101 protein-coding genes, 4 tRNA genes, 2 other RNA genes and 1 pseudogene (2 of these 108 running past the window's edge) are annotated in these 115,343 nt (G+C 48.1%); 48 read left to right on the forward strand and 60 right to left on the reverse strand.

From position 1 onward, the window contains the following. The 13 genes from LRP49_RS09160 to LRP49_RS09220 form a co-directional block, all read right to left on the reverse strand. A protein-coding gene (locus LRP49_RS09160; protein ID WP_274141781.1) for an SIR2 family protein crosses the window boundary here: on the reverse strand, positions 1-3,157 show its 5' portion. Its footprint begins 629 nt before the window's first position; the window shows 3,157 of its 3,786 coding nt (coding positions 1-3,157); it begins with the start codon at positions 3,155-3,157; its stop codon lies off the left edge, out of view. A 73-nt stretch (positions 3,158-3,230) separates the two neighbouring features. Next, an RNA gene (gene ffs / locus LRP49_RS09165) (signal recognition particle sRNA small type) lies at positions 3,231-3,327 on the reverse strand. Between the two features lie 383 nt (positions 3,328-3,710). Continuing rightward, positions 3,711-4,313: a type I-F CRISPR-associated endoribonuclease Cas6/Csy4 gene (gene cas6f / locus LRP49_RS09170; protein WP_274141782.1), complete on the reverse strand. Its 603-nt coding sequence runs from the start codon at positions 4,311-4,313 to the stop codon at positions 3,711-3,713. Next, on the reverse strand, positions 4,310-5,347 hold the full coding sequence (gene csy3, locus LRP49_RS09175) for a type I-F CRISPR-associated protein Csy3 (protein WP_274141783.1): 1,038 nt from the start codon (positions 5,345-5,347) through the stop codon (positions 4,310-4,312). Before csy3 ends, cas6f begins: the two co-directional genes overlap by 4 nt. A gap of 9 nt (positions 5,348-5,356) precedes the next feature. Then, the gene (locus LRP49_RS09180) at positions 5,357-7,420 is read right to left on the reverse strand and encodes a type I-F CRISPR-associated protein Csy2 (protein ID WP_274141784.1); all 2,064 of its coding nucleotides are present in this window, start codon (positions 7,418-7,420) and stop codon (positions 5,357-5,359) included. A 2-nt stretch (positions 7,421-7,422) separates the two neighbouring features. Continuing rightward, a complete protein-coding gene (locus LRP49_RS09185) occupies positions 7,423-8,655 on the reverse strand; it encodes a TniQ family protein (protein ID WP_274141786.1) in 1,233 nt (410 codons plus the stop codon). 318 nt (positions 8,656-8,973) lie between these two features. Beyond that, positions 8,974-10,857, reverse strand: coding sequence for a patatin-like phospholipase family protein (locus tag LRP49_RS09190; protein WP_274141788.1), 1,884 nt, complete (start codon positions 10,855-10,857; stop codon positions 8,974-8,976). Positions 10,858-10,997: 140 nt separating this feature from the next. Then, positions 10,998-11,309 carry a helix-turn-helix domain-containing protein gene (locus LRP49_RS09195; protein ID WP_274141790.1) on the reverse strand — a complete coding sequence of 104 codons (312 nt, stop codon included), beginning with the start codon at positions 11,307-11,309 and terminating at the stop codon, positions 10,998-11,000. A gap of 92 nt (positions 11,310-11,401) precedes the next feature. Further along, positions 11,402-12,412: a TniB family NTP-binding protein gene (locus LRP49_RS09200; RefSeq protein ID WP_274141942.1), complete on the reverse strand. Its 1,011-nt coding sequence runs from the start codon at positions 12,410-12,412 to the stop codon at positions 11,402-11,404. A gap of 8 nt (positions 12,413-12,420) precedes the next feature. After that, complete coding sequence (locus LRP49_RS09205) at positions 12,421-14,301, reverse strand: Mu transposase C-terminal domain-containing protein (protein WP_274141792.1); 1,881 nt, start codon at positions 14,299-14,301, stop codon at positions 12,421-12,423. Then, positions 14,298-14,924 (reverse strand): Tn7 transposase TnsA N-terminal domain-containing protein, encoded by a 627-nt coding sequence (locus LRP49_RS09210; protein ID WP_274141794.1) that lies wholly within the window; start codon positions 14,922-14,924, stop codon positions 14,298-14,300. Before LRP49_RS09210 ends, LRP49_RS09205 begins: the two co-directional genes overlap by 4 nt. 130 nt (positions 14,925-15,054) lie before the next feature. Continuing rightward, an RNA gene (gene ffs / locus LRP49_RS09215) (signal recognition particle sRNA small type) lies at positions 15,055-15,151 on the reverse strand. Positions 15,152-15,286: 135 nt separating this feature from the next. Then, entirely contained in the window at positions 15,287-16,015 is a 729-nt protein-coding gene (locus LRP49_RS09220) for a VP0952 family biofilm-associated protein (protein WP_274141796.1), read from the reverse strand. Between the two features lie 156 nt (positions 16,016-16,171). Here LRP49_RS09220 and LRP49_RS09225 point away from each other — a divergent pair, with 156 nt between their 5' ends. Then, on the forward strand, positions 16,172-16,483 hold the full coding sequence (locus tag LRP49_RS09225) for an MGMT family protein (RefSeq protein ID WP_274141797.1): 312 nt from the start codon (positions 16,172-16,174) through the stop codon (positions 16,481-16,483). On the opposite strand, the gene LRP49_RS09230 is transcribed toward LRP49_RS09225, so the two are convergent. Further along, on the reverse strand, positions 16,480-16,899 hold the full coding sequence (locus LRP49_RS09230) for a YbaY family lipoprotein (protein ID WP_274141799.1): 420 nt from the start codon (positions 16,897-16,899) through the stop codon (positions 16,480-16,482). The two genes, LRP49_RS09225 and LRP49_RS09230, sit on opposite strands and share 4 nt — an antisense overlap. A gap of 226 nt (positions 16,900-17,125) precedes the next feature. On the opposite strand from LRP49_RS09230, the gene tesB reads away from it, so the two are divergent. Next, the gene (tesB, locus tag LRP49_RS09235) at positions 17,126-17,992 is read left to right on the forward strand and encodes an acyl-CoA thioesterase II (RefSeq protein ID WP_274141800.1); all 867 of its coding nucleotides are present in this window, start codon (positions 17,126-17,128) and stop codon (positions 17,990-17,992) included. 46 nt (positions 17,993-18,038) lie between these two features. On the opposite strand, the gene LRP49_RS09240 is transcribed toward tesB, so the two are convergent. After that, the gene (locus LRP49_RS09240; protein ID WP_274141801.1) at positions 18,039-18,962 is read right to left on the reverse strand and encodes a porin; all 924 of its coding nucleotides are present in this window, start codon (positions 18,960-18,962) and stop codon (positions 18,039-18,041) included. A 289-nt stretch (positions 18,963-19,251) separates the two neighbouring features. On the opposite strand from LRP49_RS09240, the gene LRP49_RS09245 reads away from it, so the two are divergent. Next, complete coding sequence (locus LRP49_RS09245; RefSeq protein ID WP_274141803.1) at positions 19,252-19,635, forward strand: VOC family protein; 384 nt, start codon at positions 19,252-19,254, stop codon at positions 19,633-19,635. A gap of 38 nt (positions 19,636-19,673) precedes the next feature. On the opposite strand, the gene LRP49_RS09250 is transcribed toward LRP49_RS09245, so the two are convergent. The 4 genes from LRP49_RS09250 to LRP49_RS09265 all read right to left on the reverse strand — a co-directional run bounded on the left by LRP49_RS09250 (position 19,674) and on the right by LRP49_RS09265 (position 24,406). After that, positions 19,674-20,306 carry a helix-turn-helix domain-containing protein gene (locus LRP49_RS09250; protein WP_274141805.1) on the reverse strand — a complete coding sequence of 211 codons (633 nt, stop codon included), beginning with the start codon at positions 20,304-20,306 and terminating at the stop codon, positions 19,674-19,676. Positions 20,307-20,346: 40 nt separating this feature from the next. Further along, positions 20,347-22,122 carry an ABC transporter transmembrane domain-containing protein gene (locus tag LRP49_RS09255; RefSeq protein ID WP_274141806.1) on the reverse strand — a complete coding sequence of 592 codons (1,776 nt, stop codon included), beginning with the start codon at positions 22,120-22,122 and terminating at the stop codon, positions 20,347-20,349. Further along, positions 22,122-23,864 (reverse strand): ABC transporter transmembrane domain-containing protein, encoded by a 1,743-nt coding sequence (locus LRP49_RS09260; RefSeq protein WP_274141808.1) that lies wholly within the window; start codon positions 23,862-23,864, stop codon positions 22,122-22,124. The genes LRP49_RS09255 and LRP49_RS09260 overlap by 1 nt, the downstream gene beginning before the upstream one ends. A gap of 77 nt (positions 23,865-23,941) precedes the next feature. Next, entirely contained in the window at positions 23,942-24,406 is a 465-nt protein-coding gene (locus tag LRP49_RS09265) for an Lrp/AsnC family transcriptional regulator (protein WP_274141810.1), read from the reverse strand. Between the two features lie 189 nt (positions 24,407-24,595). Between LRP49_RS09265 and LRP49_RS09270 the strand changes: the two genes are divergently transcribed. Beyond that, the gene (locus LRP49_RS09270; RefSeq protein WP_274141811.1) at positions 24,596-25,669 is read left to right on the forward strand and encodes a PLP-dependent cysteine synthase family protein; all 1,074 of its coding nucleotides are present in this window, start codon (positions 24,596-24,598) and stop codon (positions 25,667-25,669) included. Positions 25,670-25,721: 52 nt separating this feature from the next. Here LRP49_RS09270 and LRP49_RS09275 read toward each other — a convergent pair whose 3' ends face one another. Beyond that, positions 25,722-26,390: a pirin family protein gene (locus LRP49_RS09275; protein ID WP_274141813.1), complete on the reverse strand. Its 669-nt coding sequence runs from the start codon at positions 26,388-26,390 to the stop codon at positions 25,722-25,724. 365 nt (positions 26,391-26,755) lie between these two features. On the opposite strand from LRP49_RS09275, the gene LRP49_RS09280 reads away from it, so the two are divergent. From LRP49_RS09280 to queC, 3 genes are all read left to right on the forward strand, one after another. Beyond that, positions 26,756-27,841, forward strand: coding sequence for an anaerobic sulfatase maturase (locus LRP49_RS09280; RefSeq protein WP_274141815.1), 1,086 nt, complete (start codon positions 26,756-26,758; stop codon positions 27,839-27,841). 55 nt (positions 27,842-27,896) lie between these two features. Then, entirely contained in the window at positions 27,897-29,396 is a 1,500-nt protein-coding gene (locus LRP49_RS09285; RefSeq protein ID WP_274141816.1) for a sulfatase family protein, read from the forward strand. Positions 29,397-29,517: 121 nt separating this feature from the next. Beyond that, positions 29,518-30,204 (forward strand): 7-cyano-7-deazaguanine synthase QueC, encoded by a 687-nt coding sequence (gene queC, locus LRP49_RS09290; protein WP_274141817.1) that lies wholly within the window; start codon positions 29,518-29,520, stop codon positions 30,202-30,204. Positions 30,205-30,264: 60 nt separating this feature from the next. On the opposite strand, the gene LRP49_RS09295 is transcribed toward queC, so the two are convergent. Continuing rightward, the gene (locus tag LRP49_RS09295; protein ID WP_274141818.1) at positions 30,265-30,624 is read right to left on the reverse strand and encodes a DUF805 domain-containing protein; all 360 of its coding nucleotides are present in this window, start codon (positions 30,622-30,624) and stop codon (positions 30,265-30,267) included. A gap of 439 nt (positions 30,625-31,063) precedes the next feature. Between LRP49_RS09295 and LRP49_RS09300 the strand changes: the two genes are divergently transcribed. Next, the gene (locus LRP49_RS09300; RefSeq protein WP_274141819.1) at positions 31,064-31,576 is read left to right on the forward strand and encodes a peptide-methionine (S)-S-oxide reductase; all 513 of its coding nucleotides are present in this window, start codon (positions 31,064-31,066) and stop codon (positions 31,574-31,576) included. 35 nt (positions 31,577-31,611) lie between these two features. Here LRP49_RS09300 and LRP49_RS09305 read toward each other — a convergent pair whose 3' ends face one another. From LRP49_RS09305 to LRP49_RS09315, 3 genes are all read right to left on the reverse strand, one after another. Next, positions 31,612-31,929: a DUF1244 domain-containing protein gene (locus LRP49_RS09305; protein ID WP_274141821.1), complete on the reverse strand. Its 318-nt coding sequence runs from the start codon at positions 31,927-31,929 to the stop codon at positions 31,612-31,614. Between the two features lie 125 nt (positions 31,930-32,054). Beyond that, positions 32,055-35,180, reverse strand: coding sequence for a multidrug efflux RND transporter permease subunit (locus LRP49_RS09310; protein ID WP_274141823.1), 3,126 nt, complete (start codon positions 35,178-35,180; stop codon positions 32,055-32,057). Next, positions 35,181-36,251, reverse strand: coding sequence for an efflux RND transporter periplasmic adaptor subunit (locus LRP49_RS09315; protein WP_274141825.1), 1,071 nt, complete (start codon positions 36,249-36,251; stop codon positions 35,181-35,183). Between the two features lie 283 nt (positions 36,252-36,534). Between LRP49_RS09315 and LRP49_RS09320 the strand changes: the two genes are divergently transcribed. From LRP49_RS09320 to LRP49_RS09335, 4 genes are all read left to right on the forward strand, one after another. Beyond that, a tRNA-Tyr gene (locus LRP49_RS09320) sits at positions 36,535-36,619 on the forward strand. A 67-nt stretch (positions 36,620-36,686) separates the two neighbouring features. After that, positions 36,687-36,771: transfer RNA gene (locus LRP49_RS09325), tRNA-Tyr, on the forward strand. Positions 36,772-36,836: 65 nt separating this feature from the next. Beyond that, positions 36,837-36,921: transfer RNA gene (locus LRP49_RS09330), tRNA-Tyr, on the forward strand. Positions 36,922-36,986: 65 nt separating this feature from the next. Continuing rightward, a tRNA-Tyr gene (locus tag LRP49_RS09335) sits at positions 36,987-37,071 on the forward strand. Between the two features lie 48 nt (positions 37,072-37,119). On the opposite strand, the gene LRP49_RS09340 is transcribed toward LRP49_RS09335, so the two are convergent. After that, a complete protein-coding gene (locus tag LRP49_RS09340; protein WP_274141827.1) occupies positions 37,120-38,082 on the reverse strand; it encodes a glutathione S-transferase family protein in 963 nt (320 codons plus the stop codon). 138 nt (positions 38,083-38,220) lie between these two features. Continuing rightward, positions 38,221-38,652 (reverse strand): hypothetical protein, encoded by a 432-nt coding sequence (locus LRP49_RS09345; RefSeq protein WP_274141828.1) that lies wholly within the window; start codon positions 38,650-38,652, stop codon positions 38,221-38,223. 211 nt (positions 38,653-38,863) lie between these two features. Here LRP49_RS09345 and xthA point away from each other — a divergent pair, with 211 nt between their 5' ends. Then, entirely contained in the window at positions 38,864-39,670 is an 807-nt protein-coding gene (xthA, locus tag LRP49_RS09350; protein WP_274141829.1) for an exodeoxyribonuclease III, read from the forward strand. A 65-nt stretch (positions 39,671-39,735) separates the two neighbouring features. Here xthA and LRP49_RS09355 read toward each other — a convergent pair whose 3' ends face one another. From LRP49_RS09355 to LRP49_RS09370, 4 genes are all read right to left on the reverse strand, one after another. After that, positions 39,736-40,461: an ABC transporter permease gene (locus tag LRP49_RS09355; protein WP_274141830.1), complete on the reverse strand. Its 726-nt coding sequence runs from the start codon at positions 40,459-40,461 to the stop codon at positions 39,736-39,738. Between the two features lie 11 nt (positions 40,462-40,472). Next, complete coding sequence (locus LRP49_RS09360) at positions 40,473-41,174, reverse strand: ABC transporter permease (RefSeq protein WP_274141831.1); 702 nt, start codon at positions 41,172-41,174, stop codon at positions 40,473-40,475. 325 nt (positions 41,175-41,499) lie between these two features. After that, positions 41,500-42,264 (reverse strand): transporter substrate-binding domain-containing protein, encoded by a 765-nt coding sequence (locus LRP49_RS09365; RefSeq protein ID WP_274141832.1) that lies wholly within the window; start codon positions 42,262-42,264, stop codon positions 41,500-41,502. 97 nt (positions 42,265-42,361) lie between these two features. Further along, positions 42,362-43,132: an ABC transporter ATP-binding protein gene (locus LRP49_RS09370; protein WP_274141833.1), complete on the reverse strand. Its 771-nt coding sequence runs from the start codon at positions 43,130-43,132 to the stop codon at positions 42,362-42,364. Between the two features lie 352 nt (positions 43,133-43,484). On the opposite strand from LRP49_RS09370, the gene LRP49_RS09375 reads away from it, so the two are divergent. Further along, positions 43,485-45,143, forward strand: coding sequence for an ABC transporter substrate-binding protein (locus LRP49_RS09375; protein WP_274141835.1), 1,659 nt, complete (start codon positions 43,485-43,487; stop codon positions 45,141-45,143). Positions 45,144-45,153: 10 nt separating this feature from the next. Here LRP49_RS09375 and LRP49_RS09380 read toward each other — a convergent pair whose 3' ends face one another. Next, positions 45,154-46,314: a tetratricopeptide repeat protein gene (locus tag LRP49_RS09380; protein WP_274141837.1), complete on the reverse strand. Its 1,161-nt coding sequence runs from the start codon at positions 46,312-46,314 to the stop codon at positions 45,154-45,156. Positions 46,315-46,486: 172 nt separating this feature from the next. On the opposite strand from LRP49_RS09380, the gene ycaO reads away from it, so the two are divergent. The 5 genes from ycaO (at position 46,487) to pflA (ending at position 55,002) form a co-directional block, all read left to right on the forward strand. Next, on the forward strand, positions 46,487-48,241 hold the full coding sequence (gene ycaO, locus LRP49_RS09385; RefSeq protein WP_274141839.1) for a 30S ribosomal protein S12 methylthiotransferase accessory factor YcaO: 1,755 nt from the start codon (positions 46,487-46,489) through the stop codon (positions 48,239-48,241). Between the two features lie 425 nt (positions 48,242-48,666). Continuing rightward, a complete protein-coding gene (locus tag LRP49_RS09390) occupies positions 48,667-50,211 on the forward strand; it encodes a DUF3360 family protein (protein ID WP_274141840.1) in 1,545 nt (514 codons plus the stop codon). A gap of 198 nt (positions 50,212-50,409) precedes the next feature. Continuing rightward, entirely contained in the window at positions 50,410-52,686 is a 2,277-nt protein-coding gene (gene pflB, locus LRP49_RS09395) for a formate C-acetyltransferase (RefSeq protein ID WP_274141842.1), read from the forward strand. A 193-nt stretch (positions 52,687-52,879) separates the two neighbouring features. Continuing rightward, complete coding sequence (locus LRP49_RS09400) at positions 52,880-54,082, forward strand: EAL domain-containing response regulator (RefSeq protein WP_274141843.1); 1,203 nt, start codon at positions 52,880-52,882, stop codon at positions 54,080-54,082. Positions 54,083-54,261: 179 nt separating this feature from the next. Further along, positions 54,262-55,002 carry a pyruvate formate lyase 1-activating protein gene (gene pflA, locus LRP49_RS09405; protein WP_274141844.1) on the forward strand — a complete coding sequence of 247 codons (741 nt, stop codon included), beginning with the start codon at positions 54,262-54,264 and terminating at the stop codon, positions 55,000-55,002. A gap of 83 nt (positions 55,003-55,085) precedes the next feature. Here the strand turns inward: pflA and LRP49_RS09410 are convergent, their stop codons facing one another. Beyond that, entirely contained in the window at positions 55,086-55,733 is a 648-nt protein-coding gene (locus tag LRP49_RS09410) for an energy-coupling factor ABC transporter permease (protein WP_274141845.1), read from the reverse strand. 206 nt (positions 55,734-55,939) lie between these two features. Between LRP49_RS09410 and LRP49_RS09415 the strand changes: the two genes are divergently transcribed. The 12 genes from LRP49_RS09415 (at position 55,940) to LRP49_RS09470 (ending at position 69,096) form a co-directional block, all read left to right on the forward strand. Continuing rightward, complete coding sequence (locus LRP49_RS09415) at positions 55,940-56,446, forward strand: YfbU family protein (protein ID WP_274141847.1); 507 nt, start codon at positions 55,940-55,942, stop codon at positions 56,444-56,446. Between the two features lie 355 nt (positions 56,447-56,801). Then, entirely contained in the window at positions 56,802-56,993 is a 192-nt protein-coding gene (locus tag LRP49_RS09420) for a hypothetical protein (RefSeq protein WP_274141848.1), read from the forward strand. Positions 56,994-57,102: 109 nt separating this feature from the next. Continuing rightward, positions 57,103-59,022, forward strand: coding sequence for a biosynthetic arginine decarboxylase (gene speA / locus LRP49_RS09425; RefSeq protein ID WP_274141849.1), 1,920 nt, complete (start codon positions 57,103-57,105; stop codon positions 59,020-59,022). A gap of 50 nt (positions 59,023-59,072) precedes the next feature. Then, positions 59,073-59,996 (forward strand): agmatinase, encoded by a 924-nt coding sequence (speB, locus tag LRP49_RS09430; protein ID WP_274141850.1) that lies wholly within the window; start codon positions 59,073-59,075, stop codon positions 59,994-59,996. A gap of 126 nt (positions 59,997-60,122) precedes the next feature. After that, complete coding sequence (gene rlmA, locus LRP49_RS09435) at positions 60,123-60,935, forward strand: 23S rRNA (guanine(745)-N(1))-methyltransferase (protein WP_274141851.1); 813 nt, start codon at positions 60,123-60,125, stop codon at positions 60,933-60,935. Positions 60,936-60,995: 60 nt separating this feature from the next. Beyond that, positions 60,996-61,946 carry a ChaN family lipoprotein gene (locus tag LRP49_RS09440; protein ID WP_274141853.1) on the forward strand — a complete coding sequence of 317 codons (951 nt, stop codon included), beginning with the start codon at positions 60,996-60,998 and terminating at the stop codon, positions 61,944-61,946. Positions 61,947-62,112: 166 nt separating this feature from the next. Beyond that, the gene (locus LRP49_RS09445) at positions 62,113-63,069 is read left to right on the forward strand and encodes an AAA family ATPase (RefSeq protein ID WP_274141854.1); all 957 of its coding nucleotides are present in this window, start codon (positions 62,113-62,115) and stop codon (positions 63,067-63,069) included. Next, positions 63,066-64,019 (forward strand): DUF58 domain-containing protein, encoded by a 954-nt coding sequence (locus LRP49_RS09450; RefSeq protein WP_274141856.1) that lies wholly within the window; start codon positions 63,066-63,068, stop codon positions 64,017-64,019. Before LRP49_RS09445 ends, LRP49_RS09450 begins: the two co-directional genes overlap by 4 nt. A 5-nt stretch (positions 64,020-64,024) precedes the next feature. Continuing rightward, the gene (locus LRP49_RS09455; protein ID WP_274141857.1) at positions 64,025-64,522 is read left to right on the forward strand and encodes a DUF4381 domain-containing protein; all 498 of its coding nucleotides are present in this window, start codon (positions 64,025-64,027) and stop codon (positions 64,520-64,522) included. Next, positions 64,515-65,480, forward strand: a complete 966-nt coding sequence (locus tag LRP49_RS09460) for a vWA domain-containing protein (protein ID WP_274141858.1) — start codon at positions 64,515-64,517, stop codon at positions 65,478-65,480. The genes LRP49_RS09455 and LRP49_RS09460 overlap by 8 nt, the downstream gene beginning before the upstream one ends. Further along, entirely contained in the window at positions 65,473-67,428 is a 1,956-nt protein-coding gene (locus LRP49_RS09465; protein WP_274141859.1) for a vWA domain-containing protein, read from the forward strand. The genes LRP49_RS09460 and LRP49_RS09465 overlap by 8 nt, the downstream gene beginning before the upstream one ends. 3 nt (positions 67,429-67,431) lie before the next feature. Beyond that, entirely contained in the window at positions 67,432-69,096 is a 1,665-nt protein-coding gene (locus LRP49_RS09470; RefSeq protein ID WP_274141860.1) for a BatD family protein, read from the forward strand. 84 nt (positions 69,097-69,180) lie between these two features. On the opposite strand, the gene yfbV is transcribed toward LRP49_RS09470, so the two are convergent. Beyond that, the gene (yfbV, locus tag LRP49_RS09475; RefSeq protein WP_274141862.1) at positions 69,181-69,630 is read right to left on the reverse strand and encodes a terminus macrodomain insulation protein YfbV; all 450 of its coding nucleotides are present in this window, start codon (positions 69,628-69,630) and stop codon (positions 69,181-69,183) included. 413 nt (positions 69,631-70,043) lie between these two features. On the opposite strand from yfbV, the gene LRP49_RS09480 reads away from it, so the two are divergent. Continuing rightward, the gene (locus LRP49_RS09480; RefSeq protein ID WP_274141864.1) at positions 70,044-71,240 is read left to right on the forward strand and encodes an acetate kinase; all 1,197 of its coding nucleotides are present in this window, start codon (positions 70,044-70,046) and stop codon (positions 71,238-71,240) included. Between the two features lie 151 nt (positions 71,241-71,391). Next, positions 71,392-73,536, forward strand: a complete 2,145-nt coding sequence (pta, locus tag LRP49_RS09485; protein WP_274141943.1) for a phosphate acetyltransferase — start codon at positions 71,392-71,394, stop codon at positions 73,534-73,536. Positions 73,537-73,622: 86 nt separating this feature from the next. On the opposite strand, the gene LRP49_RS09490 is transcribed toward pta, so the two are convergent. From LRP49_RS09490 to LRP49_RS09540, 11 genes are all read right to left on the reverse strand, one after another. Continuing rightward, positions 73,623-74,594 (reverse strand): dihydroxyacetone kinase subunit DhaK, encoded by a 972-nt coding sequence (locus LRP49_RS09490; protein WP_274141865.1) that lies wholly within the window; start codon positions 74,592-74,594, stop codon positions 73,623-73,625. A 31-nt stretch (positions 74,595-74,625) separates the two neighbouring features. Then, positions 74,626-75,114, reverse strand: coding sequence for a hypothetical protein (locus tag LRP49_RS09495; RefSeq protein WP_274141866.1), 489 nt, complete (start codon positions 75,112-75,114; stop codon positions 74,626-74,628). Between the two features lie 50 nt (positions 75,115-75,164). After that, positions 75,165-75,443: an HPr family phosphocarrier protein gene (locus LRP49_RS09500; RefSeq protein WP_274141868.1), complete on the reverse strand. Its 279-nt coding sequence runs from the start codon at positions 75,441-75,443 to the stop codon at positions 75,165-75,167. Further along, positions 75,443-75,841, reverse strand: a complete 399-nt coding sequence (gene dhaM / locus LRP49_RS09505) for a dihydroxyacetone kinase phosphoryl donor subunit DhaM (protein ID WP_274141869.1) — start codon at positions 75,839-75,841, stop codon at positions 75,443-75,445. Before dhaM ends, LRP49_RS09500 begins: the two co-directional genes overlap by 1 nt. Further along, positions 75,834-76,481, reverse strand: a complete 648-nt coding sequence (gene dhaL, locus LRP49_RS09510; protein ID WP_274141871.1) for a dihydroxyacetone kinase subunit DhaL — start codon at positions 76,479-76,481, stop codon at positions 75,834-75,836. The genes dhaM and dhaL overlap by 8 nt, the downstream gene beginning before the upstream one ends. Beyond that, positions 76,441-77,466 (reverse strand): ABC transporter ATP-binding protein, encoded by a 1,026-nt coding sequence (locus LRP49_RS09515; protein WP_274141872.1) that lies wholly within the window; start codon positions 77,464-77,466, stop codon positions 76,441-76,443. The genes dhaL and LRP49_RS09515 overlap by 41 nt, the downstream gene beginning before the upstream one ends. Continuing rightward, positions 77,453-78,556 carry an ABC transporter ATP-binding protein gene (locus LRP49_RS09520; RefSeq protein WP_274141873.1) on the reverse strand — a complete coding sequence of 368 codons (1,104 nt, stop codon included), beginning with the start codon at positions 78,554-78,556 and terminating at the stop codon, positions 77,453-77,455. The genes LRP49_RS09515 and LRP49_RS09520 overlap by 14 nt, the downstream gene beginning before the upstream one ends. A 10-nt stretch (positions 78,557-78,566) precedes the next feature. Beyond that, positions 78,567-78,755 (reverse strand): hypothetical protein, encoded by a 189-nt coding sequence (locus LRP49_RS09525; protein WP_274141874.1) that lies wholly within the window; start codon positions 78,753-78,755, stop codon positions 78,567-78,569. Beyond that, the gene (locus tag LRP49_RS09530) at positions 78,755-79,702 is read right to left on the reverse strand and encodes a carbohydrate ABC transporter permease (protein ID WP_274141875.1); all 948 of its coding nucleotides are present in this window, start codon (positions 79,700-79,702) and stop codon (positions 78,755-78,757) included. The genes LRP49_RS09525 and LRP49_RS09530 overlap by 1 nt, the downstream gene beginning before the upstream one ends. Beyond that, a complete protein-coding gene (locus tag LRP49_RS09535; protein WP_274141876.1) occupies positions 79,699-80,640 on the reverse strand; it encodes a carbohydrate ABC transporter permease in 942 nt (313 codons plus the stop codon). Before LRP49_RS09535 ends, LRP49_RS09530 begins: the two co-directional genes overlap by 4 nt. A 79-nt stretch (positions 80,641-80,719) precedes the next feature. Further along, complete coding sequence (locus tag LRP49_RS09540) at positions 80,720-82,051, reverse strand: ABC transporter substrate-binding protein (protein WP_274141877.1); 1,332 nt, start codon at positions 82,049-82,051, stop codon at positions 80,720-80,722. A 396-nt stretch (positions 82,052-82,447) separates the two neighbouring features. Here LRP49_RS09540 and LRP49_RS09545 point away from each other — a divergent pair, with 396 nt between their 5' ends. Continuing rightward, positions 82,448-84,103, forward strand: a complete 1,656-nt coding sequence (locus tag LRP49_RS09545) for a dihydroxyacetone kinase subunit DhaK (protein WP_274141878.1) — start codon at positions 82,448-82,450, stop codon at positions 84,101-84,103. Between the two features lie 100 nt (positions 84,104-84,203). Here the strand turns inward: LRP49_RS09545 and LRP49_RS09550 are convergent, their stop codons facing one another. Continuing rightward, a complete protein-coding gene (locus LRP49_RS09550) occupies positions 84,204-87,014 on the reverse strand; it encodes a hybrid sensor histidine kinase/response regulator (protein WP_274141879.1) in 2,811 nt (936 codons plus the stop codon). 178 nt (positions 87,015-87,192) lie between these two features. On the opposite strand from LRP49_RS09550, the gene LRP49_RS09555 reads away from it, so the two are divergent. Beyond that, on the forward strand, positions 87,193-88,293 hold the full coding sequence (locus tag LRP49_RS09555; RefSeq protein ID WP_274141880.1) for a response regulator: 1,101 nt from the start codon (positions 87,193-87,195) through the stop codon (positions 88,291-88,293). A 3-nt stretch (positions 88,294-88,296) separates the two neighbouring features. Here the strand turns inward: LRP49_RS09555 and LRP49_RS09560 are convergent, their stop codons facing one another. The 7 genes and pseudogenes from LRP49_RS09560 to LRP49_RS25325 form a co-directional block, all read right to left on the reverse strand. Then, positions 88,297-88,929, reverse strand: a complete 633-nt coding sequence (locus LRP49_RS09560; RefSeq protein ID WP_274141883.1) for a LysE family translocator — start codon at positions 88,927-88,929, stop codon at positions 88,297-88,299. Between the two features lie 263 nt (positions 88,930-89,192). Further along, positions 89,193-89,801: a LysE family translocator gene (locus LRP49_RS09565; protein ID WP_274141944.1), complete on the reverse strand. Its 609-nt coding sequence runs from the start codon at positions 89,799-89,801 to the stop codon at positions 89,193-89,195. A gap of 141 nt (positions 89,802-89,942) precedes the next feature. Next, a complete protein-coding gene (locus LRP49_RS09570) occupies positions 89,943-91,322 on the reverse strand; it encodes a TRAP transporter large permease (RefSeq protein WP_274141885.1) in 1,380 nt (459 codons plus the stop codon). Beyond that, positions 91,319-91,885, reverse strand: a complete 567-nt coding sequence (locus LRP49_RS09575; RefSeq protein ID WP_274141887.1) for a TRAP transporter small permease subunit — start codon at positions 91,883-91,885, stop codon at positions 91,319-91,321. Before LRP49_RS09575 ends, LRP49_RS09570 begins: the two co-directional genes overlap by 4 nt. Before the next feature lie 77 nt (positions 91,886-91,962). Next, complete coding sequence (locus tag LRP49_RS09580; protein ID WP_274141889.1) at positions 91,963-93,072, reverse strand: TRAP transporter substrate-binding protein; 1,110 nt, start codon at positions 93,070-93,072, stop codon at positions 91,963-91,965. A 332-nt stretch (positions 93,073-93,404) separates the two neighbouring features. After that, positions 93,405-93,833 carry a PepSY domain-containing protein gene (locus LRP49_RS09585; RefSeq protein WP_274141891.1) on the reverse strand — a complete coding sequence of 143 codons (429 nt, stop codon included), beginning with the start codon at positions 93,831-93,833 and terminating at the stop codon, positions 93,405-93,407. 65 nt (positions 93,834-93,898) lie between these two features. Continuing rightward, positions 93,899-94,243, reverse strand: a pseudogene (locus LRP49_RS25325) (hypothetical protein). A gap of 383 nt (positions 94,244-94,626) precedes the next feature. On the opposite strand from LRP49_RS25325, the gene metN reads away from it, so the two are divergent. The 5 genes from metN to LRP49_RS09615 all read left to right on the forward strand — a co-directional run bounded on the left by metN (position 94,627) and on the right by LRP49_RS09615 (position 98,366). After that, positions 94,627-95,661: a methionine ABC transporter ATP-binding protein MetN gene (gene metN, locus LRP49_RS09595; RefSeq protein WP_274141893.1), complete on the forward strand. Its 1,035-nt coding sequence runs from the start codon at positions 94,627-94,629 to the stop codon at positions 95,659-95,661. Next, positions 95,651-96,343 carry a methionine ABC transporter permease gene (locus LRP49_RS09600; RefSeq protein WP_078751228.1) on the forward strand — a complete coding sequence of 231 codons (693 nt, stop codon included), beginning with the start codon at positions 95,651-95,653 and terminating at the stop codon, positions 96,341-96,343. Before metN ends, LRP49_RS09600 begins: the two co-directional genes overlap by 11 nt. Before the next feature lie 47 nt (positions 96,344-96,390). Further along, the gene (locus LRP49_RS09605) at positions 96,391-97,206 is read left to right on the forward strand and encodes a MetQ/NlpA family lipoprotein (protein ID WP_274141894.1); all 816 of its coding nucleotides are present in this window, start codon (positions 96,391-96,393) and stop codon (positions 97,204-97,206) included. Positions 97,207-97,319: 113 nt separating this feature from the next. Continuing rightward, on the forward strand, positions 97,320-98,084 hold the full coding sequence (locus tag LRP49_RS09610) for a sulfite exporter TauE/SafE family protein (protein ID WP_274141896.1): 765 nt from the start codon (positions 97,320-97,322) through the stop codon (positions 98,082-98,084). 12 nt (positions 98,085-98,096) lie between these two features. After that, positions 98,097-98,366, forward strand: a complete 270-nt coding sequence (locus tag LRP49_RS09615; protein ID WP_274141897.1) for an Rdx family protein — start codon at positions 98,097-98,099, stop codon at positions 98,364-98,366. Here the strand turns inward: LRP49_RS09615 and LRP49_RS09620 are convergent. Genes LRP49_RS09620 through LRP49_RS09635 form a run of 4 tightly spaced genes read right to left on the reverse strand, consistent with a single transcriptional unit; the run spans position 98,363 to position 100,609 of the window. Then, positions 98,363-98,758, reverse strand: coding sequence for a CBS domain-containing protein (locus tag LRP49_RS09620; protein ID WP_274141898.1), 396 nt, complete (start codon positions 98,756-98,758; stop codon positions 98,363-98,365). The two genes, LRP49_RS09615 and LRP49_RS09620, sit on opposite strands and share 4 nt — an antisense overlap. Beyond that, positions 98,755-99,105 carry a P-II family nitrogen regulator gene (locus LRP49_RS09625; RefSeq protein WP_274141900.1) on the reverse strand — a complete coding sequence of 117 codons (351 nt, stop codon included), beginning with the start codon at positions 99,103-99,105 and terminating at the stop codon, positions 98,755-98,757. Before LRP49_RS09625 ends, LRP49_RS09620 begins: the two co-directional genes overlap by 4 nt. Positions 99,106-99,116: 11 nt before the next feature. Beyond that, positions 99,117-99,908, reverse strand: a complete 792-nt coding sequence (locus LRP49_RS09630; RefSeq protein ID WP_274141901.1) for a DUF1538 domain-containing protein — start codon at positions 99,906-99,908, stop codon at positions 99,117-99,119. Continuing rightward, the gene (locus LRP49_RS09635) at positions 99,905-100,609 is read right to left on the reverse strand and encodes a DUF1538 family protein (RefSeq protein ID WP_420791536.1); all 705 of its coding nucleotides are present in this window, start codon (positions 100,607-100,609) and stop codon (positions 99,905-99,907) included. Before LRP49_RS09635 ends, LRP49_RS09630 begins: the two co-directional genes overlap by 4 nt. Before the next feature lie 263 nt (positions 100,610-100,872). On the opposite strand from LRP49_RS09635, the gene LRP49_RS09640 reads away from it, so the two are divergent. Then, positions 100,873-101,769, forward strand: coding sequence for a TIGR01777 family oxidoreductase (locus tag LRP49_RS09640; protein ID WP_274141904.1), 897 nt, complete (start codon positions 100,873-100,875; stop codon positions 101,767-101,769). Between the two features lie 74 nt (positions 101,770-101,843). On the opposite strand, the gene LRP49_RS09645 is transcribed toward LRP49_RS09640, so the two are convergent. Further along, a complete protein-coding gene (locus tag LRP49_RS09645) occupies positions 101,844-104,264 on the reverse strand; it encodes an ABC transporter permease (RefSeq protein ID WP_274141905.1) in 2,421 nt (806 codons plus the stop codon). After that, positions 104,261-104,938 (reverse strand): ABC transporter ATP-binding protein, encoded by a 678-nt coding sequence (locus LRP49_RS09650; RefSeq protein ID WP_274141906.1) that lies wholly within the window; start codon positions 104,936-104,938, stop codon positions 104,261-104,263. The genes LRP49_RS09645 and LRP49_RS09650 overlap by 4 nt, the downstream gene beginning before the upstream one ends. Between LRP49_RS09650 and tesA the strand changes: the two genes are divergently transcribed. The 4 genes from tesA (at position 104,937) to LRP49_RS09670 (ending at position 110,006) form a co-directional block, all read left to right on the forward strand. Beyond that, positions 104,937-105,539, forward strand: coding sequence for a multifunctional acyl-CoA thioesterase I/protease I/lysophospholipase L1 (gene tesA, locus LRP49_RS09655; protein ID WP_274141907.1), 603 nt, complete (start codon positions 104,937-104,939; stop codon positions 105,537-105,539). The two genes, LRP49_RS09650 and tesA, sit on opposite strands and share 2 nt — an antisense overlap. Before the next feature lie 13 nt (positions 105,540-105,552). Next, positions 105,553-106,380, forward strand: a complete 828-nt coding sequence (locus LRP49_RS09660; protein ID WP_274141909.1) for an SDR family oxidoreductase — start codon at positions 105,553-105,555, stop codon at positions 106,378-106,380. A 443-nt stretch (positions 106,381-106,823) separates the two neighbouring features. Next, the gene (locus tag LRP49_RS09665; RefSeq protein WP_274141910.1) at positions 106,824-107,678 is read left to right on the forward strand and encodes a thioredoxin family protein; all 855 of its coding nucleotides are present in this window, start codon (positions 106,824-106,826) and stop codon (positions 107,676-107,678) included. Positions 107,679-108,044: 366 nt separating this feature from the next. Further along, a complete protein-coding gene (locus LRP49_RS09670) occupies positions 108,045-110,006 on the forward strand; it encodes a CHASE3 domain-containing protein (RefSeq protein WP_337992945.1) in 1,962 nt (653 codons plus the stop codon). A gap of 56 nt (positions 110,007-110,062) precedes the next feature. On the opposite strand, the gene LRP49_RS09675 is transcribed toward LRP49_RS09670, so the two are convergent. Beyond that, a complete protein-coding gene (locus LRP49_RS09675; protein WP_274141912.1) occupies positions 110,063-111,244 on the reverse strand; it encodes an alpha/beta hydrolase family protein in 1,182 nt (393 codons plus the stop codon). A gap of 138 nt (positions 111,245-111,382) precedes the next feature. Next, positions 111,383-111,778 carry a Cu(I)-responsive transcriptional regulator gene (gene cueR, locus LRP49_RS09680; protein ID WP_274141914.1) on the reverse strand — a complete coding sequence of 132 codons (396 nt, stop codon included), beginning with the start codon at positions 111,776-111,778 and terminating at the stop codon, positions 111,383-111,385. Between the two features lie 119 nt (positions 111,779-111,897). Between cueR and LRP49_RS09685 the strand changes: the two genes are divergently transcribed. The 3 genes in view from LRP49_RS09685 to LRP49_RS09695 are tightly spaced (at most 10 nt apart) and all read left to right on the forward strand, a layout consistent with a single transcriptional unit that may run on beyond the window. Beyond that, entirely contained in the window at positions 111,898-114,639 is a 2,742-nt protein-coding gene (locus LRP49_RS09685) for a cation transporter (RefSeq protein WP_420791534.1), read from the forward strand. Next, on the forward strand, positions 114,596-115,030 hold the full coding sequence (locus LRP49_RS09690) for a hypothetical protein (RefSeq protein ID WP_274141915.1): 435 nt from the start codon (positions 114,596-114,598) through the stop codon (positions 115,028-115,030). Before LRP49_RS09685 ends, LRP49_RS09690 begins: the two co-directional genes overlap by 44 nt. Positions 115,031-115,040: 10 nt before the next feature. Continuing rightward, positions 115,041-115,343: the 5' portion of a DUF411 domain-containing protein gene (locus tag LRP49_RS09695; RefSeq protein WP_274141916.1), read on the forward strand. The gene runs 132 nt beyond the window's last position; the window shows 303 of its 435 coding nt (coding positions 1-303); it begins with the start codon at positions 115,041-115,043; its stop codon lies beyond the right edge, outside the window.

The following is a 115,343-nucleotide window of genomic DNA, read 5'->3' on the forward strand; positions in this document are numbered from 1 at the left end:
CTCTAGTATTGCGAAGTAAACCATCCCAAAATGCATCTTTTGTGTCTTGTTCCACGTTAGCCGAGAACAGAATGTTAAGCAGGTTATCTTTTGTCCAGCTTGGGAAGTTGTGGTAGAAAAAGCCCAACGTTTCAGTAAATCGAACCAACGCAAATCTTTTGGCATTCCCATTCAATCTAAGTAGCCGCTCAGCAAAGCTCTGCCAAGAAAGTCCATCCTCACTCGGCTCAATACTTGAAACCAGCGCATCTGCAAGATGATACGGTGTAGAATTTATGCCCTTGCTAAACCAGTCTAGACGCGTGTTGCTGCTCACTATCCCGCTTCTAGCTAATGACTCATTTTCTTCAAGGCAGGTAATTAAACAGTCAAGAAATTCGACGAATAGATCTCGATTTTTTTCATGCAACTTTTTGCTGTTTCTCTGCAACCAGCTGGTCGCCGCATACGCCACCTGATAATCAAAAGCCGGAGTTTTTGATAAAAGCATCAACCTAGAGGCAACCGATACTAATAAACGACCATTTTCGTGGCTCGCCTTTTCATCATGAAGAAACTTTATCCAAGCCCAAGCGTTGCCTTCTTCATGTTTCAAAGATACAGCCAAAGCTAAAAATGCTCTGATAGGTTTTTCTAAAACCAAACCAGAAAATGGTGCATTCTCAACTAGCCAATTTTCAGTACTTCCGGTGTTTTCTTTTGCAGTTCTGCATATGTCTTTCAGTGGAACATCATTCAATACTGAGTAGTCTTTCGTTGTGCGGACGAAACCCGACTTTGTACTGCCGGATGATGGTTCTTCTCGATACTCCCATTCGGGTATCGTGACATGCAATGCTTTTATTTTGCTTTCAGCTGTCGAACTGAAAACATATCCGCATTTTTTAAGCATATACACAGCTTGTAACGTGACAGAAGACTTACGTTGAGTATCCTGTATTGAAGAACTGTCATACCAGCTTGGCCCTTCTAGTAGTTGACGTTCAAACTCACTTCTTGAATCCTCCTTCCAAGCTGAATATGTGCAGGCTACAGCTTGCAATAGGTCAAACGAGCGACCATTTGAATAAAAGTCGTCGACATCACAGCTATTAACATAGCTTTCAATGAAATCTGTACCTAGCCCTTCAATTTTGACGTAAGCCCAGAAGCGCAGCCGCCTATATAAAGTGCTATCTGTACCCCAAGAGTTAACAATTCGTTTGGTAGCATCAGCATCTTTTCTGGATAGGTCATCAATTAGTGAAAGATAATATTTCACCCAAGGAAGAGCATCTTCAGATTCATAGTGATTTAGGCAATACTCTTCTTGTTCTTCACAAAGCAAGGCTTCAATATACTTGTGATTGTAAATGGATTTCTCCATATCTAGCGCACATGCCAACTCTATCGCGACTTGCATGCTTCGGATTGTTGTTTCTAACCACTCATCCGGAATACGAATTTCTTCATCTGGTATTGGATAGACAATCTGTCTATCCACACATGTAGCAAGGTCTTTTGTGTCCGCACCGAAGTACTCAAGCGGAAGTCCTCTAACGGGACTAACCCTCAAACTCGGCTTGAAAAGCTCCCCAAACTCAATAGCTTTTTCATAGCTCCACCCTGCCTGATTTACCTTGGCCTTAAACTCATACCATCTAGAGTAAGCGTTATCTTCTTGGAATTTTTTCGAATCAAGAAGTTGCTGCCACAAGCAACACAACTCAGGCGTGACGCTGTCAGAACTGGACGAAAGACTCGACTCAATCAGTCTAATTAAGTAGGGGTGAAATGCAGTTTGTGAAGAAGCCCAATATAACGTTGGTCCTTTGTCCAAGTTTCGGCTAACCCACAGGGCCAGATGCCTCATTCGAGGAATAAGCTCTGGAGGCATAGATGCATAGTAACCCCTAAAGATACTTCTACCTTCTAAGCCAAGTAGATGCATATCCACTTGGTTAAGATTGAACGCACTCCATGCATCGGAGGGGATCCTGCTTTGCAAACTGTTTCGATCGTCAGCTGGTAGAGGATCATCGTCTAAACAATACAACTCAAATGGGTCAATATTCCCTTCCATATCCCAATAAGCTGAAGTTGGTTTAGAGTATCGAATAATGGGATCCAAAACACAAAGCCACTCGGGGTTGGCCTGAGCCTCTGAGCTGGTAAGCAATTCAGATCCACTTACTGAAGATATTAAATGTGCCACCTGTCCACGTTGATAGGGTTTTAGGTCTTTGGGGCTTTCCATCATCGACAAGAAAACTTTCTTCTGCCATTCATCGACATTTCTAGCTCTTTCTGCCCACAATTCCAAAGTGTCCCACAGGGCAGAGTGACGATTCTGGCAGGAGTAAACAATCGGTTTAACTCCCCTTTCTGACCATTTAGCAGTAGCTGCACCAACATCATCAGATTGAAAAGCGTATACAGAAGCCCTTTCTCCAAATCCTCTACTCATAGCCTCTAAGAGATAATGGACTGGGGGATCGTCGGCTTGATAGCCTAGAAACACTACAACATAACGTTGCAATACTTCTTTGATGAAATTCGTCGCCCAAGCTTCAGCAAGGTAGGCTCTACCAAAGCTACCACTAGAAAGAATAAATCCATCACCGGATGCTTTTTCGTAGTGTGAATCAACAGCTCCATGCAAGTGTATGACGCCATCCAAAGAAGCAGGACGTGCCGGGTCAGGCAGCCGAGGAGGAACAATAATATCCAAGTCAGGTTTTGCCTGAGTAAACAACGTATCAAAGTTTGTGGTGACTAAGTGAACTCTGTTATCAGGGGTGGTAGCTAAATCTATGATGGTTTGATGTGCGGAAAGATCAACGTTGTCAGCAGGTTTCAGAGCTTTTGCTACTGCTGACTCTATATCTCTCGTGTCAAACTCACGCTCAAGTAGACCAAACACTCGATCAGCAGTAATTAGCCCTGCACACTCTGGAGAACGCTTTCCGAGCTCGTACATTTCTCTCATAGCAATCGAGGCTTCATTGCTGTCAGGTACCCTCAAATCTGAAAGAATTGCTTTTGTGAGCCCAACAAAATCTGCGAGTCCGGCTTTGGCCAAAGACACGCCTGCGCCACAGAAAAACACTACTCGCCCTTCATCACGCGCTATTAAAAGCTCATCTGGAATTAACGGGCCATCCTCTACAAATCTCACACCGCCACCTAACCTAAACATCTGACAGATAATGATATTAACAGAGGACATCAAAAAACGTTAGAGGTGGAAACCCCACAAGCCAACCCTCGGCACCCGTTATCTGCATGCTGGCTGCTGCCCTCCGGCTCTGACCAATTACATACAGTCACGCTGCGAGGAAACCTATGGGGTTTCCATTGTTCAATCAAGCCAAAAATTTCTGGCATGTCGGTTTTTCATCTCTGCCTTTCGGCAGGTTTAGGTTCCAAGAGTGGGTTGCTAACTTCCAGACCTTATCTCAACTGCCTACTCGGCAGTACACAGAGCGCCTGTAAGACGCTCTGCGCTCTTATGTTTCTCAGCTACCTGTGCGGCAGGACACGAATACCTTCTCAGCCTTTTCTATAAACGCAATTTCTCAGCTACCTGTGCGGCAGGACACCGTTATCTAACGGCTATATTTGCCATTGAATCAGTCGATTAGCTCATTCGCGCCAATTAACCTCTTTTTGATGGGCACCCCATAAGTCCATGATTTTATTAGCCATAAATATACCAAGAATAAAAAGGGTTAAATCACAATACGAATATCGGGCACTGTTCCTCTATACGTTTGATTGGTTGCCAGTCCATAGCCATTAAACCCCGCATCAGAAACTTCAGCGACCTTTTCCTTTTGGACATGCAACACAAATCGTTGCTGGGTACTCTGGCTATCCATCAGTATTCGATGAAACATCCCAATCGGCTGATTACTTCCCATCCTTTCAGGGTCAAACTCTTCACCACGCTCAGCAGCTCGCCGCTTGGCTCTCTCAAGCCGTCTTCTTTTCTCGCCCGTAAATAGCTTGGCAATGCCCTGATTTCGGTAAAATCGAACCTCTGCTGTATCTGCAGGCACTGGCTGTACATCAGTGACAGTAAACAACTCTTGAGCAAGCATCATTGTGAAATACTGAGATTGATGAAGCTGACTCAACCGCAGCTGGTTGGAAGAGCAAAACATGATTTGATTGCCGAGACTTTGCTCTGTCCATCTCGGAAACCCTACACCGATACCGCCAATGTGGTGAAAAACTAAGAAGTCATGCAGGGTTGAAATGCATCGCCCCGCCAAAATCTCTTGGCTAGCCTGCTCTGGCAAATAGGTGATCACAAAGTAATAACGCTTCACGCCGACCTCGACTTCTGGAACAAACCGCCTTTAACCAAAATGGCCATTAGGTAGTGGATATCCGAGGGGATCTCATCGCTAGATTTCAAGCCTTCTAACAGTGCTGCTTTTTCATCAACACTCTTCAGTAAACTGTATGCGTCAATCCCACTTGAAGGGATACGGTGAGCAATAAGGTATTCTTTATCGCCTCCGTACTCATGTACCCGCAAACGCTTATCTGCTTCATCTGCCCACCAATCATCAATTAGCTGAATTGCAGCTCCTATTTTCTCAGCATTCAGGCTTGGCCAAATCTGACCATCTCCACTTCTTACCTTTGCGTATTCACGGCCAAGGTTGGAACCGTCTTTAGAGTCGCTGAACAATTGGCTCGGAAAGATTTCTTGCATGAATGAGGCTGAAACGTTCGCTTTAATATCGGCAAACCAAAATGGCTGTTCACCAGACAGGGCCGACGCCAGTTCTCCGGTCAAACCGTTCAATACCTTTTGGGAGTCATCCTGCCAGGGCTCATGCCAATCAAGATGAAGAACATTATCGATTCGGTATTCGTTACCCGCAGAGGTGGCTACAGTTATCGAGAGACCCATGCTTCGCTGATTACGCCAGAGCCATTGACCTAGGAGCAGGTTTTTACAATACCTCCGCGCTAACACTTCATACCCGCCCGCTCTTTGATAAGCAGCAGCTAGACCACGAAGTACTTCAACCACACTTTGACTGTTACAAACGAAAGGGCTCAAAGAGTTTGCTTCAACGCGCAAAGAGAAACGGCAAACGATTTTGTCTACCGTCGGGGGGACGTAACACGATTCTCTGCGAACGGGATTCCCGAAGGCTAAATCTTGAGGTTGCAGATTTTTGGGTGAACCGCTGGGTTGATACGCTTCAGAATAACTGCATTTCTGACCGACAATCGCATCCTGGTCAATGGGCAAAGGCTTCATCGTACCGTCTGCTTCTTCGTAGAAAAACACGCCCTTACTTGGTCTAAGAGAACCTTGATAAGAAAGTTGAGTGCAAAGCTCCATCACTACCCCCTATGCTCTTCGCATTAGAATAGAACTGGTAGCCGTATCCATTTTCCAAAAACAGTTCGCGTTGAAGTATTTCTCACCTTTAAGCCGAATATCTATCGAAGATTTACAATCGCAAAGACCAAGCAGCGGTTCCGCATATGCGTGGGGTGAAGCAACGCTGTTTGGTCGTTCTGTGGGTTCTTCTAGCAGCTGATATCCCACCATAACTGGTTTCAAATCGGAGTTAAGTTCAACGAGTTCGCAAAGGTTTTCGAAAGACTTTGGCGTAGTTGTAGCAGGTATTATCCATCTACCTGTCGCGAGTTGCTGTGAAACATGCTCATGCAGGGATTGAGTTGTTCGCAGTGAACACCAGTTTTTTGACTCGTAAAGCGATGGCGGATGAATAACACCGCCAGCAAAGCGCGATGGAATAGCCGCTTTTATCAAATCAACCAGTTCATCACGGGTTTGAAGAAATGACTCTACCGAATGAATGCGAATAGCCAAGTCCATGAACAAATCGCAATGTGTGGACTCAACGATCCCTGGTCGCTTCAAATGATCACTTCGCTTTCTCTCTAATGTTGGGCTTGGCAGTTTCAATCCAGATACGGTCGAAGATTCCCGAACATGCCATGCCACACTGTCGAACGCGAATTCACAGCCCAACAGGGCTTTCAGCTTCCTCTCAAAAGCATGAACAAAACCCCATAGAGCCGTTAAGGATGGAATACCGACTAAATAGGGGTTCGCTAAAGAAAGCGCATCAAACACTCGAAGGTTCTCTAAGTGGATAACCTCTAACTTGGTATCTCTTGGTCGACACTGATCATTGCCAAGCGTATCCAGTATCCACCGAAGTTGATTCCGTACCGGCTCTAACAGTTTGGGGTGGTAAGCATATTCAGTTTTCCGATAGCCAGCGTCTTGCAATGTTGCATGAAAACGCTGATTAACCAGTTTTAGAAGCTTTGAATTATCTGCCAAGGGTTCAGTGAGAAGCGCACGCTCAGTCTCTCGAATAGCAGGAAGAGTATCCTCACCTTCTCGAAGGCTATCTCTCCATTCCATTATCGGCGCCAACCACCCCGCAATACCTCTTCTTAGCTGACGAAGTAATGAGACGCGACGTCTACGGCGTCTGCGAAGCATAGGCTCTTCGTCAAGAAGTATAAGGTTGCTCAAAACGCCAATGAATCGTTCATTCAGCAATATCCATGAGTTAAAAGCTGATTTATCTGACTCAACTCGGCGTATTCGACTTTGATTCAAGCTTACGTGGTTTCGCCAGACAATGTTCAACGGATAGTTCAAAACAGATACGCCCCCTCCCCTAGACGCGGCAAAATCCCCAACGCTGGCAGAGTGGCTGTGGTCTATCTGTCGAAAATGCCCCAATCTTTGTGTTCGGAGTTGCTGGATTTTGGCCAGAACAGCACAGGAAACAACAGGTGTTATTGCCAAATAGTCGTTCAACCAAGGAAAACGGACTTGCTTGGAGTAATCGCTTACAGCCGAAGGGAAATGATCAGTATTCATGGCTTGTTCTAGCTTTAGCCGCCATTCATCAAACTTAGTTTTAGTCAGGCTAAGCTCACGAAAAGCTCTTTGCCAAGCATCACTGTTTTTAATAACGCATTCAGCCAAACACGTCGACCTGCCCTCCCAGATAAATCCTGAGCAAAACAGCTTGGCCTTGTTCACCTGAGAGGAGTTATGAGACCACCCTAATCTGCGCTCGCAGTTTGCTGAACCCAACGCTCCCGTAATCAAGGGTAAGTCACCACACAGAATCCTTTGGGCCTGAACCCGTGTATCTGGGTATTTCAGATTGTGAGTGTGCAGCCACCGTACTTCTTCAAGGCAAGAATCTATGTGGGCTTCATCTTTCAAAATTTCTTTTGCTGATTTTCGAGAGGTTAACGATTCAACTTCATCTCTTTTCAACGTCAGGTTAAGCAAAATAATTAGCGTTTGAGTCTCTTCACCAGTTACATCAACCAATTCAGAATAAGCAGCAAACGCCTTGCGAAGCGCAATGTCGGGTTCTTCATCTTCCAGTACATCTCTTAGCGTTTTCATCATCACCACGCAGGAAGATAAACATCGCTAGAAACGTCGGTCTGCATTCGAGCTACTCCCAACTCAATGACATTGCGAAGTCGAAATGCAGGCTTGTGAGGTGGGATTGTTGTTTGCTTATGAGGTCGGTAAGTCAGTTTTAAAAAACCTTCTTGATAGAGTCTCTCAACCTGCTCATAGCTGGTTGAAAGCAACGACGCCGTTTCCGAAAGCGTTAAAAGGACATCGCCAACATTCGCTGTTTTGGATTTAGGATGACTAAGAACCAGATGAGATAGATACGTCAGTAGCTCACGCAATACGAAATTCTGCGACAAATCTTTTGAAGGCAACCTTGACGAGTGCAGCAATACATCACCAAAGACCTTTCTAAACGGAGTGTGGTTGTATTCGATGTAGCGCGACGCTTCCCAAGTCGCCAGCCTTCTATCCATCGCTTTATGAAAAGACTCAGGCCATTTCTTGAAGAATCCGATAGCACCGCTCAGGCCTTCCACCTTGATTGCATCACCCTCAAGGTTTCCAACGAACTCCAAGTGATACCACAGAAGCGCACCAAATCTCGTCGATTGATTGCACTGCCCGAGTGCTACTGTATCAAAATCAACCGTATCGCCAACGGCTAAGCAACTTAGCAGAACTCCTACAGGGTCAGCCTTTTGAGTCGGCGCATTCTTTAGGGCAAAACCGCACTCGCATTCTGTAATGCTTTCGCTCGTTAGGTAGTCGATCACAGACCCACAACTAGGGCATGTATCGATCAAGCTCAAATGATGCTTGTGGCAAGCTGTATAAGGGGAGAAATGCCAAACCTGGGGGATATGCTCCGATTCTTTTAAACACTCTGGACATATCGGTACACCAGCCTTTCGAACAAAGCACAAAGGAATGTGTGTGCCTTGCCTAAACACGGAGGCGTGAGCGAAGCAAAAGCGAGTCGAGGAACCCAACAAGGCAAGCTGCAACAGGGGTAGTTCTGTATCAGCAAGCCGATCGATTAACCGGAGAGCGCGAACGCGAAACCCACTGCTTTGTGCAGCGTGGTATACATTCACCGTCTTGAACTGGAGTGGGAACGCCCCAAATGCCTCTTCGTCGTGCTCATACAGCCAGTCTTTAACAGCCACACTAAGCAATTGATAAGACTCAAAGTAGTTAGCTTGGCTTATTCGAAGAAGGTAGCTTTCAAGGGATTCGTTAGAAAACGACTCCACTGCCTCTAAGAAACCTTTCATTGCCCCACCATAAACTAAGAGTAACTTAGTTTATGGTGGGGTATATTTTTGAAAAAATTTGGACTATTTTTGAGACAAAAAAGCCACCTTCAAAAATGGTGGCTTTCTAGGAAAACAAAAAGTCATTTTACGGGTGAGTCAAGATTTACCCAGCCTGCTTTTGTTTTTCATTTTTTGGAATATGCACTAACTCCGGATTGTCCCTGACCTCGCTCTCAACCCATTGTAGGAGGTCTTCATACTCAAACCGGATCTTCTTGATCTTGCCGTTCGCAGTTCTCTTGCGAGACGAAACTCTAATTTGAACATCTGACATAATCAACGTGTCTCCTCGGCTGCTACATCCGCTGATAGTTTGCTTATAGCTTTAGATGCAATGTAAGAAAACATTCCCAAAGCATGCTGATTGAATTCTGTCTCATACAATTCGTTAGGAACAGCGGTCAAACCATCGTACAAAAAATAATCACTAAAATCAATTGCCAGCACTGCCTTTGCCTTTACACCGCTGAAATAAACCTTCTTAAAATCAATGTTATGGACTCTTTCAGGAGCGTGTTTATCAGGTTCGTCAAGAGGAACGATCTCATGAGCAATTAAGTCTGCAATACTAAAGATAGGTATTGCGACTATTATTTTCAAGTCGGTCTTAACCAATGCTTGTCGGTTGGGATTCATCCTAACCGAGCTTTTGATTTTTCTACTGAGAGACCTTTTTTTCGTGTGTATCAACCTGTTGTGTTCAGGCAAGTAGATTAAGGGAATACCTTCACTTAAACTAACCCCTGCAACACCTTCCATGAAGTCAAATTCCAAATGTCGGTCTAGATCTTGACTCATGTTGTGGTGATAAATGATTTTGCTAATATCTAAGGTATGGTCGACTGTTGCAATTAAACAAGCTCTCGGACTATCTATTTTACCCAGCGTTGCATTTTCAAGAGTTTTTGTAACTCTTTTGTCCATTAAAAAATGTCGATAAAGCCTAACAAAAAAGCCACTAATGTCAGAAAGCCACTTTTCAGCATTTCCGTCTGGAAAAATAGAATAGTTGTCAATCAAACCATAAAGAGTCTGGCGAAATGAAGTATCATATAATTCACTCACCTGCTTCGGGTTCAAACCAAATGAAAATGTGCCAACTTTACCCGTATTGATTCTTATTATATTCAAGCCTTTAACGCTTATGTTCTCTATAGCACTAGCTCCCCAAAGAGCAGTAATCGCCATGTTTTTCATATACGTTATTGGATTATCAACGTCTTTCCTTATTTTTATCTCAGGTGAGAGCTTTATTCCTAGCGTATGTTTTAACTCATCAAAAAGAAGGTGTTTTCTATAGCTCCACGCGGGGAAATTGCTCAGCATACCACCGTCAACAAATTGATACACCTCTTTATCTATGGTTATTTTTTTGCATTTAAAAAACAAAGGAATACAAATACTAGCAATAACACCATCAATTAACGGGAGATCCTTTGTTTTTGGATTGTCATGCGAAAATATTGTAATTTCTTTAGTTCCTATATCTGAAGATATAAGCTTCAAATCACAGCCAGACATCTGATATAACTTTTCAAAAGTTATAGACTTAGCATCTAACTTTCCACCGCTACCAACAACCACAGGAGAACTTGAAATTATATCACTCAACCATTTTTCGACACCAGAAGTTGGAATTAGACCGAACCCCCAAAACAATATCGTCGCAGGTAAAATAAGCGGAAATACAATCAAAGCTGCACTAGATATAACTACAGAACCTAATACGGCTCGAAAAAAAACTTTAACCTTTGGATGCCTCTTTATCTTTTTGCTCAAATTAAAAAAAGACAAAGAAAGAACAAAAGTTAGAAAAAAAGTGAGAACAGAATACGCAAAATAGCCAATGGGAATAAATAGCAAAAAACTGCCATAACCGATCAGTATAGTTAAAATTATTTTGGCAATAACCCAAATTTTTGAAAGAAAGTCGGGAAATATTACATCTTTCAAGTCTTGAGGTAGTTTACCTTTTCCTTTTACAGGATCGTATAGCTCATCAGCTGAGTAGCCCAAAGCCACAAGGCAGGCAATAATTGCGCCCGCTGATGTACCAGCAACCTTATCAATTTTTAAACCATAACTTTCAATTGCTTTCAAGGCTCCTATGTGAGCTATACCTTTAGCTCCTCCACCTTCAAATACCACATTACAACGCATTTCTACTCTTTATACTTAGCTTTTTCAAATTGAAATTCGATGAAATCTAACACACAACCGAAATTAAATGGAACAAATATTACGGAGATATAGACTACTACAGCCTTCGATTATTTTATCTACGACCAATGCGGCATAAATCAACAACTCTCTTGGTTATTTATCAACCTAGCCAACAATTCACTTTTTTCTTCGCGGTTTAACTTTGACGCTATCAATATGACTTCACTCAGAAGTTCATCATCACAATACAAATACGCAACAGGCACGCCTAGCTCATCAGCAAGTCTCTTGGCTGTTTGGTAGTCTGGCGCGTGCTTGCCTTTTTCGTACTGATTGAGGCGCGCACTGGCTGTATTGGGATCCATACCGAGATTTATGCCTAACTGTTGTTGAGTCAAACCTGCTGCTTTACGCGCAGCACGCAGTCTAGTTGGGAAAGGTGATTCCATAAATCTTCAGCTACTTAAGATAAGTAACTAAGATTTTCTTAGTATCACGCAAACAAATGTACTAAGGAATACTTAGCTTTTAAAGTCTCTAGCTAACCCTTTTTCTTTAAAAGCTCTTTTAGTGGAATGTTTTCGCTGAACACGCGGTTAGTTAGTGCCTCATCATTACCCATGGCTCTAGGGTTGTAGCCTGAGTAGTGTTCTATTTCAGATAACTTCATCTCATTAAGAGAGAGGTCAAAAGGGTTTCGTCGTTGAGGATTCAGCTTGGTGAACGAATGGTAGAGCCTTTGCACATCAAACTCTCGTTCATCTTCCAACACAGCATCTTTCACAGCATCATTAATCAAATGCCTCAGAGCTCTCAGCTCGCCTCTGCTTGCTGCAAAGAGGCTAATTGACGTCTTCTTGTCTTCAAGTTTTGGCGGCCTATCAAAAGGCATTTTTTTAGCCAAGCCTTTTAGGAATTGAACAAAGTGAACGGGGTCTTCCGAGAGTTTGAAGTATGGGATAGAGCGGCGCGTGACCAATCTTGACGACCATTGGGGTTCTTCTGCAATCATCTCAGCCCAAGGCATACCGACAAGAACAATAGGAACGCCAGCTTCTTCTGATATGTACTTCAGACGATTGGCAATCGCCTGTCTTTTCTCAGCTGACTTGTACTCAATAAGCTCCTGAAACTCATTGATGATAATGAGCTCAACCTGCTTTTTTCGAAGTAGTTCGACAAGCGAGTATGTGAGGCTGGAATCAGTCGTGATTCTCGATCTGCCTCGGGTCGTCGTACCGAATTGGCCAAGATCCTTTAAGAGCTGCAGAACCGTTTCTTCAAGGCTTAGCTTGCTGGGGATCCTGCTTACAAGAATGGGAGAGGAATCAAATCTGTCTTTTGGTTCAGACTGCTCTCGGCTTTGATAGTACCGAATGAGATGCGACTTACCACAGCCTGTGTCCCCCGTCAGTAACATGCATTGTTGGTCGCCACCGAGCAATCGGTTCTGCCTGAGTCTGTCAAAATCACCCATAATTTCAGTCAACAGCGGGTATTCGACAAAGCAGTTCAAAAACGCTTTGAGCTTGATACTTTGCTCTTCCGTCATTGCTTTCACTAGTAGCCATCCAAGTTGCTGATCATATCTTCCCAATCGTCGAGTAGGTCTTTATCTCCTTCATCCTTGGCACCTTTCTTTGCGGCCTGTGAAGGTAAAGCAACGGTTGAATTTCCCCCCTGTTCTACACCAGAAAATTCTGCCAACTTCCTCTGCCCTCTTTTCCGTTTCTTCTTATTCGCTAATAATCCAAACTCTTCCTGATCTTGCAGCACACGTTGGTGGATGGCCTGCCGAGCCTTCGCCAAGCTCAACACATCGATACTCCCTTCAATAAACTTATGATGTGCATTTGAAAGCACTTGGTGGTGGTGCCAAGAAAGGTTCTTTGTATATCCAATAGGGTCTTCGCAAGGGACTTCTAAGTAGCCTTCTAACTCTTCTAGATAAACGAATATTCTGGAGATGTCATCGGGGTCAATTTTCACCAACTTCTTACGGCGACTTTCAGTTTGGGGATAGCGTTTTCGATACTCTGACAGCTCAGGGGAGTCATACCTCAAATGCTTAATTTTGAAACCAAGCCTGGTCAATGTCGGTTGCCACTTCACCCCCATTACCACGGTGAGTTTGTCGATATCTTCCTTTGACATGGCCAGCGGCGGATAATCTTCATATCCTTGCTGCCACAGCTTTGCAGGTATGCGAGACTTTCTGGAATCAGCGTCTTGATGGTACACATCCACTATCCAGCGATGGAATAGTTCTATGAAGGTAGAGAAACGGATCACTGCATCCTTTTCTGGGCTGTACTCCTCTTTTTCCAACACGTTAGAGAAGGTTTTACCTGGGAAGGGATCCAAAAACCTCTTATTGATAGTTCCGAATAGTCGCTCGATGAATGGTTTGAGCCATGGCTTTCTCACGGGATTAAACTGAATGTTAATTCCTGACTCCAAGCATGCTTGTTCTAAGCTCTCGCTCCAAAACTCTGCCCCATTATCTACGACTAGCGTCTCGATTTTTCCGCTACACGGCCAGTCATGTTGGAAGTCGCTGACAATACTATGAAGGTAATCCTTGGGCTTAGTGGCGTGAATAATCGCTTTACTCACTGAGTCATAGCTTGGTGCTCTGTAGCCAAGATGAAAGCCGACAATACAAGAACTGAACACATCAACGAGTAACGTTAAGTAAGGGCGACCGAGAGGGACAAGAAGTTCATCATCAATCAAAATGAGATCGAGTGGCGTGTGGTCAATTTCGACCTTTTCTAGAATACGTGTTGGCGGCTTGTGTGTACTGAAATGTCCATACCACTGATCTGCCATGAATTTGCCATGCCTTGCGACAGCAACTTGATAGGGAGGAAGTTGCTTAATGCGTTTTTTGAAGCCCGAATAGGACAGTGGCTTTATAACACCCTCAACAACCCTTTCATTGCTAAGTAATATTTGATCTTTGTAATAAACATGAGCGGTTTTAATCGAACATCTTTTTGTGGTTAAGAATAGCTCCAACGCATCATGAAAAAATGCACCATCATCTGCGTTTTTTAGTTCATAGTTGCCTTTACGGTGATGTTTCGGAACCAGTGATGTGATTTTCCCTCCCGATATCTCGAAGCTCTTCCACCAATTGCGAACTGTCCAGCTTGAAGGCGGGCTTGATTCTTTTGCATCTTCAAAGTGTTGCTTAATGAGCGGGTCAAGGTTTTTAGGTGTCCAGCCACCATTGAGTTTTTTATTGATAAAGGCAAGTAGTCGAAAGCGTTTGATGGCTTCTTCTTTCAGGTGTGCAGGATAGCTATCAAGATCTCTTTCTATCAGCTTTTGTGGTTCTTTGGATGGGGAACTATTTGGTCTATTTTCCGAACTCGATGACGGCGAAAATTCATTGTTGAACAGTGGAAAGCTATCGTCGTCATCGCTAGAGTTCATGCTCCAACCCACACCACACTGTGCATGCCAAATTTCTCTTTATTCAATTCTGCCTGCAATTGCCCACGTGAAATTAACGCCAGGGCGTTGGCTTTTAACTCTCCGCTAGAGACATGAATCCGTTGTGATAAGTCATTGATGGAAACTAACCCACTTGCTCTCACCACTTTGAGCAACTGCATCTGGATAGCATTTACCCCAACGATACCTGTATAGCGGTGCAATAACTTCAGATTGTATAGGACTGGATTAACTCTGATTTGGTTATCGGTCACCAATGACAGAGGACACCCCAAAGATTTTGCCACTTCCATTTTGCCGACAAACTTCCGACGAAAATCATCCCCGTCAATTTTGCTGGCAGGCTTTATCTCCAGAAATGCCTCACGTCCGTCTTCATAGCTAACCCGAAAATCTGGCGTATAAGGCAGCTTTTTACCTTCAAATTGATAGTAAAAGCCTTCTGGCTGAGCCTCGAAATACACAATTTCTTTGCAATATTCGAGGTGAAAGCAAGTATCGAACTCTAATGATGATTCAACGGTAAGAACGGTATTGTTCTTTAAGCTGGAGAATTTAAAGAGGTTTTTTACGCGAGAGTGCTTTAGATTGCGACGATACATGGGCGTTTACCGCATGTTGTTTTGTTACAAATAAATGTAGTTGTGCAATCTTATGGTGTCAATTTGCAAGCTTGTGGTGCTAATTTGCAAACTTATGGTGTCAGAAACAAAAACGCTAGATGGGTGGAAGCCTCCCCAGCCACATCCCGGCACACACGTCCCAAGCGCGGGCTGCTTCCTTCCGGATCTGACCCAGTTCACAAGTTAGTGTTGCGGGAGGACCAAGGAGGCCTCCATAGATTTGATACACCTAAAGTTTCTTGAGAAAGAAACCGTTGGTTCGAGCGCATTATGTGGGATGGCCGCGACCAATGCAAGGGGTTATCGGGGTTTCGCTTATCAAGTGGTGAGATTTTACCCGCCTACTCTTCTTCATTTTCTGTATTGATCAAATAATCTCCAAGCCAAGCAATGGTGAGAGACAGTAGCCACGCTACAAATACCGGGTTAGGTACGCTGAATTCAGGGATCACCACGATGGTCGCAAACGCAATGGCAGGAAGAATCACACTCAGTTTATCGCCGCGTGAGTCACCACCAATGCGCTGCAGTTCTTGCAGGGTTAACGCCAATACGCTGCCACAGAAGGCCAGCAACGCAGCTTGCGACCAGCCACCAGCAAAAAGGACAACAATCAGAACCGCTGGCCACCAGCTCACTTGAACGGGCTTCCAGAAATAAACAGATACCCACACCAAAATCACACACAGTATCTGCATTAAGGTGTAGCTCATCGCCCCACCGAGCTTTTGGTCGCTTTGCAGTGCTAACAAGCCGCACTCCATCGCTATGATCACGGAGATCACAAGCACAGACACTTGCCAGTTACGCTTAACGCCGGTGATCAGTACCAGTGCGGGCAAAATCATCCAAAGGCTGAGCGATATAGAGATGGGCTGATCCGGTGTTACCGCACCAAAGCCAACCAGACTCAACGCGAGAATCCATACAGCAATACCACCGCGCGCAAAGAAAAGCGCAGGAATAGCGAAGGCAATTAACGGGATGTTGCCATCAGCAATCGCTAGTGAAAGTGCCGCTCCCACTACCATCACTGCTGACGTTATCATGAGCATTGTCGAATACCACATAGCCACACCTCCTTGCGCTTCTATGTCGACCTTTTTGTTCTACAAGCGTGTGGTTTTCTTTAAGGCTTATGCCCTTTCTTTATCTTTGTTCGTACACACTTGGTATGATTGTTCTTACGTAAATTTAGCTCAATCAATGTAATGACTACTTTCAATATGCCTAATTTTGATCTGCAAATCTATGCCGTGCTGGCGCAGATTCCTCAAGGAAAAGTAACAACTTACGGCGACGTCGCAAAAATGGCGGGCTACCCTCGGCATGCGCGTCATGTGGGAAAATTATTAGGCGCATTACCCAAAGATAGTCGCCTGCCTTGGTTTAGAGTGGTGAACGCGAAAGGGATGATTTCTCTGACGGGAGCGAGATTCACGGTACAACGTGAAAAACTGTTGGATGACGGTATCGAGGTAAAAGAAAACGGCACCATTTCTTTGCGCCGTTTCCGTTGGGATGGAGAGCCTGCTTAGCGTTGTACGCTAACGACTTGTATTCTGACATTTGCCGTATGATCAGGGTCAGTGATCACGTTATACGCCGTATCACTGATAAACATGAGCTCCCCATCTACTTCAATTTTTGCGCTCACACTGTAGGTGTGATTTGGCTTAATTTCTGAAGGAGAGTAGCTGAGGTTAAACGGTAAAGGCACCTGTTGGCCTTCCGTAATGTATGATTGGCTACTGATCACATCCATCGGTGCATCAGCCAAGGATACGTCTGCCAGTGTTACCGTTAGCTTTGCGTTGTCTGGCAATGCGATGCGCTGAAGGTAATAAACATCCCCGATAATATTTGCCATGTCCCTATCTTCCATGAAGCTACTGCATGCAGTGAATGCGAGCAGCGACAGTGCCGCAAAAAAACCAAAAAACACCTTCTTCATGGTACTGAGCTCCAACGTCTAAGCTGTATAGAGAAAACTAACAATAGTGTAACAGGATTGAATAAAAACCCGCATCCAATTTATGGGTTTAAGATCACAGGTTTTCACACTGACACACTCTAGCTCTGGTATATTAACCTCTAGATTCCAAATAATTTATGGATAAATTGAGAGGAATATGTCATTTCTTTGTCAATTTATGCAAAGTGCGTGTATCAGAGGGTTTATGAGCACAAAACTTGAAGAGTTGCTAACACTACTCAAGCTAGAACAAATTGAAGAAGGCATTTACCGCGGCCAGAGTGAAAACTTGGGCTTACCTCAAGTATACGGCGGTCAAGTCATTGGTCAGGCGCTTTCTGCAGCCAAAGGAACGGTCAGTGGCGACCGTTTCGTGCATTCCTTTCACAGTTATTTTCTAAGACCCGGCGATCCAGAAAAACCGATCGTTTACGACGTTGAAAACCTGCGTGATGGCAACAGTTTCAGCACGCGACGTGTTAAAGCCATTCAGTACGGTCAACCTATTTTCTACCTCACGGCCTCTTACCACAAAAACGAGCCTGGCTTTGAGCACCAGTCAGCCATGCCGCAAGTGGCAGGCCCTGATGGATTGATGTCAGAAAAGCAATTGGTCGACAGTATTGCACAGCATCTTCCTAAAAAGCTCATTGAAACCTTCGGTGGTGAACGTCCGATTGAAGTGCGTCCAGTCAATATCATTAACCCACTTCAACCTCAAAAAGCAGAAGCGAAGCAATACCTTTGGATCCGCGCTAACGGCAAAATGAGTGACGATCTTCGCGTGCATCAATACTTGCTGGCTTACGCGTCAGACTGGGGCTTTTTAACCACCGCATTGCAACCGCACGGCGTGACAGTGATGACGCCAAAACTGAAAGTCGCCACCATTGACCATGCGATGTGGTTCCACCGCGAATTCCGTATGGACGAGTGGCTGCTGTTTGCTATCGATAGCCCTTCCGCTCACGGTTCTCGTGGTCTCGTTCGCGGTGAAATATTCAATCAACGCGGTGAGCTTGTTGCTTCGGCCGTTCAAGAAGGTTTGATGCGTCAGAGCAAAAAATCCTAGTAAAAAAGGCCAGCGACATCGCTGGCCTTTTTTCTGCTAGGCCGACTTAGAAGTCGTAACGAACACCCGCTTGCAGCTGATCATCTTTGCCTTTTAAGCCTTCGAATTTGTAACCCACGTACGTACGGAAGTGACCATTAAACTTGTAAACCGCTTCTGCAGCGAAGTTGTTCGCTTCTTCAGTGTTCGTGTTGTCGAACTCACCGAAGTTGTATACCGCCACCAATTTCAGTTCTTTGGTCGCCTTGTATTGCGCTGCTAGTTCGTAACCCGTGTAGTCTTGCTTGCTCTTTGAACCCGTGGTGAACAGCGCACCCAGCGTAATGCCGCCTTGCGCGAATTGTGCAACAACGTTGATTTGGTCGTCAGTTTCGGTGCCTGCATCTTGTGCAACGTAACCCGCGCCCAGACTTACAGAACCCATACCGTACATGGCTGAGATGCCGTAGCTGTCTGCATCTTTTTCGTCTGCTGCAATGTAGTTAGCCTGAATAGACAGGGCATCAAACTCGCCCGCGTAAAGGAAATTGTTGTCGCGCTTGTCTTTGTTGCCTGACACTAAATCCGCAGCGTCGCCACCAAAGGTCGCCATGACATCAGTCACATTCGTCAATTGAACTTGCGCAGAGTCTTGCTTACCGTAAGAAAACTCACCGACTGTTGTACCAACACCTGCGAAGATGTAGCGGTTTTTCAGGCTGTCATCACCTGAAAACTCCGCTTCATACTTACCAAAGCCGTAAAGGTCATCTGAAAGTGCCGTCTTTCCTTTCAAATTAACGCGTGCACGAGATTTGTCTTCAAACGTGCTGTTGCTGTCACTTTCATTACCATCAGACACATTAAAACGCGCTTCAGCACGGCCCCCCACTTTCAAAACAGTGCCTTCACTGTCGTAAACCGTTGCTGCATTTGCTGGAAGTGAAGTCAGAGCGACAAGTATTGCGGACGTTAACACTGCGATTTTCATTTTTTACTACCTTATTGTATTTGAGGGGCTTTCCTGCCCAATAAAGAAAAAGCGGGGCTAAAGGTAGAAGAGAAAAATGACGATTGGGTTTCTATCCCGTGACGTTTTGGTTCAACGAAAATGACGAAACGATGACGAAGGATCGGGTTCTCATTTCACTGAAAATGTGAGGTTTTTTACGCATTATTGCGTTCGAGAGATATCACTTAAAATGTGCTGTCGGAAATATTCAATACAGCCCAAGAGCCTTGGATTAAGCTACAGAAAAACCGCTTACAAGGATGCTGACATGATTTTTCGATACACCATTTTATACGTCGAAGACGTGGCAAGAACCCTGTCGTTTTATGAAGAAGCGTTTGGTTTAACGCGGGGCTTTTTACATGAAAGTGGCGACTATGGTGAGCTTATCACCGGCGAAACCAAGTTGGCTTTTTCATCCATGACGCTGATGAAAGAACTGGGTAAAAACCCAAAACCTCTGGATGCCTCCTCGTCAAGTTTTGAAATCGCCTTTGAAACCGATGACGTAAAAGCCAAATTGGCAAAGGCCATAGACGCGGGTGCAGTCTTGGTTCAAGACGTCGAACACATGCCGTGGGGGCAAACCACCGCTTATGTTCGCGATATCAATGGCACGCTGGTTGAAATTTGTACCCCAGTTACCCCGTAGCCGTTGACCAGTAACAGAAGCGAAAAGACACCCATGACTCAAAAGCCAGGAGCAGTGAGTTGACTTAAAAGATCATGGCGACCTTTTAGCACTGTGGGAGTGACGCCAAACCAACGTTTAATTTCTCGAGTGAGATGAGCCTGATCGGCATACCCTTCATCAAAGGCAATATCGCAAAGTGGCTTTCCTTCACCAATGGAAAGTGCGCTTTGTCGTGCCCGTGCCAATTGCAGCCAAAACACAGGTGAGGTCCCTGTTTCACGAGATAAACAACGCTGAAGTGTCCGTTCACTCACTCCCAAAGTCGAGGCCAGTGACGAGGTTTTCCCTTGGTGAATACGGGTTTGAGCGAGAATTTCCGCCACATTGGGGCAAAGGTGAGTAAATACGGCAATTTTATCTGCAATATCATTAGGTGACTCACGAATGGCCGAAAGAAGGCCCGCCTCGTTTATGGATGTTCCCGGCGCAAACCGAAACCCCATCATGACAACGCCCGGCCTCATTTCAACCTGAATGGTATTCGCATATAGCGGCGAGACATGCACAGCCCTTCCCTCGCCTTCTTCCGTGACAATGACATCCCGACAGCCATCCGGCACCACACTCAGTGTGGCAAGCTCTGTGACTGATGAGTGCCAAATATCAATGACGGTATCGGGATTCACCATACTGTCCTCTGCCGTTATCCAGCCTGATGGCTATTTGCCGCTATACACTTTGCTCCGCTTCGGCACACGCATGCTCAATTTCTTTGAGGTGCGCACGGGTTTGTTGAAGCTGATACATCTGCCAGTATCGTCCCTTTTTCGCCAGCAAGCCCTGATGGTCGCCTTGCTCTTCAACATCACCATGATGAAGCACCATGATGTGGTCTGCGTCCGCGATAGTCGACAAACGGTGCGCAATTACCACAATGGTCATGGACTGACGCAGCACTGCCAAGGCTTTTTGGACACGCTCTTCCGTCCCTGAATCAATGTTGGCGGTTGCCTCATCCAAAATCAGAATTTTTGGCTTTTCGACCAAGACGCGTGCCAACGCAAGAAGTTGCTTTTGTCCCGCTGACAAGGTGATTTCTCCCACGCCGATTGGCGTGTCTAACTGTTGGGGTAGTTGCTGTACATACTCCAACAAATCAACCTGCTCTAGGGCTTTCCAGACTTGTTCATCGGTCACTTGTCGTCCTAAGGTCACGTTCTCACGAAAGGAATCGGACAAGACATGAGGGTCTTGTTGCACCATGGCGATCCCTGAACGTAACGCGCGTTGGGAAAACGTCGACAATGGTCGCCCGCCCAGCGCGATTTCCCCTTGTTGAACGGGGTAGAACCCCATTAGCAATGAAGCCAGCGTACTTTTTCCGCTACCTGTATGCCCAACCAACGCAAGGAACTCACCTTCTTTGACAGAGACGTTGATGTTATTCAGCACCTGTGTTTTTCCATCATAGCTAAAGTGAAGATCGGTAATCGCGATGTCGCCCGAATCTAATAATCGGTCATCATCACCATACTCTTGCGCTTTCGCATCCATGAGCTCGAACAGACGCTCCCCCGCCATTATCGCTTGTTGAAGCAATGACAAACGCTGCATCAATTCAATCAATGGCTCTGTCACGCGTCCGAGATAGCTGATAAACGCATAGAGCACACCCACGCCAATCACGTCGCTGCCCGTCCAACCGAAAATGGCTGCTAATGAAATGAGTGCGATACCGGACAATAAGTCGATAAGCGGACGCAGGAAAATGCCGTTAATCTTGACGATCTTCACTTCGGTCGTGTAGTGCTGATCCGTCAAAGAGGCGAAACGTTCAGAGAATCGCTGCTCTTGCCCCATCAACTGAATCAGACTCATGCCTTGGATAGATTCGCTCATGACCGAGTTGATGTCTGTCAGCAAATCCCGTGAATCACGATACGCTGGGGATGAGCGTCGCTGGTAGTAGTACATCACGAGAACAACGGTTGGGATCAGAATGGCAACCACAATGGTCAGTTGTGGGCTCAACAAATACATGGCCGTCAACATCGCCACGATCAGGGCACTGGCTTGTAAGAAGCTCGCCACTACCTGCACATACAGCTCTTTGAGTGATTCCGTATCATTGGTGACGCGTGAGACCAATTTCCCCGCAGGCACATAATCAAACGCCGACAACGGCTGACTGATGATACTGGCATACACCTTTTTACGAATAGTCTGCACGATATCAATCGCGATACGGCTAAAGCGTATCCCATAGGCATAGTGCAGCATGCCAGACAAAACGGTGACGGCAATATAACCAACGGCAAGTGCCCAGAGCATGGTGGCGGGGTAATGATCTTTGGCAACGTAATCATCGAGAAAAATACGGATCAACCAAGGTCCACTGACGTCAGCCACCACAGCACACAAAAGAAACACCGCCGCGATGGCAAACGAAGCTTTATCCGCCAACAAATACCGCAGCAGGCGTTTTAGGGTTTCACGTTTACTCATTACGCCTCCTCCAATGCTTGTTCAAGTTGTTGGTAACGTTGCATTTCCGCATACCAGCCGTTCGCGTTGATGAGCTCTTTGTGGCGACCCCTTTCTTCGATATGGCCTTTTTGCAAAACGATAATTTCGTCAGCGGATTCAAGCGCAGAGAGTCGGTGCGCTATCACGACCGTGGTTTGGTGCTGCGCTCTGTCATGTAAATTCTTCAAGATGTGGTGTTCAGTGCGCCCATCTACGGCGGAGAGCGCATCATCCAGCACTAGAATTTCCGCATCCAAAAGCAATGCCCGCGCAATCGAGATACGCTGCTTTTGTCCACCGGATAAGGTAATGCCTTTCTCACCCACCAAGGTGTCATAACCTTCTCTAAATTGGATAATGTCTTCATCAATACAGGCGAGCTCCGCCGCAGCACGGATCTCCTCTCGCGTTGCATCTGGCTTACCTAGTGCAATGTTGTCTGCAATGCTTCTCGAAAACAGAAATGGCGTTTGAGTCACTACAGCCATTTTGCCGCGCCAATCTCCGAGTTTGAACGCGCGAAGGTCGATATCGCCGTACTGCAAACGCCCCTGAACAGGGTCTTCAAACCTCAACATCAACGAAAGAAGGGTGGTTTTCCCGCTCCCCACAGGGCCGGCAATACCAAGCATTTTACCCGGCGGTAAACTGACTGAAATGTCTCGTAACGCAGGTTGTTCGTGACCGCGCCAAGTGAATTGATCAACGTTGATAGAGAGCGTTTCTTTGGTGTCTGGCAGACTTGCGTCACCGTCCACCAAGTCCGGTGCGGTGTCCAAGATTTCTTTGATACGCTTCCACGCCGCAGAACCACGTTCAATGATGTTAAACAACCAGGCCACCGCCAGCATTGGCCAAATCATCAACCCCTGATACAACGTAAAAGCGGTTAATTCTCCTAAGGTCATCATGCCGTTGGCCACCATGTAACCACCACCACTGATAGAGCAGAAAAACGAGGCTCCGATAGTGATATAGATAACCGGATCAAACATGGCATCCACTTTTGCAACTTCCATGTTCTTTTCGCCCGTATCATCTGCCACAGCATTAAAGCGGTCGATTTGCTGCGATTCCAAACCAAACGCGCGGATCATACGAATGCCATTCAGAGACGATTGAGTTTCGTCTGACAACGAGGAAAACGCCGCTTGAGAAGCCGTAAAGCGATGGTGCAGTTGTTCGCCAAATCGATTGACGAGAATCGCCATCACGGGCATTGGGGCCAGTGCTAACAAGGTTAGCTCCCAACTCATGAGGGTGGTCATCACGATAAGAACCGCAAGGCCGGTGATCAGCGAGTCCGCTAATGTGAGAACGCCCTCGCCTGCTGTCATCACAACGGCTTTGACGTCATTGGTAGAGCGCGCCATCAAATCACCCGTTCGGTAACGATCGAAAAACGGGGGCGCGTGCGTGGTGAAATGGCGGTAGAGCTTATCGCGAAGAACTGTGCCCAACTCGGCGGCGGCACCAAAGAGCCAGATACGCCAGATAATGCGAAGAAGGTAGACGAAGCCCCACAGCAAAACGAGTGCGCCTAAGATCATAAGCATCTGGTTACGATGAATATCACCCGCGATGACGCCATCCACCAGCCAACCAATCGCTTTAGGTGGGATCAGCTCAAAGCCGGCGACAAAGAAAAAGATAATGATCGCACCAAGATAGCGTTTCCACGCCATCTTAAAAAACCAACCTAGCTCTAGAAATATGCGCATCCATCCTCCCGTGCGCGATAACCTTATACATCAGGTCTATTTTCCGCCTGATTTAAATTGCTGTTACGTCCAATATGTTACAAAGGCAGTGCTGTCGTGTACTTTAATGGTTCCATCGCAAAGGTAGACGTCACGTTAGTGAGCCCTTCAATGCTATTCACCAGCTTTTTATAGAAACGGTCATAGGCCGACATGTCGGCGACTTGCACCTTCATCATGTAATCGTACTCGCCGGCCATGCGGTAGCACTCCATCACTTCTGGAAACGGGGTGACAGCATCGACAAATTTTCGATACCACGCCTCTGAATGGTCGGACGTTTTGATGTGTACAAACGCAGTAAATGAGAGGCCCAATGCTTCAGGGTCAAGCAACGCGACCCGCTTTCGCAATACACCACTCTCTTCCAAACGCTTTAAACGCTTCCAGCACGGCGTGGTGGTAAGGTTCACGTGTTCGGCAAGTTCAGACAACGACAATGAGGCATCTCGTTGTAACCAGTCAAGCAATTGTCGATCTACTTTATCTAGTGAAATTGTCATTGGGACAGACCATTAAAAGGACAAATATTCTACTTAGACATAGTAAAGGGAAATTTTTTTCTTTTCTAAGTGATTTTGTATATGAATTTTCCACAAAGACGCATTTTTACCCAACAAATAGCAAAAAAATACTCTTAACAAGCACTTATAGTAATCCTATCCCTACGCCTATTGAGAGAAGCAACAATAATGAAAAACAAATGCTGTTCTGCTGCTACCTGTAACTGGACGTGCGAAGCAATCCGTAAAATTGAAGCGGATGTACAACGCTCTGCCGATACCCATTTGATCAAATTGGATCTGCCGTATTTCGAAGAATGCGATATCGACATCTACCTAAAAGATGAAAGCACGCACCCAACGGGCAGCCTGAAACACCGCCTTGCACGCTCACTTTTCCTCTACGGTTTGTGTAACGGCTGGATTAACAAAGACACCACCATCATTGAATCTTCATCAGGCAGCACCGCCATTTCTGAAGCCTACTTTGCTCGTCTGCTGGGATTGAGATTCATCGCGGTTGTGCCAAAAACCACCGCTAAGAAAAAGATTGAACAAATCCAGTTCTACGGCGGTGAAGCGCACTTTGTTGAACGCTCAGACGAGATTTATGCGGAATCACGCCGCTTGGCAGAAGAACTGAACGGTCACTACATGGATCAGTTCACTTACGCCGAACGCGCAACCGACTGGCGCAGCAACAACAACATCGCGAACAGCATTTTTAGCCAAATGACGTACGAGCGTTACCCAGTGCCAAGCTGGATTGTGATGAGCCCAGGCACAGGCGGTACCTCTGCGACCATTGGCCGTTTCATTCGCTACCGTTGCCACCACACCAAATTGATGGCGGTAGACCCAGAAAATTCGGTGTTCCATGAGTTCTACAAAACCGGTGATGCAACACTGACGTTGGATCGCGGAGGAAAAATTGAAGGCATTGGCCGCCCTCGCGTAGAGCCAAGCTTTATTCCCGGTGTTATCGACCGCATGGAAACCATTGCTGACGTTGACAGTGTCGCAACCGTTCACTGGTTGGAAGGCATTCTTGGCCGCAAAGCAGGTCCATCAACGGGTACGAACCTGTTTGGTGTATTAAAACTTGCGGAAGAGATGAAGGCTAACGGCGAAAAAGGTTCACTGGTTACTTTGCTTTGTGACAGCGGCGATCGCTACCTAGACACGCACTTCGACGACAACTGGGTAGCCGAAAACATTGGCGACATCTACCCAACGTTGGATTACTTGAAGAAATTCAATTAATCACCCTGAAAAAGAAAAGGCGTTTTATACGCCTTTTCTTTTTGCGCCCACATTAGGCCTCAATAAGCGTCAGGTGCACATCGTCCGAGTCCACCACGAGAAAGCCACCGTTTCCTGACACCAACGTACCGTCTTTCACTAAATTATCATCAATCAGAGCACGACCATTTACCGCATAAAGCATATAGTTTTCCGGTAGCGATACTGTTTGCCCTTTCGTTAGTAAACCGACATAGATACGGGTAGACGATGAAAAAGTATCTGCCTTGCCACTGGGGTCATCCCCATAGATCTGTGTGAGTTCACCCAAGGCGATTTCATAGCTTTTGTAATCGGCACGCTCTCCGGCCGTTTCAGGCAAAGCCCATACTTGCAGTAACCTGCAGCGAAATTCAGCAGGATTGATTTCATTGTGACTAAACCCTTCCCCACCTGCGCGCTGAACCTGTACTTCATTCGCTTTCAGTGAACGACCATGCTTCATCGACCCTTCATGTTGCAGGTCGCCTTCAAGCATCACGGTGATCACATCGACTTCGCGGTGGCTATGCATTTTACTCTCACCGAAAGGCAGATAACGCGCATCTGCCAGATAGACAAACTGCCCCAGCCCGTCCCATGTGTTGCCATTGCCACCTAGCTTTTTGTCTACCACTAAACGGGTTTCTTCGATACCTGCAAACCCGCCTCTCGGCAGGCTGTCTCTTTCCAGTATTTTCACGCTTACGTCCTTGTATTTATGGGTATGATTAGTTTGCATGCGTAGAAAAAAATATCACCTGTAGGATCAGACAGGTGACACGTTTCGCGGTATATGCACAACGAACCCTCACGATTTCTTATCAGCCTCATAACATTTAAAAATCATAGCGTTAGCCAGAATTTCAGTCAGCCGAAAGAATAATGACTGGGAGACTGGTTTTTCTGCACTCGCCTTATTGACCTTTCACACAATTCCGAAAGAAAACCATTTCTGCGCAAACGTTTACACGCTATAAGTTCACGCAATTTTTTCAGGGTTACTGCCTGACGATTCGCAACAGAAAAACGCGCGTTCGCAACAATAAAAAGAATAAGGAACACCCCATGAATGCTAATAACTTCACCGTTATGGCAAAGCCTGTCAGTGATAAATGCAACCTAAAGTGCGAGTACTGCTTTTACCTTGGCACGGCGGAATCCCTTTCCAGTAAACCGACAGAATGCATGTCGGACGAGACGCTCGAACGCTTTGTTCAGCAATACATTGAGGATGCTAATGCGCCTCAGGTGAGTTTTGTCTGGCAAGGTGGCGAACCTACTTTGGCCGGACTCGATTTCTTCCGTAAAGCCGTTGCCTTACAGCAAAAGTACGCCAACGGGAAAGTGATTACTAACTCACTGCAAACCAATGGCATCGCTATCAATAAACAATGGGTCGCGTTTCTAAAAGAGAACCAATTCTTAGTCGGTATTTCGCTTGATGGTACTCAAGCGGCACACGATAAATACCGCATTACCCTTTCTGGCGGCGATACCTACCAGAAAGTGAAACAAACCGTTCAGATGTTTAATGAGGCAGGCGTGGAATACAACGTGCTCTGCACCGTTAACAGTGCCAACTGGAACAAAGGTAAGCAGGTGTACAACAACATCAAACAGATGGGTGCCCGCTTCATTCAGTTCATCCCTGTTGTCGCCTATCACAAAGGAAAGCCGCTTGGTTTTACTGTGCCAGAAAAAGGCTTCGGCACTTTCCTCACTGACGTGTTTAAAGAGTGGGTCGAAGGCGATATCGGCTTTATGTTCGTGATGAACTTTGAAAGTGCCATGTCATCACACGCCAACGGCTACCCGCTTATCTGTTTCCACAATAAAGAATGTGGTTCACCGTTTGTCATTGAATCCAATGGTGCCGTTTATTCCTGCGATCACTATGTGGAAGACAAATACCAGCTCGGCAATATTGCCGACACCACCTTCTCTGACGCAGCGGCGAGCCAAAAGCATCAGGCATTTCTGTCTCTTCGCAGCACCAAGTACTGCCAAAAGTGTGAGTTCCTGTCTGTGTGCAATGGCGGCTGTCCGAAACACACGAAACCAGACGGTTCCAACCACCTTTGTCAGTCCTACAAGACCTTTTTCAAGAACACCCAAAGCACCATGAAGTACATCGTAAATAACCTCCTTTAAATAACGTGACGCTCTTTTTTATTTAAAGGACGATTTAAACCAAAGAGTAAAAATAATGAGAAAAACCAAACTAGCGAGTGCAATTGCACTGGCTGCACTGGCGACAACTGCGTGTGCCAGTAACCCTGCAACAACAGCAAACACAGCTGAAAAGCCAAACGTTGTGATTTTCTATGTTGACGATTTGGGCTACGGCGACCTTGCGTCGTACGGCCACCAAATCGTGAAAACGCCAAACATCGACAAACTGGCGCAAGAAGGTATCAAGTTCACCCAGTACTATGCACCTGCTCCACTTTGTTCGCCTTCTCGTGCAGGTCTGCTGACGGGTCGTACGCCTTACCGTACCGGTATTCGCTCTTGGATCCCAGACAGCCAAAACGTACACATTGGCTGGGGTGAGCGTACGCTGGCGCACATGCTGAAAGACGAAGGCTACAACACCGCATTGATGGGTAAAGTGCACCTAAATGGTGGCGCGCACATGACCGAACACCCACAAGCGGCAGATCTGGGCTTTGACTACTCGTTCGCGATGTACGCGGGCTGGCAGAAAAATGCGAAGGTAGAAAAACCACGTGCAGACGGCAGCCTGCGCCACGGTAAGATTTACCCAGACAACTTCATTCGTAACGGCAAGCCTGTTGGCGAAACCCATGACTATGCAGGTGGCGTAGTTGCCGATGAATCCATCGAGTGGCTGAGCAGCATCAACAAAGAAGACCCGTTCTTCCTGTACGTGCCGTTCCCAGAAGTACACACCCCAATTGCATCGCCAAAAGAATATTTGGACATGTACAGTGACTACATCACTGAATTCGCTAAAGAAAACCCAGACCTGTACCACTGGGATTGGAAAGGCCAACCTTACCGTGGTCAGGGCGAATACTACGCCAACATCACCTACATGGATGCGCAGGTAGGCCGTATCGTCGCCAAGCTGAAAGAGATGGGTGAATACGACAACACCATCTTCCTGTTCTCGTCAGACAATGGCCCAGTAACCCGCGAAGCGCGTAAGCCTTGGGAACTGAACATGGCAGGTGAAACTGGCGGTCTGCGTGGCCGTAAAGACAACCTGTTTGAAGGCGGTATCCGCGTTCCTATGATCATGGCGGGCCCTGGCATCAACGCAGCGTCACAATCTCATGAGCCTGTTTACGGTTTGGATGTGGTACCGACGTTGTCCACGATGATCGGCTTTGATCTGCCGACTGACCGTGTGATCGACGGCGTATCCATCACGGATACCTTTGAAGGCAAAGAAGTTGCGCGTACCAAGCCAATGGTTTGGACCATCGACATGCCGTATCAAGACGATCCAATCAACGAATACGCAGTGCGTATCGACGATTACAAGCTGATCGTTGACCGTGATGGTAAAGGCAAGTACCTGTTCAACATCGAGCAGGATCCGTATGAAGTGTTCAACTTGATTGGTAAAGCTGAGTACAAAGGTAAGCTGGAAGCCATGACCAAAGCTTACGCGGAATACCGCAAGGATATTGAAAACGACAACATCCTGCTAAACCATTACGCGAAGCCTAAAGCGTAAGTTTGTGTTGCCTCCAACAGAACGTTGGAGGCACTTTCCTCTCTTCCCCTCATAGAGCTGCACGCACAGTTGCGGTACACTTCGCCTCAAGCAAATGAACTCTCCGGTTAAGGATTTAGCCATGAAAAAAGCGGTAGTCGTCTTCAGTGGTGGCCAAGATTCAACAACATGCCTGATTCAGGCTCTGTCTGAGTTTGACGAAGTACACTGTATTACGTTCGACTATAACCAACGCCATAAGCAAGAGATCGACGTGGCCTGTGACGTCGCGAAAGCACTGGGTGCCACCTCGCACAAAGTGATGGATGTTGGTCTGTTGAATGAGCTTGCGATCAGCTCGCTGACCCGTGACAGCATTCCTGTTTCTCACGAGTTACAGGAAAATGGCCTGCCTAACTCTTTCGTGCCAGGCCGTAACATTTTGTTCCTGACGCTGGCGGGTATTTATGCCTATCAGTTAGGCGCAGAAACCGTGATCACGGGCGTGTGTGAAACGGACTTTTCTGGCTACCCAGATTGCCGCAACGACTTTGTCCAAGCGATGAACAATGCGCTGGTGTTGGGTATGGATCGTCAACTGGAAATTCGCACACCACTGATGTGGCTGAACAAAGCAGAAACGTGGGCATTGGCGGATAAATACGGCAAACTGGACTTCGTTCGCGACCAAACCCTGACCTGCTATAACGGCATGATTGGCAGCGGTTGTGGTGATTGCCCCGCGTGCGACTTGCGCCAAAAAGGCTTAGATAGCTACCTGAATGACAAAGACAGCGTCATGGCTGATCTGAATAGCAAAAGTCAGTAATTCTTTTTAAAAGAAAGCGGCAAAAACCTCATGGGTTTTTGCCGTTTTTTATTGCGCTGATTACGCCAATTTCGGATTCATACCAAAGTGGTTGGTGCCGTCAGCACCTTTCAAGAAACCACACTCAATTAGCAGCCAAAGCGCACCAATGACGGGAACAAAGCCAATCAGCACCCACCAACCACTCTTACTGCGGTCATGAAAGCGTTTAACATAAAGTGCCGTCGCTTCCCAAATACTTAACACTAAGGTCACTGCCAGAATGCCAAAACCCGCCACCGTTGGCATGTTTGTCGTCATATCAAAGGTCATTGAAAAAGCGACAAAAAGAATGATGTTTTGAATCAGCATCACCAGCGAACCAAGCCAAAATTGTTTACGACCGATGCGTCCTTTAAACGAAAATAGTACGTTTTTCACTGTTATCCCTGTTTCTAAAGATGGTTGTATTTGCTCCCTTGGACTTGCAATGGTGATTTCTGTTGAAGCGAAGGAGAGCGATTCAAAATGTATCGCCAACGGGCAAACACTGGCGTGTCCCAGAGGCGGCGAAAATATACCAGCACAGTGTGAAAAATGTCTTGAAAAACAGATAGTTTAAGAATGGGAATTTTAACAAATTGAACAATTTGCGATAGAGATGAAAGATTGGGAAAAACCTGATGAAGCAGTATCACAATTAGTTATTATGATCATTGTCAGTACGTGAGTTCAGTGCATGCCGTGCTGTTTTAGGTATCAATTTTTCGTACTCAAAACACGCTACACCTTGCCCAACTGGTGGCAATTTCTCATTTTTTGAAAGAAGACGGCCAATACGCAGGTTTACTTTAAAAACGAGATAAGGAGGCACGTTTATATGTATATCGCAGTCAGCGGGACCTGTTATTGGTGTATGGAAGCCGTCTTTCGCGCATTGAAAGGAGTGAGTCGCGTTGAGCAAGGGTTTGTGAAATCACGTGGGAACAAAGACAGTGAAGCCGTGTTTTGCTTCGTGGACGTATGTTCTATTTCGCTGAAGGACGTTGTCAGCGTTCATCTTGCCACGCATGCATGTACCGCAAACCACAGCAGCAGGAAAAAATACCCGAGTGCGATTTACCCTGTATCCGCCAACGACACCAAGCTTGTTACTGCAGCCTTGGAAGACAGTGCTAAAGCGTTTGATTTACCCGTGGTAACCGAAGTTCGCCCCTTTGTTGCCTTCTACCCCACTAAACGCGCGCAACAGAATTATTTCTGGCGGCAAACAGAGAAACCTTTTTGCCAAGGGACCATTTTGCCAAAATTGCAGGCACTCGCATTGAGCCACCCTCACCTGCTAACCGCAAGTGCCATGACGTTCTTACAGGGCACGCTGACAAGCAGATAAAAGAAAAGCACCCTAGGGTGCTTTTTACTTCACGCTTACTTGTTTTTTCGCGCTTCCTGACGCGCGTTGTACGCCGCCATTTGCTCATCCGTTGCAGGCGTCTGGTGATTCGCTTTCCACTCACTGTAAGGCATGCCATAGACACGCTCACGTGCAGCATCATCGCTCACGTCCACACCTAATTTATCGGCTTCTGCTTTGTACCACTTGCCCAGACAGTTGCGGCAAAAGTCAGCAAGTATCATCAGATCGATGTTCTGCACGTCTTTGTTGTTGTCGAGGTGAGACAGAAAACGACGAAACGTCGCGGCATCCAGTTGATCTTGTTGTTCTTGCGTCAATTTCTCTGACATGACTTTATTCCTGTGTTGTTTTTGGTTTACCCGATAACCATACCAGTGGTTGCGAAATCCATAAAGAAAATGCCAGCCCCTTTTAAGGTGCTGGCATTCAAATTTATGCGTAATGAAATGCGTTATTACACATCAAAGTCGCCATGACTGTGACGGTGCGGTTGCATCGCTTTCAACTCCGCATTCAGTTTGGCTTCCACATAACCCGGCGATTTCGTTTTCACCGATAGCAGACGGTACATCGCAGGGATCACGATGAGCGTTACCGCTGTCGCAAATGACATACCCGCAAAAATCACGGTACCTACAGCCACACGGCTTTCGAAACCAGCACCTGTCGATACAATCAACGGAATCGCGCCAATGATGGTAGTAAATGCCGTCATCATGATTGGACGAAGACGACGCACAGACGCATCAATGATCGCTTGTTCAAACGCCACACCGCGGTCACGAAGCTGGTTAGCAAATTCGACAATCAAGATACCGTTCTTGGTCACCATACCTATCAGCATGATCATACCGATCTGCGAGTAGATATTCAGACCCAGCTCCGCAAATTTCAGACCGACCAAGCCACCAAAAATACCCATAGGGACGGTTAACATAACAACCAATGGGTTGATGAAGCTTTCAAACTGAGCGGCAAGAACAAGGTATGCCACAAGCAACGCCAATCCAAAGACCACCAGCATGCTGCTTTGGTTGTCTTTAAACTCCGCTGACTCACCCGCATAACTAATGGTGATATCAGAAGGCAGAAGCTCAATCGCTTTGGCATCCAAGAAGGTCAAGGCATCACCCAAGGTGTAGCCATCGCCCAAATTCGCTTTCAGCGTGATCGCTTTTTGCTTGTTGAAGTGACGAAGCATTTGCGCTGACGCAACTTCTTCCACTTCCGCCAAGGTATCTAAACTCACCAGATCACCCGTTCGGGTGCGCATGTAAATCTGGCTCAGGTCGTCTTTGCTGCTAAAGCGGGATTCGTCACCACGCAGGTAAACGTCGAACTCTTCACCACGATCAACAAACGTGGTTTCCGTACTGCCACCCAGCATGATTTCCATGGTGTTCGACACTTCGTCCACGCTGATACCCAGTTCAGCCGCACGTTTACGGTCGATTTTCACCACCAGCTCAGGCGTGGTTTCTGCATAATCCAGATCTGCGCCACGGAGAATCGGGCTGGCTTTCGCTTCATCCAGCAACAACTGCGCCCACTTGTTCAGCTCTTGGTAATCTGGACCACCAAGAACAAACTGAACAGGCTCACTCGAACCACCACGGAAACCCGGAATAAAGGCGCGAACGAAGATGTCAGGGATACCTGCCAGTGCCGTTTGAACGCGGCCAAGTACATAGCCGGCTGTCACATCACGGTTGTCCCAATCTTCCAGCTGCATGATCACAAAACCAGTCTGATCACCAGCCATACCGCCAAACGCGGGAGCCTGCAAACTGATTGACGTCAGCAGCCCTTCATCAACCAATGGCAGAAGACGACGCTCAACTTCTTCCATGTTACCAACCATACGGTTGTAAGCAGTACCTTCCGCGCCTTTCACAAAGGCCATCAGCACACCGCGGTCTTCTTGAGGCACCAGTTCAGCCGGCAATGCTTTCATCAACGCAAAGCTACCGCCAATACACGCAACAATCACCAATGGTGCCGCGAAACGCGCTTTGACCGAGAAGCTCACCACTTTGCGGTAACCGTTCTCTAGGTATTCGAACAAGCTGTCAACCATACGGTTGAATGCGCCGCGCTTCACGTTCGCTTTAAGGATCTTACTACCAAGAACCGGCGTCAGAGTGAGTGCAACCACGGATGAGAAGATCACTGCCATTGCCAGCAATACCGCGAACTCGGTAAACATCTTGCCGACCATGCCATCCATAAAGGAGATTGGCAGGAATACCATCACCAGTACGGCGGTTGTTGCCACAACGGCAAAACCTACTTCGCGGGTACCGTTAAACGCAGCCACCAGCGGCGTATCGCCTTTCTCAAGGTGGTGGAACATGTTCTCGACGACCACGATGGCATCATCCACCACCAGACCGATAGCCAGAATCAATGCCATCAGGGTCAAAAGGTTAATCGAGAAGCCTAAGAAGTACGCCGCGATAAATGCCGAGATCAGAGAAACTGGCACAGTGACCGCAGGGATCAGTGTCGCACGCGCCTGACCGATAAAGATGTAGAGGATCAGGACAACCAAACCACCTGTCACGAACAGCGTGCTGTATACCTCAGCAATTGAGCGTTCGATGAACACGGTAGAATCATAGTCCACCCAAAGACTGGTACCGACTGGCAGGAACGGCTGCATTTCATCAACCAACTCACGCACGCCGACAGCAACATCCAATGGGTTCGCATCAGACTGAGGCACAATGCCCAAACTCAGGTTGTTGATGCCATTGTTCTTGTACGTCGCATTTTCATTCTGCGAACCTACGTAAACGTCAGCAACGTCTTTCAGGTAGATTGGGCTGCCATCGCTCGCTGTGCGCACAACGAGGTAACCAAAATCTTCAGGCGTTTGGTACAAACGCTCGGTTCGAACCGTCATCTTGGTGATGTCGTTACGGATTTCACCGCCCGGACTTTCCAAGTTTTCGCTGCGTAGTGCCGCAGTAATGTCTTGCGTGGTAACACCGCGACCTGCCATCGAAATCGGGTCTAAACGCACATACATCACTTTATAAAGTGCACCGTATAGTTCGACCGAACTCACGCCATTTAATAGACCGAACTTATCTTCCAGCACGCGTTGCGCGTACTCGGTCATCTGGGTCCGGTCCATTTCCGATGAAGCAAGGTTGATATAAATGGAGGCTTCACCCGAACCGTTCGATTTAGACACGATAGGTTCATTGGCTTCGTCAGGTAAGCGACGCTGTGCACGCGCTACCGCGTCACGCACATCACTCACGCCTTCCGTCAAATCCCAATCAATGTTGAATTCCACGGTAATGCGTGACATGCCATTGCGGCTCACCGAGGTGATTTCTTCAATACCGCTGATACCGGAAAGCTCATCTTCCAAAACCTGTGTGATTTGGCTTTCCATGATGCTGGCAGAGGCACCGGAATAAATGGTCAGTACTGACACCACCGGGCTGTCGATATCTGGGTATTCACGTACCGCCAACTTACTGAACGACACGATACCAAAGACAATCAACAGCAAGCTCAGAACGATTGCGACTACAGGTCGCTTAACGGAGACATCCGAGAGCCACATTTATTTGCCCTCGCCCTTGGCTGCGGTCAAATCGTTCACTTTGGTGCCATCACGCATGCTTACCAAGCCTTGAACGACAATGCGATCGCCAAGATTTAGGCCACTTTCGACAGTAACGCTGTTTTCTACACGGGCACCAAGCTTCACTTCGGTGCGATGTGCAGTACCCGTATCATCGACACGGTAGACAAAGCGTTTAGTACCTGAGTATTCGATAGCCTGAACAGGAATAATGGCATTCACCTGCGGTTCAAACGCCAGAGTTGCTTCCATCATCATGCCTGGACGCAGCAGACGCTCTTGGTTATCGATGTTGATGCGAGCACGAAGATTCAACGAGTCGTTGTTCACGCGAGAATCAACGGCAGACAATTCACCTTCAAAGCGTTTCCCTTTCCATGCCTTTGACTTGGCGGATACGTCGATATCCTTGTTCAATTCACTCATGTATTGCTCTGGCACGTTAACGTCCAGTTGCATTAAAGAGAGATCATCAAGGTTAACCAGTGCTTCACCCGCTGACACCAGTTGTCCACGGGTAATATCTACAAGCCCTACAGTACCTGCAAATGGCGCAGTAATGCTGTGATCATCAAGATCCGCTTTTGCAGCATCCAGACGCGCTTTAGCAATATCAACGCTTGTCTGTTGGGCATCCAACTCCGTTTTGGTCAACGCACCGCGTTTATGGAGCTTGGTAAACTCACTCAATTTACGTTGTTCATCTTTATAGAAGGCTTGCGCTTCAGAAACTGAAGCCTGAGATTTGGCTGAATCCAACGTAAAGAGTGTTGCGCCCTCTTCGACACGCTGCCCGGCTTTCACCAGAACAGACGCAATCTTGCCACCCAGCTCAGGGGCAATGACAACGGAGTTTTCGGATTTCAGGTTACCAATCAAAGAAAGGCTACGAGCCACAGGGTGCTCTTGGACTTGTGCAGTTGCGACAGCAATCGCTGGACGCGCACGATTTGGTGCAGGTTGATCTGCTGCTTCTGGTTTACCCTGCCAAGCAAAATAGCCGGCGGTGCCAAGTACAACAACTGCTGTGAAAAGGACTTTGTTCTTCATTGTGATAACCGTATATGACAACTGGCGATAGTCTACTCTATGCCTATCTCACGTGCGGTAAAGAAATGTAAATCTAGAAAAAGAAATCCCCCGCAGATGACTTAGACCCAACCGCTGATAATTACTCAAATTTCACGCAATTTGATTGCCTTCTATCAACAAAAATTCATTTCCTCCGTACGTAAAATGCGCTAACGCCGAAAAAAACAGCAAACGCACGGCATTTTCAAGAAAAGTACTTTACAGTCCCTCTTCGTTTGATAATATGCGCCCCGCACAGCGTGGTGGGATTCCCGAGTGGCCAAAGGGATCAGACTGTAAATCTGACGGCTCCGCCTTCGAAGGTTCGAATCCTTCTCCCACCACCATTTACTGCGCTTCATGGCGATGTTCGTTTCGATTTCCGCGGTGCAGCAGACAATTAGAATAACTCGTGGTGGGATTCCCGAGTGGCCAAAGGGATCAGACTGTAAATCTGACGGCTCCGCCTTCGAAGGTTCGAATCCTTCTCCCACCACCATCTTTTAGCTTCGCGGCGATGTTCGTTTGATTTCCGCAGCGCAGCAGACAATTAGAATAACTCGTGGTGGGATTCCCGAGTGGCCAAAGGGATCAGACTGTAAATCTGACGGCTCCGCCTTCGAAGGTTCGAATCCTTCTCCCACCACCATCTTTTAGCTTCGTGGCGATGTTCATTTGATTTTCGCGGCGCAGCAGACAATTAGAATAACTCGTGGTGGGATTCCCGAGTGGCCAAAGGGATCAGACTGTAAATCTGACGGCTCCGCCTTCGAAGGTTCGAATCCTTCTCCCACCACCATCATTAAAAAAGCCAGCTCATCGAGCTGGCTTTTTGCTTTCCTGACAATTAAACACTTTCGCGACCATGTGGCGTTGTTAAATCCTGCTCTGGCCCTTTCGGCACAACACGTGTTGGGTTGATGTTGGCATGGCTGTAGTAGTAGTGACGTTTGATGTGGTGCATATCCACTGTCTCTGCCACACCCGCAACCTGATACAACTCTTTTAGATAACCAAAGATGTGCTCATACTGGGCAATCTGCTGACGGTTACATTTGAAGTGCCCCACGTAAACCGGGTCAAAACGCGCCAATGTAGTGAAGATTCGCCAATCTGCTTCTGTGATTTGATCGCCAGCCAGATAACGACTGGTTGCCAGATGCGCGTCCACTTTGTCCAATGCCGCGAATAGATTATCGAACGCATCTTCATACGCCTCCTGCGTCGTCGCAAAACCGCAGCGATAAACGCCATTGTTGATGTTTGGATAGACATAATCGTTCCAATCATCAATCAATCCGCGTGATGCTTCTGGATAGAAATCGTCCGTGTTACCTGTCACCTCGTTGAACGCAGTATTGAACATGCGGATGATTTCAGACGATTCGTTGCTGACTATGGTTTCCGTTTGTTTATCCCACAGCACAGGCACGGTTACACGTCCGGTGTAATCAGTTTTCGCTTTGGTGTACACCTGATGCATGTAGTTAAAACTGTAAAGCGACTCTGGCTCATCAAACTGCCAGCCTTTTTCCATCATGTCAGGGCTGACTACAGAGACAGTAATGTGCCCTTCAAGGCCTTTCAGTTTACGGAAAATTAGCGTCCGGTGTGCCCATGGGCATGCCAGAGACACATAAAGGTGATAACGGCCGGATTCTGCTTTAAAGCCACTTTCTCCCGTTGGCCCCGCTTCGCCTGTTGCCGTAACCCAGGAGCGAAACCCCGCATCCTCTCGCACGAATTTACCACCCGATGATTTCGTGTCATACCAGACGTCATGCCATACACCGTCGACTAATTTACCCATCTCTCATCTCCTTTGCGTCAATGAGATAAGTATATATTTCGTCGTTAATGAAGTCGGCAGAAGGGATTTGTCAGTGTCGTTCGAAAAATTCGAAGAAGAGAAGCTACACGCCCTGCTTCAGGGCGTGTTTAACGAAGGTTAGGACTTACCGCCCAACATATAGATGTTATAGGTGACATCGAAAGACGCACTGCCGTCAGGGAAGGTTTCATGGATCTTGATTTCATCCCCTTCGATCGCAAAACGAATCGTCGGATCCTGAGCTTGATCTCGCCAACGCCCCTCTTGCCCTTGAGACCAAATTGCGCGCGTCTTATCAACTTTGCAGCGGTAATACCATTTCTTGCCATCATCCGGACGTTTATAAGAAATGTGGAAAATATTCAGCTCTGTTTCGGGCTCAACCACCGTCTTATCAATACTCATTATTGACGGGCTTTTCCCTTTAATCGCAGCAAGACTCGCCTTACAAATTTGTTCTTGTGTGAAGTCCCCGTATTCGCTGCATCCAAACAAAGCAAAAGGCGCAAGAATTACGGTCAGGGATTTCATTAGCGTACACAGTTTCATTTAAACGCCTCCGTCCAATTCACACATTCTAAGTAAGACATTGAGTGCCAAATACATTCTTTAGTGAAAGCATAGTTGCAAAGATGAGACTTCGCCGCATTATCAAAACACACGGACTCAGCAACACCTTGTTATTGTTCAGCTAAACAAAGTAATTTTAGATACACTATCCCTACTCAATGCATTCAAACCCAAAGAGAAGTTAGTCAGCATGAAAGTCATTTCATTTAATATCAACGGATTGCGCGCTCGCCTTCACCAACTTCAAGCACTTATCGAGAAACATCAGCCAGATGTCATCGGCTTACAAGAAATCAAAGTTCACGATGAGGCTTTCCCTGTCGAAGACGTTGAAGCCATGGGCTACAAGGTGTATTTCCACGGTCAAAAAGCACATTACGGTGTTGCCATGCTGTGTAAGCAAGAGCCTGTTAAGGTTCAAAAAGGCTTTCCAACGGATGATGATGAAGCTCAACGCCGTATGATCATGGCGACGTTCGAACAAGAAGACGGCAGCACACTTACGGTACTGAACGGCTACTTCCCTCAAGGTGAAAACATCGCGCATGAAACCAAGTACCCAGCCAAGCGCAAGTTCTACAAGGATTTGATGACTTACCTGAATGATGCTCACACCAATGACGAGAAAGTGATCGTAATGGGCGACATCAACATTAGCCCGATTGATTTAGATATTGGCATTGGTGAAGTCAACCGTAAGCGCTGGTTGAAAACAGGCAAATGTTCATTCCAGCCGGAAGAACGTGAAATGCTGGCAACTTTGATGGATTGGGGGTTTGTTGATACCTTCCGTCAGCAATTCCCAGACGTAGACGACAAGTTCTCGTGGTTTGACTACCGCTCTCGCGGCTTTGATGACAATCGCGGCCTGCGTATTGACGTGATTTTGGCAACGCCATCTCTAGCTGCTGATTGCATTGATACCGGCATCGATTACGAACTCCGTGGCATTGAAAAGCCTTCTGACCACGCACCGATTTGGGCAACGTTTAAGTAAGCCAAATTCAGCATAAAAAAAGCCAGCGTCGTTGCGCTGGCTTTTTTGTCTCTGCTGTCTCAGGGCTATTTGGTTTCTAGCGGTCTCAAATGTCGATGCCAATGATGCTCCAGACGCTTAAAGCCATACACAATGGTAAAGGTCAGGCACAGATAAATGGCTGCCACAAACAAGAAGGCATCAAACGGCGCATAGAAGCGAGCATAAATGTCTCGTGCCGCTCCCGTCAGATCGATAATTGTCACGACAGAAGCAATCGAACTGGAATGCAGCATAAAGATCACTTCATTACTGTATGCCGGCAGTGCACGACGAAATGCCGAAGGCAGAATAATACGACGCAAAATCGTAAATCGTGACATGCCATAGGCTTTACCCGCTTCAATTTCCCCGCGCGGCGTAGCAATCATCGCACCACGTAATATTTCCGTGGTATACGCGGCAGTGTTCAGAACGAACGCAATGAGGCAGGGGTAAAAGGCATCTTCAACAACGGTCCAGAACATCGACTGTTGTATGCCCTCAATCGTCGCCACACCATAGTAAATGATGTAAAGCTGAATAAGCAGAGGCGTTCCACGGAACACATAGACATATACCCAAACTGGACGATTAATCCATGGGTTCTTTGATGTTCTCGCGACAGCCAGCGGCACAGCCAATATCAGCCCGAGCACCAGTGACAAAAAGACAAGCTGCACGGTAACGGTCAAGCCATCCCAGTAGTGCAGAATTGTCGTTGAATTAAATATCTCGTTCTGGTCGAGAAAAGCGTAAATTGACTCTAACATGCGTTATCTCCTCAACCTCTAACGACACCAGCACTGAATTTTCGCTCAAGTCTTTTGAGTCCTAATTCAGATATGGACGTGATAAGCAGATACACCGCAGCAACGGGAATGAAAAACTTAAACGGCTCGTTGACTGCGCCTGCTGCCTCTTTCGCAAGACGCGTCATATCCGCAAGCCCAATCACTGACACCAATGCCGTTGTTTTTACCAGCACTAGCCAGTTATTGCCGATACCTGGCAATGCATGACGCATCATTTGGGGGAACATGATTCGACGAAAGACCATCCAGCGGCTCATGCCATACGCCGTTCCAGCCTCAAGTTGCCCTCTATCAACCGCGAGAAAAGCACCACGAAAGGTTTCAGCCATGTAGGCACCAAAGATAAAGCCAATGGTGGCAACACCCGCAGTGAATTCATCGACGTTAAAGAAAACGTCAATCTCATAGGCTTCATACAACCAATCTGAAAAATTGTTCAGCATGATTTGGACGCCGAAAAAGATCAGCAGCATGAGCACCAAATCTGGCACGCCTCGGACAACGGTGGAGTACACCGTCGCCACACCCCGTGCGACAGGATTGTGTGACAGCCTTGCCATTGCAGTGATCAGTCCCAGAAACACCGCAATAAACGCCGACAGCACCGCCAATTCGACGGTTAAAATCGCCCCCATAAAGATGGATGGGCCATAGCCATGCAGATCTAACATCCTTTCCTCCTGCACGAATTCACTGACAACGAAACGACCGCTTTATAACTCTTGTATTTCGTTTTCGCTTATCAGTCGAAAGGGAGCGAACCCGCTCCCCTAGAGCTTTATCAGCCTTGTAAGAAATAATTCGAACAAGGCTTATTTCTGAAGAATGGTTTTTGCAACATAGCTGTTGCTGACCATTCTACAGATTGCTGTAAATAGATGGTGCTGTATCAAGGCAACAAGCAAACGAGTCGCCGGGAGCTTAGTTCACTAAGTGACCAAGCGAGTTTGCGCAGTTAACACCGATACAGTGCCATCTATGACCAGCGAAGCAGATTTACATTTTGATGTCGTACGCAAAATACTTCTTACGAATCTCATCATACGTACCGTTCGCCTTCACTTCCGCTAGTGACTCGTTAAAGATACCTGCTAGGTCTTTGTCACGCTTACGGAATGCAGCACCTACGCCACCACCTAATTGAATGGTATCGCCGACCGCTTCAAAGGTGTCACCGTCTTTACCGCCTAGAATGGCTGCTTCACCCACTGGGAAGTCAATCAATACGATGTCCAGACGACCACCTTGAAGATCCAGTACCAGATCATCACCTGTGGTATAACGCTTCACTTCGGCCACTTTGCCAAATGTGTCGGTTGCGTGCGTATCTTGAATAGTACCGCGCTGTACGCCGATACGTTTACCTTCCAATGATGAAGCATCAGCTGGGTTAACCGTGGAGCCTTTTGGCGCGAAGTAGCCACTTGGCGTGTTGTAGTAAGGTTCTGAGAACAGAACCTGCTTGGCACGTTCAGGCGTAATGGACATTGAAGAGAAGATAACGTCGTACTTACGCGCTTTTAAACCAGGGATAATGCCGTCCCATGCCTGAACAACCCAGCTACAGTTCAGCTTCGCGTTTTCACAAACAGCGTTACCGAGATCAACTTCAAAGCCAGTCAATGTGCCATCTGGTGCTTTATATTCAAATGGTTCATAAGGTACATCCACAGCGATGCGCACATCTTTCCAATCTTTCGCTTGAACAGCTGTCGCGCCAAGAGCAGCAGTCACTGCAACAGCAACTAACCATTTTTTCATCTTTCTGTCTCCTTATGGATTTTGTTATCAGGTGGTACAACTCCTTCTCCACCTGCGGTCTTTGCGTCAATACGCATTAGCTTAAGAGCAATAAAACTTAGTAAATAGACGAGATGAACTGTTGTAGACGTTCAGACTCGGGCTGGGTAAATAGCTTCTCTGGGTGACCTTGTTCTTCCACCAAACCTTGGTGCAAGAACATCACATGGTTGGACACGTCTCGGGCAAATGCCATTTCATGTGTCACGACCAACATGGTTCGCCCTTCTTCGGCGAGGCTTTTCATCACATTTAGGACTTCACCAACCAGTTCGGGGTCAAGTGCGGAAGTAGGCTCATCAAAAAGTAACACTTCAGGTTCAACGGCTAGCGCACGTGCTATGGCAGCACGTTGTTGTTGACCACCAGACAGATGCCCAGGGTAGTAATCACGTCGCTCCCAAAGACCTACACGCTGAAGGTAGGCCTCAGCGCGCTCTAGTGCTTCAGCTTTTGGCACGCCCAAAACATGAATTGGTGCTTCAATAACGTTTTCCATCACCGTCATATGAGACCAAAGATTGAAGCCTTGAAAGACCATAGCCAGACGTGAGCGAATGCGTTGTACTTGTTTTTCATTCACCGGCACAGCTTGACCACCGCGACCGTTTTTCATTTCGATGAGTTCGCCCTGCACCCAGATTTCACCACTGGTTGGCGTTTCGAGAAGATTAATACAACGGAGAAACGTACTCTTGCCTGATCCGGAAGAGCCGATAATTGAAATCACGTCGCCCTTGTGGGCATCGAGTGATATGCCCTTGAGCACTTCATGTTGCCCAAAGGTTTTATGTAAATCTTTTATTTGAAGCGCCACTTCGTCCTTCATGCGCTTGACTCCTGTCTCATTTTTATATGTCTCGCAGATATGCCGCAAAGCGGGCCCTCATGCATTTATTGAGACCTAGCCACCTCTACGAGAGGTTGTTGTTAACCTTTTTATTATTTTCGACCCTGCAGCGATACAATCCACTGATTAAGCCCAATTATGTGAAAATAACACCCAAAACCTTATGTGGCAACAAATTGTTAACCTAGTAAAAAGTAATAATTAAGTCGAATTTTTCGCATAAATACGCAATCGATAGTGACAAGACCTTCACTAATCTCATTGATGGGACTTTTGGCTTGGTGTAGGGTGATAGGCAAAAATAACGTATAAATTCAGAGAAGATAGAGCTATGTTGCTTCGCTTGCTTACAACATGCTGCTGGGCCATTACATTTTCTGCTGGTGCAGTACCCAATGTGCTGACCATCATGCCAGAGCTGTCAAATGGCTTTGTGCGCAACTACAACCCTTTCCGTGCCGATTCTCTCGCAACCACCAAAGACTTTATCTTCGAATATCTTTATATCCTTGAGGAAAGCGGGATTCACTACCGACTCGCGGAAAAATACCAGCTAGATACTGACTTAAAAGGCATCACTCTTACGCTAAGAAAGGGCATAAAGTGGTCAGATGGCACACCGTTTACTGCCGATGATGTCGCGTACTCGTTGCAGTTAGTTAAAGATATCCCTGAATTGGATTCTAATTCACTCGGAGAGTGGATAAGCCATGTTGAGAAACGTGGCGAAAATGAGGTCTACGTCTCGTTAGTTCGTCCAAACGCGCAGATTGTTCAAAAAATTGCAGGTGCAGTTATCGTTCCCAAACACCACTGGGAAACGGTAGACCGTAAATTGGATTACACCAATCCTAACCCTATTGGAACGGGGCCGTTTACCAATATCAAAGCGTTCAGCAGCAATAATATTGTTCAATGTCGCAACGCTCTTTACTGGCAAAAAAGTGCGCTTGACGTCGACTGCATTCGTTACCCAATGGTGAAAACCAACGATGAACTCATTTCACGCTTAAGTCGTGGTGAATTCGATTGGGCCAGTGCTTTTATCCCAGATATTGACCGCAATTACGCCTCATATTCACCCAATTACCATTACTCACATCAACCTTCGACCGTCGTCAGCCTGATGCTTAACTTCGACCACCCTGACAAAGAGGTGAAAAGCGCGATCAATGACGTTCAATTTCGACGCGCGGTATCCATGGGATTAAGGCGTGACATGCTTATTGATGTGGCTCTATTTGGCCAAGGCCAAAAGGCCATTTTCGCCAGCGGATTAGAATCAAAGTTTAAGAAGTGGGTGTCAGATGCTGCTGCCGAACAGCACTTGTACTACATACGATTCCATCCTGAAGCGGCAGAGCGACTGCTGGATGAGGCGGGTATTACTGACAAGGATGGCGACGGATTTCGGGATCTCCCATCAGGGAAGCCTTTTTCCTTATCCATTGTCGCACCGTCGGGTTGGACAGATTTCACGTCAGCCTCAAACATCATCAGTGATATGCTCAAAAAAATAGGTTTAGACGTACGCGCAGTGCCTCTGCCCTTCACGGTATATGTAGAACGCATTACCAATGGGCAATTTGATATCGGTATCACCAACTATTTTTCTGGTTTGACGCCATACAAGTATTTCGACTCTGCATTTAACAGCATGTATCAAACATCGACGTCACCAAGATTCGCGCAGCATAAATACTACAACAAGGATGTCGATACCCTGCTCGAAGCGTTTTTATTGACGACAGATCCAAACGAACAAGTTCGTATTATCAACGAACTGCATTTCATTCTTGCCGAGCAGCAAGTCACGATACCGCTGTATTACAAGCTGAATACGGTAGAGTTTACCTCTTCTCGATTTGCGGGATGGCGAGTCAAACCCAATGGCAAGCCAAATGTTCCCCCTATTTGGTATACAGAGAGAGCGAGACTCATCCAGCTCCTCGATTTAAAACCTATCGACCCGATTATCTTCCGAAAATAAATGGCAGGGCTCAATTTGCTTTAATTAAGTCTAACGTTTTTAACCAAACATCGGCTTCCCCCTGGGGGTCAAGCTGCTTGAGCTTATGATACGCGGAGCGTGACAGATCGAGTTGGTGGGTTTTCATGGCACTGTATCCCAGGATCTCCCATAGGTACGGGTCGTCTTGCGCGCCCATATCAATGGCCTGTTGTGCCAATATGACAGCGGCGTCCCACCTTTGCAGTTGAGACGCAATTTTGCATTGCGCCTTAAGCAAAGGAAGCTCTGGTTGTTCATTCAACGCGGAGGCAATTTGCCAAGCATCCGCCCAACGCGCCGCCTGCATTTTGTATTCAAGCCGATACGTTTCTACGACACGGTCAGTCGTCACCGCGTTAGCCTCAATGCCTCTGTCTAACCAAGCAACGGCCTCATCAGGATCTCCGATTCGGGCAGCATAATGTGCGAGGTTGAGGTAATCGTTTTGTATCAATGTATCCCCCGCGCTCGACGCCGCTTCCATAAGCGACAAAGCTTGTCGATAGCTCCCTAAGCGAGCAAGTGCTGCAGCTTCTTTTCGCGTCCAACGAATATCCTGACCAAAACGTTGCTTTAGTTCACGTGTCGTATTGATTAACGCGCGGTGTTGACCGAGTTGCTCTTCACTGATGGCTTTTATCTGCCAGATAAACTCGGGAATATCAGAATATCCTGCAATGATTGCATTGGCCTGCGTCAACGCTCCCGCATAGTTTTTCACGGAAAATAGCGCGCGCGTGTAGAGTTGATCAACCGGTTGGTATGGTGGGAATGACTCAAGATACATACGGCTATATTGAATCGCCACTTCAGGCTTTCCACGCTTCATAGAAAGTGAAACCAACGCGCCTAGCGTGTCTTGTCGCAAACTCGCTGGCAACTTTCTGAATTTCAGTGCTTGTGTATAAGCAAGATACGCGCGGTCATAGTCTCCCTCACTGAGATAAATGTATCCGAGTAACCGCTGATGCAAAGCCCCTTGCTCGTCATTATCCGCAACCAGAGCTTTGGCAATTGATGCCGCCTCAGTGAGTTCGTCTTCCGACAAAAGCTGTTCAATGCGCTGAAGGTGACGAGCAAAGTCAGGATCGTTTGCCTGCGCAGAAAAACTCACCCCCAAGATGAAGATAGCGATGCCGAAAGTTTTCATGTCCCTTGCCAATAACGAGTTGATATCTCGACTATAACGCACATTGCACAACCTTAGCCTTGAAAATCATCCATTTTTTGCATGCACGCAACATATCAAAATATTCGTAACCTCTATGTTGGTATATATACCTCGTATATACTTCGCGCCTTCAAAAGAGACAGAGAATCACATGAAAACCTATATCCCCGGTAAAGACGCAGCTTTAGAAGAATCCATCAACGCTTTCGAAGCCAAATTGACAGCTGCTGGCTTCAATGTTGAGCCTGTTTCCTGGCTGAATCCGGTGCCGAATGTTTGGTCTGTGCACATCCGCGATGTTGATGCACCAATGAACTTCACCAACGGCAAAGGTGCCAGCAAAAAAGCCGCGCTGGCTTCTGCACTGGGTGAGTATTTCGAACGTCTGTCATGCAACTATTTCTATGCTGATTTCTACTTGGGTCAAGACATTGCCGAGTCCCCTTTTGTTCATTACCCGAACGAAAAGTGGTTCCCATTGACCGATGATGACACCCTGCCAACGGATCTTTTGGATGACGCAATGCGCGCGTTTTACGATCCAGAAGAAATGCTGAATGCCAGCGATCTGATTGACCTTCAATCAGGCAATGAAGAACGTGGCATCTGTGCACTGCCGTTCATTCGTCAGGCCGATCAACAAACCGTATATGTTCCTATGAATATTATCGGTAACCTGTATGTGTCTAACGGCATGTCTGCAGGTAACACTAAGACAGAAGCGCGCAGCCAAGGTCTGTCAGAAGTGTTCGAGCGCGCGATTAAAAACCGCATCATCGCTGAGCGCATCAGCATGCCAGAGATCCCTGATGAAGTGATTGCCCGCTACCCGAGCATCAAAGCGTCAATTGATGCTCTCGTGGAAGAAGGGTTTCCTATTGCTGTCTATGACGCCTCGATGGGCGGGAACTATCCAGTCGTTTGTGTAACCTTGTTTAACCCAAACAACGGCACATGTTTCACCTCTTGGGGGGCGCACCCTCGTTTCCAAGTCGCACTGGAGCGCACAGTCACCGAATTGCTGCAAGGCCGTGGCCTGAAAGATTTGGATGTATTCGAAGCACCTTCGTTCCACGACGAAGATGTGGCCGATCACCACAACCTCGAAACTCACTTCATTGATTCATCAGGCACCGTATCTTGGGACATGTTTAAAGACACGCCTGACTATGCGTTTACGGAATGGAACTTCGAAGGTACCTCTGAAGAAGAGGTGGAATGGCTACTTGGCAAATTACATGCAGAAGACGCAGATGCCTATATCGCTGATTACGACCACTTGGGCGTAAATTGTTGTCGTATCGTTGTGCCGGGTTGGTCTGAAATCTATCCGCCAGAAGAAGTTCAACTTTGCAACAACAACCGTGGTACCGACCTGCGTGATGCCATGAGCATGCTATTGGCGACTGACTTTGCGGATGAAGAAGTGGAATCACTGTTCGATGTGCTGGATATGTCAGACTTTGATGACAGCTACATGGTGTGCGAACTGATGGGTATTGCACCTGATGCTGGAAGTGCTTGGAAGTCACTGACTATCGGTGAGCTGAAATGTCTGTTAGCACTGGCGATGGGTGACTTAGAGTCTGCCCAAGAGTTTGCGGCTTGGAGCATAGAGTACAACGCTACCATTTACAGTAAAGACCGCTTGAACTTTATGCGTTGCCTGATCGCGAGCCTAGAGCTAGCTCAAGATGAAAGCCGCAACCCTGTTGAGTATCGCCGCGCGTTTGGCTTTACCTTTGGCGACGCAATCACTGATGCGGTATGGAACTCAATTTCCGGCGATATCCGTTTCTTTGGCCTTGATGCACCCGAAGCAGATTTAACAAGCTTTAGTACTCATCAGAAGTTGCTGGGTTCTTACCACAAACTGCAAGCAGCCAAATCACGCGCAGCAAACTAATTTGTAGTATTTCAACACCTAATCAACAAAGTCGGTCATTTGTCTGTGACCGACTTTGCAACCTTCTCTCCTCACACTCTGAGCAATCGTAGATTCACAGTATAATCGCCGGTTTACTATCACGCTGTAGCACATACCGACCTCCCTCACCTGTAATTTAATTACAAAATAATTGCTTACCGCCCTAATTGTGTGGAATAAAGCATCTACTAAGTCACATTTCGTTATTTTCAGACCACTCAGTCTGTAATTTATTTTCACGAAAATGATCTAAATCAAGTTTACAAAAGACACCTTTGTTAGTATTTCCGTAACGAATTTTAGCCTCACACGAACACGTTTCTGGCGACTAATATTGCCAAACAAAATTCTAACAAAGTGAGGGGCTCAATCAGCATTGATTGCTTTTGTACGAAGAGGACTTTATGTCAATCCAAGCTCCATCCGAGCAAGCTGGCGACCAGGCGCAAAGCGAATACCAAGCTAAGCACCGCCCTGCTTCCGAGTTCGCAACACGTTCAGACTATCTGGACCACGAACTTCAAATCATGAACCCACGCCGCTACAAGCTAAACCTTCCTGGCCGTGACTTCCGTTTCGAGCTAGAAGACCTTGTTCCTGCGCTTGCTGGTACCATTGGTATCATCGCGATGTACTCAGCAGTAATGATGTCTTGGGCCGAAGGCCTAACAGCTGCATGGGACCACATCGAACTGGGTAAACAATTCGCCATCGAAGTTGCACGTGTAGAAATGCTTATTCCAGCGTTTCTGTTCTGTGTTCTTGCATCGGGTTTCATCAACCCACGCGCGAACCTTGCAGGCAACCATGGTCCAATGATCCCTCTAATCGGCACGATCGCTCTTGCCGGTGCTCACCCTCTTGCATTAGCAATTTTGATTGGTGTCTTTGGTCTTGCGTTGAGCTTCCTCAAAGGGGGGTCCAAGCTGGTTAACCTCACCTCTGAAGGTACTGCCGGTGGCTTGCTGATCTTCCTTGGTTTAACGGGTACTGTAAGCCAGATTACCTCTATCCAAGAATGGGCTGTAGGCATTCAATCGCCAACGGTTGAAGCAGGTAGCATGGGCTACGTTGGCCTGATTGTTCTTGCTGTGACGATTGCGCTATACGCTCTTCTAGCGAAATACAACAAGCGTTGGTTAGCGATTCCAGTTTGTGCCTTCACAGGTCTGGTTATTGCGCTGGCACTGGGTACAGGTTTTGACATCCAGTTTGTAACAGAGACAGGTCTACCTAACCTAAACCCTGTTTACTGGTGGGGTTCTACCTCTGAAGGTTGGATGCTTGGCATGCCAAACTTCGAGCACTTCATTGCTTCTCTGCCTTTCGCAATCCTGGCAGTTGCGATGTGGTCACCAGACTTCCTGGGTCACCGTATTTTCCAAGAGCTGAACTATCCGAAGAAAACTGAACGCGTATTGATGGATGTTGATGACACCATGACCATGTGTTCTATCCGTCAAATGGTAGGTACAGCAGTGGGTGGTGGTAACATCACGTCATCTTGGGGTACATACATGATCCCTGCGGCGATTGCGAAGCGTCCTATCCCTGCGGGTTCTATCCTGCTAGGTCTATTGGTGATGATCATCGCTATCCTTGGTTTCCCAATGGATGTCGCTGTATGGCCACCAGTAATGCGCGTTGCTCTGCTAGTAGGTGTATCACTACCTCTGCTTGAAGCAGGCATGCAAATGGTTAAAGACTCTAAGTCTTCACAAGCAGCAGGCATCTGTATCTTCGGTGCTGCGGTTGTTAACCCTGTACTGGCTTGGGCACTAACCATGCTTCTAGACAACAACGGTCTTATCGGTGACAAAGAGCGTGCTGAGCGTTTGTCTTTTGTTGATAAAATCGTCATCCCTGTTGGTGTATTGGTGATCTGTCTGGTCGCTATGCTGGCAGTAGGTATGTTTGAAGATCAGTACGGCATTCCAGCTCTACTGTAATCTCCGTTTGGGCAGCTAAAAATAGCTGCCCAAATTACTATCCAAAACTGGGTAAGAGAGCGTAAAATCAAGCACGTTTCGAATTAGCGTTATTGCTTTTACCGTTTTTTAATTCGCGTACTGTCCGCTGTGTTACGCAGTGGAGTGGTTTTATGCTGCTAAGTACTTGTTTTCTTCTACTAAAAAGGTAGGTACATCATGTCTGAGCAATTTGCTAAAGCATGGGAAGGGTTCGCTGAAGGCGAATGGCAGAAAGAAGTCGACGTTCGTGACTTCATTCAGAAGAACTACACTCCTTACGAGGGTGATGAATCTTTCATGGTTACTGAAGGTACTGAAGCGACTAACAAGCTTTGGGAAAAAGTCATGGAAGGCATCAAGCTTGAGAACTCTACTCACGCGCCTGTAGACTTCGACACTTCTGTTATCTCTACCATTACTGCTCATGACGCTGGTTACATCAACAAAGATCTGGAAAAGATTGTTGGTCTGCAAACTGAAGCGCCACTGAAGCGTGCACTGATCCCTAACGGTGGTGTACGTATGATCGAGGGTTCTTGCAAAGCGTACAATCGCGAGCTAGACCCAATGGTTTCTAAAATTTACTCAGAATACCGTAAGACTCACAACCAAGGCGTATTTGATATCTACACTCCAGATATCATGAACTGCCGTAAGTCTGGTGTTCTGACTGGTCTGCCTGACGCATACGGCCGTGGTCGTATCATCGGTGACTACCGCCGCGTAGCACTGTACGGTATCGACTTCCTGCTGAAAGACAAAGCGAAGCAATTCCACTCGCTGCAAGCGAAACTGGAAGCTGGCGACGATCTGCAAATGACTATGCAGCTTCGTGAAGAAATCCAAGAGCAATACCGTGCTCTGAACCAGATTAAAGAAATGGCTGCGAAATACGGCTACGACATTTCTGGTCCTGCAACTGACGCACAAGAAGCTGTTCAATGGCTGTACTTCGGCTACCTGGCTGCTGTTAAGTCTCAAAACGGTGCAGCAATGTCACTGGGTCGTACTTCTACGTTCCTTGACGTGTACATCGAGCGTGACATTGCTTCTGGCAAAATCACTGAAGTTGACGCACAAGAAATCATCGACCACTTCGTAATGAAGCTGCGTATGGTTCGCTTCCTGCGTACTCCTGAGTACGATGAGCTGTTCTCTGGTGACCCAATCTGGGCAACCGAGTCAATGGGTGGTATGGGTTGTGACGGTCGTACTCTGGTAAGCCGTACTAACTTCCGCTTCCTGAACACTCTGTACACCATGGGTCCAAGCCCAGAGCCAAACATCACTGTTCTGTGGTCTGAGCAACTGCCTGACGGCTTCAAGCGTTTCTGTGCGAAAGTATCTATCGATACTTCTTCTATCCAGTACGAAAACGATGACCTGATGCGTCCAGATTTCGACAACGATGACTACGCTATCGCTTGTTGTGTATCTCCACAGGTTATTGGTAAGCACATGCAGTTCTTCGGCGCACGTGCAAACCTTGCTAAAACTCTGCTGTATGTAATCAACGGCGGTGTGGATGAGAAACTGAAACTGCAAGTTGGTCCTAAACAAGCTCCAATGATGGACGAGTACCTAGACTTTGATAAAGTTTGGGCTGGTCTAGACAGCTTCATGGATTGGCTGGCAACTCAGTACGTGACCGCGCTGAACGCGATTCACTACTCTCACGACAAGTACAGCTACGAAGCATCTCTGATGGCTCTGATGGATCGCGACGTATACCGTACTATGGCGTGTGGTATCGCAGGTCTGTCTGTAGCAGCTGACTCACTGTCTGCTATCAAGTACGCGAAAGTGAAACCAGTTCGTGACGAAGACGGCATTGCTATCGACTTCGAAATCGAAGGCGACTATCCGAAATTCGGTAACAACGACAACCGCGTTGATGATCTGGCTTGTGAAATGGTTGAGAAGTTTATGAACAAGATTCGTAAACTGAAAACTTACCGCAACGCGGTTCCAACTCAGTCAATCCTGACCATCACTTCTAACGTTGTATACGGTAAGAAGACAGGTAACACGCCTGACGGTCGTCGTGCAGGTGCACCATTCGCACCAGGCGCAAACCCAATGCACGGTCGCGATGAGAAAGGTGCAGTAGCATCTCTGACTTCTGTAGGTAAACTGCCATTCGCTCACGCGAAAGACGGTATCTCTTACACCTTCTCTATCGTACCTAACGCACTGGGTAAAGACACTGACACTCAGAAAGCTAACCTTGCTGGTCTGATGGATGGTTACTTCCACCACGAGTCTGGTATCGAAGGCGGTCAGCACCTGAACGTTAACGTTCTGAACCGTGAAACTCTGGAAGACGCAGTTAAGAACCCAGAGAAGTACCCTCAGCTGACTATCCGTGTATCAGGTTACGCTGTTCGCTTTAACTCTCTGACTGCTGAACAGCAGAAAGACGTTATCGCACGTACTTTCACTGAATCTCTGTAATCTGAGCATTCAATGAATCAAAAAACACCTCCCTCGTGGAGGTGTTTTTTTATGCCTGCATTTTTACACACCTAAACCACCTTAACCGCATTTCGTTCTGTAGACGTTCCTTCAATTACCTTCCATACTCAACGTAAGTGATTGCTAAAACAGCCTCTTTGACAGACACATGGATAACCATCAGTGGGGAAACATGAACATTTTGCTCGTAGAAGACCACCCCTTCCAGCGTGACCTTATCGCTGGGCAACTGAAACAACTGATTTCTGGCAATGATGCCCTCATCATTGCACCCGACGGATACACCGCCGCTGAAAAAATCCTCGAACACAAGCCTGACTTGATTTTCTGCGACCTCGATTTACCCGACATTGATGGTATTAAGCTACTCAGTAATGCCGCTGAGCACGGTTTCAATGGCTGTATAGTGATCACCAGTGCTGCGTCACCCAAGCTGCTCGATACGGTCAAAAACATGTGTGAGAGTTTTCATCTCAATGTGCTTGGAACCCTGCCGAAACCTGCCTCTATTCCATTACTCAAGTATTACTTGAATCTAGCAATCGAGCACGATACCAACTTCCCAGCCGATCTGGTTCCTCTGCATGAATCAGAGATATTGGAAGCGTGGAATGCCGGGTTATTTGAAACCTGGTTTCAACCCATCGTGCGTTTGAATGATGGTAAATGGATCGCCTGTGAAGCATTACAACGTTTGCGCCATCCAACCCGCGGCGTGTTAACGCCTCACGCATTCTTACCCCAGCTCATTTCACTTGGGCTTGAGGCCGAACTTACCTTCAAGGTTATCGATGCGGTTATTGAGCATCAATCAACGCTAGAAAACCATCCGGTCGGGGTGAATATCTCCGTCGACAACCTTATCGCTTTCAACTTCATTGACCGTTTGTTGGAAAAAACAAAGCACAGCCCAGATCTGAATCAACGCATCTATTTTGAGCTCAATGAACCCGAACACTTCGAACAGTTAGGACAACTGCAAGAAGCCGCATCAAGGCTTCTGTTAAACGGGTTCAGACTGGCGATTGATGACTTTGGCTCTGGCTATGCCACACTCCAGCAAGTTGAGTTTTTACCCCTAGATTCCGTAAAAGTAGGACTGGGTTGCGTACTGCCTATGCTGAGCAGTCGAACCTCTTTAGCGTTGGTTGAAGCAAGCGTCTTGGTGGCCAATCGTATCGATATTGCCTCTGTCGCTGAAGGTATTGAATGTATTGAGGTATGGCATGCGTTACGCGACATGGGGTGTGACTATGGCCAAGGTTTCTTCATTGCTAAGCCGATGCCGCCTGAAAGCATTGATCAGTGGAAACCACTTTGGAATTCCGTCATAGAAAGTCGCTCACTTTGCCCACCTCTGGTCAGCACCATTTAATCCTGCTCATAAATTGCGCGCAGTTCTCCTTGAACTGCGCTTGATTCACCTCCTCTTTGCCATAAACCCTTTTCTATGCGACGAGTTTACCGCCCGCTATGTCGAGTTCCGCTTTAGGTAGTAGCGATTCTGTAATAAAATAACACCTTACTTTTTACAGTAGTTTATTGGAGAACCTCATGTCGGTTATTGGCCGTATCCACTCATTTGAATCTTGTGGAACCGTAGATGGTCCTGGCATTCGCTTTATTGTGTTTATGCAAGGCTGTCTGATGCGCTGTAAGTACTGCCACAACCGCGATACATGGGATCTCGATGACGGGCGCGAAGTCTCTGTAGACGAAATCATGAAAGAAGTGGTGACCTATCGCCATTTCATCAAAGCCTCTGGTGGCGGTGTAACAGCATCCGGTGGTGAAGCCATGCTTCAACCTGAGTTTGTTCGCGATTTCTTCCGCGCAGCACAAGCGGAAGGCATTCACACCTGCTTAGATACCAATGGTTATATCCGTAAACACACAGACATCATCGATGAAGTTCTGGATGCATCAGACCTAGTTATGCTAGATCTGAAGCAAATCAATGACGAAATTCACCAAAACCTGATTGGTGTGCCTAACAAACGCGTACTGGATTTCGCGCGCTACCTGCATAAGCGCGGACAAAAAACTTGGATCCGTTATGTGGTTGTGCCTGGCTACACTGACGATGAAGACTCAGCACGCCGTTTGGGTGAATTCATCAAAGACATGGATAACATCGAAAAGATCGAAATGCTGCCATACCACCAGCTTGGTGCGCACAAGTGGGAAGCATTGGGCTACGAATATGAACTGAAAGATGTCAGCCCACCGAAGAAAGAAACCATGGAAATGCTGAAAGGCATTCTGGAAGAGTACGGCCACAAAGTGGTGTACTAATCAAACATTGAAAAAGCCGGCCTCGCGCTGGTTTTTTTTATACTTTTAACATGAGCATGAGGGGCGGAACTGCTGAGTCCTGATTACCTATCTGGTGACAAATACTCTCTGTCATAAAATGTCCTCATCCAATGGGGACGGTATACCGACATCATGGACACGGCCATACCGTTCAGCAGCCCTTCTGGGAACCAAATGAGTAACGCGAGCATCAGATAGTTGTTGATAATCGTATCCCAACTGTGGAGCCCAGAAATCCAATAGCCAGCCGAAACCACACACAAATGAAGCACGATGGTAAAGGCCGCATTTAAAAATCCAGCGATAAAGATATAGATGAACAAGTGCCGAGAAAGGTATTGATAGGACAGCCAGAAGATTGCATAGCTGATCAGGGCAGGAACTACTGCCGTTGTTGCGGCATACAAACCAACATCAGCCAATGGTAACAGCCCAAAACTAACCATGAGTGCTAAAGGAAGTGTACTAATCCAAATAGCGATTCTTGGGCCATGGCAGAGCGTCAGCACCGTCATACCCAGAAAGTGAATATCTAATCCCTCACTGATCCCTGCTTTCAGAGCCCAAAGGCAAAACAAGATCAATGCACTTGCTAAGACAAAATGTTGATAACCCTTGTCGCTCCGAAACTTTTGCCATCCAATGCCCGAACGACTCAGCCAAAGAGCAAGGACAAATCCCCCCCATCCTAACGCTTGCCAATAAACCATCCCTGCTCGCTTATTCCTCGTTTTTTACACTTTGTAGCAATTTAGAAAATTAAGGCCAAAAATGCACAGTTTTCCCGTTGTGAGATCAAAAAATCAGCCTAAATGAGCTGCTAATCTGTAGCACATAAATTGCCAAACTCGCTCACTAAAATTAACAACTAACCGCCTGTTTGGATAAAGGATTTTTTACTTTTGAGGCCATAATTATGGAAATGACCGCTGCTCAACGACTGATTCTTTCTAACCAGTACACGCTAATGTCTCAGATGGATCCGCAAAACGCGGAAAAGTACCGTCGCCTACAAACCATTGTAGAACGTGGTTACGCGTTACAGATGCGAGAGCTGGATAAAGATTTTGGCGACCTACCTGAAGATCTCTGTCGTCAGGTTGTCGATTTCATGGAGATGTACCACGCACTTCAGGAATCACACCGTATGCTTGAAGACCACTCGCGTTGTGAATGTGATGTTGATGCACGTCGCCTTCAGTTTTGGGGCTTTGACGCTGCCACTGAAGCGCACCTTATGCACTACGTACGTTTCCTAACAGAGAGCGAAGGCTTATACCCACAGTTTGAAAAGTCACAGCACCATTTCAATAGCCAAACGCCAATGCTAGAAAAGTATCAGCGTATGCTAAAAACATGGCGCAATTGCCCTCGCCAATACCACTTATGTGGTACTGAAATTTGTCAGATCATCAATGCATAAACCGTATTGAATTTGCAAAAAAGCCGCATGTAAATGCGGCTTTTTTGTTTCTAAGAATGACGAAATTTTTCACGCATTCAATACGTAAACGGCAGAACAAACAGGCCAAAGCCAGACCCTACTTATCCCTCCCGGATTGCACAATGTTTTTTATCGTCACCAGAAAAAATATTAATTTGCACCCAAGTCAAAACGATTGTCTAATCGCCCCGCACCCGACTAACTGAGAGTCAACTCATCGAGGTGTATACGGGCTTGTAGAGCAATGAAACAAACCATACTTTTGCTTCTATGATGAGCCGTTTTTCTCTGTCATACCGCGTAATTACGTCACGCGGCCTTTTTAGGAATGGCAATGAAATCTATCGCAAACAACGATATTCAGGCACCCGACCTGAAAACCCTTTGCGACACCGCAGTTAATCTCCATCCGCAAAACAAACCCCAATCCCTGTCGACACCTGTTCGCAGGAAAAGGGCATCGTTAAAGCGAACACGTAGCGCGGACGCCGTGCTTCTTGATTTGTCGCTTCAGATGCCTGAATAAGGTCTGCCAGCGTTAACCTTCTTTTTCTGGTACGAGCCACCGGTGACGGACTCACACAGTCTGCCGTCACTGGCCTTTACTCGTACCCAATCACCGATGAGGAACAAACATGAGTGATTGGTCTATAAATGACGCCCGCGATGTCTACAACACGCCATATTGGGGCCAAGGTTATTTCGATATTAACCCACAAGGTGAAGTGGTTGTTCGACCGAACGTAAACCAACCGGACAACACCATTGCCCTATCGTCACTGGCAGATGAGCTTATCGCGAAAGGGGCTTCTCTACCTGTTTTGGTGCGTTTCCCTGAGATCCTGCACCACCGCGTAGACAGCCTGTGCGCACACTTTAACGAAGCGATTGCGGATTACGGCTACAACGGCGAATACCTGTTGGTTTACCCAATAAAAGTAAATCAGCAACAAGCGGTTGTGAGCGAAATTTTGAAGAGTCAGTATGCGCGTCAACAACGCCAACTGGGTCTGGAAGCGGGCAGCAAGCCAGAACTGATGGCAGTGCTCGCCATGGCACAACAGGCAAGCTCGGTCATCGTTTGTAACGGCTACAAAGACCGTGAATATATCCGTCTGGCACTGATCGGCGAGAAACTCGGCCATGAAGTGTACATTGTGTTGGAAAAGCTTTCTGAGCTAGACACTGTACTAAAAGAAGCCAAAGCACTTGGCGTGAAGCCTCGTCTGGGTCTTCGTGCTCGCCTTGCCTCTCAGGGCAAAGGTAAGTGGCAAGCAAGCGGTGGCGAGAAGTCCAAGTTTGGTTTGTCGGCCTCTCAGGTCATGACAGTTGTGAATCGTCTGCGCGATCTGGACATGCTGGACACGCTACAACTCCTGCACTTCCATCTCGGCTCTCAAATCGCCAACATTCGCGATGTGCGTTCTGGCGTTAACGAAGCCGCACGCGTCTATGCTGAGCTGCACCAAATGGGCGCTGGCATCACCACGGTTGACGTAGGTGGCGGTCTGGCCATTGACTACGAAGGTACCCGTAGTCAAAGCAGCTGCTCGATGAACTACAGCCAGCGAGAGTACGCAAACAACGTGGTTTACGTGATTGGTGACGTGTGTAAAGAATTCGACATCAAAATGCCACGCATCATCTCAGAATCAGGCCGTAACCTGACGGCGCACCATGCTGTGCTGGTCACAGACGTAATGGGCGTAGAAAGCTATCAACGTGAAGAAGTGTTCGCGCCAGCCGAAGAAGCCGCGCAAATTCTGCACAACATGTGGCGTTCTTTTAAGGATTTAAGCCAGTCGTCAGATCTTCGTTCTCTGGTCGAGATCTATCACGACAACCAAAACGATCTGGCCGAAGTACACATGCAGTTTTCCATGGGACTGGTGAATTTCGCAGAACGCGCGTGGGCAGAACAAATCAGTCTGCGTATTTGCTATGAACTGTCACGCCAGATGTCGCATAAGAACCGCGCACATCGCCCAGTGCTCGACGAGCTTAACAGCCGCCTTGCCGACAAGTTCTTTGTGAATTTCTCCCTGTTTCAGTCATTGCCTGATGCGTGGGGTATTGAGCAAGTCTTCCCGGTTCTTCCGCTATCGAAGCTGGATAAAGCACCAGAAAGTCGGGCTGTACTGCTAGATATCACCTGTGACTCTGACGGTGCTGTCGAGCAATACGTGGAAGGTCAGGGCATTGAAAGTACCCTCGCGGTACCGACTTGGAAAGAAGAAGACCCATACCGTATTGGCTTTTTCTTGATGGGCGCATACCAAGAGATTCTTGGCAACATGCATAACCTGTTCGGTGACACCGATGTCGCTGTCGTTCGCGGTAACGACAATGGCGGTTATGACATCGAGCGTATTGATCACGGCGACAGCGTCGGTGATGTGCTTCGTTACGTTCACCAAGACCCAAGCCAGTTCCTTGAGCAATATGAAGAGATGGTGAAAGAGCACCTGCCAGAAGAAGAACACGAATCGATTCTGGCGGAAATGGCAGAAGGCTTGAACGGCTACACCTACCTCGAAGATATTCGTCACGCGTAATTATGTCTGGCCGCTAGCTTGCGCTGGCGGCCTCAGTAAGGATTTTTATTATGGCAACGTTGGCCAACTACCCAGACTACTCACTGTACGCAAATGCGTTCGGTTTCCTTCGCCAGCCTTTGGTTTTCGCACCACAAGGTTGTGACGCTGACATCGTTATCACTGGTGTCCCTTTTGATATGGCGACCACTGGTCGTTCAGGTGCTCGCATGGGCCCGGGTGCTATCCGTCAGGCTTCTACCAACCTTGCGTGGGAAGGTAAAAAATGGCCGTGGGATTTCTCACTGACTGACGAAATCAAAATCGCTGACTGTGGCGATCTGGTGTTTAATTGTGGTGACGCAGCAAACATGAGCGAACGTTTGGAAGCACATGCCACCAGCCTGCTGACGGAAGGCAAAACCTTGCTGACATTCGGTGGTGACCACTTCGTCACCCTGCCACTCCTGCGTGCTCACGCAAAACAGTTCGGCGAAATGGCACTGGTTCACTTCGATGCACACACTGACACTTACGATCAGGGTAGCGAATTCGACCACGGCACCATGTTCTACACCGCGCCGAAAGAGGGCCTGATTGACCCACACGCGTCAATCCAAATCGGTATTCGTACTGAGCACAGCGACAAGCTTGGCTTCCAAGTGGTTGATGCAGCCACTGCGAACGATTGGTCTGTTAAGCAAATCGTAGATGCGATCAAAACCCGCGTTGGCGACCGTCCGGTTTACCTGACGTTCGACATCGACTGTCTTGACCCAGCTTATGCACCGGGCACAGGTACCCCAGTATGTGGTGGCCTGAGCACCGACAAGATCCTGAAAGTGATCCGTGCGCTGCAAGGCATCAACCTGATTGGTATGGACGTGGTAGAAGTGGCACCGGCCTACGACCACGCAGACCTGACCTCATTAGCAGCAGCGACCATCGCAACTGACCTGCTGTACGTTTGGGCGGCGAATCGTAAGAACAAGTAATTCGCACCAGCGAATACGACAAAACACCCGCTCTGGCGGGTGTTTTTATTTCCCTCTTTGCTTGATGACATCGCTCTACCACCGTATCCTTTGCGCTCAATAACCGCCACTATCCGAAATATCGCTATGTCATACCTTTGCCCGCTCTGTCAGGAGCCACTTTCTCTTTCTGCTCGCACCTACAAATGTGCCAGCAACCACCAGTTCGATCTGGCAAAAGAGGGCTATGTAAACCTGCTGCCTGTTCAACACAAGCGTTCAAAGGATCCGGGCGATAACAAGGAAATGATGCAGGCACGTCGCCAGTTTTTGGATGGTAGCCACTACCAGCCTATGCGCGATGCCGTCAGCGATCTGTTGAAGAATCTTCTGGCTGAAAAAACCGACGGTCAGCTATTAGATATCGGTTGTGGTGAAGGCTACTACACCAGCTACTTCGCCGATGAAATGCCACAAGCCAAGGTCTTTGGTCTCGATATTTCGAAAGTGATGATCCGCTACGCGGCAAAGCGTTACACCAATGTGGATTTTCTCGTTGCATCGAGCCAGCGTCTACCATTTGCCGATAACCAGTTAGACGGCGTTGTGCGCATCTATGCGCCATGCAACGGTGATGAGCTGGCACGCACAGTCAAAGACAGCGGCGTGGTTGTCACTGTAACGCCAGGACCTCGTCACCTATACCAACTGAAAGCCGGTATCTACGACGAAGTGCGCCTGCACGATGTGCCTGTAGAAGCGTTGCCGGGCTTTGAACTCGAAACCGAACAAACGGTGGCGTACCCGATGACGCTGAACAGTGCCGATGCCACTACCCTGCTGCAAATGACGCCGTTTGCGTGGCGTGCGCCAGAAAGCCTGTGGCAAACACTGAAAGACGCAGAACAGTTTGAATGTGAAGCGGATTTCACGCTAAGGGTTTACCGCAAGATTGCATAAGTAATCCGTTCTACCATAATGGAGCGTATCTGACCCTTTGTATAAAGGATGGTTACACTGATGCGCTCTTTGTTTGTTTCTTCCCTGCTTTGCCTAACGCTGGCAGGTTGCAGCCAAACGGCTAGCTATTCATCCTCCCCCGCGTTAACGGGCACACTTTACGATTACCGCATTGAATCCGCTTCGGGTGAACCCTACTCACTCGAAAAGCTCGCTACTGCGTTAGAAAGCGCAGATGTCATTCTTGTCGGCGAATGGCATTCTCATTCTGGCGTCCACCTGTTTCAGGCAGCACTGCTTGCAGAGTTGGCGTCCATTACGCCGAATATGGCTCTTTCTATGGAACAATTCGCACGCCCAGACCAAGCTGTGATTAACCAATACCTCGCAGGTGACATTGGTGAAAATAGCCTGCTCAGCCAAACCCACCGTTGGTCAAATTACAACAGCAGCTATCGCCCACTGGTGGAGTTCGCGAAAGAAAATGGGCTGCCCATCATCGCTTCCAACGCGCCCGCAGACACAGTGCGTTGCATCGCGGCAGAAGGTAAAGACTATCTCGACCGTCTCCCTGAAGACAAAAGGCAGTTCGTTGCTGCCACCTTGCATGACGACGAATCTCCCTACAAAGAAAAGTTCTTCGCGGCTATGTTCCATGGTGATGAAGCCAAAACGGAAAACCAGTACCTCGCGCAGCTTGCGTGGGACGACACCATGGCAGAAAGCATTGTGGATTTTCTCAAGCAACACCCCAATGACAAAGTAATGCACATTGCTGGGGCGTTTCATGTCGAAAACGGGCTGGGCATTGCCCGTCGTATTCACCTTCTTAACCCTGATTTGAATATTGCCATCATCTCGCCCCAAACTGAGGACGAGCCGTTATCCCAAGCCGTTGACGACTATCGCTTAATTGTGAAGCCATTACCGCCACAATGGCTGACTGACGAAGAAATGGAACAGGCGATGGCGGGAATGCGTCACGGCGACCATACACCACCATGTGATTGATGTGACGGAAATTTAGCCTCAACTGTCCCACTTAATTGACAGACTTGAAAGTGAGTCCACTAGCCACTATCTACTGATAATGAACTCAGCAATGAACCTCCTTAGATTAAGCAGGTCTGAACTGAGTCAATTATCATTAGTTTTGTTATACCTAGGACAAACTCTCATGTTATCGGATACATTCCAACGCCTTAACACGTACCTGCAAAGTCAGGTAGTCGGTCAACCAGAGCTCGTTAAACAACTTCTCATTGCCCTGCTCGCGGATGGGCACATTCTGGTACAAGGTCCACCGGGACTTGCAAAAACCCGTGCTGTTAAAATGTTGTCTGATTGCATTGAAGGCGATTTCCACCGTATTCAGTTCACACCGGATTTGCTACCCGCTGACCTGACTGGTACAGATATTTTCCGCCCAGAAACCGCAGAATTCACCTTCCAACCGGGACCGATTTTTAATTCGCTAGTGCTGGCTGATGAAATCAACCGCGCGCCAGCAAAAGTGCAAGCTGCCATGCTTGAAGCCATGGCAGAAAAGCAAATCACCGCAGGTCGTCAAACCTATGCGTTGCCTGAGTTATTCCTTGTCATGGCAACCCAGAACCCGATTGAGCAAGAAGGCACATACCCGTTGCCAGAAGCGCAGCTTGACCGTTTCTTGTTGCAACTGAACGTGAACTACCCTGACGCCAATGCTGAGCTTGAAATCCTGCGTTTGAACCGCGGTGAAGCGCAAGGCATTGAGAAACAAGAACCTGTTCATATTCAGCAAGAAAGTATCTTCGAAGCACGTAAAGCTGTGCTGAATATTCACATGGCAGAAGACGTTGAGAAGTACATCATTCGCCTGATCATGGCGACCCGTGAGCCAGCAGCCTACAGCGACAAACTGGCTTCGTGGCTACAAATGGGCGTGTCACCTCGTGCAACACTGGCCCTAGACCGTTGCGCCCGTGCGCACGCTTGGTTAGCGGGGCGTGACTTTGTGACCCCTGAAGACGTGCAAGCGATGGCTTACCCCGTGCTACGTCACCGTCTGCTGCTGAGCTACGAAGCACAAGCCGAAGGCAATGGCGCAGACAGTGTGGTTACACACCTGATTGAGCAGGTTGCTAGCGTATGACCCTGACAGACACCGCCGCTGCTCTGCCTCCACACAGTGATGGCGTCAATGTGTGTCTGGCTGAACTGCTGCATTATCAGAAGCAATCTGTCCGCTGGTTGCCACCCGCGCTGAGCATTTGGTCTCAGCTTAGCGGCCAGCACAGCAGCCGTCATAAAGGTCGAGGTATGAACTTCTCTGAGGTTCGCCCTTATCAACCAGGCGATGATATTCGTGCCATTGATTGGCGCGTGACCGCTAGAACGGGTAAGACGCACACCAAGCTGTTTACTGAAGAACGCGAGCAACCTGTGATGCTGTTTATCGACTTAAGCAGCAGCATGAAGTTTGGTTCGCAACTGTTGCTCAAGTCGGTGCAAGCGGCGCACATTGCCAGCCTCATCAGTTGGTTGACCGTTAGCCAGCAAGACCGCATCGGTGCTGTGATTTATAACGGCCTTAAAGTGCGTGAATGCAAGCCTACCGCTCGCCAACAAGGACCACTTCGTATCATGCACGCCGTGATGGAAGCGCATGAGGAAATGCTCAACGCAGAAGATGCTGGCGCGACTCAGGAAAGCTGGCAGGCCGCATTAAGGCATTTGCACCACCTGTGTCCAAAAGGCAGTGACATCGCCATGATCAGTGATTTTTATTCGCTGACGATGGCAGATAAACGCAGGCTGAGCCAGTTACGCCAACACAACCGAATCCGCTTTGTGCGCATTTATGACCCGCTGGAACAAGGCCATACCTCGTTTCGGGGACACGAATTGGTAGCTGACAACGAACAAACCGCGTGGTTAGATTTCTCTTCAAGAAAAACCCGCGACAGTCTGGAACAACAATACCTACGCCATCAGCAGTTCATTACTGATATGGCTAGAAGCTTAGCGGTACCCCTACACACACTCTCTGCGGGTCAATCGCTGCTTCAGCAGTTGGGTCATTCTTCGAGTAAGGCAACGTAGTAACCATGGCGACTCCAACGTCAAACACACTTCCACTGGCGGATATCCATCTACAAGCTGCTCCGGGTCTTTGGCCGTTGGCTTGGGGATGGTGGGCTCTGCTCGCTGCTCTGGCACTTATCATCGTGGCAGTGGTGTATGCACTTCGCCTGCGCACGCAAAAGCGAAAAGCGCAGAAAGAAGCAATTAAACAGCTTTGTGATACAAAAACACTGGGTGACATCAACGCCCTGCTCAAGCGCGCCGCGCTGACCTATTTCCCTCGCCACGATGTAGCGAAACTCACAGGCCATATGTGGCTCACGTTTTTAGACAACCAATTGCCCGTATCGAAACGAGGCTTTGTTGCCAATGAAACCCTTTGGCAAAAAGGCGTGTTCTCCAAAGAGGGACTCAACAGCAAAGAGCTTGATATCTGCAAAGCCTTAGCGAAAGTCTGGCTAACCAAAGCATTGCCGCCTAAAAAGGCAAACCTACCCCAAAGTGAGGTAAAAGATGTTTGAATTTACCTGGTGGTGGGCGTTCGTGCTGCTTCCACTTCCGCTTGTGATCTATAAATGGGCGAAGCCGATTCCTCGCCCTGCAGCTATTCACTTACCTCGGCTGCCAAAAGGCTTGGGAGAAAAGCAAAACACCAGCCGCATCAGACAAATCCTGATGACCTTGCTGTGGGTGAGCTTGATTACCGCATTGGCACGTCCGGTTTGGTATGGCGACCCGATTCAAATCCAACCGGAACACCGCGACATGATGCTCGCCGTTGACCTCTCTGGCTCAATGGAAATTGAGGACATGGTGCTTCCTTCTGGCAATTCGACTGACCGCCTGACTGCGGTGAAGCATGTGCTGTCTGATTTTATCAAACAGCGAGACGGCGACCGCTTAGGCTTAGTGTTGTTTGCCGACCACGGTTATTTGCAAACGCCACTGACGCTTGACCGCAATACGGTGGCACAACAACTCGACCGTGCTGTACTTGGCTTGATTGGTAAAAGCACAGCCATTGGTGAAGGCCTAGGGATTGCCACCAAGACGTTCATCGACAGCAAAGCACCGCAGCGTGTCATCATTCTACTCAGTGACGGTGCCAACACGTCGGGTGTGATTGAACCACTCGAAGCGGCCAAACTTGCAAAAGAAAATGGCGTGACCATCTACACCGTGGGCGTGGGTGCTGAGTCCATGCGCCAGCGCAGCTTATTCGGTTCGCGCATTGTGAACCCTTCACAGGATTTAGATGAGAAAGCTCTGCGTGAAATCGCCCAGATGACTGGCGGTGAATACTTCCGTGCACGCGATCCGCAGGAGCTAGAGAAAATCTATCAAATCATCGACCAACTTGAGCCAATCTCAGACGTTCAGCAAACTTGGCGTCCGAGAGATGAATGGTTCCGATTCCCGCTATCAGCGGCATTAGCTCTGTCCGTCGTCATCGTTGTTTTAAGGAGACGTCATGGCTGATTTTACGTTTATGCACCCGATGTGGTTGCTCGCTGCCTTGCCATTGGCACTTCTGCTGCCGTGGATTAAAAGCAAAACCCAAACATCAGGGCTTATTGCCCCACATTTGAGCAAGCTGCTTTCAGGAAACGCAGTAAGTGCAAGTAAAGCAAAACGCTGGCCGATCGTCGCATTGGCGGCAGGCTGGTTAATTGCCGTGATCGCGCTGGCCGGCCCGAGTTGGCAGAAAGTCGAAATTCCTGCGGTGAACCTTGCTGGTGCGCGCGTTTTGGTAATGGACATGTCCCGCTCTATGTACGCAACGGACATTGCGCCTAACCGACTCGACCAAGCACGATTTAAAGCCCTCGACATGCTACCTGAATGGAAAGAAGGCAGCACGGGACTCGTGACGTATGCGGGAGATGGGTACATCGTCAGCCCACTGACCGATGATGCAAGTACATTAAGAAACCTTATCCCGAACCTGTCTCCGGAAGTCATGCCAATACAAGGCAGCAATCCCGCAGCGGGCATCCAACAGGCGATTGATTTGCTCAAGCAAGCCGGTTATGCCGATGGTGATATCGTGCTTTTGACAGACGGCATGAGCTCGTCAGAGTCCAACGCCGTTCTCAATACACTTAAAGGCACTAAATACCGCGTTTCGATTCTGGCGGTTGGCACACAACAAGGCGCCCCTATCAAACTACCAAATGGAAGTTTGCTGGAACAAAACGGCGCGCCCGTTATCGCCAAATTGGATTTGGACACCCTGTCTGCCATCACGAAAGACACAGGCGGGATTTTGCAGGTTTGGCAACCCACCAACCGTGACGTAGAAAATATCACGGCGTACACATCAAAACCGCAAGACGGCGTGGCTGAAGGCAAAAGCAAATCCATCGAAGAGCACATTAACGAAGGGTTCTGGCTCATCATTCCGTTAGTTTTGCTAACACTGCTTGGCTTCCGCCGTGGTGTGGTGCTGGCAGCAATGTTTTTGGTGATGCCGATTCATCCGGTGCAGGCTGCGGCATTCCAAACCAATGACCAGCAAGCTTATCAGCATTTTGAAGCGGGTAAGTTTGAGGAAGCCGCCAATGGCTTTGCATCGCCACAATGGAAAGGCATCGCCCAATACAAAGCGGGCAATTACAAAGGCGCGATTGATACCCTTTCCCAACTGGATGATCCCGTGTCTCGCTACAACTTGGGCAATGCGCAAGCGCAGGCAGGCGACCTTGAAGCCGCCGTTGCAACCTATGAGTCCGTGTTGAAAACGAACCCTGACAACAAAGATGCCCAAAAGAACTTAGATGTTGTGAAAAAAGCGCTGGAGCAACAGCAACAGCAACAGCAACAGCAACAGCAACAGCAACAGCAACAGCAAAACAGCGAATCACAACAAGACCAGAGCAAGCAAGAGTCTCAGAGTAATAACCAAGACCAGCAGTCATCAGACAATCAGTCTGATAGCCAACAATCAGACTCGCAGCAGTCTGACAGTCAGCAAGGTCAGCAAGGTCAGCAAGGTCAGCAAGGTCAGCAGAACAGCGAACCAAGCAGCACCGAACAAAGCCAATCAGATGCCTCTTCAGAATCATCTAAAGAGAACGCACAATCAGGCGAACAAGATGCTCAGTCGCAGCAGCAAACGGGTGAGCAATCACAAGCGCAGCAAGCAAACGCTAGACAAGAACAGGCGAATAAAGAAGACGCCAACCAAGAGCAGAGTGAGTCTGGTCAAGCGCAAGCGGGCGAATCCTCTGACAGCGAAGAAGCCCCTCAAGACGGGCCGTCTGCTTCTGCTGAATCAGAAGACGGTGACGAGTCCTTGAGTGCCAGCAATCCTGTATTGAAAAAACTGGAGCAAGTGCCTGATGACACTGCGGGCCTTATCCGTGCACAGCTCATTCTTCAGGCTCGTCAAAAAGACATGCCAGAGCCTTCTGAGAATACGTGGTAAATAATGAAAAAGAACATGACTTTGCGGGCACTGTTGTCCCGCCGAACCAAAGGTATATTGGCAGCCACACTGATTGCGCTAACCTCACTGCCCAACATTGCATGGGCAGGAACAGCAGAAGCAACGGTCTCCAACAATGTTGTCCGCGTTGGTGATGCATTCCAGCTCACCATCTCCGTTGATGAGAGCGTAGACAGTGATGAGCTGAACTTGGCTGTATTAGACAAAAGCTTTGTCTACGGTCGTCCAAATGTCAGCAATAGTACCCAGTTTATTAACGGAGACATGAGTCGAAGCACGGTCTGGCGCGTTGCTGTTGCGGCAAAAGAATCGGGGACATTCACGGTTCCAAGTTTTGACATTGATGGCATGAAAACAGCCCCTATTACCATTAAGGTGCTGGCCGCCAATGACAAAAGTACTCAGGTAGCTAACAGTGCAGTTGAAGTACAAGCCAGCGTAGACCGTGACAAAGGCTATATTGGTGAGTCGTTTATTTATCGTGCACGCCTGCTCATTGGCACCCGTGTTGATTCGCCATCACTTCAGGCTCCTTTCGGCGACGGTTTGGATGTCACACTGATTGGTGAAGACAGTCAATCTGAATCCGTTATTAATGGACGCCGCTATGTGGTGATTGACCGTCAATATCAAATTACGCCGACCAAAGCCGGTGCGTTAACACTGGAAGGTGCCGTATTCACGGGTTCTGAAGTGAAAGGCAGTGGTTGGGGCGCATCGGTAGGTTTACCTATCAGCCGACAAGCTAAGAGCGTCACACTGAATGTCAAAGACAAGCCAGCAGGCTACAAAGGGCTCTGGCTGCCAACCTCATCACTGGCCCTCAGCCAACGCTGGGATCCTGACACTTTAGGCGGAGAGCAATCCGCGAAGGTAGGCGAGCCTATCAATCGTGTGATTTCACTGAGCATTGCCAATACTGCGCAAAGTGCCATGCCAAACCTGACTATCACTTACCCAAATCAAGTTCGCGTATATTCAGACAAACCGGAGTACACCCAACAGGGCGATGCGACAGTGATGACCCTAAAACAGGTCATTATCCCGCGCGAAGAAGGCAAGGTTGATTTACCTGCCGTGTCCATCAACTGGTTTAACACCCAAACGGGCAAACAGGAGACGGCAAAAATCAGCGGCCTCGCGCTGAACGTGCAACCTGGCGACATCACCACGCAACCGTCACCCGCACTGCCCGAACTAGCAGCGCAAGTACCTGCAGCTCCATCAGAACAAATCACAACAGCAGTTACAACTGCTGGATACTGGCCATGGACAACGGGCGTATTCGCATTGTTGTGGTTGATCACCTTAGCGATGTACATCAGAAAACCGCAAGTCGCGACTAACAACGTTCGCAGTGAAAAGGCCTTGCCAACTCAAGCGGAAAAAGGCTTAGCCGCCTTGGTTGATGCCGTGAAAGCGAACAATGCCGTTAAGGTGTCGTCGACGTATCGGGCGTGGAATAGAAGCGCATTGCCAGAGGATCTCCAGCGCGCTATTGAGGCTGAAATCAATGCCATGATGGCTTCTTGTTACAGTGCAACGTCGGGTAAATGGGAAAACGCCACCTTACTAAGCCTGCTCGCAAAAGCGGCAAAGGTAAAACCCCATGACACGCCAACTCAGGGGTTAGCGGAGTTGAAGTAACCCTTAGTGATATCACTGTAAAATAAGATGAAATAAAAAACGCCTCGTTAAACGAGGCGTTTTTATCACAGAGAAGAATAAGAGTTAAAACCAGCGTTCTAAGGACGATTTGTCCAACTGTTTAAACGCGCGATTTAAGGTCTGTGCCAGTTCTTTGTAACGAGGACGACTCTTCATTGGCTGAAGTGCCCCACCTTCACTGACAATCTTTTCATGCAATTCACGATACCAGCCGGCTAACGCAGGTGGAAGCTGCGTTTCACGGCGTCTTCCCAACCACCACAATCCTTGTAGCGGCATGCTAAGCGCAAACAACGCAATAATCATGGCCTGTGGCATACCATCATAATTATTGAAGGCCATTTGCATCAGAACACTGATCACTGCAACAGCAGGCATCACTTTAATCGCAAACTGGGTTGCTCGAATCACTCTGTTTTCTGGGAACATCGGCGCAAGCTCTTTTCGCACTGGCCACTCCGTCATGTACTTTTGTCCATCACGGAAATTATTCCACATTGATTTATTGCTCATACGGCTACCTCCAAGCGATGTCACTGTCTCATCGGCTAAAAACTTGCTACAAACCTTCAAAAAAAGTTGAGAAACATTAATTCAAATCAAGAATGACTTAAAAGTTTTTGTTATCTGTCGCAAGTATCGCTAGACTTAGCCGACCTAAATCAATTGTTGCTCGGATTTGATTATCTCGCAACCACTGAAACGCCAAATGGATAACCGGCAGGGCAAGAATTCACCAAATATGGTGTGCTCTAAAGGGAAATCTGTCTGGCGTTTTGTGTTGTGTATCAAGGACCGATTTTCGATGTATCTATTCGGCGGCAAATATACGCTTTATTGCTTTTGCGAGACGGTGGCTGATTTTTTTATCAACTATCCTCTCCGATTAGTAAAACCTTCTACTTTACATGAATAGGTAGTCTCAAATGTCTAAGCTGGTTCTTGTTCTTAACTGCGGCAGCTCATCGCTGAAATTCGCTATCATCGACGCACAATCAGGTGATGAGCACCTGTCTGGTCTGGCTGAGTGCCTGCACCTGCCAGAAGCTCGCATTAAGTGGAAATTGGACGGCAAACACGAAGCTCAACTGGGCGAAGGTGCTGCACACAAAGAAGCACTGAGCTTCATCGTTGAAACCATTCTGGCTTCTAAACCAGAACTGGCAGAGAACCTGGGCGCAATCGGCCACCGTGTTGTACACGGCGGCGAGCAGTTCACTAAGTCTGCACTGATCTGTGACACAGTACTGAAAGGTATCGAAGACGCTGCTAGCTTCGCACCTCTGCACAACCCTGCGCACCTGGTAGGTATCGAAGCTGCTAAAGCTGCGTTCCCTGCGCTGAAAAACGTAGCGGTATTCGACACTGCGTTCCACCAAACTATGCCAGAAGAAGCGTTCCTATACGCTCTGCCATACAAGCTGTACAAAGAGAACGGTATCCGTCGTTACGGTATGCACGGTACTTCTCACTTCTTCATCGCGCAAGAAGCAGCTGCACAACTTGGCAAACCAGTTGAAGAACTGAACATCATCAACTGTCACCTAGGTAACGGCGCATCTGTATGTGCAATCAAGAACGGTAAATCTGTAGATACTTCTATGGGTATGACGCCTCTTGAAGGTCTGGTAATGGGTACTCGCTCTGGTGACCTTGATCCAGCGATCATCTTCCACCTGCACGATGCACTGGGTTACAGCGTTGAGCAAATCAACAACATGCTGACCAAAGAGTCTGGCCTTGCTGGTCTGACTGAAGTGACTTCTGACTGTCGTTTCGTTGAAGACAACTACGGCACTAAAGAAGAAGCAACTCGCGCAATGGACGTGTTCTGTCACCGTCTGGCGAAATACGTTGCTGGTTACACTGCATGTCTTGACGGCCGTCTGGACGCGATCGTGTTCACTGGCGGTATCGGTGAGAACTCTGGCCCAATCCGTGAGCTAGTTCTGAACCGTCTGGGTCTTCTGGGTGTTGAAGTTGACCAAGAGCGCAACCTGAAAGCTCGCTTCGGCGGCGAAGGCGTTATCACTACTGATAGCAGCCGTGTTCCAGCGATGGTTATCTCAACCAACGAAGAACTGGTTATCGCTCAAGACACAGCACGTTTGGCTGAAATCTAATCAACCTGATGTGATTTTGCGGCTGGTCAATGCGACCGGCCGTTTCAATTTGGCAAAGTGTCATGCCAAACTGATTACATGACAAAGCTTGCCGATGCGCAGGCTTTGCTTCCGTTATAGTAAAGAGGAATCATCCGTGTCCCGTACTATTATGCTTATTCCAATCGGCGCAGGTGTAGGCCTGACTAGCGTTAGCCTAGGCGTACTGCGTTCGATGGAACAAAAAGGCGTTCGCGTTTCGTTTTTCAAGCCTATCGCGCAACCTCGCCACGGTGACAATCAGCCAGATCTGACCACCACCATCATCGAAGCAAACAGCAGCATGAAAGTGGCAGAGCCACTGACCATGGCGAATGCTGAAGCGCTGATCCGTGCTGACCAAAACGACGTGCTAATGGAAGAAATCGTTGCTCGCTTCAAAGAAGCGACTGCCGATGCTGACGTTGCACTGATCGAAGGTCTTGTACCGACTCGCAACCACCCATTTGCTAACCAAGTGAACTACGAAATCGCGAAAACTCTGGATGCAGAGATCGTATTCGTAACCACTCCTGGTACTGATAACCCTGCGCAACTGAAAGAGCGCATTGAAGTGGCAGTATCTAACTTCGGTGGTAGCAAAAACACCAACATCGCTGGCGTGATCATCAACAAGCACAATGCACCTGTTGACGAACAAGGCCGTACTCGCCCAGACCTGTCTGACATCTTTGATGATGCAACTGGCGCGAAATCAAGCAATGTTGAAGTGATGGAAATCTTCCATTCAAGCCCAATCCGCGTGCTGGGTTGTGTGCCTTGGAGCATCGATCTGATTGCGACCCGTGCTAGCGATCTGGCTAAGCACCTGAATGCCGAAATCATCAACGCTGGTGATATCGACACACGTCGCATCAAGAGCATCACCTTCTGTGCACGTTCAATCCCTAACATGGTTGAACACTTCCGCGCGGGCTCTCTGCTGGTAACTTCTGCAGACCGTCCTGACGTTATCGTTGCAGCATGTCTGGCAGCGATGAACGGCGTTGAAGTGGGTGCATTGCTGCTGACTGGCGGCTACAGCATTCCTGCGGAACTGAAGAGCCTGTGTACCCGTGCGTTCGATACTGGTCTACCAGTATTCACCACTCAAGGTAACACGTGGCAGACATCTTTGAACCTGCAAAGCTTCAGCGTTGAAGTACCTGCAGACGACAAAGAGCGCGTAGAGTTCGTTAACGAGCACGTTGCTGCACACATCGATGGCAACTGGATCGAGTCACTGTCTGAAGGTTCTTCACGTCAGCGTCGTCTGAGCCCACCTGCATTCCGTTACCAGTTGACTGAACTGGCACGTAAAGCAGCGAAGCGTATCGTTCTTCCAGAAGGTGATGAGCCACGTACCGTTAAAGCGGCAGCAATTTGTGCTGAACGCAAGATCGCGGAATGTGTGCTGCTGGGTAACCCAGAAGAGATCAAGCGTGTTGCTGAGCAACAAGGCGTGACTCTGGGTGCTGGCGTTACCATCATTAACTCTGACGAAGTGCGTGAAAACTACGTTGCACGTCTGGTTGAGCTGCGTGGCTCGAAAGGCATGACTGAAGTTGTAGCGCGTGAGAAGCTGCAAGATTCAGTATTCCTGGGCACCATGATGCTTGAAGCGGGTGAAGTTGACGGTCTGGTTTCTGGCGCGGTTCACACCACGGCTAACACCATCGTTCCTCCGTTCCAAATCATCAAAACTGCACCTGATGCGTCTATCGTATCTTCTGTGTTCTTCATGCTGCTGCCTGACCAAGTACTGGTTTACGGTGACTGTGCGATCAACCCAGATCCAAACGCAGAACAACTGGCTGAGATCGCTATCCAGTCTGCTGACTCTGCGGCGGCATTCGGCATTGAGCCTCGCGTTGCAATGATCTCATACTCTACTGGTGAATCTGGTAAGGGTGCAGACGTTGATAAAGTACGTGAAGCAACCAAGATTGCTCAAGAGAAGCGTCCTGATCTGATGATCGACGGTCCTCTTCAGTACGACGCTGCTATCATGGAAAACGTTGCTGCTTCTAAAGCACCAAACTCTCCAGTAGCAGGTAAAGCGACCGTATTCGTATTCCCAGACCTGAACACCGGTAACACCACTTACAAAGCGGTACAGCGTTCAGCAGACCTGGTTTCAATCGGTCCTATGCTGCAAGGTATGCGTAAGCCTGTTAACGACCTGTCTCGTGGCGCACTGGTAGACGATATCGTTTACACCGTTGCACTGACTGCGATTCAAGCGAAACAAGCTGAGGAAGCAGAAGCAGCTAAATAAGCTCCTCTGACTCTAAACGCATGAAAAAAGCCGACGCTACTGCGTCGGCTTTTTTATGTTCAAAGATCGGCTTACTGGCGACTTTCTTATCTTCCATGCTCTGCGTTCAGTGCGGGTGTGTCTACGGGAGCATCCCAAAGCAAAAGCCATTCAGGTGTTGCATCAACAAGCGTGATAGAAAAGCCATCGGTGTCCAGCGTTGTCGCAAAGGTGCCCACAAGCTCACGTGCGACAGACACGCCTTTCTCAGACAATGCCGCTTTTGCTGTTTCTGTCGCCAAGGTTAAATCTTTGTCCGTTGCTGCGCCGAGACTGTTCACAAGAAGGATGGGTTGAAAAGGCACACGTGCCAAAGACAGCAAGAGCTGATCAATCATTTGACGTACCAGCACATCAATAGGTGTTTTGGGAAGGCAAGAGACACCGCGCTCACCATGAATGCCCACCCCATATTCCACATTCTCGCTTTCTGTCTCCCCCGCCTCTTTTCGAAAAGAACAAGCTGAAAAAGCAACACCGATCGTTCGAGTATGGGAAACAATAGCCTCTCCCAATAGCGTCAGGTCTTCGAGAGAGTCTCCCTTTTCCGCCGCAGCACCGAGGATTTTCTCCACAACGACCACGCCGGCTAAGCCTCTTGCTGCATCCCTGTCTGTCTGCGTCGCATCGTCATTCACCAACACAATCGCAGATTGGCTATCTGACAGCTCCGATGCGATCTCAAAATTCATCCTATCCCCTTGATAGTTTTTGACAATCAAGAGGACGCCAGAGCCGGCATCACTTTGCTCAATGGCGGAAACAATTTGATCTGGGGAAGGCGAGGTGAAAATTTCGCCGGGACAAGCAGCATCAAGCATGCCTTTACCAACAAACCCGGCATGCAGAGGCTCATGGCCGGAGCCTCCACCAGAGACGAGGGCAACTTTATTTTTGCTAGAAGGGTGTTGTCGATAGACGACCAGCGGTTCCCACTGAATCGAGATATGATCTTTATAGGCCAGCTCATAGGCCTTTAAGTGGTCTTTTACAGAAAAGTGGTTGCTGTCCTTCGCCATTAGGTTTCGTCTCTGTCTTCGAAATGTCGAATTAGGCGTTTTTTACCTTATCAATCGTCGCTACTAACTGTTTAGTATAATCTTGAATTGCTTTTTTAATGGCAGCATTACTCTTATCGTTCCCCATATCTGGAAATGACACGGAGCAATGTACCATCTTAACTTTCTGTTTTTCTGACAAAGACCGGTTAGGATGAGCCTCTGTGTATGCAGCAAGAAACAAGGCTTCCTGTTCTTCAGAGAACATACACACATCAAAAATGGTGGGTAGATGTTTGAACGGGATCGGTATGTTGTACTCAGGGTTGGAAATCTGAGAAATAAAGCTGCGATTTTTCCCTAACGCCTCTGCCAGACGCTGTCGGATCCCTGAAGGCCGCTGTTCTATCACGGTTCTAAGAATAGCTTTGTATTTTGAAACTTTTGACCCTTCAATGCTCATGCATGACCACTCGTGAAACCCATAGATAACAACCCCAATTTGTGTTTTGAATTCATTCAATTGGCGAGAAATTAGCATATCAGATGCCGTTACGAACACCAATCCAGTAAGCCGTCAGCGCGTACCCTTTACTGGCACTCTGCCCCACTTAAACAATCGACAATCGCAGACATTGCGGCATCCTTATCTCGCCCCGACGCGCGAATATATACCGGATGATCCGAGCGCAGCTTTAGCTTGACCAACGCAGCTTGTCGGGTGGCACATACCCAAGGGCCATCTTGGTCTTCAGCCAGCTCTACGCTAGCATCATAGGCTTGCATGAGACGAGACAGTCTGGCCGCAGGACGAACGTGGAGATCAAAGCCACCTGTTAACCAAATTTTAGTTTGGACGTGCTCTTCCATTATCCACCAGCGTGATTTAATTCGTTCGCTGCCAACTCGACTTGCTTGAGGTTCCCTCCCGCAATCGCTTTGTAAGATGCCACAATGACACCTTCCACCAGCGGCGCATCAATGATTCTTACCACTTTTGCTTTCTCAGGGGGAAGCATGTCGATCGCGACCTCACTGTTAAGCTCTGTACTGCCCATATCAACGAAAATAGCCACGCCATTTGGTGTCCATACCGAGTTTATCGCCTCACTGATTGCGTCTGCGTTACAACCGAGTTGACCATCAACGGTTCCGCCCGTCCAAGCAACAGGCACCGCATCTGCCACTATCTGTTTAGCCATGTCCGCGACGCCTTCTGCCACAAGCCGAGAATGCGACACAATCACCAAGCTTATCGTATTATTCAATGTCACCAGCCTCCATCATTCCATTTATTGCGGCCTTAATCGCCAGCATGCTGGAGCACGCCCCCGGGTCAATATGACCCATACTTCTTTCGCCAAGGTATGCCGCCCGCCCCTTCTTCGCGAGCAACGGTTTTGTGTCCTCACACCATGATTCGACCCGTTGCAACACATCGGCACCCAACGCTTTCGAGTCAAGGTGCCAATGGGTAGCAAGAGGGACAAGCACATCCAGCATGGTTTTATCCCCGGTAGACGAACGTCCTCTCTGAGCCACCGATTCCACACCAAGGAAAAACGCTTCAGCTGTCGTTTTTCCAGCCCCCAACGTCTTTCCCCACGTCAAAAATAAGGTGCCATACAATGCACCTGACGCGCCCCCAATGTGCGTCAACAAGCATTTACCCAGTGCGGAAAGAAAGGCGTCGTCGTTGAGATGACGCCAATCTGGCAATGCCTTTAAAACCGCGTTCGCCCCTCTGGAGATGTTAAAACCATGGTCCCCATCTCCAATTTCAACGTCGAGCTGCGTTAGCAAGTCTTGATGCGCGATCAGGTCATCACATACCGCCTTGACCTTTTGCTCTCGCCATAATTGCTGGCTAATAGGTTTGTCCTCGTATTCTTTGGCCCGTCCTGTCAAACAAAACAGGGTTCACAAGGTTGAACGACACCCTATCATTCCGTTGCCACCGTTTATCAGGAGATGCCAATAACGTTATCTTCTCTTGCTCAAAGGCAAGGTGAAGGTGACATTGATCCCCCAAATACTCGACGTTTTGTACCACCGCAGAATACGCACCCTCTGCATCAGCCTTGAACTCTAGGTGTTCGGTTCTCACACCCACAAACGCCACACCGCCTTCCGAATACTGCTCATTCAAGCAATGTTTCGGTAGCAGGTTGATTTGAGGTAACCCCAGCCTCGTTGCGACATAATCACTGTCAGGGTTGGTATAGATATCTTTGGGTGTGCCGACCTGAACCAGTTCACCGTCCTTCAACACGCCTATACGATCACCCAGTGTCATTGCCTCGATTTGGTCGTGAGTCACGTAAAGTATAGTGGCACCCAGTTCCTGTTGAATGCGCTTCAATTCCACCCGCAAATCTGCCCGCAGTTTTGCATCCAGTGATGACAAAGGTTCATCCATCAAATACAACGCAGGCTTGCGCACTAATGCTCGACCAATAGCGACACGTTGCATCTCACCGCCAGACAGTTGTGTCGCTTTGTTCTGCAATTTATGGCCGATACGCAGCACTTCCGCGACATCATCAATGCGCTTTTTAATTTCAGCTTCCGACACATTTCGAATCTTCGAACGCAATGGAAATGCAAGGTTGTCGTAAACGCTCATGTGTGGATACAGCGAATATTGCTGGAACACAAACGCCACGTCTCTTTCAGCAGGTGGGACGGCATGCATATTTTTGCCTGCAAGCGAAATATCTCCACTGTCACAGGTTTCCAGTCCAGCCGCTAAGCGAAGCAAGGTCGTCTTACCCGCCCCTGTCGGGCCAAGCAGCACCATAAACTCGCCTTCCTTTACCTCGAGGTTGATACCCTTTACCGCGTCAATTTCACCAAACCGCTTTGAGACATTGATGTAGTTAAGCTCCGCCATGGTGGGCCTCCTGATAACGCGCATTCATCAACACTTTTCCCGTTTCTCTATCAAAGACGGTCGTGTGCTCTGGTGATAATCGCAAATACACTTGCTGACCGCGCGCCATGGGTATCTGGCTATCAACGCGCGCTTTTAACGTGCCAATCACTGAGCTAATCGTCAGGATTTGGGTGGTTCCCAAATACTCAGCTGTTTCCACAACCCCTTTTACCTTTGAGAACTCAACCAATGACACATGCTCAGGACGAATGCCCAGCGCAAGTCTCTCGGTTTGGGCATCTTCCAGAATGGGCGAAACCTCAATGGGAATGCCATTGATCGATAATGAGGTACTCCCCGACAGCGCGCTGCCCTCAAACTCGAGGATATTCATCGATGGCTCACCCAAGAACTTGGCGACAAAGATGGTACTGGGATAGTCATAGATAAACTGGGGTTCACCCACTTGCTCTATCACACTGTGGTTCATCACCATGATTTTGTCCGCCATCGACATGGCCTCGAGCTGATCGTGGGTAACATAAACGGTCGTCGCCCCCATTCTGTTGTGCAGGTCGCGCAGCTCTGAACACATCAAATGACGAAACTCACTGTCCAGTGCGCCCAATGGCTCATCCATCAAGAAGACCTGAGGTTGCCGGATGATCGCCCGTCCAAGTGACACTCGCTGTTTATCCCCGCTGGACAGTCCGCCAACAGGACTGTCGAGAAGGTGCTCAATGCGTAGAATCTCTGCCACATCCGACAGTCGCTTCTTGATCTCCTTTCTCGGCACGCCTTGGCACTTCAGCGGAAAGCTGATGTTTTGGCGAACGTTCATATGGGGATAGAGCGCGAACATTTGGAAAACAAACGCGATATCTCTCTCACTGGCGCGGAGAAAGGACACATCCTTTCCTTCAATTTCAATTTGCCCCGAGGTTGGCAATTCCAACCCGGCAATCATTCTCAGTGTGGTCGTTTTCCCACACCCAGACGGACCAAGTAGGACGAAAAACTCCCCATTCTTAATCGTAAATGTCGAGTCTTTCACTGCTGTAAAGCTGTCAAACCGCTTGTGCAGGTTCGCTACGGTAATATCTGCCATCACGTCTCTCCTACTCAGGAAAATGGCTGACAATCAGAAAACTGACCGTGCCAAACAAAATGACGCTGAACGAATACGTAAACGCCAGCATGGAGAAAGGCTGCATTAACATAAATATCCCTAGCCCAATGCACCCACACGCCACGTTTTCCAGAAAACCTCGTCGCAGGTAGCGGTTTTTCAAACATTCCTTTTTCATTATTTCCTCACAGCACCAAACGTAATACCTCTCAGCAGATGCTTTCGAAGCACAACGGTAAACACGACAATTGGGATAAGGAACAGAGATGTCCCCGCGGCAACCGCTGGCCAATCCAGCCCGCCTTCACCAATGATGATGGGAATGAACGGCGGCGCAGTCTGGGCGTTACCACTGGTTAGAAGCAGCGCGAATGCGTACTCGTTCCAGGCAAACACCAGACAAAAAATTGCGGTGGATGCGATGCCTGTCGCGGCCTGTGGCAACACCACCTTGATAAAAGCCTGAAAACGACTGTAGCCATCAATCATCGCCGCTTCTTCATACTCACGGGGGATCTCATCGATAAACCCTTTCAGTAGCCAAACCGACAGACTGACATTCACGGCGGTGTATAAAATGATCATGCCAAGGTGGGTGTCAGATAAGCCCAGTTGCCGATACATGAGATAGATGGGAATAGCCACTGCAATCGGCGGCATCATCCTCGTTGAAAGGATAAAAAACAGCAGATCATCTTTTAATGGCACCTTAAAGCGTGAAAATCCATAGGCGGCTAACGTGCCAAGAAACACAGCTAAAAACGTTGAACCAAAGCCGATGATCATCGAGTTTGTGTAGCGGCCTAAAAACCGCGATGGCCCGGTGATAACCATGTTTTGCTCTCGAACGATTTCGTCGTACCAGGTCGAAGGTGGTGGCAGTTGCGCCATGTGTTCATCGGTTTGGCGTGAGCGATTGGTGAACAAATTGACGTAGCCTTCCAAGCTCGCCTCGAAGGTCACTTTCGGCGGGTAGGCAATCGCATCTGACGGCGACTTAAAGCTCGTCATCAATATCCAAATGAGCGGCGCGATAGTGACAATGCCATACAGAATCACCACCGCAGCCGCCAGTTTTTTAGATCGGCCACTTGGTTCAACAACAGAAAATGCAGAATTACTCATCGGCTTTTCACCTTATTCATGGCTTTGACGTAAATGTTTGCTGCGCCAAATACGGTGACGAACAAAATGACGGCAAAGGCTGAGCTGTAGCCGGTCTTCCATTTTTCAAACGCTTCGCGCTTCAAGTTAATCGACGCCAATTCCGTCACAGAGCCAGGCCCACCGGACGTCAGTTGGACAACCATGTCGAACATTTTGAAGTTCTCGATGGCGCGGAACAGGATGGCCAACATCAAAAACGGCATGACCATTGGGAGAGTGATAGAGAAGAATTGGCGTAGTTTGGACGCGCGATCAACTTCCGCCGCTTCATAAATGCTTCCTGGTATCGATCTCAACCCAGCAAGACAGATCAGCATCACGTAGGGTGTCCACATCCACGTGTCAACGAGGATAATTGACCAAGGTGCAAGCGTGGTGTCACCAATCATGTCGACAGGGCCGACATCGGCAAAAAAGTTGACGACATACGAGAAAACACCGGATTGAGGCTGATACAAATAGGTCCAGAATGTGCCAACCACTGCGGGAGACATCATCATGGGGATCAGTATCAAGGTGGTCCAGAAGCTGTGACCTTTAAAATTTTTATTGATCAGTAGAGCAAGGCCAAAACCAATGGTCAGTTGCAGTATCATCGTCCAACTGACAAAGTGCATCGTTGCCTGCAAATATCCCCAAATATCCTCATTGTTTAAAATCCTGACGTAGTTCTTCAGCCCAACCCATTCCACTTCGCGATCAAGCCTGTTTGCCCTGTAATTGGTAAAGCTGAGATAAACCGTCCAAATGAGCGGGAAAATATTAATTGCGAGCAGCAACAGGATGGTTGGCGAGATGAACCACCAAGCCATCGCTCGGTCAGACATTGACCACTTTTTGCCTGAAGGCTGCCCTGCAGCACGGGTCGCTTTTGCTGCATTTTGTATTGACTTCATTTGACTAACTTCCATGGCGCACCATATTCTCGAACCTCATTTTTAGGCAGGGAGAAGCTGTCTCCCTGCCTTCGTTGATTTACAGCTGGCCGCCGTCTTCTAGAATTTCCTGCCAGTCATCTTTCAGTTTTTCCAATGCCTGCTCTGCCGTCCCTTGGTCAGCGACAACATAGTCGTGAAGGCGTTTCTGCATCGCTTGAAGAAGCTCTGCATAATTAGGTTCTTGCCAGAAATCTTTCACGTTCGACATCGCCTCAACAAAGTCACCCGCGAAAGGGGCGGTACTTGCGAAATCTGGATGCTCAACAACGGAACGGTGTGCGGAATACCCTCCCAGCGTCCACCAATCAGATTGCACTTTCGGTTGTGCAAACCATTTGATGTATTGCAGTGCCAAATCTTGTTTGTCTGAATAAGACACAACAGAAATCCCCTGCCCGCCTAAGGTCGAGCCCTCAGAGGTTTGCTTAGGGTTGAGGAAAAAGCCGGACTTATCTCCCCCAACCTTGGGGTCTTTAACAATGCCGGGAAAGAAAGCGAACCAGTTCATTTGCATGGCAACCTGACCCGATTTATAAGCATCGAGATTTGCCACCATGTAAGCGTTTGAATGGCCCGGTGGTGTGCAGCACTCATAGAGTGATTTGTAGGCTTTTAGGCCTTTCGCCGCGGCGGGGCTGTTGACGTAGCCTTCTAAGTCATAAGGCTTATCGGGGTTTTGATACTGAAAGTCGTGAGCATAAAGTGCGGATGTCGCACCCATTGTGATGCCTTCAGAGCCACGCTCTGTGTAAATTGCTGCCCCATAAACTTTGCGACCATCAATCTCTCTTCCTTGGAAAAAGCGGGCAACTTCCTCTAACTCGGTCCAGGTTTTCGGTGGTGCTAATTCCCGACCGTATTCTGTTTTAAATTGGCTCTGAAGATCTTTTCTGGAAAACCAGTCTTTACGGTAAACCCAACCCAGTGCGTCACCCATTGCCGGAAGGGCCCAGTAGTTGTTCGTGCCTTTTGGCCATGCCGAGTAGGCTTCAACCGTTGCAGGGATGAAATCATCCATGCTGATGCCTTCTTTTTCGAAGAAGTCATTGAGTTTGATGTAGTGGCCATTCTCAGCTGACCCTCCAATCCATTGGCTATCGCCGATCAACAGGTCGCACAACTTCCCGCGAGAGTTAAGCTCATTTTGGAAACGAGAAGCAAAGCTGGTCCAAGGAACAAACTCGAAGTTCATTTTGATACCCGTTTCTGATGTAAAGTCTTTTGACAGCTCCACAAGTGCATTAGCGGGATCCCATGCCGCCCAGCATAGCGTCAAGGACTGCTCCTCACTCTGCGCACTTGTACTGCTGACACCAAGTCCGACTGCTGTAATCGCAAGGACCGTATTTAGCTTCTGCCTGAATTTCATTAGAACAGCTCCTTATGTTGCTTCCCTGAACCTTGTCGGTTCACTCCAAATCTTGCTGACTCTCATCTTGCCTAATGGCTCAGTGACACCTTGCTAATGGGCAATGTTCTGAACACCCACGTTTGCAATTTTATGTTTACTAAACACAGAAAATACTGGTTCAAGCTTTGCGTTTTTTCAAGTAAAAATTAACCGCTCATTAACATTTGGGGTGAGTTAAAATTTTATTTGATTATTTATCAATGCTTTATATTAGTCATTTGCAGAGGAAATGCTAACCAGGTTGAAATGAAGCATTTACATGTTATGTTTAGTTTAAGTTTTATATCGCTTTAAACTAAACATATTTGTTCAGTTTTTAGTCCGCATTGTTTAGTAAATCAGGGAGTAAGATGGATGAGTCGTTTTTATGCCGACAGTGATGAGAATGTGTCTCTGGCTATTCAAGGTTATCTCGCGAGCAACGCTGCGCGCCCTCTAGGGATGCTGATGGGCGAACAAAACATTAAGGTGGTTGTTCGGACAGACTGGGACAAAAGCAAGGTCGCCATTTTGTCTGGCGGCGGTGCGGGTCATGAGCCTGCACATGTAGGGTTTGTCGGAAAAGGAATGCTAACCGCAGCGATTGCCGGCGATGTATTTGCCTCTCCCAGTGTTGAAGCCGTTCTCCAAGCCATTGTTGCCGTAACCGGTGAGCACGGTTGCCTATTGATTGTTAAAAACTATACCGGTGACCGACTCAACTTTGGGCTCGCGGCCGAAAAAGCACGCGCAATGGGGTACAAGGTTGAGATGCTGATCGTGGGTGATGACATTTCACTACCCGATGAAGCAAATCCTCGCGGTATTGCAGGCACGCTGTTTGTCCATAAGTTGGCAGGACACCTTTCTGAACAAGGAAAATCACTCGAAGAGATTGCTGCCATCACACGGAGCGCAAGTGAGCGCATTTACTCCATCGGATTGGCTCTGACCTCTTGTGCCTTGCCCTATGATGAAACAGGAGAACTTAGCTATGCGCCAGAGCTTGGCATGGGCATACATGGTGAGCCCGGATTCGAAAAGGTCGATATTTCGCATGCCGATGACGCCGTCGCTATTTTGCTCGAAAAGCTGACGCCTTACACCAAAGATTCAACATCTCGCTTCGCTATTTTAATCAATAACCTAGGCTCCACCACCGAGCTTGAGCTGCAAATCATCACCCAGAAATTGCTCAAATCTTCACTAAAATCACAGATTGAGATTGTTTTAGGGCCCGGTGCCTTTATGACCTCACTTAACATGTATGGGATTTCACTGTCCTTGATCGAACTGGACGACACGATACGAGAAGCATTGCTGTCAGACGTCGAGCCCACAGCATGGCCAACACCTGGCGTTTTAGGCACTTTTGATCGGCTTCCAATACAAAATCTCTCAAACCACTCGATGTTCACACCCGAGCAGAACCCCAAGGTCGAAAGCCTCATTGTGGCAATCTGTCAGGCGTTAATTAACGAGGAGTCTTACCTCAACGGTCTGGATGAAAAAGTCGGGGATGGTGATACCGGGACCACCTTTGCACAGGCAGCAAGAGCTATCCTATCCAAGCTGCAAAGTGAAGGAATGCCCTTGAATTCCACTGAAAAGCTTTTTCAATGTATTGGTCAGGAGTTGTCGACCGTGATGGGAGGGTCAAGTGGGGTACTTCTCTCCATCTTTTTCACAGCAGCGGGGTCAGCCAAAGCCTCAACATCGTCATTAGCAACGTCTCTGCTGGAGGGCATTGCCAAAGTACAGGAATATGGCGGAGCAAAACTCAACGACCGCACGATGCTCGATGCAGCTATTCCCGCTATCAATGCGTTGAGTAAGACAGAAGATACCGTATTCGCGTCGATCGCGGCACAAGCGGGTGCGGAAGCAACCACACAGATGTCGAAAGCACGAGCTGGTCGCTCATCTTACTTGAGGGAAGATAGCCTCATCGGGAATATTGACCCCGGTGCAGCGGCTATCGCGAAGGTGTTTCATGCGATTGCGCAATGGTCTGAAGCACTGCAGAAGTAACACATACGATATGGACTCGATCCTTTCATCGTCTGAGGAGCCGTCATGATGTGACGCTCCTCAGTATCCTTTCAGACTTTGAAGGTGGCTATCGCAGTATTTAACCCGTTTTTTTCTTCAGGTCTTTGAGGTGCTCTTCTGCCGTTAAGAAATCAAACTGGCTGATAGCCTCTTGCAGCTTTTTGAATTCGTCCAATTGATTGCACCATTGAGGGAGCGATTTAGAGAGCTGACTGACTTTATCTTGCACCCCAATATCAAATTCTTGCAGGCTGGTTTGCAGTGCATTGATTTGGTCAACAAGATACGCATCCAGAGGTTTAATTTCCTCATCCTGAATCTCGGGTTCAGGTACTGTCGCAGCACTGCTCGCTATCTCATCAAACTTCTCAATCGCCGCTGTTATTTGTGCTTTCAACGCCAGTATTTCGCTTTCCGAGACCACTTCACCCGCGTTGTATTTGTCTTCCAGGATACAAGCCGCGTCTGAAATATCGTTGGCCCCGATGTTACTCCCTGCACCTTTGCAGGAATGAGCAAGAATGGCTTTATCAGCGTTGTCTCCATCAGCAAGAAGCTGATCCATCGCTGTCATTTGCGAGTTCAAAAACAGGGAGAGGATCTTGAGGTACTTGGCCTTGTTACCGCCGAGACGTTTCACGCCCTCGCCTAAATTAATGCCCGGTACGTTATCAACCATCAGGTCAAACATCGTTTCATCATATTCCATGATCACCCTCCTTCGGGTCTGTTCCGCCTCCGGTGGTATTTCATCATCCAGTTGAAGGTCATTAGTCTCAAGTTGATTGGCTTCATCAACGGCCGCTGTCTCTTCGTGAATCTCTGTTTCGAGTTCTGAGTCTGTCGCCACGGGAGCAAGATTTGGCTCTATAGGCATTTCAGTCGAAGCAACTTCATCATGACACGCTTCTACCACCGTTACTGGCTCGGCTTGAAGGGCAAAAGCACTGCCTCTTCCGCGTTTAAGCCAATCCGTCACTTTCTGTTTCAATGCGTCAAATTCAATGGGTTTTGCGATGTGCTCATTCATCCCCGCGTCTTTGCAGGCTGCGACGTCATGGGCATCCGTATTTGCTGTCATAGCCAAAATAGGGAGGTCTGTGATTTCCATTTCTTGGCGGATGAATTTGGTTGCGGTCACACCGTCTACGACGGGCATCTGCATATCCATGAGGACGAGATCGATACAGTGCTGTTTCACCATCTCAATCGCTTCTTCACCATTGTTTGCCACCAAGACATTCACAGGCAGAGTCTCTAGTGCACCTAAAGCCACTTCTTGATTAATGAGATTGTCTTCCACCAGCAAAATGACCTTGTTGCGAATGGCGAGTTCGTCTTCCGGAATGTCTTCAAGCTCCAACTCCCCATGCCTGTCATTGCCTTTAATCAGACACACTTCTTGCTTTTCTTCTGTCACCGCACGAAGAAACGCCGTGGGAAGAACAGGCTTTGTGATGACATCAAAACCAAACGGCGGACGAGTTTCGCAGATATCGAGGCCATGATGTTTACCCGCCAGAAGGTAAATGGCTTTTTCTTTTGGCAACTCGACCAACATATTGGTTAGCACTGACACCATTTCTGATGACAGGTTTTCCCAATCGACAATAATTTTGGAGAAAATGCCGCGCTCAATGGATGGTTTACACTCTTCTAGCTCGTCCAAGGAGCGGCATTGGCTGACATTCGCCCCTGCATAGACAAGAGGATTGCATATGTTCAGGCATTGCGTTTTATTGGTCGCAACAACCAGCGCACTGATCCCGGTCAGTGAGCGAGACCACGCGCCACCTAAGCGCGACGTTTCCCGCACACCCGATTGACAAGGGAGCGTAAACGAGAAAACACTGCCTTCGCCGTAGCGACTGTCTGCTTGTAACTCCCCCCCCATCAAAGCGACCAGCTCTTTTGAGAGCGAAAGTCCTAGCCCTTTTCCGCCATGCTCTCGAGAGATAGAGTTGTCCGCCTGAGAAAATGGCGCAAACAGTGCTTCTAGGTCTTTTCTTCGGATCCCCTGACCCGAGTCTCGGATAGAAAAACGGATCATCACATCATCTTCACGGCGAGATTCGAGACTAACCGAAATGGAGACTTCCCCTTCGCTGGTAAACTTAATGGCGTTGTCCCCAAGTGCCATTAACACTTGCGTCATCCTGACTGAGTCCGCATCAATAACTTTAGGGATGCTCATATCAACCGTGACAGAGAACTGCAGCCCTTTATCATTTGCGCGTTCGCCAAGCGCACTAGCGACTGGGGAGAGAATGGTTTCAACATTGCATTCGACCCACTCAATTTCAAGGCTGCCTGACTTAACACTGGTGAAATCTAAAACCGCATTTACCGCATGAAGGAGCGTGTGCGCTGCCGTCATAACCCGCTTTACATAACGCTGTTGTTTTCCTTGCAGGCCACTATCAAGTGCCAGTTGAGACATCCCCAGAATTGCATTGAGCGGGGTTCGCAATTCATGCGACATATTGGACAAAAACTCTTTCTTGGCTTTATAAGCTGCGCGCGATGAACGCTTAGCAATGCTCAGTTCTTTTTCTTTTTGTTTTAATCGGCTTCGGAGCAGACGAACTTCTTCTTCGGAACGCTTAAAGCTCATCAAGAAAAATACCAAAGCAGCAACCACGACGACCAACAAGGCAAACAGTGCCGTTATCGCACTGAGTCCTTCGCCGATTGGCGGGAGCTTGGTTGACGAAAGGTACCCGTATTCTTTCTCAGCGAGAGCCATTGTTGGAATTAGCCCCGCAACAATTACGATACCTTTTTTAAATGCTGTTCTGCGGCCGTTTTTCAGTGAGTTACGTCGTTTGGTAGGTGAGGCCTTAAACGAGACAACCCAGCGCACAACATCTGAAATCCTGCGAATGTTCATAACGTTGAAATGCACCTGCTCTGTATATGCAACCCATGAAGCTAAGTTGGAGACAATGTCAACGTAAGGTTCAGGGGCTAAACGCATGTCTCAATTAAAATATTACGTCTCTTTGTTGGAACATTAGTAAGAGTAGACCTAGGATTGAATAAGTGAAAAGTGAATCAGGACCCCTTGGATGTTGTCACCCGTATACAGTCCAAAAAAGCGCGCAACCATACTGGTGGTAGACGACACACCAGAAAACCTTGTTTTCGTCAGTGAGATGCTGAAGGAAAAGTACGAGGTTAAGGCGGCGACCAACGGACAAACTGCGCTGGCGATTGTAGAAAAGTTCTCCATCGACCTTATACTGCTCGATGTCGTCATGCCCGGCATGGACGGCTACGAAGTATGCCGCCAGATAAAAGCGAAAAAAACCTGCTGCGAGATCCCTGTTATTTTCCTTACGTCCAAATCTAAAGTGGAAGATCAGGAATTTGGTTTTTCTGTGGGTGCTGCCGACTACATCAAAAAGCCCCTCAGCCCGCCAATCACAATGGCGCGCATCAAGATTCACCTAGAGAACAAAGCGTCGAAGGACTTTCTGGCGGACCAGAACGAGTTTTTGGAATCAGAGGTGCAGCGACGTGTCAAAGAACTTAGCGTTATTCAAGATGTGACGATCAACGCCCTCGCAAGCCTTGCCGAAACGCGAGATCAAGAAACCGGTAACCATATCGTTCGAACTCAGTACTACGTGAAACTGCTGGCAGACCAGCTTTACCTGAAAGGCAAACACCCCGACATTGTGACACCCGAGTTCATTACTATGGTGTTCAAAACTGCACCACTGCACGATATTGGCAAAGTCGGTATACCCGATGCGGTACTTCTGAAACCGGGCAAGTTAACCGGGGAAGAATTCGACATCATGAAGACCCACGCCAAGCTGGGCTACGATGCGATTGTGAAAGCAGAAGACGAGGTGGGCGCGCACTATCCCTTCTTGAGCGCAGCAAAAGAAATTGCCTACGGTCACCACGAGAAGTGGGACGGCTCAGGTTATCCGCAAGGACTCGCTGGCGAAGATATTCCGCTCAGCGCGCGCTTGATGGCTGTCGCTGATGTATTTGATGCATTGGTCAGTAAGCGAGTTTACAAGGCGGCCATGACCAACGATGAAGCGTTTGAGATTATTCGGGAAGGCAGAGGATCGCACTTCGACCCTCTGCTTGTAGACACGATGTTTGATCTAAAAGACGAATTTATACGGATTTCTGAAACATACAAAGACTGAGTCTTATCCCAGTGCCAACCACACGCCAACACCCATCATCAGTGTACCGGCTATTCGGTTCATCAACCTCACGTTGCCGCTTTTTTGCAAGAAGTGGCGCAAGGTGCGACCACCGCTTGCATACATCAGCAAACAGCCAAATTCAGTAAACAGGATGATGCCAATCAGCACGGAAAGTTGAGGCACCACAGGCAACTGCGAATTAATAAACGGCGGTAGCAGTGAAATCATAAATGCCCACCCTTTCGGGTTTGCAATCGCGGTGACAAAGCCTTGCGTCGCCAGAGTCAGTGCAGATGTTTTGGGACTTGCTGTGAAATCCTCCGGAATCGCCATCTTTCCTTTGGACAACCACATTTGCACGCCAATATAGAAAAGGTAAGCCCCACCTGCATATTTTAGGAAGATGAAAAGCTCTGGGTAGTTCAGCATAATCGCCGCCACCCCTACAACAGATGCGAGCGCGACCAAACCAACACCAATCAACTCTCCCCACATCATGTGTAAGCTACGTCGAACACCAATACTCATACCCAACGTCATGGCTAACGTCATACACATTCCCGGCGTCACCGAGACGAAAAAGAAGGTTGGAACAAACACTGCTAACAGCGCAATATCAACTGCAGATGCCACAAAATCTCCGGCAAAATTGAGCAAAAAGAAGATCAGTAGAAACCGAGTCTCGATCGGCGTCAAGCAGTATTGCTGAGACACAAAGTCTTTAAGCAAATAAGGTGGTTACGTGATGCAAAGTGGTTTGATGACGTGAGGGCGTTTAACGAAAGTTCGTAGGGAAAACACCGTTTAGATGGTAACAGGGGAACACATTGTGTTCCCCTGTTGGTATTCGACGAAGAAGGTCTGCTCGTCTTCCTCGCGAGAGATTAAACGTGAGATCAGCCTAGAGCTAACCACACGCCGACACCGACCATCAGCGAGCCAGCAATACGATTCATCAACTGAACGTTGCCGTTTTTCTGCAGAAGATGACGCAGTGTTCTTCCGCCACTTGCGTACAACAACAGACAAGCAAATTCAGTGATCAGGATGATGCTGATCAGCACAGACAATTGCGGTGCCAGTGATTGCGCTGGGTTGATAAATGGTGGCAATAAAGAAATATTGAACGCCCAGCTTTTCGGGTTCGACACTGCAGTGAAAAAGCCCTGCATGGTTAACGTCATTGCCGAGGTGCTCGTTCCAGCATTGGGATCATCTGAGATCGCCATCTTACCTTTGGATAACCACATCTGTGCGCCAATAAACACCAGATACAGGCCACCAAGGGTCTTTAGTGCCGTAAATACATTTGGATAGTTCAGCATGATTGCTGCCACGCCAATAACAGACGAAAACGCAACCAAACCAACACCCGCCAATTCACCCCACATCATATAAAGGCTGCGTCGAACGCCAATACTCATGCCTAACGTCATGGCAAGCGTCATACACATCCCAGGGGTGATTGAAACGAAAAAGAAAGTTGGAATAAACACCGCCAACATGGCGATATCAACAGCGGATACCACTTAAACTCCGGACTGAAGCAAACAAAAAGTGGCCTAGTAGATGCTGAGTCCCGACTTTCGTCAAGTAATAAAATAGGCAAAAAAAAGCCCCCAGTTTTTGGGGGCCTTCGATTGGTTTTAACCGTAAACCATATCAGGTAGCCACGTTGCCATTCCTGGCCAATAGGCTAACAGAGCCAACACCAATAACTGGATAGCAATGAACGGCATGACACCACGATAAATGCTCATCGTTGAGATGGAATCAGGTGCGACACCCCGCAAGTAAAACAACGAAAAGCCAAATGGTGGAGTAAGGAATGACGTTTGAAGGTTGAGGGCTATCATGATCCCTAACCAGACAGGGTCAACACCCATCGTCAGCAAAATTGGCGCAACAATCGGGATCACCACGAACGTAATTTCGATGAAGTCGAGGAAGAAACCAAGGAGGAACAACACCAGCATCACCAACAACATCGCGCCGAAAACGCCACCCGGTAGGCTAGTCAGAAACTCCCTGACGATATCATCACCACCAAATCCTCGGAACACCAAAGCAAAGAGTGAGGCTCCAATCAGGATCATAAAGACCATGGCGGTAACTTCAGTGGTTGTCCGCAAGACCTGCTTTAACATCGGCAAGCTAAACATACGCTTGCTCACCGCCAGAACAATCGCCCCAACAGAGCCCACGGATGCCGCTTCGGTGGGTGTCGCAACGCCAGCCAAAATGGACCCCAATACCAACACAATAAGCAGCACTGGCGGAACCAATACGGTCACCACCTGCAAGAGCAGCTCTTTACTCACCTTGCGTTCATCTGCGGGAATAGGCGGTACACGATGAGGCTGAAGCAAAGACACGCCAATAATGTATACGATATACATGCCCACCAGCACAAAGCCGGGGATCAGCGCACCCAGAAACAAGTCACCCACGGTAACGCTATCAGGCGAGTAGATCCCCTGATCGAGTTGCGCTTGCTGATAGGCGGCTGAAATAACGTCACCCAACAAAACCAAGACGATCGACGGCGGGATTATTTGTCCCAAAGTACCTGACGCACAAATGGTGCCCGTCGCAATACGCGGGCAATACCCTCGCTTCATCATAGATGGCAACGATAGCAACCCCATGGTCACAACTGTCGCGCCGACAATACCGGTACTCGCTGCCAACAGCATGCCTACGATTGTCACGGAAATACCAAGACCGCCAGCCAAGCCGCCAAACACTTGGCCCATGGTATCCAGCAAGTCTTCCGCTATTCGCGATTTTTCCAGCATCACTCCCATAAAAACAAACAAGGGAATCGCCACTAACAGCTCATTTGAAAGCGTGCCAGAAATTCGATTGGGAATCGCTTCAAGAAACGCGGGATCGAAACTGCCCGTTGCAGAGCCAATAAACGCAAACAGTAATGCTGAGCCACCCAACGAAAAGGCTACGGGATAGCCCATCAGCAAAACACCAAAGGTGAACAGGAATAAAAAGAGTGCGAGGAACTCGGTCATAGTGCGTGCTCCTCATCATGATCTTCAAGCTGCTTCGCCAACTCTTGATGGCCTGTCAGCGTCAGTATCGATTTCAGTACTTCAGCAAAGCCTTGCAGGAGCACCAAGGTAGGCATCAACAGAATGCTGGTTTTAAAAATATATCGGGCATCCACACCGCCCGCTTCTTGCGACCCTTCCATGATTGACCATGACGCCGAGACATAATCCCAAGCAATGTAAAAAATGAAGGCACAAGTTGGTACCAGAAGAAAAACGAAGCCAATTAAATCGACCCAAGCTTTCTTTTTGTCAGATGCAGGACGGTAAAAAATATCGACACGTACATGCGCACCTTTTAATAAGGCGTATCCCGCACCAAGCATGATGACGTAATTGTGAAAATAAAGAATAGACTCTTGCATGAAGACGGAGCCCGTGTTGAACACATACCTCATCACCACCACGACAAAGGTGATGATGACGATAGCCAACACGAACCAAGAAACAAAACGTCCCGTCCAGTCAGTGAATCGATTTATGCCTCGAATCAGGGCGATAAGAAAAGGAGATGCGGTATCCATACTGCTGCTCTAACTGCGTTGGGCGAAAAGGGATAAGAAAACGGGGGTAAGCAGATGCTTAACCCCCGGAAAAACAATTACTGAGGATTACGCGCGTTCAGCATCGCTTGCTCGGAAATGGCATGCCAATCAACGGCTTGATCGCGGAACGATTTGTAAGAGTCGTACACTTTCTTACTGATCGCATCCACTTCCGCTTGTTCTGCAACCACTTGGTCCGCCAATGTCTGAAGCTCTGTCAGCACTTGTTTAGGATAGGGGCGCATTTGAATATTGTGCTCGTTGATCAAGCTTTCCAATGCCGCATTGTTGCGCGCCGTGTACTCGGCCAGCATATCAGCATTGGCCACGCGTGTTGCCGCGAGAACAATTGCTTGCAGGTCTTTTGGCAGTTTGTTGAAAGCGTCTTTATTGATCAGAGCTTCCAGTGTCGTGCCTGGCTCATGCCAACCTGGGTAGTAGTAGTATTTAGCGGCTTTATGCAGACCAAACGCCAAGTCGTTGTATGGACCTACCCACTCCGTTGCATCAATAGCACCGGATTGTAACGATGGGAAAATTTCGCCACCTGGCAACAATACTGGCGTACCACCTGCGCGTTTCAGTACTTCGCCACCCAAACCTGGAATACGCATTTTCAGGCCTTCCAAGTCTTGAATCGTATTGATTTCTTTATTGAACCAACCGCCCATCTGCACGCCCGTATTACCTGCAGGCATTGGGATGACACCAAAGGGCTCATAGGCTTCAGCCCAAAGCTCCAAGCCACCACCGTTGTAGATCCACCCATTCATTTCCTGAGCAGTCAAACCAAACGGAACCGCAGCAAAAAACTGACCTGCTGGTGCCTTACCTTTCCAGTAGTAACCCGCACCGTGTCCCATCTCTGCCGTACCACGAGAAACCGCATCAAATACATCTAACGCCCCAACCAACTCGCCTGCACCATAGACTTTTACGTCTAGTCGTCCATCACTCATCTCAGTGATTAGTTCTGCAAGATTGTTCGCACCTGTACCTAAACCGGGGAAGTTTTTCGGCCAGGTCGTTACCATTTTCCATTCAATTTTTTCTTGCTCTGCTGGCTTAGCTTCAGCAGCGGCTTCTTGCTTTTGCTCCCCACAGCCTGATAACAGCACACCCAGTGCAACTGTTGTAGCGGCGAGAAATGAACGACGTTTAAACATGAGTTCGGTCTCCTTGCTTGGATTCGGCCAATATGACAGCAGCACAAAATGTTGTGACGATAAAATCAGGTACTGCGTTAGTTCGCCTTGTTATTCTCATTAATAAATTCAGTTAATGAGATGTTTAAAATACTTTACTCATTTTGACCGACTGCCAGTAGTGAGTTCGCTGGGTTGTTTGAAGTTGGTCAAACAATAAGCGGACATTCTTTAAACACCTGATAGATATGACCCTCTGTGGCTTGAGAACACCGTGCTACCTCATTACCTGCCAACCATTTCCTCACTCCAAAAGGGGAAAAGAAAAGCCCCAACAAGGGGCTTTTTACGTGCTAGTTAATCACTTGTTTAATGGCAGGAACTTTTCTGAACACCAACCAATCAATACCCACAATCGCGATCACGGATGCACCAGCTAAAGGAAATAGCACACAAATCGTCGCCAGCGTGATAAACCCGACGACCCAGAATCCACTTCCTTCCGGACTGGGTGGTGCTGCCAAACGCCCCGCGCCTCTAGGGCGGCGTTTCCACCACATGATTCCACCTATAAATGAAATCACCATAAACACGACGCAAAAAACAACGTTGAGGATTTTGTTCACCACACTGACTCCCCCTTTGTGTAGCGCGATGCCTGCCGCCATGGATTTCGCCAGCAGGTTGTAGTCAGCAAACCCTATGTCCGCGAGCTCGTCACCACTGTACTGATCAACATGCATCGTTCTGTCTTGAGTAGGGTTCGAGATGTCTCCACTCATGGTATTCGCAGTGCATTTTTAGTCACTAAACGAAAAATGCATTGGCCTTATAGATTCTTAGAAAGTTAACGAGAACGCATGATGAAAGGCGGGGCGCGAACGCGAGGGGACGCAAACTTTTCACGTTTAACAAATTGTTCGTAAGCGGGATCACCCGCAAATTTGATGAATGTGTGGCTTTCTGTCGTTGAAAGTGCCAGTTGGTGACACTATGAGAAGTGGCTAAAGGGGCACGGTTTGCCATGGTGCTTACCATCATGGGAGGCGTCATCCTCTCCTTCTAGTTGCACCAATTTAAACCCGTTGACGGTACAGAGTCGCTCCCAGACGCCTGCATTGCTTCCATGTGCATTTATCACCGGCATTAGCGATACAAGCCCCCAACTTAAGGCACTTGCTATCAACATCATTCGCTTAAATGATCGGCTCACATCGACTCTCTGACCGCCAAAGCAAACAGAAAACGTAGTCTATGTGGGGAGCGCCATCGTGCGTGAGTACAAAAAAACAGCAACCGATGCAAAGTGAGAGAGAAAACAGGTTACATAGTCGAAAGGATTAGGTATTTGTATCTATATCGGCACAAGCGTTTCAATTTGCTCTCCTTCCCTTGTCGTTTACGGCCCTCCGTTATTTCACACCAATAAATATACGTATAGACGTCTAGCCGTAAAAATATCTATTGACACAGGTCACAACAATAAATAGCATCAAATACCAAGATACAAAATAAAACCAAAGAAAATCACTATATTTTAACGTTTGTTTAACACGATTTTGTCCAGGAAGGCGTATGATCGAAATAAAACAGGTTAATAAGGAGTTCAAACAGGGTACGCAGATTATCCATGCCCTGCGTGACATTAACCTTTCCATTCCTCAGGGCAGGATTTTTGGTGTTATCGGCGCATCAGGAGCTGGCAAAAGCACACTGATCCGAATCGTTAACCTCCTTGAACGCCCAACCAGTGGAACCGTCACCGTTGATGGTATTGAACTCACTGCACTGTCTGATGCTGAACTGACAAAAGAACGTCAGAAGATCGGCATGATTTTCCAGCACTTTAACTTATTGTCGTCCCGCACCGTGTTTGACAACGTCGCACTCCCTCTAGAACTTGCAGGTAAAAGCAAACAGCACATTGATGACAAAGTCTCAGAGTTGTTGGAACTAGTAGGCCTTAGCGACAAGCACCAGAGTTACCCGTCAAACCTAAGTGGTGGTCAAAAGCAGCGCGTCGCAATCGCACGTGCATTGGCAAGCGACCCAAAAGTACTGCTGTGTGACGAAGCCACCAGCGCATTAGACCCTGCCACCACACACTCTATTTTGAACCTTTTGCAGACCATCAACCAAAAGCTGGGACTCACCATTTTGCTGATCACCCACGAGATGGACGTTGTAAAACGCATCTGTCACGAAGTGGCCATCATCGGTGGCGGTGAGCTATTGGAAAACGGCCCGGTCGGCGACATCTTTGCACACCCGAAAACGGAACTGGCGCGCACTTTCATTCGCTCGACGTTGGATCTGTCCATTCCGCAAGAATACGCAGAGCGTTTACAACGCGACAGCCAAGGAAAACTGCCACCTTTGGTACGTCTGGAGTTTACCGGTGCAAGTGTGGATGCGCCTTTGGTCAGCCAGATTTCGCGCAAATTCAATATTGATGTCAGCATCTTAAGTGCAGACATGGACTACGCCGGCGGCGTCAAATTCGGCCTGATGTTGGCAGAGTTTTTCGGTGAAGAGAACGATGTGAATCAATCGTTGGCGTATTTGAAGGAACACAATATCAATATCGAGGTGCTGGGCTATGTCGCTTAATATCGCAAGCATTTCAGGCTGGTTCGCTGAAAACGAACGTCTGGTAAATCTTCTTATCGAAGCCCTTGGCCAGACCCTTACCATGGTGCTCGTTTCAGGCGCAATTGGCTTCTTGTTTGGTATTCCACTGGGCGTGCTGCTTCATTTAAGTAAGCCTCGTGGCCTGCTTGAAAACAAAGCACTAAATAAAGTATTGGGAACAGTGGTGAACATTGGTCGTTCAATCCCGTTCATCATTTTGCTGGTTGCCATTATCCCGTTTACCCGTTTTGTCGTGGGCAGCTCAATTGGCACAGCGGCTGCGATTGTGCCACTGACGGTTGGCGCAATCCCGTTCATTGCGAGACTGGTTGAAGGTGCGCTGTTAGAAGTGCCATCAGGCCTCGTTGAAGCGGCGCAATCGATGGGCGCGACGCCACTGCAAATCATCCGCAAAGTACTGCTTCCTGAAGCACTGCCGGGTATTTTGAACGGCGTCACTATCACCCTGATTACGCTAGTGAGTTATTCCGCAATGGCAGGTGCTGTTGGCGGTGGTGGCCTCGGAGATGTCGGTATTCGCTATGGTTACCAACGTTTCGATGGCACCGTCATGATGATCACCATCGTCATGCTGGTGATACTGGTTCAACTCATTCAATCTGCGGGCGACTACCTTGTGAAGCGCGTTGACCACAGATAACAGTACAAAAATTAAAACATGGATTTTTCAATTTAAGGAGATGCGTTATGAATTTCACACTTAAGAAGATAGCAACCGTTGTTGGTTTGGCATCTGTATTGGCTTTGACTGGCTGTGGTAAAGAAGAACAGACGGTTGATCTAAGCAAAGTGAAAATTGGTGTTATTGCCGGTGCAGAAGAGCAAGTGGCTGAAGTGGCCGCCAAAATTGCCAAAGAAAAATACGGTCTGGATGTAGAACTCGTTACGTTCTCTGACTATGTAACACCAAATGCTGCGTTGGAAGAAGGCTCTATTGACGCAAACGCATTCCAACACAAACCGTATCTGGATCAGCAGATCACTGACCGTGGTTACAAGTTTGAAATCGCAGGCAACACACTGGTTTACCCAATCGCGGGTTACTCAACCAAAGTGAACTCCGTTGATCAAATCCAAGACGGCGCGCAAATCGCGGTACCTAACGATCCAACCAACCTTGGCCGTTCTTTGTTGCTGCTTGAGAAGCAAGGCTTGATTGAAGTGAAAGATTCAGCAGGCCTGGCTGCGACCGTTCTGGATATCACCAGCAACCCGAAAAATTTGGACATCGTAGAACTGGAAGCCGCTCAGCTACCTCGCTCACTGGATGACGTAACGCTGGCTATCATCAACAACACGTTTGCGAGCTCTATCAACCTGACGCCAGAAAAAGACGGCATCTTTGTTGAAGATAAAGAATCACCATACGTAAACCTGATTGTGGCGCGCACTGACAACGTGAAAGCTGAGAACGTGCAACAGTTCGTGAAAGCATATCAAACTGACGAAGTGTACAACGCTGCATCAGAAGTGTTTGACGGCGGTATCGTTAAAGGCTGGTAATTTCTTATTATCACCACTGAATCTAAAAGCCTGTGTCCTCACAGGCTTTTTTCTTGGCATCTTTTTGTCATCGTGTTATCAACACTGCACTTCAGATTTTTCTTAGACCGAATATGGATTTTCTCTCAACGCTAGGCCTGTTTATTGGGTCACTTTTGGCAAACACTTTCGCTTCTCTCGCTGGCGGTGGTGCTGGCTTGTTACAGCTTCCCCTTCTCCTCTTTCTCGGTCTGACATTTTCAGTCGCACTGGCAACGCACAAAGTGGCTTCTGTTGCTCTCGGATTGGGTGCTGCACTCAAACATTGGCGAAGCGGTAATCTCGACCCTGCACTGACGGTCTACGTAACCCTTGCGGGAGCGGCGGGTGTTGTTGGTGGTGCTAATCTCATTTTGTTTGTTCCAGGTCCTGTCGCAGAAGCCTTGCTTGGTGCTTTTATCATTGGTCTTGGCATTTACTCACGAATGCGAAAATCACTCGGTCAGGAAGCATTCCCAAAGCATCGAGATACAATCGGTATGATTATCGGGTGCCTTGGCCTTAGCGCGATTGGGATACTCAATGGGTCGCTCACTGCAGGCACAGGACTATTCGTTACTCTGTTTTTGGTCCGGTGGTTCGGGTTAGATTACAAACAAGCCGTGGCATTGACGCTGGTCAGCGTGGGACTTTTCTGGAATGGATTGGGGGCCGCTACATTGGCATATGCGGGAGCAGAAATATACTGGCCGTGGATCCCTGCCCTGCTGGTCGGCTCGTTGATAGGCGGCTACCTTGGTGCCTACCTCGCCGATAAATACAGCAATAAAATGATTAAAATTGCCTTTGAGATCCTGACGTTTATTGTCGGTGCCAAACTCTTGGTCGGTGTGTTTTAACAAGGAAGAATCATGGTTAACATCGAGATTTATTACTGTCGTCAGTGCAATTGGATGCTTCGCTCGACCTGGATGGCGCAAGAATTACTCTCTACTTTCAGTGAAGAAATAACGAGCCTTACGCTGCATCCAGACACCGGAGGACGCTTTGAGATCCACTGCAATGGCGAAGTGATTTGGGAACGCAAACGTGACGGCGGATTCCCAGAAGCCAAGGTCTTAAAGCAGCGCGTCAGAGATATCTTCGATCCCGCACGCGATCTTGGCCACAACGACCGTTAGTCTGCCAGCATCCCATACATAACAATGCTGTTGTAGCTGACAACCCCCAGCACTTCTCCGTTTTCAATCACGGGAGCGCGACTGATACCAAACCGTTCAAACAGTCGAGCACAGTATTTTACGTTCATATCCGGTGGTACACCCAGTGCGGGTTTTGTCATTATTTCATAAACATTAACGCGCTCTGGTGAACGGTTTTGCGAGAGCACTTTTTTCGCAATGTCGTTCATTAGCACAAAACCATATTCGTCGTCGTCATTGCGCTTTTTAATTACCAAGGCTTTAATCTGACGGTCACGCGCAATACGAATGGCCTCCGCAACCGTGGTTAATCCATCAATCAGAGCAAAGTCATCTTTCATAACGTCGCTTACGCGCTTGGTTAGCTTCATAATTCCTCCTCAATTTTGCTGCTTAATTCCTGCACTTGGTGGGCAACACCCACCGCGTCTTCCACATCAAGTTGGACTGCAATCCCCTTACCTGATGACGCGTCAAATTCGCCCACCACATTGATGGTTTCGAGAATAGCGCGTGCTAAGTGCTCTTCCACTAGGAACAAAACGACATCTCGTTGTACGTCCAATGTCAGGCCAAAGAAGGTCTTTTTCTTGGTTAACCCTTCCCCGCGGGCATTGTTAATGACCGTGGCCCCCGTTGCACCAGCCTGTCTTGCCGCATCAAGCACAGCGTCCGTTTTAGAATCTTCTATGAAGGCAACGATTAATTTAAATCGCATTTTAACTACCTCTATTCTTCTTGTGCGTGCTGGCGATTTGCCAACCGCTGCGTTATTTGGGCATATCCCATCACCGTGATCATGGGAAACAGGCTGGCAAAGGCGATAAGGCCAAAGCCATCAATCAAAGGGCTTCTACCTGGCACTGTCGATGCAAGACCGAGGCCAAGAGCTGTCACTAAAGGAACCGTGACGGTTGAGGTTGTCACGCCACCCGAGTCGTATGCCAAAGGCACAATAAACTTGGGTGCAAAGTAGGTCTGAATCACCACAAAGACATAACCGGTGATGATGTAATAGTGGATGGGGTCACCTGCGACGATGCGATAACAACCGAGAGAAATACCCATCGCCACACCGAGTGCGACGGAAAAACGTAAGCCATTAACACTGATTGCCCCACCTGATACTTGCGAGGCTTTAATCGCAACAGCGATCAGCGACGGCTCCGCCACTGTTGTACTAAACCCTATTGCGGCTGCAAATACATAGACCCAATAGTAATGATGCCACTCCACCACGAGCGGCATAGTCTCCCCTTCACCGAAGAGAAATTCGGGTGTAGTAAGCTGCACCGCCATCGACTCACCAAGGGGAAATAAGGCCAGTTCCAACCCCATCAAGAACAGGGATAGCCCAATCAACACATATACGAACCCGAAGACAATGCGTCTTACATTCGCAATGGGCTGGCGAAGTACTGCAAATTGAAAACCAAATATGATGCAGACGATGGGAAATACATCGCGCACGGTCGAGAAAAGTGTGTCGATAAAGGTAGGGATGAGAGAACTGAATATCATGCCACCACCATTCCATAGACCATGACGAAAATCATCGGTGATAACGACGCAAACGCGATCAAGCCAAAACCGTCAACCATGGGATTTCGCCCTTTTATCACGGTGGCCAACCCAACACCCAGTGCCGTTACGAGCGGAACAGTTATGGTTGACGTCGTCACACCGCCCGAATCATACGCGATACCTATGATGTAACGCGGTGCCAGCATGGTCATTAACACCACCAGCAGATATCCACCAATAATAATCAGGTGAATAGGCCAACCTTTGAGGATCCGGAGTACACCCAGCATGATGGCAAACCCCACCGACAAGGCAACAGTCACCCTCAAGCCATTGGCGTACGTTTCCTGTGCAGCAGCTTCCATCGCAATCATGCCGCCTTCAGCCGCAACTTCTGCCGCCTCAGCCGCGACGGCTGTCAGAGCTGGCTCCGCAATGGTGGTACCGAACCCAAGCAAGAAGGCAAACGTCATCAGCCAAAACACGCTCCCTTTTCTTGCGAGCGCATGCGCCATGGACTCCCCTATCGGGAACAAGCCCATTTCCAAGCCAAATACAAAGAAGGTCAGCCCCATCACTACAAGTACGAGACCGACAAGAATAGATATGCTGTCTGGCATCGGCTGCTGCAAGACAACGATTTGGAAAAATCCAATAACAAGGATGATCGGGAGTAAATCCTTCAAGCTCCCAAGCATCGCGCTCAATAATGCGGTGATTCCTTTCACATTCACTCCGGTTAGCCAGATCTAATTCATCGGGAAAAGATGGAGAATGGAAAACAGGCAATTGCCTATCTAACAGTGCGCCAGTGTAAAGAAAATTTCTATCTCACAATGTCTATAGGGTGATAAATGTAACAAGGTTTTTCAAACATGCGGGAAGATATATCTATCAGAGATGATCAAATAACTGTTTGAATGCATACTGGATCTATAAAGCGCGTTTAAGGATGCTCACCATGCATATTCTTATCACGGGTGGCACCGGATTGATCGGACGAGCGTTAATAGATCAACTATCCGACCATCAGATCACCTTGTTAACCCGTTCCCCATCGAAGGCGAGATCGATGTTCTCCCGCTCGTTACGTTGCATAGAAAACATCGATGAACTGGATAATTTCAACGACATAGATGCAGTTATCAATCTGGCTGGCGAACCGATTGTTGACAAGCGTTGGTCAGATCAGCAAAAAGGCATCATTTGCTCCAGTCGTTGGGGAATCACAGAGCAACTGGTTAAGAAAATACTCGAAGCTGACAATCCGCCACACACTTTTATCAGCGGCTCGGCAGTTGGGATTTATGGCAATCAAGGCGACAAAGAGATTGATGAAAGTTTCATCTCTAACGCCACTGATTTTGCGCACGCGGTTTGCGACAATTGGGAAAAAATTGCGGTTCGTGCGAAAGCGTCCAAGACACGGGTTTGTCTACTTAGAACTGGGATCGTTTTGAGCCAAGAAGGCGGCGCATTGAAGAAGATGTTACTGCCCTACCAACTTGGCCTTGGCGGCCCTATCGGTGCGGGTAAACAATATTTCCCTTGGATCCACATCGACGACATGGTTGGCGGGATTTTGTATCTGTTGAATACCGAATCCGCGAGCGGTGCCTTTAATCTTACCGCGCCAAATCCAGTAACCAACAAAGCGTTCAGCCAAGCACTGGCGGGTGCATTACACCGACCACATATTCTGTTTACCCCACCTTTTGCCATTAAGCTCATGCTTGGCGAAGCAGGACAGTTACTGCTTGAAGGACAACGTGCCGTGCCAAAGGCTCTGCTGGAGTCGGGTTACAAATTCCAGTTCAGTGAAATCCGCCCAGCACTCGACAATATTTTCGCTAACTAGCGAAGGTCATAGTTGAAAATGAAAACGGCGCAGATGCGCCGTTTTTGTTGCCTCATTTCAAAGCACAACTGTCGCTAACGTTTTAGCGGCTCAAGCAGCCCTTTGATCATCCACGCCACGGTGATAAACACCAAACCGACTGCGAGCGTGGGCAAGCTTAACCACACCTCTGGATGCAATCGCACAGGCAATTCAACGCCCCATTTCAGCAACCCCGCCATGGCTAACTCCGCACCGCCAACCGCCATACACCCTGACACTAACGCCATGATGCCGTATTCAGCCCAAAGCGTTGTGTTGATACGGGCCCTACTCGCCCCCAAGGTACGATAAAGCATGATTTCCCGCTCTCTTTCTGCCAGTGAGATACGAAGTAATGTCAGTAGCAGCAGTAAACCACTAACCACGGCAAGACCCGCTAATACAGACAGTGACAAGCTTATTTGGCGCAAAATAACCTGAATGCGTTCACTCATGGTACGCAGATCCAATAGCGTTACCGTCTGAAAATCGCGCCCTAACGTATTGATGATGTCACTTTGGCCTTGCTCTAAACGAAAACTTATCAACCAATTGGCAGGTAACGATTCAACCAACGCTGGGTCAAAGATGAAGTAGAAGTTTGGCTTCATGTTGCGCCATTCCACTTCTCGAATAGAGTTCACCGTCGCATCAAACTCTTGGCTATTTACGCTGAAGGTCAATACATCACCAATGCGAAGACCCAGCCGCTGCGCAATGCCTTCTTCAACAGATACGCCGCCTTCGCTTGGCCATTCACCCTCCAACACCACATTATGGCTTGGCAAGGTTTCACGCCATGTGAAGTTAAGCTCTCGTCTCAGTGCTTCATCTCTCTCCTGACGATCTGGCTCAAGTTCTGTGTAACTCACTCCATTTCGCCCAACCAATCGCCCCCGGATAACAGGATACGCTTCTGAGCGCTGCAGGTTGTTTTGATCGAGGCGATCGACATAATCACCTAACTCCTGCTTGGCGATATTAAGGGCAAACACATTGGGAGCTTCTGGTGGCAGGGTTTGCTGCCAATCGTTTAATAAGTCCGTTCTTAATAGCCAAATAATGGACAACAACATAAAAGATGTCGCCAACGCGCCTAGCTGCGCGCCACTTGCTGCAGGGTTTCGCGTGATACGACTTAACGCAAGTTTGAACGCTGGCCGTTTGACGCGACGTTGCGCAAAACGCAGCACAAATACGCCCATTGCCGCGAGCAAACTCAGCATGACGACCAAAGCCGCCAATACCAACCACATCAGACGGTTATCGTAAGACCACGCAATCAAAGCAAGGATGGGGACGGACGCAAGCAACCAACTCCATGGGTTCTTTCGCGCTTTCACCGCACTTTGAGATTGCAACACATTGATCGCTGGCGCATCAATCAACCGAATAAGTGGAATACCTAACGCAGGCAAAGCCACCAGCAAAGCAACCAGTGGCCCTAATACCCAAGGAAGGAAGCCATAGCTTGGCAATGGAGAAGGCAGAACATCGGCAAGCGGCAGACGAAGCAAATATTCCAGGGCTGCCCCTGACGCCAAACCAATCACAGAAGAAAAAACAATCAGCATCACTAGTTGTTTGCTGAGCCACTTACGTACCCAGCTTCTTTGGGCACCAAGGCTTTTCACCATAGCCAAAGTTTGCGTTCTGCTATCTACGTAATGTTGGCATGTCAGCAGCAAGGTCGCTGCCGCCATAATGATCACCAGCACAACCGTTAATGACAGGTACCCACGGCTTCTATCCAACATATCACCCGTTCTGTCACCTGTGTTTTCGTCAATCCATCGCTGTCCTTCCTGAATGGAATAGGCCGCTTTCACCTCTGCGAGTGCGCTTTCGCTGCCTCTAAAAAAGTAGCGGTAATTAACGCGACTTCCCGGTCTTACCACCCCAGCAGCATCCACATCACTTTGGTGCATCAAGGCGGCAGGCATTTGACTGAAAGGGTTAAATGACAACTCGGGTTCGGAAATGATCGTCCCTGTGACTGTCAGCGTCACATCGCCCACATCAACGCTGTCTCCCAGTGATACATCGAGCAGGGTCAGTAAACGCTCTTCTAGCCACAGCTCTCCCGGCTGTACGCTATTGTGCATAACATCCTGCCGTTGCAGCTCTAACGTACCGCGCAACGGATAGTTGCTTTCCACCGCTTTCACGCTGATTAACTGCATGCTTTCATCACTGAACGCCATGGTGCCGAAACGGGTTTGATCCGACGTTTCAACGTCAAGAGCATCAAACGCTGCCAGCGCATTGGCCGACAAGGGTTGATTGCTTCGCAGCACTAAATCCGCCGCCAACATGGAACGGCCTTGTTGGGTTAAGACAGACTCAATTCGCCCCGCCAACGCTGACAACGCAAAGACACACGCGATAATCAACGCCAGCGCAGCAACAACAGGCCATAACTGACCATGAAAGAGTTCGCGCCATGCCCAGCGCCAAATTAAGGTCCGCCTCATGCTGCCCCCACCAATTCACCTGCATTTAGGTGCAACGTACGATGACAACGATCGGCCAAAACAGGATCGTGAGTAACAAGGATCAACGTCGTCCCATGATCACGATTTAGACTGAACAGCAAATCGATTACGGTCGCCGCCGTGTGCTGATCGAGATTTCCGGTTGGCTCATCAGCAAACAACACTCGAGGTTTTGTCATAAACGCGCGAGCTATAGCGACACGCTGCTGCTCACCACCAGACAATTGAGACGGTAAATGGGTTTCTCTGCCTGATAACCCCACCGAATTCAGTAATTCCATCGCCCTTTCTTCATCTTCGTCATCACCACGAATCGTGCATGGCAGGAGGACGTTTTCTAAGGCAGTGAGAGAAGGAACAAGAAGAAAACTTTGGAAAACAAATCCAATAGATTCTGCACGAATCGCCGCGCGCTCATCTTCGGTTAATACTGAAAGTGGTGACCCCAATAGCTCTATTTCGCCCTTGCTTGGCGTATCTAACCCAGCCAGTAAGGTCATCAGCGTTGATTTCCCTGCGCCGGAAACACCAACCAAAGCAATACTTTCCCCCTGCTCGACCTGAAGCGAAACATCCTGCAAAATGGTCAGAGTCTGCGCATTGGTCGTCACTATTTTTGAGACGTTGTTAGCCCTAATCACTGGAGTTGTCATGTTTCGTATCCTTACATTCTGTCTTTTACTTATCAGTCACAGCAGTGCCGGACAAACCTTAATGGTACTGGGTGACAGCTTGAGTGCTGGCTATCAAATGGCCATTGAAAAAAGCTGGCCTTCGCTAATGGCTCCGCAACTGGCCGCGCATACACCCGTCAGCCAGGTTGTTAACGCAAGCATCTCTGGCGACACCACTGGAAACAGTCTTGATAGACTGCCTCAACTGCTGGAACAACATAAGCCTGATTGGGTGATGATCGAATTAGGTGCTAACGACGGTTTGCGTGGCTTTCCACCCAATAAAATACGAGCAAACCTAGAAGAATTGATCACCATAAGTGCGGAAAGTGGCGCAAATGTGATGCTGATGCAGATCCACATTCCTCCTAATTATGGTCAACGATACAGCAATGCTTTTGCCAATATCTATCCAACGTTAAGTAAAGAAATGCAAATCCCACTTTTGCCCTTCTTTATGGAGAAAGTCGTGATGACCGACGACTGGATGATGTCTGACGGCCTGCATCCGAAAGCCATTGCTCAGCCTTGGATTGCTGATTTTATGACAGAGCAAATGTCACCTTACCTCAATCAATAAGGATTGTTACTACATGACAAAAACGGTCTTAATCACCGGATGTTCAACAGGGATAGGTTACGCCTGCGCTCACGCACTGCGGAAACAAGGGTTTGATGTGATTGCATCTTGCCGCGCCCAAGAAGATGTAGAAAAACTGAAAGGAGAAGGACTCAACTGCATTCAGCTTGACCTAGCCGATACTGGCAGCATCCTTTCTGCTATCGAGCTGGTAAAAAGACAAACCGGCGGAAAACTCTATGGGTTGTTTAATAACGGGGCATATGGCCAACCTGGCGCATTGGAAGACTTACCAACCGAGGCGTTAAGAAAGCAGTTTGAAACCAATGTGTTTGGCTGGCACACGCTCACACAAGCAGTCATCCCTTTAATGATGGCAAACGGCAGTGGGCGCATCGTTCAAAACAGCTCAGTCCTCGGTTTTGTCGCGTTAAAGTATCGGGGGGCGTATAACGCCAGTAAGTTTGCCATTGAAGGGTATACCGATACCTTGAGGCTGGAACTTGAAGACACGTCGATTCAAGTGAGCTTAATCGAACCCGGCCCGATCGAAAGCCGCTTTCGCGCCAATGCGCTAGCCGCTTTTTTCGACTTTATTGACCTGAACGCCAGTCGGCATGAAGCTGATTATTTAAAACAAAAACAACGTCTTGAAAGCGTAAAATCCGGCAGTAAATACACGCTTCCTTCAGAAGCGATTATTGACCCCCTGCTCCATGCATTGACAGCAAATCAGGCTAAAATTCGCTACAGAGTCACGAAACCAACCCAGTATATGGCCATTTGTAAACGGATCCTTTCTTCGCGCATGCTCGATAAAATGCTCTCTAAAGGCGGCTAATAGTGATGAGGATCCCAAAGATCCTCTTAAAAACAATTCTGTCAGATTCACAGTACTGTCATAAAGGCGTGCTATTCTCCTTACCGTACCGTGAAACACCTGCCACCATCTTCATCTTCGATGTGAAGCGAGTCGGATCAGGCCGTGAACGGGGATTACAAAAAAAACAAATTTCCCCAAAAGGAGCCGGACTATGTCCTTAAGTCAACTGAACTGGCTCTGTTTGAGTGTTACGCTGGCAGTTTTGCTTGTGTTCTAAGTCAGCGTCTCATATCGACGAGCGCAAAATAGAAGGCCGCTGTGAATACAGCGGCTTTTTTGTTTTTATCGTCCAATGCCTCGAATTTCAGCGTGATACAGCCAAAACTTCCTCGCTCAATGCCTTGAATTTTCCGTCTGCTCCCCCCACCTTTAGAGCATTACTCAATAGATCAGGCACAGCCATGCAACCGAATTACATTGTTGAACTTACCGAGCAGAACTTTCAGCAGGTTCTCGAAGGCTCCGTCGAGAACCCAGTACTGATCCACTTCTGGGCGCAAATGAGCCCTGAAAGCACCGAGATTATTCCCGCCCTTGAAAAGCTCGCTCATGAGTACAGCGGTGCATTTACTCTGGCTCTGTTGAACTGCGAACAACAGCAGATGCTCGCAGCGCAATTTGGCGTTCGTTCATTGCCGACCATCGCGCTGTTTAGCAACGGTCAACCTGTCGATGGCATTGCGGGTCCACAAACTGAAGATTCAGTAAAAGAGATGCTTAGCCGCCATCTCCCTGGCCAAGATGAAATGGCATTCAAACAGGCGCAAGCGTTGATCACAGATGGCAACTTCACTGAAGCATTGGCACAATTAAAATTGCTCGAAGCTTCTTTAGGCGAGTTGGGTGTATTTAAACTGGCATTGGCGGAGTGCTATGTTGAAACACAGCAGTACGATCTCGCTGAAACCATTCTTGGCACCGTGCTAATGCAAGATCAAGATGCACAATACAAAGCACTAGTAGCAAAAGTTGAGCTTCATAAGCAAGCGGCTGACACCCCAGAGATCCGTGAACTCCAGAAAGCCTTCGAATCCGACCCAGAAAACGCAGACCTAGCCTACGAACTTGCTATCCAATACAGTCAAGTAAACCGCCAAGAAGAAGCGTTAGAGCTTTTAATTGGCTTGCTTCGCAAGAACCTGAACTTTGCAGACGGCGATGCGAAGAAAACCATGATGGATATTCTCGCGGCACTTGGGCAGGGCAATGAAGTCGCAGGGCGATACCGTCGCCAGCTATACGCGTTGCTCTACTAAATCCTCTTATTTTTATATTCAATCCAAGGTGTCTCTTTGCCAACGTATAGGAAAAACTGTGAGAGACACTTTGGTTACAAGGCAAACACGAACGCGTCGAATTTTATGCAGCGAAGTACTCTGCTTCCAATCAAGTCGCCCCGCCAAATCAATCCGTTCTCTTGAGCTATTAATGCTTTCCCTAAAAGAGATACGACGAGACTTAGCCATCATCCCAACAAGACACACCGAAAACCTCACTCAATAAAAAGTCACAATTTGCGGCAAATGTATCATTTTTGAGCCAGACTAGATTTTGTACATCTTAAAGTTACTGAGCCTTAAATCAGCTTGATTAAACATGTTAGTCAGGGGGATGCCGTGTTAATGAACAAGCTAACCATCAAATCAAAACTACTAATCGGCAATATTATTACCGGCTTATTGCTTGCCTTGCTGTGCGGTATTGCCTGGAATGGCATCAACACCATGGACCGCACGGCCGACATGGTCAATCACACTCACAAAGTGATTAACTTCTCAAATGGATTAGTCAATGCCATGGTAGACAAAGAGACAGGTCTACGAGGCTTCGCCATCGGTGGCGAAGATGAGTATCTAGAGCCTTACTATGGCGGACTGAAAGCGTTCCAAGAAAGATTAGATGTCGTCACCAGCCTCACCAGTGACAACCCGGCCCAGCAAGCGCGTTTTGCTGACGTAGCAAAAGATGCTGCCGCTTGGGATGCCTATGCTGAAAGTGTCATCGCACTCCGAAAAAATATCCGCGAAGGGGACCGGTCCAATACTCAACTAAAAGAACTGATTGCTTCTGGTATTGGCAAACAAAAATTTGACGGACTAAGGGCGGAGATTGCGTCAGGGCAATTTGGCTTAGCCGGAGACAGACTTCTTGAAGCCATGGTCAATATGGAAACCGGATTACGTGGCTTCATGTTAAACCGCCAAGAGGCCTATTTAGAACCGTATATTGCAGGTAAGAAGACTGCCGAACGGATAATGCGGACAATAGAAGGCACGAAGCTGGCGCAAAATGCAGATGGCTGGATTAATGGCTACGCCGAAAAAGCCATCGCGACAGTCCGTGAAGCAAATAAGTTTTCAACCACAGCGGATTTATACGCCAAGTTAACTAAAAAAGAAGGCAAGGCTTACATGGACGGCCTTCGACAAAAGGTGGCTGACATAGTATCCATTGAGCATGGGCTGATGGAGCAGCGCTCTGCAGCCGCACACAATGCATCCATCCTTGCTTCAAACGTTATCATTTTCGGCGGCTTATTTACTATTGTTGTTGCAATCGCATTTGGATTGTTTGTCTCTAAATCCATCACGAAGCCAATCAGCAAGGTTGTGGCTGCTGCCCGTCAGCTCGCTACCGGAGATCTGACGTTTAAGCTCGAGAAGGGCGCAAACACTGAAGTCGGCCAATTGCAGAATGCGTTGCGAGATACTGCCGACAGCCTTAGCGGCATTATCAGTAGTATGGCTCAAGCGAGTGACCGACTGACCAATGCTTCCGCAGATCTCGGCAAGACGACCCACATCACCAGCGAAGGCGCGCAAAACCAATTGCAAATGACAGATCAAGTAGCTGTTGGCATGCAAGAAATGGCGAGTGTTGTTGGGGAAGTATCAAGTAATGCCGAAGCAGTAGCTCGACTCGCAGATGAAGCAAATGGTGAGGCGCAGTCTGGCTTGAAGGTGGTTAAAGACACCATACAGAGCATTCAAACGCTGGAAACAGAAGTCAAAAACACCGCAAGCCGCCTAAACGGACTCGCTCAAGAGACCGACAATATCGGTGGTATCCTTGATGTGATCTTGGGTATCGCAGACCAAACGAACCTGCTTGCACTTAACGCAGCAATAGAAGCGGCCCGAGCGGGTGAGCAAGGTCGTGGTTTTGCTGTTGTTGCGGATGAAGTACGGGGACTTGCTCAACGTACCCAAAACTCAACAACCGAGATCCAAAGCCTGATAGAAAGGCTTCAGCAAGGCACGCGAGAAGTCGTCACCAGCATGGAAAAAAGCAGTGCTATTGTGCAATCTAGCGTTGAAGATGCGAGTAAGTCAGGGGACGCATTCAATACCATTACCAAAGCCATTGGTGAAATTCAGCAGTTTAGTACGTTGAATGCGACAGCATGTGAAGAACAAAGCGCGACAACCAACGAGATAAACAAGAACGTACAAGAAGTCAGCTCGATTTCAAAAGAAAGCGCGGGCAGTGTAGAAACCACGGTAAGAGCAAGCAACGAACTCTCCCAGCTTTCTGACACACTGCAAAACATCGTCGGTCAGTTTAAGTTGAGGCACGTTTCTTAATTGACAACTTGTTTCTACGTAAAATAAACGCCGCCCTGTCTAGAGCGGCGTTTTTTTTAATAATGTTTGATTACCAAGCCATCCGCTTGAGCTGGCAATGCCGTTCCCTTGAAGTGATGGTCAAAGAACGCAAGTATTTGACGATTAGATGCCTGATGCATGAACTTAGGATCAATCTGCCCTGTCAGCCCCATGAAAGACACGCCTGGCAGATGATTAACGTCTGAAAAGTTCATGTGTGCAGCTCCTTTAAACAGCACTTCACAACTACCTTCAGAGGCCAACGAAGCAAGCAGTGCCTTGTTCACCCACGCCATACTCTCTTGCGCTGGCGGTGTGCTGGTGTCCCCATACAAGACACAAATCGGCGCGCTTTGCTCGCTCACAGAGCTTGGATAGATGAAACTGTCCATCGACATCGCCGCTTTAATTTTCGGGTTGTTAAAGGCCAAATGCGCAGCGACGCTGCCGCCAAAAGAGTGCCCAAGAGCACCAATTCGCTCTACGTCAAGCTGGTTTGAGAACGGTAATTCTGGATGAGTCGTCGACAATGAAGCTAGTGCATTCAACACCACCTCATTGTTGCTTGCCCATTGTTGGATGGTGGCTGGCATGGCTTTAAAAAGCCCTGCTTCCAGCGCAGAGGACGCAGCAACCCATTGTTCGAATGACTGACTGGCTCGCATTGCCTTCGATGTTGTATCACCAAGATCGACTGACTGAGCTATTTGGTCTTGCGTCAGTGGGTCACGTTGATAAACCAGCATGCCTTCAGCATTTTTACTCACCATGCTGTGCATTGGGTGGCTGAGCGACAACACGATATATCCCTGACTCGCCAGCTCTTCCATTTGCGTCAGGTTTTGAGTCGCAAATGATCCAAAGCCATGATTAAACAAAAGGACAGGGTGTTTACCCTCCGCCGCCTCAGCATCGATAACGGCATGAGAAGGGCGGGTATCTTCTAGCAATGCGGCGGGAATACCTTGTTGCTGAGCAAATGCTTCGGCGAGATATGTATCCATATAGGGGAAGGCGGTTCCTTCGCTTGAGCTGGCCGGATACCATGCTGTGATTGGCACCCAGGTGGCGCCGTCTTTGACTTCAAACTCACTGATGCCGACGGCATAGCTACCGGTCGGAACGGGTTTTTCGGGTGCTGGCATCAAGAAAAATACGCCAACCAACACAAGCACCAACGCCAAAATGGTACCACCAAGAATTTTCATCACTTTCATCGAAATATCCAGAATCTATCCTTTGAGACTGAATGCTCTCACGCCTTTGATGAAATGATTAATAGGCAAAAGTTTCCTTTTGTACTTATTCGATTAACTTCAAAATCCTAGGGCAATTGTTTCAGTGTTTCTCGTCGATCACTCTTCGCCTTTCGATAGAGCCTCAATGATTGGACAGCAAGCACTGTCATTCCCCGGGCAGGAGCTTGCCAAGGTTTTCAGCGATGTTTTCATTGCTTGAAGCTCTTTGATTTTCTCGTCGATCTCCGCGATTTTCTCCAACGCTTTTTGCTTTACATCAGCACTGCGTCGATTGGGATCTCGCGACATATCAAGCAGTTCTTGGCACTCATCCAAACTAAATCCCACCAAACGTGAACGCTTGATCATTTGGAGTTCACTGATATGGCGATCACTGTAGTCGCGGTAGCCGTTATCACTGCGGTTTGGCTCGCTGATCACCCCTTTCTGCTCGTAAAAACGAATTGTTTTGGTTGTAAGACCCGTCAGGCGCGCTACTTCATTTATTTTCATTATTCACTCCTGTCAAAAATGAACCTTGACCTTACAGTTAATGGAAGGTTTATGCTTCAGAATTATGAACAATAGTCTCGCCTGAACGCAAGTTGCAAATCGGGCATAAGGTAATGGTTATGGCACATCAAGACGTATCGACATCGCCGACTGCGACAGCAGAAATTGCACTTCGAACTTTGCCGCTGCAAGGTCTGAACTGTATGGGCTGTGCGCGAAAAGTGATTGCCGCAGTAGAACCTTTATCCGGCGTTACCACTGTAGACGCTACCCCAACGTCTTTGACCATTAATGCCGATGCACCTTTAGGTGAGATCGTCAATGCGGTTGAGTCTCTGGGTTATCACGTTGGTCAAACTGTCGCTGTGCCTTTAGCAGGACTCAGTTGTGGACGTTGCGTTGCCAAACTGACAGCGGCTTTTGAACAATCTCCCGATGTATTTCACGTCGAGGTAACCAAAACAGAAGCCAGCATCGCGGGCCTTCTGGATCGCGAGCAGATCACTGCCATCGTTGAGGCAACGGGTTATCAGGTTCCTGAAGAATCTGACTCTGAGCCAAGCGACCTTGTGGATGCGGTTCAGAGCGCGACCGCAGACAGTACGCCAGATGCAGCATCCGCGGCTTTAAGTAATACGCCAACCCAACAACTGATCCTGTCAGGCATGACCTGCGCAAGCTGTGTGTCTTCAGTAGAAAAAGCACTGAAAAACGTCGCTGGTGTTGAATCGGTCAGCGTGAACTTTGCAGAAAGAACCGCCTCGATTAACGGTGACGCAAGTGTAGAAACGCTTATAAATGCAGTTGAACAAGCGGGTTACGGCGCAGAAGTGAGCGAAGATGAAGCCACACGCCGTGAACGACAAGCGGTAATGCATGCAGAGCAATTTGCCGAACACAAACGCAATACTTGGCTAGCACTTGGCTTGGGTGCACCGCTGATGGCTTGGGGCTTGCTGGGTGGTTCCATGACCATCGAAAGCACAGCAAGCCAAATTGGCTGGGGCATTATCGCACTAGTCACACTGGCTTTGCTTTGTACTTCAGGTAAGCACTTTTTCGTCAATGCATACAAAGCTGCCTGCCACCACAGAGCGACAATGGATACCTTGGTGGCGTTGGGTACGGGTGCAGCTTGGCTCTACTCTGCGGCAGTCGTCATCATGCCTGCACTTTTCCCAGAGCAAGCCAGACATGTGTACTTCGAAGCATCAGCCATGATCATCGGCTTGGTAACGCTGGGGCATGCGCTGGAAGCCAGAGCACGCGCGTCAACATCCAAAGCACTGGATAGGCTTCTTGATCTTCAACCTCAAACTGCGTTGCTCATTGAAGATGGTAAAGAGCGCGAAGTATCTCTGGCTGATGTACAAGCTAGCATGCTGCTTCGCGTCAAACCGGGCGCAAAAATCCCAGTAGATGGCGTGGTAGAAAGCGGCGAAAGTTTTGTTGATGAATCAATGCTAACAGGCGAGCCTTTGGCAGTTCGAAAAATCCAAGGCGAAACACTCCATGCGGGCACAGTAAACCAAAACGGTACCCTAACTTTCAAAGCGACAGGCATCGGTAGCGATACCATGTTGTCTCGCATCATTCATTTGGTGAGACAAGCACAGAACAGTAAACCTGCGCTAGCACGCATGGCAGACACCGTCTCTGCGATCTTCGTACCAACCGTCATGATCATCGCGATCCTGACAGCACTTGGCTGGTACAACTTTGGTCCAGATCCAAAGCTGAGCTTTATGCTGGTGACGGCAACAACAGTGCTGATCATCGCGTGTCCTTGTGCCTTGGGCTTGGCAACCCCCATGTCGGTGACGACAGGTGTTGGTCGTGCCGCTGAACTGGGCGTGCTTATTCGCGATGCAGAATCACTTCAACACGCAGCAAAAGTCGATACCGTGGTGCTGGATAAAACCGGTACGCTCACCGAAGGTAAACCACAGGTGACCTCGGTTGTCGCCCTGCAAAGTGAGCAGAATGTGATTCTTCAAATTGCCGCAAGCCTTGAGCAAGGCTCTGAGCATCCACTGGCGAAAGCGGTATTGGATGCGGCGGATAAAGAATCGTTAGCTCTGTCTGTCATTGATAGTTTTGAAGGCATTCCGGGTAAAGGCCTGAAAGCCGACATCGATGGCAATACCTACTTGCTGGGTAATGCACGATTGATGCAAGAACAAGGCATTGATACCGAAGCCTCTGATAGCCAAGCACTGGAGCTTGCTAAACGTGGTGAGACAGCGGTTTACCTTGCCAGCAACCAAGTGCTCCTTGGCATTATCGGCATCAGTGACCCACTTCGTCATGACTCAGCAGCAGCGGTTGCTAGGCTTCAACGACTGGGATTTGACGTTGTCATGCTGACAGGTGATCACCCTGATACGGCAAAAGCCATTGCAGCACAAGCCGGAATTACCAACGTAATCGCTGGCGTGCTACCTGATGGAAAAGCCGATGTGGTAAGTAAACTTCAAGCACAGGGCAAACAAGTCGCCATGATTGGTGATGGCATTAACGATGCGCCTGCTCTTGCGAAAGCGGAAGTGGGTATCGCGATTGGTAGCGGCAGTGATGTCGCCATTGAAAGTGCTCAAATGACCCTAATGCGTCACTCCATTGATGCTGCAACAGATGGGTTACTGTTATCAAAAGCCACGCTTCGTAATATGAAAGAAAACTTGTTTGGAGCATTTATTTACAATTCTCTGGGTATTCCAATCGCAGCAGGTGTGCTATATCCCCTCACCGGCTCGTTATTGAGCCCAGTGGTCGCAGGTGCTGCGATGGCATTGTCATCTATCACAGTAGTGAGTAATGCCAACCGTCTGCGTTGGTTTAACCCAAGCAAGAGGAAGTAATCATGCTGGTAAATCTCATTGGGCTTGGTTTGATCGCACTGATCATCTGGTGGTTTTGGATTGCAGGAAAGACAGACAGCAAATGAACCGTGAAGCGAACAGCGCATTTTGCGTATCACGAAAACTGAAACTGACTGCTGATGTGTCTAACGATATGTTGAAAAAGCTATCTGCGATAAGCGGCGTTCAGTCGGTCACCAACGGAAAACGCAATCTGATGGTGACCTACGATGCGCGAGAGGTTTCTCTCGAACATATCGAGCGTGAGGTATCACTGCCTTACTCTCAATCACTGTGGCAAAGGCTGAGGCGCAGCCTTTACCAATTTGGTGACAAGAACTTAGCAGATGGCGCGAAACACGCGCCTCACTGCTGCAATAAAATACGTTGAGGAGACAACGATGAAAAAATTGCCTAAATTGGCCGCATTTTCACTGGCTATGCTGTCTGCAAGCACCATGGCTGCAACCGGAATCACTTATAAATCCCCTTACTGCGGTTGCTGTAAAGAATGGGTTAAACACATGGAAGACAACGGCTTCGAAATGGCGGTTGAAGACCATGTCAACATGAACCCAATCAAAATGAAGCTAGGCATCAAACCTCAATTGGCGTCGTGTCATACTACTGTGATTGATGGCTACCTGTTTGAAGGCCACATTCCGGCAAGCGATGTGAAGAAGTTCCTGGCTGAAAAACCTAAG

The organism is Enterovibrio qingdaonensis (assembly GCF_028683135.1).
GTDB classification, from domain to species: Bacteria; Pseudomonadota; Gammaproteobacteria; order Enterobacterales; family Vibrionaceae; genus Enterovibrio; species Enterovibrio qingdaonensis.

What these genes read in the sequence shown, in the direction of transcription:
- csy3 (WP_274141783.1), bottom strand. Translation starts at nt 5,347, where the DNA reads ATGGAGCTTTGCACTCAACTTTCTTATCAAGGTTCTCTTAGACCAAGT.
- LRP49_RS09180 (WP_274141784.1), bottom strand. Translation starts at nt 7,420, where the DNA reads ATGAAAACGCTAAGAGATGTACTGGAAGATGAAGAACCCGACATTGCG.
- LRP49_RS09185 (WP_274141786.1), bottom strand. Translation starts at nt 8,655, where the DNA reads ATGAAAGGTTTCTTAGAGGCAGTGGAGTCGTTTTCTAACGAATCCCTT.
- LRP49_RS09190 (WP_274141788.1), bottom strand. Translation starts at nt 10,857, where the DNA reads ATGCGTTGTAATGTGGTATTTGAAGGTGGAGGAGCTAAAGGTATAGCT.
- LRP49_RS09195 (WP_274141790.1), bottom strand. Translation starts at nt 11,309, where the DNA reads ATGGAATCACCTTTCCCAACTAGACTGCGTGCTGCGCGTAAAGCAGCA.
- LRP49_RS09200 (WP_274141942.1), bottom strand. Translation starts at nt 12,412, where the DNA reads ATGACGGAAGAGCAAAGTATCAAGCTCAAAGCGTTTTTGAACTGCTTT.
- LRP49_RS09205 (WP_274141792.1), bottom strand. Translation starts at nt 14,301, where the DNA reads ATGAACTCTAGCGATGACGACGATAGCTTTCCACTGTTCAACAATGAA.
- LRP49_RS09210 (WP_274141794.1), bottom strand. Translation starts at nt 14,924, where the DNA reads ATGTATCGTCGCAATCTAAAGCACTCTCGCGTAAAAAACCTCTTTAAA.
- LRP49_RS09220 (WP_274141796.1), bottom strand. Translation starts at nt 16,015, where the DNA reads ATGTGGTATTCGACAATGCTCATGATAACGTCAGCAGTGATGGTAGTG.
- LRP49_RS09225 (WP_274141797.1), top strand. Translation starts at nt 16,172, where the DNA reads ATGCCTAATTTTGATCTGCAAATCTATGCCGTGCTGGCGCAGATTCCT.
- LRP49_RS09230 (WP_274141799.1), bottom strand. Translation starts at nt 16,899, where the DNA reads ATGAAGAAGGTGTTTTTTGGTTTTTTTGCGGCACTGTCGCTGCTCGCA.
- tesB (WP_274141800.1), top strand. Translation starts at nt 17,126, where the DNA reads ATGAGCACAAAACTTGAAGAGTTGCTAACACTACTCAAGCTAGAACAA.
- LRP49_RS09240 (WP_274141801.1), bottom strand. Translation starts at nt 18,962, where the DNA reads ATGAAAATCGCAGTGTTAACGTCCGCAATACTTGTCGCTCTGACTTCA.
- LRP49_RS09245 (WP_274141803.1), top strand. Translation starts at nt 19,252, where the DNA reads ATGATTTTTCGATACACCATTTTATACGTCGAAGACGTGGCAAGAACC.
- LRP49_RS09250 (WP_274141805.1), bottom strand. Translation starts at nt 20,306, where the DNA reads ATGGTGAATCCCGATACCGTCATTGATATTTGGCACTCATCAGTCACA.
- LRP49_RS09255 (WP_274141806.1), bottom strand. Translation starts at nt 22,122, where the DNA reads ATGAGTAAACGTGAAACCCTAAAACGCCTGCTGCGGTATTTGTTGGCG.
- LRP49_RS09260 (WP_274141808.1), bottom strand. Translation starts at nt 23,864, where the DNA reads ATGCGCATATTTCTAGAGCTAGGTTGGTTTTTTAAGATGGCGTGGAAA.
- LRP49_RS09265 (WP_274141810.1), bottom strand. Translation starts at nt 24,406, where the DNA reads ATGACAATTTCACTAGATAAAGTAGATCGACAATTGCTTGACTGGTTA.
- LRP49_RS09270 (WP_274141811.1), top strand. Translation starts at nt 24,596, where the DNA reads ATGAAAAACAAATGCTGTTCTGCTGCTACCTGTAACTGGACGTGCGAA.
- LRP49_RS09280 (WP_274141815.1), top strand. Translation starts at nt 26,756, where the DNA reads ATGAATGCTAATAACTTCACCGTTATGGCAAAGCCTGTCAGTGATAAA.
- LRP49_RS09285 (WP_274141816.1), top strand. Translation starts at nt 27,897, where the DNA reads ATGAGAAAAACCAAACTAGCGAGTGCAATTGCACTGGCTGCACTGGCG.
- queC (WP_274141817.1), top strand. Translation starts at nt 29,518, where the DNA reads ATGAAAAAAGCGGTAGTCGTCTTCAGTGGTGGCCAAGATTCAACAACA.
- LRP49_RS09300 (WP_274141819.1), top strand. Translation starts at nt 31,064, where the DNA reads ATGTATATCGCAGTCAGCGGGACCTGTTATTGGTGTATGGAAGCCGTC.
- LRP49_RS09305 (WP_274141821.1), bottom strand. Translation starts at nt 31,929, where the DNA reads ATGTCAGAGAAATTGACGCAAGAACAACAAGATCAACTGGATGCCGCG.
- LRP49_RS09310 (WP_274141823.1), bottom strand. Translation starts at nt 35,180, where the DNA reads ATGTGGCTCTCGGATGTCTCCGTTAAGCGACCTGTAGTCGCAATCGTT.
- LRP49_RS09315 (WP_274141825.1), bottom strand. Translation starts at nt 36,251, where the DNA reads ATGAAGAACAAAGTCCTTTTCACAGCAGTTGTTGTACTTGGCACCGCC.
- LRP49_RS09340 (WP_274141827.1), bottom strand. Translation starts at nt 38,082, where the DNA reads ATGGGTAAATTAGTCGACGGTGTATGGCATGACGTCTGGTATGACACG.
- LRP49_RS09345 (WP_274141828.1), bottom strand. Translation starts at nt 38,652, where the DNA reads ATGAAACTGTGTACGCTAATGAAATCCCTGACCGTAATTCTTGCGCCT.
- xthA (WP_274141829.1), top strand. Translation starts at nt 38,864, where the DNA reads ATGAAAGTCATTTCATTTAATATCAACGGATTGCGCGCTCGCCTTCAC.
- LRP49_RS09355 (WP_274141830.1), bottom strand. Translation starts at nt 40,461, where the DNA reads ATGTTAGAGTCAATTTACGCTTTTCTCGACCAGAACGAGATATTTAAT.
- LRP49_RS09360 (WP_274141831.1), bottom strand. Translation starts at nt 41,174, where the DNA reads ATGTTAGATCTGCATGGCTATGGCCCATCCATCTTTATGGGGGCGATT.
- LRP49_RS09365 (WP_274141832.1), bottom strand. Translation starts at nt 42,264, where the DNA reads ATGAAAAAATGGTTAGTTGCTGTTGCAGTGACTGCTGCTCTTGGCGCG.
- LRP49_RS09370 (WP_274141833.1), bottom strand. Translation starts at nt 43,132, where the DNA reads ATGAAGGACGAAGTGGCGCTTCAAATAAAAGATTTACATAAAACCTTT.
- LRP49_RS09375 (WP_274141835.1), top strand. Translation starts at nt 43,485, where the DNA reads ATGTTGCTTCGCTTGCTTACAACATGCTGCTGGGCCATTACATTTTCT.
- LRP49_RS09380 (WP_274141837.1), bottom strand. Translation starts at nt 46,314, where the DNA reads ATGAAAACTTTCGGCATCGCTATCTTCATCTTGGGGGTGAGTTTTTCT.
- ycaO (WP_274141839.1), top strand. Translation starts at nt 46,487, where the DNA reads ATGAAAACCTATATCCCCGGTAAAGACGCAGCTTTAGAAGAATCCATC.
- LRP49_RS09390 (WP_274141840.1), top strand. Translation starts at nt 48,667, where the DNA reads ATGTCAATCCAAGCTCCATCCGAGCAAGCTGGCGACCAGGCGCAAAGC.
- pflB (WP_274141842.1), top strand. Translation starts at nt 50,410, where the DNA reads ATGTCTGAGCAATTTGCTAAAGCATGGGAAGGGTTCGCTGAAGGCGAA.
- LRP49_RS09400 (WP_274141843.1), top strand. Translation starts at nt 52,880, where the DNA reads ATGAACATTTTGCTCGTAGAAGACCACCCCTTCCAGCGTGACCTTATC.
- pflA (WP_274141844.1), top strand. Translation starts at nt 54,262, where the DNA reads ATGTCGGTTATTGGCCGTATCCACTCATTTGAATCTTGTGGAACCGTA.
- LRP49_RS09410 (WP_274141845.1), bottom strand. Translation starts at nt 55,733, where the DNA reads ATGGTTTATTGGCAAGCGTTAGGATGGGGGGGATTTGTCCTTGCTCTT.
- LRP49_RS09415 (WP_274141847.1), top strand. Translation starts at nt 55,940, where the DNA reads ATGGAAATGACCGCTGCTCAACGACTGATTCTTTCTAACCAGTACACG.
- LRP49_RS09420 (WP_274141848.1), top strand. Translation starts at nt 56,802, where the DNA reads ATGAAATCTATCGCAAACAACGATATTCAGGCACCCGACCTGAAAACC.
- speA (WP_274141849.1), top strand. Translation starts at nt 57,103, where the DNA reads ATGAGTGATTGGTCTATAAATGACGCCCGCGATGTCTACAACACGCCA.
- speB (WP_274141850.1), top strand. Translation starts at nt 59,073, where the DNA reads ATGGCAACGTTGGCCAACTACCCAGACTACTCACTGTACGCAAATGCG.
- rlmA (WP_274141851.1), top strand. Translation starts at nt 60,123, where the DNA reads ATGTCATACCTTTGCCCGCTCTGTCAGGAGCCACTTTCTCTTTCTGCT.
- LRP49_RS09440 (WP_274141853.1), top strand. Translation starts at nt 60,996, where the DNA reads ATGCGCTCTTTGTTTGTTTCTTCCCTGCTTTGCCTAACGCTGGCAGGT.
- LRP49_RS09445 (WP_274141854.1), top strand. Translation starts at nt 62,113, where the DNA reads ATGTTATCGGATACATTCCAACGCCTTAACACGTACCTGCAAAGTCAG.
- LRP49_RS09450 (WP_274141856.1), top strand. Translation starts at nt 63,066, where the DNA reads ATGACCCTGACAGACACCGCCGCTGCTCTGCCTCCACACAGTGATGGC.
- LRP49_RS09455 (WP_274141857.1), top strand. Translation starts at nt 64,025, where the DNA reads ATGGCGACTCCAACGTCAAACACACTTCCACTGGCGGATATCCATCTA.
- LRP49_RS09460 (WP_274141858.1), top strand. Translation starts at nt 64,515, where the DNA reads ATGTTTGAATTTACCTGGTGGTGGGCGTTCGTGCTGCTTCCACTTCCG.
- LRP49_RS09465 (WP_274141859.1), top strand. Translation starts at nt 65,473, where the DNA reads ATGGCTGATTTTACGTTTATGCACCCGATGTGGTTGCTCGCTGCCTTG.
- LRP49_RS09470 (WP_274141860.1), top strand. Translation starts at nt 67,432, where the DNA reads ATGAAAAAGAACATGACTTTGCGGGCACTGTTGTCCCGCCGAACCAAA.
- yfbV (WP_274141862.1), bottom strand. Translation starts at nt 69,630, where the DNA reads ATGAGCAATAAATCAATGTGGAATAATTTCCGTGATGGACAAAAGTAC.
- LRP49_RS09480 (WP_274141864.1), top strand. Translation starts at nt 70,044, where the DNA reads ATGTCTAAGCTGGTTCTTGTTCTTAACTGCGGCAGCTCATCGCTGAAA.
- pta (WP_274141943.1), top strand. Translation starts at nt 71,392, where the DNA reads ATGCTTATTCCAATCGGCGCAGGTGTAGGCCTGACTAGCGTTAGCCTA.
- LRP49_RS09490 (WP_274141865.1), bottom strand. Translation starts at nt 74,594, where the DNA reads ATGGCGAAGGACAGCAACCACTTTTCTGTAAAAGACCACTTAAAGGCC.
- LRP49_RS09495 (WP_274141866.1), bottom strand. Translation starts at nt 75,114, where the DNA reads ATGCTAATTTCTCGCCAATTGAATGAATTCAAAACACAAATTGGGGTT.
- LRP49_RS09500 (WP_274141868.1), bottom strand. Translation starts at nt 75,443, where the DNA reads ATGGAAGAGCACGTCCAAACTAAAATTTGGTTAACAGGTGGCTTTGAT.
- LRP49_RS09515 (WP_274141872.1), bottom strand. Translation starts at nt 77,466, where the DNA reads ATGGCGGAGCTTAACTACATCAATGTCTCAAAGCGGTTTGGTGAAATT.
- LRP49_RS09520 (WP_274141873.1), bottom strand. Translation starts at nt 78,556, where the DNA reads ATGGCAGATATTACCGTAGCGAACCTGCACAAGCGGTTTGACAGCTTT.
- LRP49_RS09525 (WP_274141874.1), bottom strand. Translation starts at nt 78,755, where the DNA reads ATGAAAAAGGAATGTTTGAAAAACCGCTACCTGCGACGAGGTTTTCTG.
- LRP49_RS09530 (WP_274141875.1), bottom strand. Translation starts at nt 79,702, where the DNA reads ATGAGTAATTCTGCATTTTCTGTTGTTGAACCAAGTGGCCGATCTAAA.
- LRP49_RS09535 (WP_274141876.1), bottom strand. Translation starts at nt 80,640, where the DNA reads ATGAAGTCAATACAAAATGCAGCAAAAGCGACCCGTGCTGCAGGGCAG.
- LRP49_RS09540 (WP_274141877.1), bottom strand. Translation starts at nt 82,051, where the DNA reads ATGAAATTCAGGCAGAAGCTAAATACGGTCCTTGCGATTACAGCAGTC.
- LRP49_RS09545 (WP_274141878.1), top strand. Translation starts at nt 82,448, where the DNA reads ATGAGTCGTTTTTATGCCGACAGTGATGAGAATGTGTCTCTGGCTATT.
- LRP49_RS09550 (WP_274141879.1), bottom strand. Translation starts at nt 87,014, where the DNA reads ATGAACATTCGCAGGATTTCAGATGTTGTGCGCTGGGTTGTCTCGTTT.
- LRP49_RS09555 (WP_274141880.1), top strand. Translation starts at nt 87,193, where the DNA reads ATGTTGTCACCCGTATACAGTCCAAAAAAGCGCGCAACCATACTGGTG.
- LRP49_RS09565 (WP_274141944.1), bottom strand. Translation starts at nt 89,801, where the DNA reads ATGTTGGCGGTGTTTATTCCAACTTTCTTTTTCGTTTCAATCACCCCT.
- LRP49_RS09570 (WP_274141885.1), bottom strand. Translation starts at nt 91,322, where the DNA reads ATGACCGAGTTCCTCGCACTCTTTTTATTCCTGTTCACCTTTGGTGTT.
- LRP49_RS09575 (WP_274141887.1), bottom strand. Translation starts at nt 91,885, where the DNA reads ATGGATACCGCATCTCCTTTTCTTATCGCCCTGATTCGAGGCATAAAT.
- LRP49_RS09580 (WP_274141889.1), bottom strand. Translation starts at nt 93,072, where the DNA reads ATGTTTAAACGTCGTTCATTTCTCGCCGCTACAACAGTTGCACTGGGT.
- LRP49_RS09585 (WP_274141891.1), bottom strand. Translation starts at nt 93,833, where the DNA reads ATGAGTGGAGACATCTCGAACCCTACTCAAGACAGAACGATGCATGTT.
- metN (WP_274141893.1), top strand. Translation starts at nt 94,627, where the DNA reads ATGATCGAAATAAAACAGGTTAATAAGGAGTTCAAACAGGGTACGCAG.
- LRP49_RS09600 (WP_078751228.1), top strand. Translation starts at nt 95,651, where the DNA reads ATGTCGCTTAATATCGCAAGCATTTCAGGCTGGTTCGCTGAAAACGAA.
- LRP49_RS09605 (WP_274141894.1), top strand. Translation starts at nt 96,391, where the DNA reads ATGAATTTCACACTTAAGAAGATAGCAACCGTTGTTGGTTTGGCATCT.
- LRP49_RS09610 (WP_274141896.1), top strand. Translation starts at nt 97,320, where the DNA reads ATGGATTTTCTCTCAACGCTAGGCCTGTTTATTGGGTCACTTTTGGCA.
- LRP49_RS09615 (WP_274141897.1), top strand. Translation starts at nt 98,097, where the DNA reads ATGGTTAACATCGAGATTTATTACTGTCGTCAGTGCAATTGGATGCTT.
- LRP49_RS09620 (WP_274141898.1), bottom strand. Translation starts at nt 98,758, where the DNA reads ATGAAGCTAACCAAGCGCGTAAGCGACGTTATGAAAGATGACTTTGCT.
- LRP49_RS09625 (WP_274141900.1), bottom strand. Translation starts at nt 99,105, where the DNA reads ATGCGATTTAAATTAATCGTTGCCTTCATAGAAGATTCTAAAACGGAC.
- LRP49_RS09630 (WP_274141901.1), bottom strand. Translation starts at nt 99,908, where the DNA reads ATGATATTCAGTTCTCTCATCCCTACCTTTATCGACACACTTTTCTCG.
- LRP49_RS09635 (WP_420791536.1), bottom strand. Translation starts at nt 100,609, where the DNA reads ATGCTTGGGAGCTTGAAGGATTTACTCCCGATCATCCTTGTTATTGGA.
- LRP49_RS09640 (WP_274141904.1), top strand. Translation starts at nt 100,873, where the DNA reads ATGCATATTCTTATCACGGGTGGCACCGGATTGATCGGACGAGCGTTA.
- LRP49_RS09645 (WP_274141905.1), bottom strand. Translation starts at nt 104,264, where the DNA reads ATGAGGCGGACCTTAATTTGGCGCTGGGCATGGCGCGAACTCTTTCAT.
- tesA (WP_274141907.1), top strand. Translation starts at nt 104,937, where the DNA reads ATGTTTCGTATCCTTACATTCTGTCTTTTACTTATCAGTCACAGCAGT.
- LRP49_RS09650 (WP_274141906.1), bottom strand. Translation starts at nt 104,938, where the DNA reads ATGACAACTCCAGTGATTAGGGCTAACAACGTCTCAAAAATAGTGACG.
- LRP49_RS09660 (WP_274141909.1), top strand. Translation starts at nt 105,553, where the DNA reads ATGACAAAAACGGTCTTAATCACCGGATGTTCAACAGGGATAGGTTAC.
- LRP49_RS09665 (WP_274141910.1), top strand. Translation starts at nt 106,824, where the DNA reads ATGCAACCGAATTACATTGTTGAACTTACCGAGCAGAACTTTCAGCAG.
- LRP49_RS09670 (WP_337992945.1), top strand. Translation starts at nt 108,045, where the DNA reads ATGAACAAGCTAACCATCAAATCAAAACTACTAATCGGCAATATTATT.
- LRP49_RS09675 (WP_274141912.1), bottom strand. Translation starts at nt 111,244, where the DNA reads ATGAAAGTGATGAAAATTCTTGGTGGTACCATTTTGGCGTTGGTGCTT.
- cueR (WP_274141914.1), bottom strand. Translation starts at nt 111,778, where the DNA reads ATGAAAATAAATGAAGTAGCGCGCCTGACGGGTCTTACAACCAAAACA.
- LRP49_RS09685 (WP_420791534.1), top strand. Translation starts at nt 111,898, where the DNA reads ATGGCACATCAAGACGTATCGACATCGCCGACTGCGACAGCAGAAATT.
- LRP49_RS09690 (WP_274141915.1), top strand. Translation starts at nt 114,596, where the DNA reads ATGCCAACCGTCTGCGTTGGTTTAACCCAAGCAAGAGGAAGTAATCAT.